The sequence below is a fragment of the Stenotrophomonas sp. YJH_SMC_29 genome (assembly GCF_059371235.1).
This window is the reverse complement of sequence record NZ_JCAFUK010000014.1, coordinates 1-113,452: the sequence shown is the minus strand read 5'-3', so window position 1 is coordinate 113,452 and position 113,452 is coordinate 1. Positions and strand designations below refer to the sequence as shown.

The window sequence follows — 113,452 nt, the reverse complement described above, 5'->3', positions numbered from 1 at the left end:
CATCGGCGGCGGTCAGCGGCAGGTCCAGGCCGCGTTGCAGCTGCGTGCCATCGACCTGCTGCCAGTAGCTGCGGCTGACCGAGGCGTATGGCGTGGCTGCCTGCAGCGGCTGCGCCGGGTCCAGCGCCCAGGCGAACGCCAGCGGCGCGTGTTCGCTGTCATCGGTGGGCAGCGGCGCGGCTACCAGGGCGGCAGACACCTGATCGCCCGCGCGGGCCGCCTGCAGCGGCTGCGCGGCCTGCGCCGTGGAAAGGGACAGCACTGCCAGCACCGCACTGGCCAGCAGGGTGGAATGGATCGTCATGGTCATCTCCCTCACTGGGTCAGGTCGTTGCGCAGCAGGGTGCCGAGGCCGAAGCACTCGCGCCGGCTCTGGTTGTGGCTGAGCGGTTCTGCGCCCTGGGTGCGCGCCTTGTCAGTGAACCAGGTGGTGCCGGCAGCCTTCTGGCTGCTGCACTCCAGGAAGCCATCGGAGCAGGACGACAGCCAGTTCTGGGTGAACTCCAGGCCGACATTGGCGGCATAGCCACCGCAGTAGCTGTTGCTGTCCCATACCGCCGATTCCACGTCACTGCCGACCACCACACGGAACGGCTTGGGCAGCGCCGGGCGACCGGCCGTGCCATACAGGTTCTGCGCGTTGTAGGTGGCCATGCTCGCCACCTGCTGCTGGCGCACCGCGTCGTTCTTGTAGCCCAGCAGCCAGCCCAGCGAGGTTTCGAAGGTATTGCCGTTGAGCACCGCATCGGCCAATGGCGTGCCGGCCGAAGACGGCGCCAGCGCGGTGACCTTGCGCAGCGTACGGATGATCTTCGGATAGCGGCTGTCGTAGGTCGGGTTGGACAGGATCCAGCGCACCACGTTGCCGCCGTTGGAGTGGGTGATCACCACCAGCTGGGTGATGCCACGGCTGTCGATGAAGCCGGTCAGCTGGTTGGCCAGGCAACCGGCCGCTTCCGGTTTCCACATGTACTGGGTGAAGTCACAGTTGATGACGACGTAGTTGCTGCTGTTGGGCAGGCCCTGGCGCACGGTGTCGATGATCGCCGGCTGCCAGTAGTCCTGGGTGGCATTGGTCTGCGCGCCGGTGCCATGCACGAAGGCCACGCCGACCACGTCGGCGGCCTGCGCCGGGGCGCTGGCCAGCCCCACGAGCAGGGCCAGGACGGTACTTCCTGTTGCGGTGCTGCGCATCGCTTCTCTCCCTCTGTCAGCGGATCCCCCCGACCCGACTGGAACTGGACGGCATCTCGACCACCGTTGTGTCGATGCTCGCGGTGCAGGCGCGTGAAAGTCCGTGCGCTGCGCCCGGAATCGGGAGAATGACGCCGAACGATGACGGTTTTTATTCCATGGCAGTGACCATGCCGGGTCTGGCCGTATGACCGACGGTCACTGCGGTGTCGTGCGGGGGCTGCGATCATGGCGCGGTGTTTCCTGCCCAGAGCCTGTCCATGTCGCTGATTTCCCACCCTGCCCGCCCGCTGCTCGGCCTTGCCGTGGCTGCGGCCCTGGCCGGTTGTGCCGCCACCGCCACCAAGCCGACCGCCGTCGAAGCCAACATCACCACCAAGGCCGTCGGCTATCTGGACCAGAGCGCGGTTCCGGCCAGTCTCGACCTGGTGCCGGCACCGCCGGTCGCCGGTTCGGCCGCCCTCGCCCTGGACGAGCAGGTCAGCCGTGAAGCCCGCGCGCTGCGTGGCAGCCCGCGCTTCGCCCAGGCCGGCGTCGATGCGGAACTCGGTTTCCCCGAGGGCGCCAACCACTTCTCCTGCGCCGCCGACATCGACGTCGATGCGGTGAAGACCCCGGCGCTGTATCGCCTGCTGGAGCGCAGCCGGATCGACGCCAGTGCGGCGACCAAGGCGGCCAAGAACCACTACCAGCGCCCGCGCCCGTTCATGGTCAACGGTGAGCCGACCTGCTCGCCGAAGGACGAGGACGGCCTGCGCAAGAACGGTTCCTACCCCTCCGGCCACACCTCGATCGGCTGGGCCTGGGCCCTGATCCTGTCGGAGATCGCGCCGGACCGCGCCGACGCCATCCAGGCCCGTGGCCGCAACTACGGCGAGAGCCGCCTGGTCTGCAACGTGCACTGGCAGAGCGACATCCTCGAAGGCCGCTTCATGGGTGCCGCCGCCGTGGCCCGCCTGCATGACAACGCCGCGTTCAACAAGGACCTGCTGGCCGCACGCAGGGAGATCGAAGCGGCACGCAAGGCCGGCCTGCACTCCAGCCGCGACTGCACCACCGAGAACGCGGTGCTGAAGATCCGCCCGCAGAGCGCGCTGTAACGGTCGATGCCAGGGTCAGGGCTCTGCGGCGATCCCTGCGTCGGCGAACGCCTTCTGCAGGGCTGCTTTGTTGCCGCCGCGCGGCCAACCCACCACCCGCGCGGCGACCCTGCCGTCGCGCAGGATGTAAAAGGTGGGTGTTCCCCAGTAGCCGAAGTCTGCAAAGTCCGTCTGGCGGGCCACGACCTGGATCGGCAGATCGGGATGGCGTTCGGCCCAGTCGGTAAAGATGCGCAGATCAAGCGTCCCGTCCTGCGGGGACAGCCACAGCGCGCGGCTTCCTGAAAGTATCCGCAATACGTCGGGGTCGGCGCGCGCCGCTTCTGCCACCGCACGCGTGAAGCCGCAGGCTGGATGCGCGATGACAATGATCTTCAACGACGCCATGTCGGCGTGCGCCGCGCGAAAGCTCGCGCCATCCGCACTGGGCGTCCAGTACTCGAACGGCTTGGTGACGCGCGGCCACCGGGGCACGGGGCGGCCATTGAAAGCGGCCCGCCACGGCGATACCGGGGCCAACGCAGCGGCATCACGGCTCAGAACGGCAATGGTCGCTCCGGCGCGTGCGTCAGCAGGCTGCAGTTCACCACGCTTGCGGAGCTCGACCCCCACGCGCAGTGCAATGGCCGAGTAGTGCGGCTGCTTGGCTGCCACGGCGGCCGCGTGGGTCGCCCGCAACAGTACACGCAGTTCGGGTGTGCTCAGGCGGGACAGCGTAGCGGTATGAGGCAAAACACCCGTGTCAAACGCACGATCAACCTGGGCTCCGCGCTCACGCCAGTCATGGTCCGGCCCTGAGAGGCTTTCCCACGTTCCCTGCACGGTGGCATAGCCCTCCTCCAGAGATACCCCGGCGGCACAGGGAGAGGACAGGATCATCGCCAGCGTGGTGGCGACCGGGAGCAACCCACGCATCATGACCCGTGGGCGCCGCAGGGCCGCGATCAGCAGTTGGACGTGCATATGTGTGCCGTTGATTCCTCGCATGTCGCGTGCGAGATGCACTTGTAGCCAGGATAGTCTGCCTCGTTGCAATGTTCTCCCACGCTACAACGCAGGCTGCGCGCAGTGTTCTGTATCTGCAGAACCCGTTGGTCTTCTTCCGAATTGACCCTGACATCGGGAATGACCGCCACCAGGTGCTGGAACCCAAACGGTTTGAGTACGCGATGGAGATCGGCCGCTCCCAGTTCCCGTGCCAGATCGGAGTAATCGAAGGTGGTCAGTCCGAGCGCACTGAACCGTAGCGATGCGGTGAACCGCGCGCGCGCTGCAGGCGTCATTTTGTAAAGGGGAAACGTATCGGTATCCCCGAATGCCTTTGCATACGCGTCGAATGATCGCTGATCGGTGATCGACGCGGTCCGCTTCTCCAGGTGCAGGTGCTGGTCGTCCGGAAGCGTCGTTGTTGCTGCTTCAGCAGCGTTCACCCCCGCAGATGCCTGCATCGACAGCACGAGCATGGCCAAGCCTACGGTCATCCGCGACATTCTGTTCTTCATTGCAGTACCCCGGTTGCCCGGAAGATTCCGGTAGCTACGGTTGTACGCCTGTTCCATCCGAGCGCATCGACACGGGCTCGGGTTCACGGCAACTGAGACATATTCTTGCCGCCGCTCACACTTCTTGACCGCTGCCCGCAGCGCGGGCGTGTCCATTTGCGACATGGTCGCGCATCAAAAGGAAGGGCCGGCATTGCGCCGGCCCTTCTTCATTGCACTACCGCAGCCACCGCATCAGAACTTCGCGGTGAACTCCACGCCCCAGGTCCGCGGCTCGTTGAGGAAGCCGGTCAGGTTGTTGAAGTCGATCGCACCGACCACGCGGGTCTGGTTGGTCAGGTTGCGGCCGAACACGGCCACGTCGTACTGGCCGTAATCCCAGTTGTAACCGAGGCGCAGGCCGCCTTCCAGCGAACTGCGGCCGCGGAATTCCGGCGACTCGTAGATGAAGAAGTTGACCGCGCTGCGGTACGCCCAATCGGTGTAGGCGTACAGCTCACTGCCATCGCTGAGCGGGAAGCCCACGCGCAGGGTCGCGTTGTGGATCCACTTCGGCGCCTGCGGCAGTGGGTTGCCGTTGACCAGCGCGTAGGTCTGGCCGTTGATCACCGTGGTCGGGTCAGTGATGGTGCAGCCACCGCCACAGATCGCCACCGCCAGGTTCTTGTCCTTGATCTCGGTGTCGTTGTAGCTGCTGCCGAAGGTCAGCAGGACGTTGTCGGCCAGGTAGGCCTCCAGGTCCAGCTCGACGCCCTGGCCGACGGTCTTGTCGGCGTTGAGCAGGGTGGCGGTGTTGTTGGCGCCGCCCACCGCGATCAGCTGCTGGCCATCGACGTTGTAGCGGAACACGCTCAGGCCCAGGCGCGCGCGGCGCTCGAACAGGTCGGCCTTGATGCCGGCCTCGTACGAGATCACCTTCTCCGAATCGGCCTGCGACAGGCCCGGCGCGAAGGCCAGGCGGCCCTGGATCGACGGCGCGCGGAAGCCCTTGGCCACGCGGGCATAGGCGTTGATGTCGTCGGTCAGCTTGTAGACGCCACTGAAATCCCAGCTGACGTCGTTGACGTCGGTGTTGGCCAGGTACGGGCCACTGACCGGGGTGCCGAACGGAACGGCCTGCAGCACGCTGGCGCTGAAGTCCTTCTTGTCCTGGGTGTAGCGCACGCCGGCGCGCAGCTTGAAGCGGTCGGTGACATCGAAGTCACCCGAGGCGAACACCGCCCACGCCTTGTTGCGCTGGTTCTGCACCACGTGGCCGGTCTGCGGATTGCCCGGGGTCAGCGAGTCGTAGTTGAAGTTGTTGATGGTCACGTCTTCATCGAAGTAGAAGACGCCGGCCTGCCAGTCGAAGCGGCCCCACTCGTTGGACTCGACGCGGACTTCCTGCGTCCACTGCCGGTGGTGCGGCAGGCCGTCGGCCGACTCCGACGAGAACGGAATCAGGCCCGGGCCAGAGTTGCCGGCACCCAGGAAGGACGCGCCGTAGCCACCGTCGATGTCGCCACGGTTGAGCGATTCGGCGGTTTCATAGCCGGTGATCGAGTGCAGGGTTACCGAGCCGAGGTTCCACTGCAGGCGCGCGCTGCCGCCCCAGGTCTCCAGGTCGGAGAAGTTGACGCCGTCGTTGGCCACCTTGTCGCGGTCGAAGTTCTCGACCAGCGAGTTGCCACCCTTCTCGATGATGTTGGCGCGGAACAGGCGGGCGGTTCCATTGAGCTTGCGCTTGTGCAGGTTGAACAGCGCTTCGAAGTCATCGCCTTCGTACAGGAACTGCACGCGGCCGGCCGCTTCGTCATAGCCCTCGAAGCCGCTGTTGGGTGCACCGGCGCGGGTGTTGTCGACCCAGTCGTCGCGGCGCTGGTAGATGGCCGAGACGCGCGCCGACCAGCGGTCGGTCAGCGGGCCGCCGTAGGCGCCCTGCACGTTCCAGCTGTTGTAGCTGCCGTAGCCGACGCGGAGGTAACCATCGGCATCCTGCGACGGGCGCGCCGAGTCGAACTTGACCACACCGGCCGGGGTATTGCGGCCGAACAGCGTGCCCTGCGGGCCACGCAGCACTTCCACGTTGGCCAGGTCGAACAGCGGGAAGCCCTTCAGCAACGGGCTTTCCTGCACCACATCGTCATACACCAGCGACACCGGCTGCGAGGCATTGAGGTCGAAGTCGGTGTTGCCCAGGCCGCGGATGTAGAAGCGCGGGAAGGCCCGGCCGTAGGACGACTCGATGTTGAGGCTGGGCACGCGTGCGGCCAGGAAGCGGATGTCATCGCCGGCCGAGCCGAGCACGTCCAGCTTCTCGCCCTGGATCGCGCTCAGCGCGACCGGTACGTCCTTGGCGTTCTCGACGCGGCGCTGGGCGGTCACCTGCAGGGCGTCGAGGGCAACCGGATCCTTGGCAGCGGGGGTTTCCTGGGCGGCTGCTACCAGCGGCAGCAGGGCGGAAAGAGCGGCAACGAGGGGACGCGCGACCGGAAATCGGCCACGGGGAGTGCGGGTCGGGGACATGGCGGTAGGCTGTGTTTGGAGGGGTGGTAAAACGGCGCTACCAGATAATTGTTGCAATACAGCACCTGCCCCGCAAATGCCGGCCGTTCATGGCCCTGTCGCCCGGCCCCGGGCGCGCTCGCTAGACTCGGGGTTTTCCAGCGCCGCGGAGCCGCCGCAATGACCCAGTGGTACTTCCACGCCTCTGCCCAGGCCGAACGCATCGGCCCGCTTGATGACGAGGCCGCGCGCCGCTTTGCGCTGGCCAATCCGCGCGCGCTGGCCTGGTGCCAGGGCATGGGCGGGTGGACGTCGATTGCCGAGGTGCCCGAACTGCAGTCAACGGCCCCTGGCATGCCCAGCACCCCGCCGCCGGTTCCCGCCGACGCCAGCGGCCGCGCCGACGACATCGAATTCCGCATCGTCGGCCATGAGATGCAGTTCGTGGAAATCGAGCTTGACCCCGGCGAGAGCGCCATTGCCGAGGCCGGCGCCTTGATGTTCAAGGACGCGAGCGTGCAGATGGACACCGTGTTCGGCGCCGCCAGCGGGGGGCCGGGCGGTGGCTTCATGGGCAAGGTGATGGCCGCCGGCAAGCGCGTGCTGACCGGCGAGAGCCTGTTCGCCACCGTCTACACCCAGAGCGGCCACGGCAAGGGCAAGGTCGCCTTCGCCGCGCCCTACCCCGGCACCGTGCTGGCGATGAAACTGGACCAGCATGGCGGCCGCCTGATCTGCCAGAAGGACAGCTTCCTAGCCGGCGCGCGCGGTGTGCAGATCGGCGTGCAGTTCCAGCGCAGGATCATGACCGGCCTGTTCGGCGGTGAGGGCTTCATCATGCAGAAGCTGGAAGGCGACGGCTGGGTCTTCATCCACGCCGGCGGCTGCGTGATCGAGCGCGAGCTGGCCGCCGGCGAGCGCCTGGACGTGGATACCGGCTGCGTGGTGGCCTACCACCCGACCGTGGACATGGACGTGCGCCGGGTGACCGGCATCAAGAGCATGCTGTTCGGCGGCGAAGGCGTGTTTCTGGCCACGCTGACCGGCCCTGGCAAGGTCTGGCTGCAGTCGCTACCGTTCTCGCGGCTGGCCGGCCGCATGTGGATGGCCGCGCCGCAGGGCGGCGGCCAGAACCGTGGCGAAGGCTCGGTGCTGGGTGGCCTGGGCCGGATGCTGGATGGCGACAACCGGTTCTGAGCGGCTCCGGTCGTGCCGGCCGCCGGCCGGCAACCCCATGCACCTTGGCGCGCATCCCGGTAGTGCCGGCCGCTGGCCGGCAACCCCATGGACCGTTGCCAGTTTCCCTATGGTTGCCGGCCAGCGCCCGGCACTACCTTTATGAATGGGCGATATTTCCCACCCTGCCCGCCCTGCCACGGCTTCGGTATGCTGGCGCCCTTTCCTGAACCCGGCGCCGCGCGCGCACTGCCGATGAGCCTGTTCCGCCCCCGCATGCTGCTGTCCGTCGCCCTGATCGGCCTGCTGGCCGGCTGCGGTGGCGAGCCGGTCCGCCCCACCCCGCCGCCGGCACCGACCGTGGTCCCGCAGGCCAAGCCGGTGAAGATCGGCATCGCCCTCGGCGGCGGCGCGGCCAAGGGCTTCGCCCATATCGGCGTGATCAAGATGCTGGAGGCCAACGGCTTCGAGCCGGCCGTGGTCGCCGGCACCAGCGCCGGCAGCGTGGTCGGCGCCCTGTATGCCAGCGGCATGGACGCCTTCCAGATGCAGAGCAAGGCCGTGGCGCTGGATGAAGCCAGCATCCGCGACGTGCGCCTGTTCTCCGGTGGCCTGGTGCAGGGCCAGAAGCTGCAGGACTACGTCAACGAGCAGGTTGCCAACCGTCCCGCCGAGCGCCTGAAAAAGCCGTTCGCCGCCGTCGCCACCCAGCTGGAAACGGGCGAGCGCGCCATCTTCGTGCGCGGCAATGTCGGCCAGGCCGTGCGCGCATCGAGCAGCATCCCCGGCGTGTTCGAACCGGTGAAGATCGGCGGCCGCAACTACATCGACGGCGGCGTGGTCAGCCCGGTGCCGGTGGACGCCGCGCGCCAGCTCGGCGCCGACTTCGTGATCGCCGTGGATATTTCCAGCAAGGCCAGCGGCAAGGCGCCGACGGACATGCTGGGCATCGTCAACCAGTCCATCTCGATCATGGGCCAGCGCCTGGGCGAGCAGGAACTGGCGCGCGCCGACATCGTCATCCGCCCGAAGGTGCTGGACATCGGCGCGGCCGATTTCAGCCAGCGCGGCACCGCGATCCTGGAAGGCGAAAAGGCCGCGATGGCGGCCATGCCGCAGATCCGCGCGAAGATCCAGCAGCTGCAGCGCGCACGCGCCGCCGCAGCGGCACCGGCCCCGGTGGCTGCACCGAAGTGCGAGGAAGCCTCGCGCCTGGGCAGGCTGATGGGCCGCAAGGACAAGTGCTGATCTCTTGATGCCTGGCCACCGGGCATGCCCGGTGGCCGCTCAGGACTCCAGCTGCGACAACGGCAACGCCTGGAAGCCCTTCACCGTGCGCAGCACGAAGCTGGAATTGGCATCGGCCACGCCACCGGCGTTGAGCAGCCGGTCCAGCAGGAAGTGCGAGAAGTGCTCCAGGTCGCGCACATAGACGTGCAGCAGGTAGTCCATGTCGCCGGTCAACGCATGGCAGGCCACCACCTCATCCCAGCCCTGCACGCTGTCCACGAAGTGGCCGATGGCGGCCTGGTCGTGCTTTTCCAGCTGCACGCGCACGAAGGCCTGCAGGCCCAGGCGCAGTTGCCGTGGCTCCAGGCGCGCACCATAGCCGACGATCACGCCCTCGCTTTCGAGCCGCTGCAGGCGGCGCAGGCAGGCCGAGGGCGAGAGATTCACCCGCGCCGCCAGTTCGGCGTTGGTAGCGCGCCCGTCCCGCTGGATTTCAGCCAGCAGGCGTATATCCGTGCGATCGAACTGGACTTCTCCGGCCATTGTTGCCCCGCAACATGGTGAGTACGCAAGGATATTGCGCCAACAACGGCAATCAGCGCAACTTTTGCAACCCTGTTGCGCGCGCCCTGCCCTAGCATCGTGGGTATCCCTTCAAGGAGCGCCCCATGGACCTCGCCCAGCCCCGCCGCGTCGAACACCAGCAGACCGACAAGGGCTACGTGCCGGTGTACACCACCGCGCTCGTCGAGCAACCGTGGGACACCTACACTGCCGACGACCACGCCACCTGGAGCACGCTGTACCAGCGCCAGCGCGAGCTGCTGGTCGGCCGCGCCTGCCAGGAGTTCCTGGATGCGCAGGACGAGATGGGGATGAGTGCGCACATGATTCCGCGCTTCGACCAGCTCAACGAAGTGCTCGGCGCGGCGACCGGGTGGACGCTGGTCGGCGTCGAAGGCCTGCTGCCGGAACTGGATTTCTTCGACCACCTGGCCAACCGACGTTTCCCGGTGACCTGGTGGATCCGCCGCCCGGACCAGATCGACTACATCGCCGAACCGGACCTGTTCCACGACCTGTTCGGCCACGTGCCGCTGCTGATGAACCCGGTGTTTGCCGACTACATGGAGGCCTACGGCCGCGGTGGCGTCAAGGCCCACGTGATCGGGCCGGACGCGTTGCAGAATCTCACCCGCCTGTACTGGTACACGGTGGAATTCGGCCTGATCGATACGCCGGACGGCCTGCGCATCTACGGTGCGGGCATCGTGTCGTCGAAGGGAGAGTCGCTGTACTCGCTGGAATCGGACGCGCCCAATCGCATCGGCTTCGACCTGCAGCGGATCATGCGCACGAAGTACCGCATCGACACGTTCCAGAAGACCTACTTCGTCATCGACAGCTTTGAACAGCTGATGCAGGCGACCTCACCGGACTTCACTCCGATCTACGCGGCACTGGCCGACCAGGCACACCTGCCTGCCGGTGATGTGCAGGACGACGACCGCGTGTTCCAGAAGGGCACGGGTGAAGGCTGGGCCGACGGCGGCGACGTGTGAGGCGGGCCGGCGCGCGGGTATCCTGCGCGGCATGACCGATGTGTTTGCCGCCCTGCGCGTGACCAACGTCGCCTTCGACGACGACGTCATCCTGCTGACCCTGGCCGATGGCCGGCGCACCCGCCAGCCGCTGCGCTGGGTACCTGCGTTGTTCGAAGCCGATGCAGGGCAGCGCGCGCAGTGGGTCGCCACCGCCGATGGCCTGGGTGTGAACTGGCCGGCCCTGCTGCCGGCGCGCGAGGCGGGCGTGGTCGATATCCTCAACCAGGTCTGGGAAGACCGCTACGACGCGGCGATGGCACGGCTGAAGGACGCCGGATGGACGCTGGAGGCGCTGTCCGACGAGGACCAGCAACTGGTGGCGCTGTGGCGCATGGAAGCGGACATCAACAACGGCGGCTTCATGCAGTTCCTGTGCAACTGGGGCGACCCGACCTGCCAGCTGGCGCTGCGCGCGCTGCAGGCGATGGGCGCAGTGCAGACGCACGCGCTCCTGGCCGGCATGCGCGGGCTGCTGGATCGGCTGGAGCACGACCCGGCGATCAAGGAACTGACCGACCTGTACGACGCGATGAGCGAAGACGAACAGCAGGCGCTGGAAGCGTTCGAGGACGCCTATTTCGAGCGCCCGGAAGACCTTGCGCGGTTCGGGCTGAAGCACTTCGGCGCAGAGCGGCTGTAGCAGCCCGCGTGGAGCCGAGCCCATGCTCGGCTGCGATCAACCGGATGCAGGACAGCCGAGCATGGCCTCGGCTCTACAGGCTCAGCGCGGGTATGCCAGCAGCACCACCAGGTCCTCGTCACCCACCTGCTGCAGCGCATGGCGGCTGCCCTTGCGGGTCAGCAGCGCGTGCCCGGCGTGCACGTCGTACTGCCTGCCGTCCAGCACGTAGCTGCCCTGCCCACTGACGATGTAATAGATCTCATCCTTGTGCTGCGGATGCAGGCCGATACCCGCGCCCTTGTGCAGCACGCGCTTGCGCAGCACGAGCGGCAGGTCCGCCGCGCCGGCAAAGAACGGATACGCGGTGGTGGGCCCGCCGCCGCCGTGCGGGCCGGGCTGCATGCGCGCAATCGTGCCTTCGTGCACGACCTGCGAATCTCCCGTCGCACCGGCGCCCTGCCCTGCGTCCATCACGTCGCAGTCGATGTCCCGCACCAGCGCCGGCTGCAGCGCGGGCAGCAGCGGCACTGCTTCGCGCAGTACCAAGCAGGCCACCGCATGGGCGCCGGCCACGCTGAAATGGGTGCCGTCGGCCTTGTTCTGTTCGGGCACGAACAGGAAGTACGGTCGCGCGCCCTGCTCAACCAGCGCGCGGATCCAGCGCGTGCTGCGGTCGTTCAGATCAATCAGCGCAATCCGCTCGCGCGCGGCCAGGGCCTTCATCGACTGCGTGTAACGGCCATGCGTGTCGAGCAGTGAACCGAAGTCGTACAGCAGCCGCGCCACCGGCGTGACCAGTATCGGCGTCGCGCCTTTCCCGCGCGCCACCTGTACGTAGCGCATCAGCAGGCGGGGGTAGTCCCGGTCCGGATCGGTATAGCGCGTGGAATCCTCAAACTTCGCATCGTTGTGGCCGAACTGGATCAGCAGCACGTCGCCACCGCGCAGCTCGGCGGCGATGGCATCCAGGCGCCCTTCGTCGATGAAACTGCGCGTGCTGCGACCGCCCTTGGCATGGTTGTGCACCTCGAAGCGCGCCGGGTCGAGGTAACTCTGCAGTGCCTGGCCCCAGCCGGCCTGGGGCGCGCGCTCGGGGCCGTATTCGGCCGCAGTGGAGTCACCGGCGATGAATACCCGCACCGGCGCCGCCTGCGCGGTGGTGCAAGACAGCAGCAACAGCAGCAACAGCAGCAACAGCAGCAACAGGGTGCGCATGGCGGTTCTCCGGTAGTGCCGGCCGCTGGCCGGCACCCTCATGAACGGCGGAAGCCTCGCGAAGATGCCGGCCAGCGACCGGCACTGCCGTGGCTCACGCGTCAGCGCGCCAGCCAGCCACCGTCGACCGGCAGCACGGCGCCGTTGATGTAATCCGACGCCGACGACGCCAGGAACACCGCCGCACCGGCCAGGTCATCCGGCGTGCCCCAGCGACCGGCCGGGATGCGCTCCAGGATCGCCTTGTTGCGCGCTTCGTCGGCGCGCAGCTGGGCGGTGTTGTCCGTGGCCATGTAGCCCGGGGCGATGGCATTGATGTTGATGCCCTTGCCCGCCCACTCGTTGGCCAGCAGCCGGGTGATGCCGGCGATGCCGCTCTTGCTGGCGGTGTACGACGGCACGCGGATACCGCCCTGGAAGGACAGCATCGAAGCAATGTTGATGATCTTGCCGTGGCCCTGTTCGATGAAGTGGCGGCCGGCGGCCTGCGAGATGAAGAAGGCGGACTTGAGGTTGACGTTCATCACGTCGTCCCAGTCCTGCTCACTGAAGTCCACCGCATCGGCGCGGCGGATCAGGCCGGCATTGTTGACCAGGATATCCAGGCCACCCAAGCCATCAATGGTTTCGCGCACCACGCGCGCCACCGGTTCGATGCTGATCAGGTTGGCTTCGATGGCCAGGCAGCGGCGGCCCAGCGCAGTGATCTTTTCGATGGTGTCGGTAGGCGGGGCGATGCCGGCCACGGCCACGTCGGCGCCGGCGGCAGCCAGTGCCACGGCGATGCCCTGTCCCAGACCGGTATTGCCACCGGTTACCAGAGCGACCTTGCCTTCCAGGCTGAAGGGATTAGCCATTGCGTATGCGTTCCTTGATTGGGGCGAGCGGGGTCAGCGCGACGGCCGCCGGCACACGGTGCACGGCGGCCAGGTGGGGCCTACTTGAGCTGGCAGATGTCCAGCACGTGCATGTCGGTGTAATCCAGGTTCTCGCCCCCCATCGCCCAGATGAAGGCGTAGTTGCTGGTACCGGCGCCCATGTGGATCGACCACGGCGGCGACACCACGGCTTCGTTGTTCTGGATGACGATGTGGCGCTGCGCGGCCGGCTCGCCCATGAAGTGGTAGACGCGGTCGCTGTCGCCCAGGTCGAAGTAGAAGTACACCTCGCTGCGACGGTCGTGCAGGTGCGGCGGCATGGTGTTCCACACGCTGCCCGGCTTGAGCACGGTCAGCCCCAGCAGCAGCTGCGAGGACTGGCAGGTGGCCGGCACGATGTACTGGTAGATGGTGCGCTCGTTGCTGGTTTCCAGCGCGCCGCGATCCAGGGCGACGGCATCCTTGATGGACAGCTGCCGGGTCTCGAAGCGGGCATGGGCCGGGGTCGAGGCCAGGTAGAACTGGGCGGGATTGGCGGCGTCCTGCGAGGCGAACACGACGTCCTTGCTGCCCATGGCCACGTACAGGCCATCCTTCGGGCCCAGCGTGTAGACCGTGCCATCGACGGTGACGCTGCCGGTTCCGCTGCCGACGTTGATCACGCCCAGCTCTCGACGCTCCAGGAACGGATGGCCTGCGGCCGAAGCGGGTTCGGTCTGGGTCGGCAGGGCCAGCGGTGCGCCCACCGGGGCAGCGCCGCCGATCACGAAGCGCTCGTAGTGGGTGTACTTGAGGGTCACCGCACCGGCGTTGAACAGGCCATCGAGCAGGTACAGGTCACGCAGCTGGTCGTTGCTGGCACCGTGGATGGCATCGGGATGGGTGGCGTAATGGGTCTTGCTGTACATGGCGTCTCCAGAGCGGGGGGCGGGCCGACGGGTCGGCCCCGGCGCGGTTCACGGTCGATTCTAGCCAGACAGGAAACCGGTGTCATTTTGCGTCGCACGATGCCGGGATGGCCCGGGCGAGGCGCGGTGGATCGGGCGGATGGGGCAGAGGTCGTGACCTGCAGGAGTGATCCCCGGGGGAGATCAATCCTCCGGCGGCTGGCAGGAATCGCGGACGATCAGGTGCGGCCGCACGCTGGCGATGGGCAGCGCGGCCTGGCCTTCAGGCTGGATCAGCATCGCCGCGGCGGTGCGCCCGGTATCGCGGGTATGCCGGCGCACCGAGGTCAGCGAGGGCCACAGGCGCGAGGCTAGCGGGCTGTCGTCATAGCCGACGATGGACAGCTGGCGCGGAATGTTGATGCCCGCGCGCAGCGCGACCTTGTAGATGCCGGCGGCCATTTCGTCATTGCCGGTGAAGATGGCGGTCGGGCGGCGCTTGCCCAACAGCAGTTTCTCGGCAGCGGCCACGCCGGATTCGAAGGTGTAGCCAGCCTCGATGATGCGGTCCTTGGGCAGCTCGATGCCGCGCTGGGACAGTGCGTCGATGAAGCCGGCGGTACGTTCATGGGCCGAACGGTAGGCGCTGGGACCGGTCACCAAGGCAATGTCACGGTGGCCGAGCGAGAGCAGGTAGTCGGCGGCTTCGGCCGCACCGTCGCGGTCATGGGTGACCACCATCTGTGAGCTTTCGTCCAGCGGCAGCGCTGCCACGCGGGTGAACCGGCAGCCGATCTCATCAAGCATGTCCGCCAGCGCCTGGTCTTCCGAGGCACGCGGCACCAGGATCACCCCGTGCAGCTTCTGCTGCTGCACGAAGCGCCGCACGCCCTCGATGTAGCCGGGGCTGCGGCTGTCACACGGGTGCACCACCAGCTCGAAGCTGGAACCACGCAGTGCATCCAGCGCACCGTACTGCATGTCCACGATGTACTGCGCGGTGGGGTTGTCGTAGACCATGCCGATCAGGAAGGAGCGGCGGAACGCCAGTCCACGGGCCAGCGGATCGGGCGTGTAGCCCACCTCACGCATCAGCGCCTCCACCTTGTCGCGCGTGTCCTTGCGCACCAGCGGCGAGTTGTTGATGATTCTTGAAACCGTTTTCTTGGATACGCCCGACAGTCGCGCGATGTCGTTGATGGTGGCTGCCTTGCCCTTCGCCAATGCCGGCGTAGCGGCATCGTTCTTGTTGCGCACTGACATGTTTTGAACCCGGTAAGTCTGGGGATTCCGGCTCCGCGCTCAGTCCAGCGCGCGGTAGCGGAAGTTGCGGAAGGTTACCGCACCGTCGCCGGCCGCATACAGCGCCGGCTTCAGCGCCAGGAACCTGCCCGCTACATTGTGATGGTAACCGGACACTTCCATCTGAACCGGATACTTCTGCCAAGTGTGCCCGTCGGTGCTGGAGTGGAAGGTGACGATGTGGCGGTTGTTGGTCACCCGCAGCCACAGCCGGCCGCCGCGCCCCGGCGCCGGCCGGGCAGGGCGCTCCTCGCCGTAGCGATGCATGATGAACGACTCGCCATTGCTGCCCACGCCCACGTACAGGCGGTCGCTGTAGAACAGCAGCGCGCCGCCCACGGCACCGGGGGCGATCTCCATCTCCACCTCGAACTGGTAGGCCCGGTCGCCGGCGATGGTGGTCAGCGGTGACGCATCGCGCGGCGTGCTGCCCTTGCCCTTCAGGACCAGGCCGTTGCCGCTGAAACCCAGCCGCCGGTACTCGTCCTGCGCCGGATTGAAGAACGCCCACTGCGGGCCAAGCGTGCTGCCGCGGAAATCATCCGACAGCGCCATGCCATGCGGCGACAGTGCCTGTCCGGCCGGCTTGCGCAGTGGCTGGCCGAGGTCGCCCCCGGTCGCGCGGAACCAGCCGTCGGCGGTCCATTCGATCGGCTCCAGCAGGGCCTGGCGGCCCAGCGTCCAGAAGCCGTTCTCGTACCCGTGGTACATCATCCACCAGCGCCCATCGGTCCCTTCGATCACCGTCGCATGGCCACGCGACCACCAGGGCTCGGCTGCCGACTGCGTGCGCGTGATCGGGTTGTTGGGCGCGTTCTCCCACGGTCCGTGGATCGAACGCGAGCGCGCGGTGATCACCATGTGGCCGGTGGGCGGCCCGGCCGTGCCGCCCACCGCCGTGGTCATGTAGTACCAGCCGTTGCGGAGGTGGATCTTCGGGCCTTCCTGCGCATAGGCCTCGACGTCCCAGTCCTGCGGATAGCGCCAGCCGTCGTAGACGTGCGTCGGCGTGCCGGCCACGCTCAGCCCATCGTCGGCCAGTTGCACGTAATCACCACCGCTGAGGAACAGGTAGCGCTTGCCGTCTTCACCCACCGCATGGCCGGGATCGATGTAGCCGCCCAGGCCGATGTCGATCGGTGCGCTCCATGGGCCCTTGATGTCATCGGCCCAGACCACGAAGTTGCTGCGGCGCTCGCCGGTCCGCGCCGGGAAGTAGATGAAGTAGCGCCCCCGGTGCTTGACGATGTCCGGCGCCCAGATCGAGCCCACGTTGCGGGTGATCGCATGGCCCAGCGGCTGCCAGTTCACCAGGTCGCGCGAGTGCCAGATCGGCAGGCCGGGATAGGCGTCGAACGACGACAGCGTGAGGTAGTAATCGTCTCCGTCCTTGAGCACCGAGGGATCCGGATGGTCTCCGGCCAGCACCGGATTGAGGAACGTGCCATCGCCACGGTCCGCCTGGCGCTGGTGTTCCAGCCCCCGCGCCCACTGCGTCGGGGCGCGCGCGGTCTCCGCCGCGGGTGCAGGCCATGCCGGCAGCAACAGTGCGAGCAGGGTGGCGGCGGCGGCGATACGCAGTGCACGCATGGCAGTCTCCTTGCGGCTCAGCCGCGCAGCGCGGCCGGCAGCCACAGCGACAGGGCGGGGAAGAAGGTGACCACCAGCAGCACGCCCAGCGCGGCGAACCAGAACGGCCAGATGGTGCGCATGCTCTGGCCGACGCTGATCTTGCCGATGGAGGTGCCGATGAACAGCACCGAGCCGACCGGCGGGGTGACCAAGCCGAGGCCGCCGGTGAGCACCAGCACCAGGCCGAAGTGGATCGGATCGATGCCGTAGGCGCGCGCCACCGGCAGGAAGATCGGCGTGCAGATCAGGATCATCGGCGCCAGATCCATGAAGGTGCCCAGCAACAGCAGCATCACCACGATCATCAGCAGCACCATGAAGCGGCTGTGCGCGAACGACTGCAGGAACTCGACGGCGGCAGCCGGCACCTGCAGGTACGCCAGCAGCCAGCCGAACACCGCCGCGGTGGCGATCACGAACAGGATCACGCCGGTACTGCGCGCGGCATGGATGACGGTGTCGAAGAACTCGCGCCAGCGCAGCTGCCGGTACAGCACGGTGGTCACCAGCAGGGCGTAGACCACGGCGATCGCCGCGCTTTCCACGGCAGTGAAGATGCCGGCGCGGATACCGACGAATATCAGCGCGACCAGGCCCAGGCCGGGCAGGGCGGAGACGATGCGCAGGGCCACGGCACGCCAGCCGGGAAAGACCTCTACGCCATAGCCGCGGCGACGTGCGACCACATAGCCGGTGATCATCAGTGCCAGCGTCATCAGCAGCGCAGGGACAATGCCGGCGGCGAACAGGTCGGCGATGGACAGCCCCCCGCCGGCAGCAGCGGAGAACAGGATCAGGTTGTGCGACGGAGGCACCAGCAGGGCCACCAGCGCGGCGGTGATGCTGACGTTGACGGCGAAATCGCGGTCGTAGCCGCGCTTGACCATCTGCGGGATCATCGTGCCGCCGACCGCCGAGACATCGGCGATGGCCGAGCCGGACACGCCGCCGAAGAACAGCGAGGACAGGATCGACACCTGGCCCAGGCCACCGCGCAGGCGCCCGACCAGCGACGAGGCCAGTGCGATCAGGCGCTCGGAGATGCCGCCGCGCATCATGATCTCGCCGGCAAAGATGAACAGTGGAATGGCGATGAGCGAAGCGGAGCCGGTACCGGCCGAGATCTGCTGCACCAGCACGATGCTGGGGATATCCAGGTACAGCAGGGTGGCCAGCGCCGCGGCAGCCAGCGCGTAGGCGACCGGCACGCCGAGCAGCAGCAGCACGGCGAGTACGGAGAACAGGAGGGTGATGCCCATGGATCAACGATCTCCTTCAGCGTCTTCGGCGCCGGTGGCGCGGGCCTGCAGCGCGTTCCACGCGCGGTTCAGTGCAAACATCAGCATCAGCGCGCCCCCCACCGCCAGCGGCAGGTAGTTGATGCTCTGCGGCAGGTTGGCACCGGCGGTCTTGATGTCCAGTCCGTCGACCAGCAGGTCGGCCGACCAGAACGCAATGAAGCCGCCCAGCACCGCCACCACCAGCTGCACCAGCACGTCCACCGCGCGGCGCAGGCCGGCGCCCATGTAGGCATGCAGCAGGAAGAAGCCGAAGTGGCGGTTGGTGTGCACGCCGCAGGCCGCGCCCAGGCTCATCGCCGTGGCCAGCAGCAGCAGGGTGACCGGCTCGGTCCAGCTGGGCGAATCGTTGATCACGTAGCGCGCGAACACCTGCCAGCCCTGCACCACCACCAGCCCCAGCAGGGCGGCGACGGCGCCGTAGATGGCGATGTCGGCAATGCGGTCCAGCAGGCGCTGGCCGGGTCCGGTGGTGGACGTCGTCGTTTCGGTCATGGCGGTATCCTCAGGCGGCACGGATGCGGTCAACCAGCGCGGCGATGCCAGGCTGCTGCAGGTAGTGCTTCAGCAGCGGCTGGGCCGCATCGCGGAAGGCCGCCATGTCGACCTCGTTGGCTTTCACCCCGTAGGCCAGCACCGCCCGGCGCGCGGCATCCTCCGATGCGTCCCACTGCTCACGCATCACCGCCACCGATGCGCGGGCGGTGTGCAGCAGCAGCTGGCGGTCATCCGGGCTGAGGCGTTCAAAACGGGCGCGCGACATCAGCAGCACGTCCGGCGCATACGAATGGTCGCTCTGCGACCAGTAGTGCGCGGCTTCGAAATGGCGGCTGGAATGGAAGCTGCGCATGTTGTTCTCGGCGCCGTCGATCATGTGGGTCTCCATGCCGGAGAACGTGTCGCCCAGCGACATCGGCGTCGGGTTGGCGCCGAGCAGGCGCATCAGCTGGATGAAGATGTCCGACGAGGCCACCCGCAGTTTCAGGCCGTGCAGGTCGCTGGGCGAAACGATGGGGTGCTTGGTGTTGTAGAAGCAGCGTGCACCGGAGTCGTAGATCGCCAGGCCGACCAGATCGCGGCCTTCAAAGCCACGCAGCACCGCGTCGGCCACGCCGCCATCGAGTGCGGCGCGCTGCTGCGCGACCGACCTGAAGACGTACGGCAGGCACAGTGCCTGGGTCAGCGGAAATGCGTTGTTGAGTGCACCGGCATACACGCGGGTGATGTCGATGGCGCCAAAGCGCGCCATGTCGATCGCTTCCGACTCGCGGCCCAGCTGGCCCGAGTGGTACTGCCGCAGCCGCAGGCGGCCGTTGGTCTCACGCTGCAGGGTCTCGCCGATCCACTTCACCGCAGTGACGGTGGGGTAGTCGGCCACGTGCACGTCGGTCGCGGTCAGCAGGGTGCTGCCGTCCGCGTCGCCGGCGGCCCCACGCCCGCAGGCGGCGAGCATCGGCGTCGCCAGCGCAGCGGCGCCGCCGGCCAGGAAATTACGTCGTGTGATCATCTGCGCCCTCCCGCGCGTGTTCACCAGGGCTGGCCGGCGGTCATCCCGCCGGCACGGCCCGGCAGGCAATGTCACCGAAGCCGGCAAAGCGCACCAGCGCCGTTTGTCCTGCCTCGATATCGTGGATGCCGGTAGCGTTGCCGGTGGCGATCAGGTCGCCCTTGCGCAGCGGCCGGCCGCGCTGCGCCGAACGGGACAGCGCGAAGGCATAGGCCGCACGCAGGCCGCCGGGCAGGCGGGTGGCGCCACCGGTGCCGACCACCTCGCCGTCGATGACGGTCTCCGCACGCAGCGCAGTCTCGTCGCGGGCCGTCCAGCCGGTGATCTCCGGCCCCAGCACCAGGCCATTGTTGTTGCCGAAGTCGGACACCACCACGCGCGGACCCAGTTCGTTGATGGTGGCCAGCGGACTGCTGGCCACTTCCACGCCGATGTACAGGCGCGCGGGCAGGGCTTCGGCCTGTTCCGGGGACCAGTGCAACTGTCCGGCCGGGGCGTCCTCCAGCAGCTCCAGCACGTACTCTGCTTCGACTGCGCCAAAGCCCCCGACGAATACCGGAATGTCGGTTGTTCCACCGGTATCATTCCAGAGCTGACGTTTGAAGATCGGCCCCAGCAGGCGTTCGTCGCCGGAGCCGTCGCGGCGCTCGGCGGCGATGTACCCCACTTTCCAGCCGATCACCTGATCGTCCCAGGCCTCGATGGCGCGGTCCTGGACCCGGTAGGCGTGCACCAGATCAGCGGGAATGGTCCCGGGAAACCCTGTCAGGGCCTGGCCGGCGCGGCGGGCGTCGGTGAAGGCGCGGGCGATCGCGGCTGCATCGTCCGGCGTCGGCCTGTGCCCCTGTGTGCCGTGTTCGTTGCTCAAGAACGGTCTCCCTCTGCGTTGTTGCACTGCCCATCGACAGCGTCTGCAGGAGGTGTATATGGTAAACCGGTGTCATAACGCAAGCCGCAGCGCATCACGCCCGCTTCCGGGGCGCCTGCGGCACGCTGCCCCCCCTTTGCTGGAGCCCGGTCCGCCATGCGTCTGCCCACCCTTGTGCTGTGCCTGTCCGTTCTGCTGACGCTTGCACCGGCGCGCGCCACCGACGTCCCGCTGCGCGATGGCCAGCGGCCCGGGCACGAGGTGACCGGCGAACGCCTGCCGCTCTGGCCCGCCGGGCAGGTACCCGGCGAAAGCGCTGCGTCGCGACCGGCGCGCGTGGTTGAGCGCAGCCCCGACCCGGCCCATCCGGACCGGTTCGTGGACGGGATCGATGCGCCGTACATGATCGTGCACGCGCCGCCACGTCCGAACGGGCAGGCGGTGCTGGTCATTCCGGGCGGCGGCTACCAGCGCGTGGTGATCGACAAGGAAGGCAGCGCGCTGGTACCGGACTGGGTGCAGCGGGCAGGCTTCACCCTGTTCGTGCTTCGCTACCGCCTGCCGCAGCCGGGCAGGGACCGCCAGGCGGCGCTGGCCGATGCGCAGCGCGCGCTGCGGGTCGTACGCGACCAGGCCGCACGCCGCGGCCTGGAGGCCGGCAGCGTGGCGGTCATGGGTTTCTCCGCCGGCGGCCACGTGGCGGCGCGGCTGGCCACCGGCTTCGATGCTCCGGTCTATCCTGCACGCGATGCGATCGATCAGCTGAGCGCGCGCCCGGCACGGGCGGTGCTGGTCTACCCGGTCATCGACATGGGTGCGCATGCGCACAGCGGTTCGCGCGGGCGATTGCTGGGCGAACACCCTGACCCCGCATTGGCGGCCCGGTACTCGGTGCAGCAGCACGTGCGCGCGGACATGCCACCGACCATGCTGATCCATGCCGCTGACGATCGCGTGGTCAGCGTGCACAACAGCGAAGTGATGGCGCGGGCGCTGGCCGAAGCGGGCGTGGAGCACGAACTGCACGTGTTCGCCCACGGCGGCCACGGCTTCGGCATGCACCTGCAGGGTGGTTCGTCGCTGGCGCTGTGGCCGGCCTTGGCGCAGGCGTGGCTGACGGCAGGAAAGGGCGCGGAGGGCAGCCGATGACGGGAGCACCGGACGACCTGCAGCGCCGCCGCTTCCTGCGCGACAGCGCGCGCTGGGCGTTGGCCACGGCGACGCTGGCGACACTGCCGGCAGCGGCGATGCCCGGTGCACGCGACGACCGCCTGCCGATCGTCCGCGTGCGCGGGGGGCGCCTGCGCGGCCAGCATGAGCAAGGCGTGCTGGTGTTCCGCGGCGTGCGCTACGGTGCCGACACCGGCCCCCATCGCTTCCAACCGCCGCGCCGGGAAGCGGCATGGAACGGCATCGCCGATGCGCTGGACTACGGCGCCGCCGCGCCACAGGCGGGCGCAGAAGGCCCCGGCAGCGAGGACTGCCTGTTCCTCAACGTCTGGACGCCGGCGCTGGGGGATGGCGGCCGCCGCCCGGTGCTGGTCTATCTGCATGGCGGTGGCTTCAACAACGGTTCCGGCAGCGACCCGCTGTACGACGGCAGTGCGCTGTGCCGTCGCGGCGATGTGGTGGTGGTGACCCTCAACCATCGCCTGAATGCCTTCGGCTACCTGTACCTGGGTGCGCTGGGCGATGCACGCTATGCGGCGTCGGGCAACGTCGGCCAGCTCGATCTGGTGCAGGCGCTGCAGTGGGTGCGCGAGCATGCTGCAGCCTTCGGTGGCGATGCCGGCAACATCACCGTGTTCGGCCAGTCCGGGGGCGGCGCCAAGATCGCTACGCTGATGGCAATGCCGGCCGCACGCGGCCTGTTCCAGCGCGCCTGGACCATGAGCGGCCAGCAGGTCACCGCAGCCGGCCCGCGTGCCGCCGCGCAGCGCGCGGCGATCGCCATGCAGACCGTAGGCGCAGGGGACCTGGCGGCACTGCTGCGACTGCCCACCGCCGATCTGCTGGCGGCGACCCGCGCGCGCGATCCGTCGCGGGTGGAAAGCACGTCGCTGTACTTCGGGCCGGTGCTGGACGAGGTCACCCTGCCGGTGCATCCGTTCTGGCCGCAGGCTCCGCTGCAGTCGGCCGCCATTCCGATGGTGATCGGCAATACCCGCGACGAGACCCGCGCCTTCCTCGGCAATGACCCGGCCAACTTCGCGCTGACCTGGGAGACGCTGCCGGCGCAGCTGGAACGCCAGCAGTTCGTTGATCTGCTGCCGCAGACGGTGATCGCCGAGTACCGGCGCCTGTACCCGCACTACACGCCATCGGAGGTGTTCTTTGCCGCCACCACTGCCGGCCGTTCCTGGCGCGGCGCAGTGGAGGAACTGGAAGCGCGTGCGCGCCAGCCCAGCGGGGCCGCACCCACCTGGGCCTACCAGCTGGACTGGGGCTCTCCGGTGGAGGAGGGCCGGCTGCGCGCCTTCCATACCCTGGACATCCCGCTGGTGTTCGACAACGCCGGCCTGCCCGGTGCACGCACCGGCGGCGGTGCGGACGCGCAGGCGCTGGCGGCCACGATGAGCGACGCATTGATCGCCTTTGCCCGGACCGGCGACCCCAATCATCGCGGAATGTCGCAATGGGCCCCCTACCGTCTGCCGCAGCGCCAGACCATGCTGTTCGATCAGCACAGCCGCGCAGTGGATGATCCCCGTGCCGGCGAGCGTGCGCTGTACGCGAAAGTGCCGTTCGTGCAGCGCGGCACGCAGTGATGACACCGTGGTGCAAACATTCTGTTAACCCGTCTCGGCTAGAGTCGGGCCATGGGAGAGATGTCCTCGCCACTGCCGTTCACCGGCCGGGAGCGCCTGTTCGCTGCGATCGATGCCGCGGTGATGCTGGGCACGCCGGAGGCGATCACCGATGCGCTGCAGCAGGTGCTGCGTGAGGCCATCGTCGATCCGTCCATCCAGCTGCCGCCCTGCGTGCGGCGCCCGGTCGAAGGGCATTACGCGCGCCGCGAACTGCATCGCAGCCCGACCCTGGGTTACAGCGTGATCGCGATGTGCTGGGGCCCGGGCCAGGGCACGCCGCTGCACGACCACGATGCGATGTGGTGCGTGGAAGGGGTCTGGCAGGGCGAACTGGTCGTCACCCCGTACGCGCTGCTGGAGCAGGAGGGCGAACGCCATCGCTTCGCCGCCCAGCCGGCGCTGTACGGCCATCGCGGCAGTGCCGGCAGCCTGATTCCGCCGCACGAGTACCACACGCTGTGCAACGCCAGCGACGCGGATGTGGCGGTATCGCTGCACGTCTACGAGGGCGTGATGGAACGCAGCGCGGTGTTCGAACCGTTGGGCGAGGACTGGTACCAGCGGCGGGTGAAGCTGATGGAGACCGACGCAGCCTGACCGCGTTCGGCCGGGCATGGCCCGGCCCCTGCGCAGGCATCAGCGCGGCACGTCCACCCGGTTGTTGAGCTGCGTCACTTCCTCGCCGCCGTCGGCCAGTGCCACGCGCACGCGCAGGCCGCTGCGGTCACCGGCCGGCAACGGCAACGACACGGCCGCGGTCTTCGGCTGCAGGTCCGCCGGTGCGGCCATCGCCGGCACTTCGGTGCGGGCGATCTCGCGGCCACGCGCATCTTCCAGCACCGCCACGCCCACGCCGCTGCCGACATGGCCCAGGCTGTGCACGGTCACGTGCACCTGGCGGCCGTCCACCCGTACATCGCCACGGCCGATGCCCAGGTCCGGGCGGGTTTCCACCGGCGTGCCCGCGCTGATCCGCTCGAATTCGAATACCTCGGTCCGGCCGGGGCGGAACTGCATCGGCACCGATGTGCTGGTTTCCAGCTGCACGGTACGCGCGGCCACCGGGCCGTCGATGCGCCCGTCGCCATCGGCATCCACGCCGCTGCGAATGCGCCAGGTACCACTGGCCACGTTCCAGCCGGTCATGTCCGCACCGATGGTGCGCGTGCCCAGGTTGTAGCTGGTCACCGTGAAGCGCTCGCGCGACGGCGCGTGTACCAGCAGGGCGACCTGTTCGGCCGCGCCCTCGCGGTCGAAGCGCCAGCTGACGGTATGGCCGGGCCAGCTCTGGTTGCGCTTCAGCGCGATGCCGCCGAGGCGTGCGCGCTGCAGGAATTCGCTGGGTGCTTCCACGCGGTCAGACCACCAGTGGCCCTCGGTGTTCATGTACGCACGCTGCACTTTGGCCTGCAGGCCGTCGGCATGCATCGCGGCGATGTAGGCCCTGTCGCCGCTGGCCTGCCACGCCATCAGGCTGGCGAAGCCGGTCTTTCCCGCATCGGCTTCGGCGCTCAGCAGCGGATACCAGTCCTGTTGCCGCCCCAGGATGTCCACCACGTTCTCGCCCAGGTTGGCCAGCGCACCCGGGCCGCCACGGGCTACGCGATAGTCCAGTGCCTGCAGGTACTTCGCATCGCCGGTCCAGCGCCACGCGGCCCAGAAGGTATGCAGGGTGTCGCCGCCGCCGGAGCCATTGTTCAACTCGCCGCCCCGGGTGGCACCGCTGGCCCAGTTGATCTCGTTGGGCAGGGTGAAGCGCCCCTTGTCGTCCTTGCCTGCGTGGGCCAGGTAGCCATCGGCCAGGCCGATCACCAGCTTGCGACCGGTCGGATCGGCGTTGTACTGGCCCAGCAGGAACGCCGGGTGCAGCACCGGGAACGAATACGGCTTCTGCCACTGCCAGTTCGGTTCGCGGTACACCTTGTTGCCACCGAACCAGTTGCTGGAGAACAGCAGGTGGCCCTGCGGGTTGCGCAGGATGATGCGCTCGTCGAAGGCCTTCACTGTTTCCATCAGGCGTTCCAGCGTCAGCGGATCGCCCCAGTTGAGGTAGAGCATGGCGCTGTTGGTGTTGATGCCTTCCTCGTACGAGTGCAGTTCGTCGGTCTCGATGGTGCTCAGGCCATTGCTGAACATGCCATTGCGGTACACCGCGTCGGACAGCGCGGTCAGCGAGGCGTTCAATCGATCCGGCCGCACGCCCATCAGGGCCAGTCCCGGCCACTGCTGGGTCAGGTCGGAATCGTCGGAGATGCCGCCACCGAAGTCACCGTAGGCCACCTGCCGTTCGTCGATCCACCAGTCGACGAACTGCCGCACCTGCGCCAGGTCCTGCACCTGGTTGAATGCCCACGCCGGCACGCCCCTGGGCACGGCAGGCGCCGTGTAGGGCGGGCGGCCCTGGCTGTTGTAGCTGATGTAGTTCCAGTACAGGCGGCCGAGTTCATGGTCCGGATCCACCCGCAGCAGGTCGCTCAGGTCCGCGTACACGCGCGCGTACAGGCGCTGGCGCTTGGACGTGGTGTGCTCTTCCACCAGGAAGCCCCAGTTGTCGCGGACCTGGTTGAAGCGGTCGGCCACGTGCTCCTTCAGTGCCTCGGCGCGCGGCTTGAACACCAGCCGGACCTGCGCACCGTCCAAGGCGCCTGCATCGAAGCCCGGCGCGGCCGAGGCGATGCTCAGCCACAGGCTGTCCGGGGTGAGGATGCGATCGCGCAGGTCCAGCCACAGCGTGCGCGCCTGCCGTGGCGGCACCGACACCGATACATCGATCATGTCGCGCGCCGGCCAGATCGGATCCTTGATGCGGATGTTCAGCGGAATCAGCCCGTCATGGGTGGCCGGCAGGTCCAGCGCGGGGATATCGAGGGCCACGCCATCCAGGCCGTCGTGCATGTTTTCCCAGCTGTAGGCCCAGCTGCGGATCAGCGGCTGGTTGGCCGGCGCGTCACCCACGCCGGAAGGAATCAGCACGTGCACGATCGGCTGCGGATGTGCGGGCAGGGTGCCGGCATCCCGGCGGCGGGAACCGGCGCCCTTCGGCAGCGCCATCACCGTGCTGCGTTCGGCGGCCGGGAAACGTCCTTCAATGTAGCGGCGCAATGCGTCCAGGTTGGTGTAGTCGGGCAGCGCCTGGCTGTCGATGATGTAGGTCTGCTTCACCGTGCCTTCCGGCTCGGTGCCCTCGCTCACGTGGTAGGCCCAGATTTCCTGGATCGGTGTTTCCTGCTCGACGTTGCTGAAACGCAGCACGCCGCCGCGCTGCGCGGCAATGTCGTCGACGCTGCGCACCACGCCGCGGGGGCGCGTCGCCAGCACGTCAGTGGCATGTCCGGCGTCGGGCCCGTGGGCGAGGGTGCCGAAGGCCGCACCACGGATCTCCACGCGGTTCACCGTTTCAGTGGCCGGCAGGGCCAGGTCCAGGTGCTGGCCGCCTTCCACATAGGTGTTCCAGTCCGGAAGCTGGAAGTAGTCATTGCGGCCGGGCAGGCGCGAGCGGTTGTACACGCCCGGCCAGGTGGTTTCGGCGATGCCATCGGTGGCCTTCCACATCCACGCCTTCAGATCGCGGGTGTCGGCGAATTCGATCTTGCGGATGCGGGTGCCGCCGGCCGCCAACGCGGGGGGTGCAGCCCCTTCCCAGCCGAAGCGGTGGCGCCAGGCGCGCGTGCCATCGCCGACCGCCACGGCGCTGGCCGGCTCGCGCCCGCGCGCCAGCGTTGCCACCGCCGGCGCATCCAGCATGCGGTCGTAGACCCGGATGTGCTGGAAATCACTCCCACGCAGGAAGTTGTAGCGACTCTGCACCTGGTACGGTGCCATCACCCGCCCGGCAAGGCCGAGCTGGTCCAGCGCCGCATCGTAGTCGCCGGTGGTCTGCGCCCGCGCCACTTCGCGCCCGTCGACAAACAGGCGCACGCCCTGGTCTTCATCCCACGCGAAGGCCAGGTGCAGCCACTGCTCGGGGCGCGGTGGCGTGTCCATGCGGAACGACACGCGGGTGCGTGCGAGGTTGGCATCGGTGACGAAGGCATCGAAACCGTGCCCGTTCCAGTCGACGCGCAGCCAGGCCATGTCCCAGCTGCTGTGGTCGGCGTAGCCGACGCGGAAGATCACGAACGGGGCTTCGCCCACCGCATAGCGCGGACGCCAGTCGAAGGCGAGGGTGCCGCGCTGGGCCAGGATGTTGCCCGGTGCGTCCCAGGCCAGTACGCCGTCGTCTTCCCACTGGATGGCCTTGCCACCGGCACCATCGTCGACCACCGCCACCCTGTCGCGGAAGTTCGGTACGGCTTCACCCTGCGCGGTCACGGCCTGCAGGCCGTGGCGGGCATCGACGTGGAAGAGCAGGGCAGGGACATCGGCGGCGGCCGTCGCGGGGCCTGCGGCCAGCGCCGCTGCCAGCAGCAGGCAGCGGAACAAGGTCGTGCGGTGCGGCATGAAGACGTTTCCTTTCAACGGGCGACGGCCGGCGGTGGGCCGCCGGACCGTAGCAAGGCCATGCCACGACGGCACCTTGCGGCGCAGCAGCGGTCACGACATGCGGCGGCGCGCACCGGTGCGCGCCGCCGGCATTGCTCAGAACTTGTAGCGCACGCCCAGCAGGAACTGGCGGCCGGTTTCGGTGTACTGCAGCGGCAGGCGGCCGGTCGCGGGCGAGTACACCCACTCGTCGGAGGCTTCGTTGGTCAGGTTGATGCCTTCCAGGCTCAGTTCCAGCTGGTCGCTGATCCTGTAGCGGAGCGACGCATCAATGACCGTGGTGCCGGTCATGCCGTGGTAGCCGTCCAGGTTGAAGCCGGTTTCCTGGCCCGGAACCTGGGTGAGGTAGTCATCGCGGTTGGTGGCCGAGACGCGGGCGGAGAAGGTCTCGCCTTCATAGAACAGGGTTGCGTTCCAGGACGACTTGGACAGGCCCAGCAGATCGTTCTTCATCACCGGCTGGCCGGACGCGTTGATGTACTGGATCTTCGATTCCACCCAGGTGTAGTTCAACTGCACGCCCAGGTTCGACCACTTGCCCGGCAGGAAGCTGAAGGGCTGCGTGTAGTTCGCTTCGGCGCCGTACAGTTCGCCACCGGGGGTGTTGACCGGGCGGGTGAAGGTGAAGTCGTCGGTGGGCGAGGCGCCGGTACCGATCAGCAGTTCGGCGGGCAGGCCGCTGTCGGTGTACGGGCGGTTCTCGCGCAGGGTCTGCACCGAGGTCTCGATGTCCTTGTAGAACAGGCCCAGGCCCGCCATCGCGCCTTCGGCGAAGTACCACTCGAAGCCCAGGTCGACATTGGTGGCGCGTGTCGGGTCCAGGTTGGGGTTGCCGCTGGAGATGGTGCGGGCACCGCCGGCCACGGCCACGGTTGCGCCGGGCGTCAGGCTGCCCAGCCCCGGGCGCGTCATGACCTTGGCCGCCCCCAGGCGGATCAGGAAATCGGGCGTGACTTCGGCCACCAGGTTGAACGAGGGCAGGGTGTCGTCGTAGGTACGCGTGGCCGTGGTCGAGGTGGTGCCGCTGGCCAGCGTAGACAGGCCCGTGGACGACTGCCGGGTACGCACGTAGCGCACGCCGAAGTTGCCCGACAGCGGCAGCGCGCCGATCTCGGTGCTGAACTCGCCCATCAGGTAGGCGCCGCGATCCTTCTCTTCCACGCTGCGCACGTTGTTGGCGCGGGGGGCGACGGCGTAGATGCCGCTGTTGCTGTAGATGTCGAACTGGTCGGCGATCGCATTCAGGTCCGGCACCACCCAGTTGGACGGATTGCCGTCGATGCCCTTCAGGCCCGCCTGGCTGACCATGTCCACCGGCACGATCCTGCTGCCGTTGGCGAAGGTGGGCACGGCCAGTTCACTGGCGCGGCGCAGTTCGGTGGTCTTGAACGTATAGTCCTTGGCCAGCACGCCACCCTTCAGGCGGAAGCCGGGGCTGATGTTCCAGTTGAAATCGATCTGCCCGGTATCGAAATCGTTGTCCACGTACTGCGGGCGCAGGCGGATTTCCGCCAGCTCCCAACCATTGGGGCTGGTCGGATCAATGCCGTAGTTGAGGATCGGGAAGCGGCTGTTGCCACGATAGTCGTAGCTGTAGCCCTTGACGTCGTACTTGTCCATGATGACGGTGGTCTGCACCGGGTTCTCGTGCCTGGAGCGCGAGATGCCGAGCTTGCCGTACACGGTGAAGTCGTCGCCGAAGCGGTGCTGGCCGTTCAGGCTGATCTGCTTGAACTCGGTGCTCCACTCGTCGTGCCGGTTCTCCGAGCGGATGTCGACGTTGTCGAATTCACCGTACAGCAGCGCGCCGTTGCGGATCTCGCCGTTCCTGACGATGGTCGAGGGCTTGCCCACCAGGCGCGGCGTGCTGCTGCTGCCGCGGCTGAAGGAGATCGCTTCGATGTAGTGCTCGTCGCGGGTGGCATCGATCTTCGAATACAACACGTCCAGCGAGACGTCGGTGGCGTCGCTGGGCTTCCACTGCAGCGAGCCGGTCACGCCCAGGCGCTTCTGCTCGTGTTCCATCTGCACGTAGCGCGGGAAGCGCGGATGGAAGACATCCGCGGCGCGTGCTGCGGCAAACGGCGATGACGCAGCGAAGTTGCCGTTGCTGGGGCCGTTGGCCCAGCGGCCGGTGTTGGAGCCTTCCTCCAGTGCCTGGCGCTCGGAGTAGGCCACCGACAGCAGGGCACCGAAGGTGCCATCGGCGAAGGTGTTGGAGATCAGCGCGGCCACCCGCGGATCGGCTTTTTCAGCCATCTGGTTGTAGCCGGCCTGACCGCTGGCGGCGAAGGTGAAGCCGTCATAATCGAACGGGCGCGCGGTGCGCAGGTCGACCGTGGCACCCAGCGATCCCTCTTCCACGTCGGCCGAGGCGGTCTTGCGCACCAGCAGCTGCGAGAACAGGTCCGAGGCGAAGACGTTGAAGTCGAAACCACGGCCACGGTTGGTGCCGCCACTCTGGTCTCCGGCGCCAACGGTGGTCAGCGCTTCCATGCCGTTGATGCGCACGCGGGTGAAGTCCGGGCCGAGGCCGCGCACCGAGATGTTGCGCCCCTCGCCGGCCTCGCGGGTGATCACCACGCCGGGGATGCGCTGCAGCGATTCGGCCAGGTTGAGGTCGGGGAACTTGCCGATGTCCTCGGCGACGATGGCATCGACCACGCCGGCCTCGCCGCGCTTGATGTCCAGCGCCTTCTCGACACTGGCGCGATAGCCGGTGACGGTCACCGTGTCCAGGTCGGTTGCGGTCTGCTGCTGGGCGGTCGCGTTTGCCGACAGGGCAAGTGCCACGCCCATTGCCAGCAAGGTAACCGGTGTCTTTTTTCCATGGATCCGAGATTGCATGCCTTTCCCTCTCCCAAAGGTCTGGTATCGCGGCTGTGTAGCGGAATGACACCGCTGGTCAAAGCCGACGTTAGCAGCACCACCGGGATCGGGCATCTTGCACCGCAACAGATCTGTAATGTCTCCAAGACGCTTGCAGGACAATGGTTTCGTCATGTTGATCGAGCACCTGCAAGGCGACTTCGGTCTAGAATGACACCGATGGTCAATGCCACGCCCCCTGCGTGGTCCACTTACATGCCATGCAGTGTCCCATGCCGGCGGCACGCGTGAAGGAGCTGAGATGGGTCGTATCGTGTGTTTCGGAGAGCTGTTGCTGCGCCTGGGCGCCCCCGGCCACGAACTGCTGCTGCAGTCGCCGCAGCTGCAGGTCCATGTGGGCGGCGCCGAGGCCAACGTCGGTGTCTCGCTGTCCCGGCTGGGACATCAGGTGAGGATGGTCGGCGCGGTGGCGGGCAACCCGCTGGGTGCGCACGCGCTGGGCGAACTGCGGCGGCACGGGGTCGATACCCGGCATGTGCGCGAAGTGCCGGATGCCCGCATGGGGCTGTATTTCCTCACCACCGGCGCGGTGCAGCGCGCCAGTGAAGTGGTCTATGACCGCGCGGATTCGGCGTTCGCACGCAGCACGGCGGCCGACTATGACTGGCCTGCGCTGCTGCAGGACGCACAGTGGCTGCATCTGTCCGGTGTCAGCCCGGCGCTGGGCCCTGACGTGGCTGCCGCCACGCTGGCGGCGGCGCGCGCGGCACGCCAGGCCGGTGTCCGCGTCTCCTTCGACGGCAATTTCCGGCCCCGCCTCTGGCAGCGCTGGGGCGGCGATGCCCAGGCGGTGCTGCGCGCGCTGTTCGCGCAGGCCGACATTGTGTTCGCCGACTACCGCGACATGGAGGTCGTGCTGGGTACGCGCTTCACGCAGCCGGACCCGGTGGAGCGGGTCGACGCAGCGGCGGCGGCCGCGTTCAGCGCCTTTCCGCAGCTGCAGTGGATGGCATGCACGCAGCGGCAGGTGCTGAGCGTGGACCATCATGCGATGGGCGCGCTGTTGCTGGGCCGCGGAGGGGCACGCGCGCAGGCCCCGGTGCGTCACCTGCAGGGCATCGTCGACCGCATTGGCGGCGGCGATGCCTTCGCGGCCGGCATCCTGCATGGCATCCTGTCCGGCCTTGATGCCGACGCCACTGTGCGTTTCGGCCTGGCCGCCGGGGCGCTGAAGCACTCCATTCCCGGCGATTTCAATCCTGTCAGCGAAGCTGACGTGCTGGCCCTGATGGGCGAGGAGCAACTCGATGTCCGCCGCTGATCCGCGCGTACGCGCGGTCCTGAAACTGGCACCGGTGATCCCGGTGTACACCCCCGACGATGTGGATGAAGCGGTCAACGTGGCCCAGGCATTGTTCCGCGGCGGCCTGCCGGTGATCGAGGTGACGCTGCGCACGCCGCGGGCGCTGGACGCGATCAGGGCCATGGTCGAAGCCGTACCGGACGCGGTGATCGGTGCCGGCACCGTGCTCACCTCCGCGCAGATGCAGGCGGCGAAGCAGGCCGGTGCGCGTTTCGCGGTGTCCCCCGGCGCCACGCCGGCCCTGTACGCGGCTGCGCGCGATGCCGACCTGCCGTACCTGCCCGGTGCGGCCACGGCCTCGGACCTGATCCTGGGCCTGGAACACGGCCATGACACGTTCAAGTTCTTCCCGGCCGTGCAGGCCGGCGGTGCCGCGCTGCTGGCGGCCTGGCACGGCCCGTTCTCCGAGGTGCGGTTCTGCCCGACCGGCGGCATCAGCGCGCAGACTGCGCCGCAGTTCCTGCACCTGCCCAACGTACTGTGCGTGGGCGGCTCGTGGCTGACCACCCCGGCGCTGCTGCAGACCCGCGACTGGGACGCCATCGAGCGCCTGGCCCGCGAAGCGTCGGTCCTGGCCAGCTGAACCCGGCGCTCGGATCTTCAAAGGTTTGATCGTGATCAAAGCGCCGGCCTCGCGCCGGCGTCATTCTGTGGGCAAGCGCACTACGGAGATCCGAACATGAATTCGACCATGAAGGCCGCTGTCGTGCGTGAGTTCGGCAAGCCACTGGTGATCGAGGAAGTCCTGGTACCGCGCCCGGGGGCGGGCGAGGTGCTGGTCAGGATCGAGGCCTGTGGCGTCTGCCACACCGACCTGCACGCCGCCGAGGGCGACTGGCCGGTGAAACCGAACCCGCCGTTCATCCCCGGTCACGAGGGCGTGGGGCACGTCGTGGCCGTGGGTGGCGGGGTCGGGCACGTCAAGGAAGGCGACAGGGTCGGCATCCCCTGGTTGTACTCGGCGTGTGGCCATTGCGAACACTGCCTGGGTGGCTGGGAAACGCTGTGCGAGACGCAGCGCAACACCGGCTACTCGGTCAACGGCGGCTTCGCCGAGTACGCACTGGCCGATGCCAACTATGTCGGCCTGCTTCCGAAGGAAGTGGGCTTTGTCGAGATCGCGCCGGTGCTGTGCGCCGGCGTGACCGTCTACAAGGGCCTGAAGGTCACCGACACCAAGCCCGGTGACTGGGTGGCGATCTCCGGCATCGGCGGCCTGGGCCACATGGCGGTACAGTACGCCCGCGCGATGGGCCTGAACGTCGCCGCCGTGGACGTGGACGACAGCAAGCTGGCGCTGGCGCGGCAGCTGGGCGCGCAGGTCACCGTCAACGCGCGCAGCACCGATCCGGCTGCGTTCCTGAAGAAGGAGATCGGCGGTGCACATGGCGCCCTGGTCACGGCGGTATCGCCCAAGGCGTTCGAGCAGGCGCTGGGCATGGTCCGCCGTGGCGGCACCGTGTCGCTCAATGGCCTGCCCCCCGGCAACTTCCCGCTGGACATCTTCGGCATGGTGCTCAATGGCATCACCGTGCGCGGCTCGATCGTCGGCACCCGCCTGGACCTGCAGGAATCGCTGCAGTTCGCCGCCGAAGGCAAGGTCGCGGCCACGGTCAGCACCGACCGCCTGGAGAACATCAACGACGTGTTCGCACGCATGCATGCCGGCACCATCGAAGGCCGCGTCGTACTGGACTTCGCTGCCTGACCCTCCGTGCATGGCCGCCGTCGCTCCGTCCCCCTCTCCCACGGACGCGGCGGCCATGCCGATTCATCGGTAGTGCCGGCCGCTGGCCGGCAAACCCATGGCGGTTCTAGTGCTGGCCGCTGGCCCGCAAACCCAGGCGGTTCGGTAGTGCCGGCCGCTGGCCGGCAACGCGGGCACTCTGTGGCAGCCGTACAATGCGCGCATGCCCGCCATGCTCAAGATCCTGTTCCTGTCCATCGTTGCCCTGATCGGTGGCGTGCTGTCGCTTGCACTGGTCAGCAGCGTCGCCGGCTGGCTGCCGCCACTGCTGGGCATGGCGCCTGGCGACAACAGCGTGCAGCTGGGCTGGGATCTCGCCTTCAGCGTGCTCGGCGGCATCGCGGGTATCGCCTTTGCCACCTACTACGCGCCCTGCTGGCCGCGTTCGCACGGATTCTCGATCTGGTCGCTGATCGCGCTGGGCTGCGGCTACGCGATGTGGACCACGGGCGCGGATTTCCCGTTCTGGTTCGTCATTGCGCTGCTGGCATCGCTGCCGTTGCAGCTGCTGGTTGGCTGGTGGTTCGGCCGCCGCCCCTCGCGCGACCCGCGCTGAGCGCCTGCAGGGAGTGCCGGCCGCTGGCCGGCAACCTCCCATCCTGCAGCGGCCGGCACTACCGTTTCAGCGACGGTAGCGTCTGCTTCACCTGCGCGATGCCCTGCCATGGGTCACTGTCCAGCCGTTTGGCGCGGGCCAGCGCCTTTTCCATCGGGAACGCGTCGGCCGCTCTGACCCGGGCCAGCTCTTCCCAGCGCAGCGGCACCGCTACGCCGGCACTGTCGCGCGCACGCAGCGACCAGGAGCACACGCTGGTGGCGCCGCGCGTGTTGCGCAGCCAGTCGATGAAGATGACGCCACCACGCTTTGCCTTGCTCATGGTCGCCACGTAACGGTCCGGCGCCCGCTCCGCCATCGCCCGCGCAAACGCCTCGCAGAACGCCTTGGCCTGTTCCCAGTCGCCCTTGGGCTGCAGCGGCACCACCACATGCACGCCCTTGCCACCGGACAGGCGCACGAAACTCTCCAGGCCGACCTCCTGCAGGTGGTCACGGACATCGCGCGCGGCCGCTTTCACCTGTGCCCAGCTCATCCCTTCGCCGGGATCGAGGTCGAACACCAGGCGATCGGGATGCTCGGGATCGGCCACGGTCGCGCCCCACGGATGCAGCTCCAGGGTATTCATCTGCACCAGTTGCAGCAGGCCCCGCGCATCGTCGACGTAGACATAGTCCTCGCGGCCGCTTTTCTGCTGCAGGGGCACCGCATGCACGGCGTCGCCCAGCCCGGGGCCATGGTGTTTCTGGAAGAAGCAGGCCTTGCCGACGCCATCCGGGCAGCGCAGCAGTGACAGCGGCCGGCCGGCGATTTCAGGAAGGATCCAGCGTGCCATGCGCCGGTAGTAGTCGGCCACGTCACCCTTGCGCAGCTTCTGCCTGGGATACACGACCCGCTCGGGATGCGTGATCTGGACCCCGGACCCGGCGTCGGCCTCTGCTGCGTCCACGCCCAGGTCCTCCTTCTGCTTGTCGCTGCGCAGCCGCTTGAAGCTGGCCTGGCGCAGCAGGCCTTCCTTGCCCCAGCCACGGAAGGCGACCTCGGCCACCGCCACCGGTTTGACCCAGCGCACGCTCGCCGCGCGGAACGGGACGTGTGCCGGCAGCTGCAGTACCGGCGCCGTCACTGCCAATGGCTGCAAGGCCTGGGCCAGCGCGCGAAGGCTGTCATCGTCGAAACCGGTGCCGACCCGTCCCACGTAACGCAGCCCTCCCTTGTCCGGCGCCGCCAGCAGAAGCGAGCCAAATCCCACCCGTGAACCCTTGGGTGCAGTGTGGCCGACAATCACGAACTCCTCGGTGTCCTCGTGCTTCACCTTCACCCAGCTGCGTGCACGGGTGTTCACGTACGGGGCATCCACCTGTTTGCTGACGATGCCTTCGAAACCGGCCTTGCCGCTGGCGTCGAACACCTGCGGTCCATGGTCGATCACGTGTTCGCTGAACGCCAGGATGCCCGGCGCGGGCCCGATGAGATCCTTCAGCAGCGCCTTGCGTTCCAGCAACGGTGCACGACTGATGTCCGTGCCGGCCACGCCGGGCAGGTCGAACACGATATAGCGCAGTGGCTGCTTCGAACTGCCGTCGATCACCCGCTGCAGCGCGGCGAAGTCGCTGCGCCCCTGCTTGTCCAGCACCACCAGCTCGCCGTCCAGGCGCGCATCATCCACCGGCAGAGCCTGCACCGCCTGCGCCACTTCGGGGAAGTCGGCCGTCCAGTCCAGGCCGTTGCGCGAACGGAGCTTCACCTGTCCTTCGTGCAGGTCGGCCAGCAGCCGATAACCATCCCACTTGATCTCATGCAGCCAGCGTTCGCCGTCCGGGGCACTGTCGCGGTGATCGGTCAGCTGTGGCTTGAAGTCGCGGGGATAGGCCGTGTCGCGCGCGCCTTCCAGCCCCAGCGCGCGGGTACGCCAGCGCGCTGAGGCCCTGCGGCTGCGGGCGCGCGCGGCCGGAGCAGCGCGAACCGCTTTCGTCGCAGCACGCTTCTTCGACGGTCGGGCTTTCGACGCGGGCACCTCCAGCAGGTCGTCCGCCTCCGCATCGCGTGCTGCATCGTCATCGCGCTTGATCAGCAGCCATTGCACCTGGCGCCCCTTCATCGCCGTGCGCACCAGCTTCCAGGCGCCTGCCAGGCGCTGGCCATGCAGCACGAAGTCGATCTTCCCTGCGGCGAGTGCCTCAAGCGGATCCCCTTCGCAGGCCCAGGTGCCCTGATCGAATACGTCGACATGGCCCGCGCCGTAGTGGCCTTCGGGGATATCGCCCTCGAACGTGGCGTAGGACAGCGGATGGTCTTCCACTTGCACCGCCAGCCGCTTCTCGCCGGCCCGAAGTGAGGGGCCCTTCGGTATCGCCCAGCTCTTCAGCACGCCCTCCATTTCCAGGCGGAAGTCGTAGTGGCGCGAACTGGCGTGATGCAGCTGGATGACAAAGGTCGGCCGGCGCTTCGGATCGCCGTGCGCGGGGATGTCGTCAGGCTCCGGCGTCTGCCCGGCGCCACCGCCGAGCCGGCGCTTGCGCCGGTACTGGTGCAGCGACATGGCTCAGCCTGCCTTGCGCCGGGGTGCGGACTTCTTTGCAGCTTTCTTCGTTGTCTTCTTTGCGGCCTTCTTTGCCGTCGGCTTTGCGGCTGCCTTGCGCGCCGCGGCCTTCTTTGCCGGCGTCCGCTTGTTCGCATCCAGGCTCTTCTGCAGCAGTGCCATGAAATCGACCACGTTGGTGCTGGCGTCCTCACGCGGTGCAGGTTCATCCTCCACCCGCGTGGTGCCGCCCTTGGACTTGATGCGCTTGTTCAGCACCTGCTGCAGGCGTTCGCGGAACTCGTCGTGGTACTGCGACGGGTCCCAATCACCGGACATCGACTCGATCAACTGCTCGGCCATCGCCGTTTCCTTGCTGCTGATGCGGTAGTCGGCGAGCTTTCCGGTGGGCAGCTTGTAATCCTCGGGATCCACCAGTTCCTGCGGATAGCGCAGGATCATCAGCACCAGCGCGTCGGCATGCGGCATCACCGCGCACAGGTATTCGCGGGTACGCACCACCACCCGGGCAATGCCCACCTTGCCGGTGCTGCGCAGTGTTTCGCGCAGCAGCACGTAGCCCTTCTCGGCCTTCTTGCCGGGAACCAGCAGATAGGGCTTCTCGTAGTAGCGCGGGTCGATCTGCGCCGCGTCCACGAACGATTCCACTTCGACCGCCTCATGGCTCTCCGGTGCCGCCGAGCGGATGTCGCCTTCCTCCAGCACGACATAGCTGCCCTTGTCGTACTCGTAGGCTTTGACGATGTCCTTCCAGGGCACTTCCTCGCCGGTGTCGGCGTTGACGCGCTCGAAGCGGATCGGTTTGCGGTCGCGTGAGTCCAGCATGCGGAACTGCAGATCGACCCGGCGTTCGCCGGACATCAGCGACACGGGCACGTTGAGCAGGCCAAACGACAGCGTACCGGTCCAGATCGGGCGGGCCATGGACGCACCTTTGCTAGGGCAGGGTGCCCAGCGTGGCCCGACGGGCGTAAACCACCCGTGTCCGTGCCGTGCACGTGGGTTCTACGCACATGCGGTAGTGCCGATTGCTGGCCGGCAGAGCTCGCGGCCTGAAGTTTCCTGGGGTTGCCGGCCAGCGGCCGGCACTACTGCAGCAACGGCCTCACCGCCGCAGCGGGGATGTGGTCGAGCGCGCGCCAGGCATCCTCCACCACCGGACGCGCCTGCGACCAGCCCAGCCGCGACTGGCCGCGCATCTGTTCCCAGTGCTCGGCCAGTTCCTCGCAGGTATCGGCGGCATCACCGCGCGGCCAGTCGGCCGCATGGGTGGTCAGCGCGAACGCATAGACCGGGCACAGGTCACGCCAGTTGCGATGGCCCTGCCCGCGGCGCTCCTCGTAATCGCTGAGCATGTACTGCAGGTAGTCCTGCGCCACCGCCTGCGGGTCTTCATGCCGGCGCGTGCGGCGTTGCGCGGTGCGCTGGCCGAGCGGATCGAGCAGGGCGTTGAACACGGACGGCGCGGGTCGTTCAAGACGGGGCATGGCCGGCTCCTGCAACGTGGGCGGGTGGGCAGGAATACGCGCGGTACCGTTACCGGGGGGTGAGCGAGATGTTCATGACGCCAGGTTCGCAGCCGCTTTACCTGCGGCGCGGTGTAGTGGAGGCCCCAGCGCAGGTAGCCAGACCATGAGCCGAGAGACCTCCCGAGACCCGTTGCGGGAAAATCACCCGCCCATTCCCGGCGAGCAGCGCGGCAAGCGCGACGCCGACAACGCGGACTACCGTGGCACCGGCGCACCGTTCTTCGATGCCGAGCACGGGAACGACCATCTGCCGGTGAAGCACGAGGCTGAACAGGCGGCCCAGGACCGCAAGGATGGCGGCGACCGCCATCGTGGCGGCCAGGAAAGCCCGCTCAAGCGCCGCGAACGCAAGCAGCGCGCGAGTGACAACCAGGACGAAGCGCTGGAGGAGACCTTCCCGGCCAGCGACCCGACATCGCCGTTCGTGCCAGCCAAGGCACCGGACTGACCGGCAACCGCCAGGCGTCCCGCGCAGCGCGCTGCCGTCCAAAGCCCCCAGATTTGCGAGGTAGTGCCGGCCGCTGACCGGCAACCCCAGACGCCCTGCGCAGCGCGCTGCCGTCCAAGTCCCCCCGGAATTGGGTAGTGCCGGCCGCTGGCCGGCAACCCCAGACGCCCTGCGCAGCGCGCTGCCGTCCAGGTCCCCCGGAATTTGCGGGTAGTGCCGGCCGCTGGCCGGCAACCTCCGACGCCCTGCGCAGCGCGCTGCCGTCCAAAGCCCCTTCAGCGCCACGACCATTGCAGGCCGACGTTGGCGCGCCGTCCCGGGCCGGGTTCGTAGAAGCGCCCGTTGCCGTCGTTGACGATCACCGAGCCGATGTAGGCCTGGTCCAGCACGTTCTCCAGCCGGGCGAAGGCACGCAGCTCGCCGCCCGGCAGGCGCCAGCGGTGGCCGGCTTCCAGATTCAGCAGTGCGTAACCCGGTGCACGTTCGGTGGCCACGTCGTTGACCACGGTGTCGCTGCTGGCCGACGCCTCCAGCGCCCATTGCCATGGACCGGGGCTCCATTGCAGCCGCGCGGAGCCCTGTTGGCGCGGAACGCCAGGCAGGCGGCTGCCGGCGGCGACCACGCTGTTGGAGGTCAGATACGGCGATCGCACCTGGGCCTGCAGCCAGGTCCAGGCCAGCTGCAGTTCCAGCTGCTCGCCCAACGGCTGGCGATACTGCAGCTCCGCGCCTTGGCGGCGGGTGCGGCCGATGTTCCGATACGTGCTACGCCCTGCGCTACTGCTCGCAACTGCCAGCTCGTTGTCGGTATCTGCGCGGAACACGCTGATATCGAGCTGGGTGCCCTGCTGGGTACGCCACTTGCTGCCGACCTCAACGTTGCGGCTGCGCGCTGCTGCCAGATCCAGTGCCAGCCCCGCCTGGCCATCTGCGCGATAGCCCAGCTCATTGAAGGTGGGGGTCTCGAAGCCACGGCCGGTGGCCACGTGCAGCCGCCATTGCGGGCTGGCCTCGAAGCTGACGCCGGCGACCGGCGTGGTGGCCGGGTAGCGACGGTGGCCGCTGTCGTCCGGGTTGCGATCGGTGATGTAGCGATCGTCCGATTCGAAGCGCACGCTGCTGTGGCGTACGCCCGCCAGCAGCGACCAGCGTGGGCTCCATTGCCACCATGCCTGGGCGAACTGGTCCACGTTCTGCACGGTATCGATCTGGTCACGGCGCAGGCGCCCGCGCACCCCCAGGACGCTGCCCACGAAGTTCTCGTAGCCGGTGCGGTGCTGGCGCTGGCGGTCGGCGCTGAACCCGGCCACCAGGTCCAGCGGCCGGCCGGCAAGATCACCGTGCCAGCCCCAGCGCGCGTCCAGCCCGCCATAACCGCCCTGCAGGTCGATCACCCCGCCGGCATGCAACGGGTTGGCCTGTGCGGTGGGCGGAATCGGCAGGTACTGGGTCACCGCGCGCTGCCCGGCATAGCCCATGACCTGCCAGCGCTGCGCCCCGGTTTCGCGGCTCCAGCGCAGGCCAGCCTGCTGCTGGCGCACTGATTTGCGCGTGTTGTACTGGTGTGCCACGGCGGTGGCCTGGCGCGGATCCGCCGCGACCTGGGCACGACTCAGCCCCAGCGGGTCCTGCGCGTCCGGGGCATCCAGTGCATTGAGCAGCAGCTCCAGCCGGCCTCCGCCCAGCTCCCCGCCGATGCGCGCATTGAGCGATTCACGGCGCGCACGGCTGTGGTCGCGCCAGCCATCGGTACGGAAGTGGTTGGCGGCAATGTTGTAGTCCAGCGCACGGCCTGCGCCCTTCAGTTGCGCGCCGATGCTGAGCGTATTGTCGGCACCGGCGTTGAGCCGCAGCCGCCACGGGTCCCCGGCCTGGCCCTGTGCACTCCAGACCTGCAGCACGCCCCCGGAGGAATTGCCGTACAGCGCCGAGAACGGTCCGCGCAGCACCTCGATGCGCTCGGCACCCAGCAGGCTGGCGTGCGACAGCTGGCCCTGGCCGTCCGGCATGGTCGCCGGCACGCCGTCGATCAGTACCCGCACCCCGCGCACCCCGAACGTCGAGCGCGCGCCAAAGCCACGGATCGACAGCTGGGTGTCCTGGGCGAAGTTCTGACGGTCGCGCGCGACCAGCCCCGGCACGCCGGCCAGCGCCTCGGACAGCTGCACGCCGGTGCCGGCACGGCTGGCGTCGATCCATACCGTGTCCTGGCTGGCTGGCAGCGCGAACGGGTCGATGCCCGGCACCCTCGCAGCCTGCACCTGCACGCTGGGCAGGGTGGTCGGCGCGGGCGCGGCCACCACCGCCCAGGGCGGCAGCAGCAGGACGGACAACGGCAGGCAACGGCGGCGTGCGGCAGCATTCATGATTCAGGTTGGTGGATCCGGTGGCAACGCACGCCATGGTACGGGGCCGTGGATGACGATGGCGGCGGCCAGCCCCGGCAGGCTTTGTTACGATGGGCTGTTTCCGGCCGAACGGCCGCAAGCCGCGTAGCGCACTTCCTCCCCCTTTCCGTCTACCGAACGAGTACCGCCGTGTCCTTCTTTGCAAACGTGGAACTGGTCCCAGGCGACCCGATCCTGGGCCTGACCGAGGCGTACAACGCCGACAGCCGCCCGACCAAGGTCAACCTGGGTGTGGGCATCTACTACGACGAGAGCGGCCGCATTCCGCTGCTGCGCGCCGTCAAGCAGATCGAGCAGCAGCTTGCCGCCGAAGCCAAACCGCGCGGCTACCTGCCGATCGATGGCCTGCCGGCCTATACGCAGGCCACGCGTGAGCTGGTGTTCGGCAAGGACTCGCCGCTGCTGGCCGCCGGCCGCGTCACCACCGCGCAGACCGTCGGTGGCAGCGGTGCGCTGCGCGTCGGCGCCGACGTGCTGAAGAAGCTGCTGCCGCACGCCACCGTTGCACTGAGCAACCCGAGCTGGGAAAACCACCGCGCCGTGTTCAGCGCCGCCGGTTTCGAGGTGCTGGATTACACCTATTTCGACCCGACCACCCACGGGGTTGATTTCGACGGCATGCTGGCCGACCTCGGCAAGCTGGAAGCCGGTACCGTGGTGCTGCTGCACGCCTGCTGCCACAACCCCACCGGGGCCGACCTCACGGTCACCCAGTGGACGCAGGTCGCCCAGCTGCTGAAGGACAAGCAGCTGTTCCCCTTCATCGACATGGCCTACCAGGGCTTCGACAAGGGCATCGAGCAGGACGGCGCAGCCGTGCGCATCATCGCCGAAGCCGGCATCGACAGCTTCATCGTCGCCAACTCGTACTCCAAGTCGTTCTCGCTGTATGGCGAGCGCGTGGGTGCGCTGTCGATGGTGGCGCCGACCGCCGCTGACGCCAAGGCGGTGCAGTCGCAGGTCAAGCGCGTGATCCGCACCATCTACTCCAGCCCGTCCACCCACGGTGCTGCGCTGGTGGCCGGCGTGCTGACCCACCCGGAACTGCGCGCGATGTGGGAGCAGGAACTGACCGAGATGCGCGAGCGCATCCACGCACTGCGCCAGGGCCTGGTCGATAAGCTGGCCGCCGCCGGCGCGCCGCAGTTCGGTTTCATCAACGAGCAGGCCGGCATGTTCTCCTACTCCGGCCTGAGCCGCGAGCAGGTCGAGCGCCTGCGCGACGAGTTCGGCATCTACGCCGTCGGCACCGGCCGCATCTGCGTGGCCGCGCTGAACCAGAACAACCTGGAATACGTCGCCAAGGCCGTGGCCACCGTCGCCAAGGGCTGAAACAACGCTCCAGTGGTTTGAAGACAAAGGCGCCGAAAGGCGCCTTTGTTTTTTGGGCCCTGGTCTCTGTAGAGCCGAGCCTACGCTCGGCTTGTGCGGCATGAAGGACGAAGCGCAGCCGAGCGCGGGCTCGGCTCTACAGAAGCAGGGCGCTCCGCTTCTGCGGCGCAACGCATCTGGAAACGATTACGCCTTCCCGCGCTCACGCACGCCTCCGCCAGACGGGCGACAATAGGCGTTTTCCCGCTGCCGAGACCTGCCCGCCCATGTCCCGTACTTCGTTGACCCGCTTCCTGATCCAGGAACAGCACGCCGGCCGCATCAATGCCGACCTGCGCCAGCTGATCGCCGTGGTCGCCCGCGCCTGCACCAGCATCTCCATCGCCGTCAGCAAGGGCGCCCTCGGTGGCGTGCTCGGCGACGCCGGCACCGGCAACGTGCAGGGCGAAGCGCAGAAGAAGCTGGACGTCATCAGCAACGAGATCCTGCTGGAGGCCAACGCATGGGGTGGCCATCTCGCCGCGTGTGCCTCGGAGGAAATGGACCACAGCCAGCCGGTGCCGGACATCTACCCGCGCGGCGATTTCCTGCTGCTGTTCGATCCCCTCGACGGCAGCTCCAACATCGACGTCAATGTCTCCGTCGGCACCATCTTCTCCGTGCTGCGTTGCCCGACCAACGTCGAACTGCCGGGCGATGACGCGTTCCTGCAGCCGGGCAGCAAGCAGATCGCCGCCGGCTACTGCATCTACGGGCCCAGCACCCAGCTGGTGCTGACCGTCGGCCACGGCACCCATGCCTTCACCCTGGACCGCGAGAAGGGCGAGTTCGTGCTGACCACCGAGAACATGCAGATTCCGGCGGCCAGCCAGGAGTTCGCCATCAACATGTCCAACCAGCGTCACTGGGAAGCGCCGATGCAGGCCTACGTCAGCGACCTGCTGGCAGGCAAGGAAGGCGCGCGCGGCAAGAACTTCAACATGCGCTGGATCGCCAGCATGGTGGCCGACGTACACCGCATCCTGACCCGCGGCGGCATCTTCATCTACCCGTGGGACAAGAAGGATCCGTCCAAGGCCGGCAAGCTGCGCCTGATGTACGAAGCCAACCCGATGGGCCTGCTGGTCGAACAGGCCGGCGGCGCCGCCTCGACGGGCCGTGAGCGCATCCTCGACATCCAGCCTGATCAGCTGCACCAGCGCGTGCCGGTGTTCCTCGGTTCGCGCGACGAAGTGGCCGAAGCAGTGCGTTACCACCACGCGCACGACGAAGCGAGGGCTGACGGCTCGACGCCTGACGGCGGTCATGGCAGTTCGATGACATGACCGCAGGGTGACACCGCGGGCGGCAAACGGCACCATCAAGCCGTTGCCGCCGAAGGAATGCACGCATGCACGAGCAGGGCCCGGTCGATTTCATCGAAGTCATCCACAACGCCGTCCCCAGTGAGGTCTGCGCGGCCATCGTCGAGCGCATGCGTGCCACGCGTGGCCTGCTGCCCGGTGCGGTGGGCAGTGGCGTGTTCCCCGAACTCAAGCACAGCAAGGATCTGCGCATCAGTGGCCTGGACGGCTGGCAGGACGTCGACCAGCAGCTGCAGATCGCCGTGTTCAACGGCCTGCTGACTTATCTACGCCGTTATCCACAGGCCTTGATCGCGCCGCTGATGTTGCAGATCCAGGACAGCAACGGCCAACCGCGACGCCTGTCTGCCGAGGACTTTCCCGACATGCCGCCGCAGCAGCTGGCCGACCTGGCCCGCACCTGCCTGCGCCCGGGCGCGATCAACCTGCAGTGGTATGCGGCAGGCGAGGGCGGCTACCCGTACTGGCACTGCGAGCTGTACCCGAAGGATGCGCAGGCCGAGACCCTGCACCGGCACGTGCTGTGGACGCTCTACCTCAACGACGACTTCGACGAAGGCGAAACCGAGTTCCTGTTCCAGGGCCGCAAGATCGCGCCACGCACCGGCAGCCTGCTGATCGCGCCGACGGCGTTCACCCACACGCATCGCGGGAATCGGCCACAGGGTGGTGACAAGTTCATTGCGACGAGCTGGATCCTGTTCCAGAGTGCGCAGAGGTTGTTTGGAGGAGGGTGAAGCAAATTGGTCACTCGAAGTTCTCAGCATCTTGTCCGGATCATGAAGCAGGCCCCGAGATCCTGTGCTGTGGTGCGAGCGGTTAGTGTTATCTCCTAAGGCAGACCGCCATCGGGGCTGCCCTCGCTGATAAGAGAATCTCCGGGGGCTGGCACGCCTTCCCATGCGCCCAGCTGACCCAGCGGCCTGCGGATGGCATTCAGTTCATAGCTGAGCTCGCGCACCTTGCAGTGGTCCTTCCAGCCCGCGGGGCTATCGAGATCAAAACGCGCGTTGATGCGAAGCTGCATCAGATCATTGGATTTTCTGAGGATCTCCACGCTACCTGAAACTGCCTTTCCGTAGCATCCAGTGCTGCCAGGTTTCAGGCTGAGGCCAGTGCTGTAGAACGCCCTGGTATCACCCTCCGTCAAACTGAAGACATCTCCCTCCGCCAGATTCGGGGGAAGGATCAATGTCAGCTTCCTGTATCTTTCATTATCAATCTTGGTCGCTGTGTACTCGCGCAATGCCACTACAACATTGTCGCCATCAAAAATCCGATGGCACGCAAGTGAAATTTCCCTGTGGTCAGACCTTTCGCAGCCGGTCACATCCGAGTCGGCGTTAGACACGTAGAAGGCGCTGATCTTATGGCCACCAGGAAGCAGCGACGCGCACGCGCTGCAGCTCAAGCCTAGAACAAGCGCAATCAACTACCTCATTCGCACAGTCGCGCTCCCCAGAAGAATCTACTCGTACGGTGCGAGTGTTTATATCGCTCGCGTCGTAACCACGGCGGTGGACACCGACCAGCTCGCCCCGGAACCACCGGCTCAGAATCAGGGTCTCGGCTTCTTACCTGGCCTGATCAAGGTCTTGTACATGACCCAGGCGATCCAGCCGCAGACCAATCCGATCCCCGCGACAATGATTTCCTCGTCCTCGAAGGCAGTTCCATTTAGCCCTTGATAGGCGACGAACGCGATTGCTCTCAATGACAGCAAAGCAAATACAACAACAGGTACCCAAAGTAGAATCTTCATCACTCTCCAAATCGCGATCGCATAAAGCAGTGCTGGACGACTGGCAATCCTGGATCTCTTTTCCTGCTTTTTCGCGGTGCCATAAGTTCCTCGCACAGTCGCCTTACCTCGGATGATGTACCCAGTGCCTTGAATCCGCCGCGAGCGGTCGTCCAGTCAGAAATGATTCTGACTGCCTTAGCTCTGTGATGCCCCAGGAGAGCTCCGCCACTCTTCAAGGCTGCCATGCCAGGACCTCCAGTCAATGCTTTCTCAGCACTGGACCTGGACCATGGTCGAACGAACTCACGTCTACCGAGGGCGGCGGCGATAGAGAATCCCTCCCGCCATCAGACCAAAGAGGGCGACGCCGAAGCCCACGATTTCTTCGTTCCCAAGCGCGTTTCCTGACATCAACTTGGCAGTCGTCAGCAGAAGAAAGTTCAATGGAAGCATCCAAAGGAACGCGATGCCGAGCCAGTGGATGATCTTCATTTCAGTTATCGCATTGTTCCAGATACATCGAATTAAGCCAGTAGTGGGTAAAGGTTGATCCGCTCGATTATCTGGCAGGACCAAAGGATCCCAAGAGGTTGCCGTTGCCGCCTTGCCAGGCACTGAGCTTCTCGACAGGGATCTCCTCGAGTTGACAGGTGATCTGGAGATAGAAGGAACGGTCCTCCTTTCGATAGCTGTTCCACCCAACAGCCGTCACTTTGACTTCGATCCGACTGTCGCCCTTGTGCGGCCGATGTAGTTCGATATCCGCTGAATCGGACAACCAGTAGTCTCCCTTGTGCGCGAAGCCCGCACTGCCACTGCTCAGGCGTGCGCCGAGCACGGCCGGAATCCCTTCAGAGGACGGAGTGTATCCAGACAGGGTGCCGGTGACCTTGGTGAACTCTTGGGAATCCATCACGCCCGGTGATTCCGAGAACAGGCGAAGCAGAAGAAGGGTGTCAGTGCCCTTGCTCACCACCTGGCCTGCATTTGCTGTCCACAAACGTTGTTCGAACTCGTCCAGGCCAGCCGGCATGTCAGTGACGACCGCGGCCTGCGGAACAACGATGCACTCGTGCAGGGCGCGGGCCTGGACTTGCAGGGTCGCAAGGCAGAGAAGAAGACCACTGGCACGGAAGCAGTGACTGCATTTCATCGTGTACAACACCAGGCGATGCGGCAAGGTGTGGATTGTTGCCGGTGGATCGCGCTGCGGTCCAGAGCCCTAGAATAGACTGCCCTGCGGCGACTCCTTCTTCGGCGGCAGCGGCTTCTGGAACCGGCTGCAATCCAGCTTCGGCCAATGGCTGTTCTGCGCATTGAACCCAAGGCGCTTGCGCGCCAGCTTGAAGCGGTTGCTCAACAGATCGGCATACACGCCCTGGCCCCGCATGCGCGTGCCGAACTGGCTGTCGTAGTCCTTGCCGCCGCGTAGCTGCTGGATGGTGCTCATCACATGCGCAGCGCGATCAGGATGGTGCGTATCGAGCCAGTCGCGGAACAGCGGTGCCACTTCCAGCGGCAGGCGCAGCAGCACGTAGCCGGCGGTGCTCGCACCTGCGTCGTGTGCGGCCTCCAGCACGGCTTCCAGTTCGCTGTCGTTGATCCAGGGAATCACCGGCGCCACCATCACGCCGACCGGAATGCCGGCGTCATGCAGCCGCTTCATCGCACGCAGCCGTGCGTGCGGTGCCGATGCGCGCGGTTCCAGCTTCGCGGAGAGATGCGGGTCCAGCGAGGTCACCGAGAAGTGCACGCTGACCAGGTTTTCCGCCGCCAGCGGCGCAAGCAGATCGATATCGCGCTCGACCAGTGCGTTCTTGGTGATCAGCGAGAACGGATGCCTGGTCTCCAGCATCACTTCAATCAGCTGGCGGGTCAGCTTGAACTTGCGTTCGATCGGCTGGTACGCATCGGTGTTGATGCCCAGTGCGATCGGTTGCGGCACGTAACCGGGTTTCGACAGCTCCTTGCGCAGCAGCTGCGGCGCATTGGTCTTGGCGAACAGCTTGGTCTCGAAATCCAGGCCCGGCGACAGGTTCAGATACGCGTGCGAGGGACGCGCGAAACAGTAGGAACAGCCATGCTCGCAACCGCGATACGGATTCACCGACTGGCTGAAGCCGACGTCCGGCGAAGTGTTGCGGGTGATGATGCTGCGCGCGGTCTCGGCGCGTACTTCGGTGCGCAGGCGCGGGGCGAGGAACTCTTCGCTTTCGTCGACCGCCCAGCCGTCGTCCACCGCCTCGCTGACGGTGCTTTCGAAGCGCCCGGCAAGGTGGGACGTGGAACCTCGGCCCTTGATCGCAATACCCATTGCGGCAGGGTACGTCGTGGCCGTCTCAATGGCTGCGACGGCCGCCTGAAGGGTTCAGGGCTCGGCCCTACAAGGCAACCCGTGTCCCTTGCATCCGTCGGTCACAGCAGGGCCAGATAGCCCCGCACCGTGGCATCCAGCCCGTCATACAGCGCCTCGCCGATCAGCGCATGACCGATCGATACCTCCAGCACGTCCGGCACATGGGCCAGGAAGTCACGCAGGTTGTCCTGCGACAGGTCGTGCCCGGCGTTGACGCCCAGGCCCACCGCCTGCGCCCGCCGCGCCGCAGTGGCGAACAGTTCCAGCATCGCCGCAGCGTCGCCCGCCGCGTGCGCCTCCGCGTAGGGGCCGGTATACAGCTCGATGCGGTCGGCACCGACCTCGGCCGCCTGCTCCAGCAGCGGGTTGCCCGCGTCGACAAACAGGCTGACCCGGCAGCCCATCGCTTTCAGCGCCGCCACCAGCGGACGCAGGCGCCCGGCGTCCCGCTCGAAATCGAAACCGTGGTCGGAGGTGATCTGGCCGTCGCCGTCGGGCACCAGGGTGGCCTGCGCGGGCCGGGTCTGTTCGCACAGCGCCAGCAGCCCCGGGTAGCCCTCGCGCGGCGGCGCGAACGGATTGCCTTCGATGTTGAACTCGCCCCCACGCGCACGGGTCAGCGTGGACAGGGCCAGCACGTCCTCGGCGGTGATGTGCCGGCGGTCCGGCCGCGGATGCACGGTGATGCCATGCGCGCCGGCATCCAGGCAGGCCTGGGCGGCGCGCACCACGTCCGGTTCGGCGCCGCCGCGCGAATTGCGCAGGACGGCGATCTTGTTGACGTTGACGCTGAGCTGGGTCATGGAACGGAACTACTTGGAAAGAGGGGACGGGTCGTGGTCGTTGTGGTCGTCAGTGCGGCGGGCCTGGGCCTGTTCGCGCAGGCGGCGCAGTTCCTCGGCATCGATCAGCGTGGCCGGGTCGCGCTGCAGGTCGCCGAAGCGGGCCACATAGCGGCCGCGCACCCAGGCCAGCAGGAAACCGAGCGCCGCCAGCAGGCACAGGGTCATCAACCCCGCGCTCGGGGTCTTCAGCGCGAAGGCAAAGCAGCCCAGCGCCAGCAGCAGGTACAACCAATACATAGTCAGGCTCCCCGGATGATCGCCGCAGTGTAGCGCTGCGTCACAGCAGCGGCGAGGCCAGCCGGGCGAAGGCCTCGGGCAGGCGGTGCAGCCACAGCGAGCGACCGGCCTGGTCATGCACCCGGGTGGCGCGGTCGAACTCGCCCTGCAGCAGCTCAGCCAAAGCGGCAACGCGGCCGCGGTCGCTGATCATCATCGACAGCTCGAAATTCAGCCGGAAGCTGCGGTGGTCGAAGTTGGCGCTGCCGACGATGCAGACATCGTCATCGGCAATGAAGGCCTTGGTGTGCAGCATGCGCGGCCCGTACTCATAGATCTTCACGCCGGCGTGCAACAGCTCATCGAAGTAGGAGCGTGCGGCCTGGGTCACGAACCAGGAATCGCTCATCTTCGGTACCAGCAGGCGCACGTCCAGGCCGCCCAGCGCGGCCGAGGTCAGCGCCATCCGCGCCGCTTCACCCGGCACGAAGTAGGGCGTCACCAGCCACACCCGCTCGTTCGCTTCCTGGATCGCCGCCACATGCAGGCGGTGGATGGTCTCCCAGCCCGAGTCGGGCCCGGAGACCAGCACCTGCGCGTTGATCGGTCCATCCGCGCGCATCGGCACATCGGCCGGCCACAACCGGGCGATGTCGAATCGGGAGTGGTCCTGGCCGCTGGCGTACAGCCAGTCCTCGGCGAACACCAGCTGCAGGCTGCGCACCACATGGCCGCGGATACGCATGTGCAGGTCGCGGTAGGCGTCGGGCCTGCGGCGCTCGTCCTCTTCGTCGGTGATGTTGATGCCACCGGTGAAGGCCACGCGGCCATCGACAATCACCAGCTTGCGGTGCGTGCGCAGGTTCAGCCACGGACGCTTGAACGGCTTCAGCAGTTGCCGCGGATGGAACCAGATCGCCTCGCCGCCGGCGTCCAGCAGCGGTTGCAGGAAGCGGCGGGGCAGGGCGGACGAGCCGACCGCATCCAGCAGCAGGCGCACCTGCACGCCGGCGCCGGCGCGTTCGACCAGCGCGTCGCGCACCGCGGTGCCGGCGTGGTCAGGGTTGAAGATGTAGTACTCCAGGTGCACATGGTCGCGGGCCTGCGCGATGGCGTCGAGCAGCGCGTCATAGGTCGCGGCGCCGTCCACCAGCCAGGTCACTTCGGTGGCGCTGCTCGGTGCCAGCCCGGTGGTGGCCTGGGCGACCTTGGCCAGCTCGGTGCAGTCCGCATCGGGCGGGCAGACATCGCTGTAGTGCTCCATGCCCGAGCGCGCGCGGCCGCGACGCAGGCGCTGCCGCTTCACCTTCTGCGGGCCCAGCAGGTAATAGATGAAGAGCCCCAGGTAGGGCAGCAGTGCCAATGACAGGATCCAGCTCAGCGTGGCCACCGGCTCACGCTTCTGCAGCATGATCCAGCCCGCCAGCGCGAACAGGTACAGCAGGTAGGCCACCGCCAGGATCGAGCCAAGGTGGGCGATGCCGTCAAGCCAGTGGCGCAGGGAGTCGAAGAGGGCGAGCATCCGCCGATCATAGCGGCGCGTGCTGCCGGATGGGGTCAGATCCCTTTTTGCTCAGGAAAAGGGATCTGACCCCAAGCCGTGCGCCACGACGAGAACACAAAAAAACGCCCCTGTCTCCAGGGGCGTCTGCAGTCGCGTCATGACTGTTGTGTTGCGGTGTAGCGATTACTGCTGCACAAAACCGATCTTCTTCATCTGAGCGTTCTTCGCGGCGGCCAGAACCTTGGCCATCACGTCGTACTCGGAATCCGGGCTGGCGTCGATGCGCAGTTCCGGCTGGTTGGTCGGGTCACGCTGGACCTCCTGCTCCATCCGCTGCTGCAGCTCGCTGGTATTGATCGGGCTGTTGTTCCACGAGACCTGGTTGCTGGCGTCGATCTTCAGCTCGATCGGCGGCGGCGGTTCGACCAGCTGCGGCGGTGGGTTGAGCACGCGCTGCGGCAGGTCCACGGCGATCGGATACGTCATGATCGGCGCGGTCACGATGAAGATGATCAGCAGAACCAGCATCACGTCCACCAGGGGCGTGACGTTGATGTCTGCCATGGGGCCCTTGCCACCACCACTACTGAATGCCATGGCTTATTGCCCCTTTTCTTTGGTTGCAACGAAGCCGACGTCCAGCATGCCCTGTTCCTGTGCGACCTTGGTCAGGTCGTTGATGACGCGCATCTTGGTGGTGCGGTCACCACGCAGGTTCAGCGGCGGCTGCGGGGTCTGCTGTGCGGCGGTCGCCAAGCGGGACTCGAGAGTCTGCTTGTTGATTTCTTCGTCGTTCCAGTAGATCGAGCCGTCTTCCTTGACTGCCAGCGTGATCGGGTTCGGACGCTTTTCAGCATCTTCCGGCTTCTGGATCAGGTTGGCTTCCGGCAGATCCACCTTGACCTTGTGGGACATCAGGGGCGCCGTGATGATGAAGATGATCAGCAGCACCAGCATCACGTCCACGAGGGGCGTAACGTTGATGTCGGCCATGGGGCCGCCGCTGTTACCACTACTGAAAGCCATAACGGGCTCCGTCTAGATCTTGGTGACTACTTACTTCGTCGCTGGGTGACGCGCGCCGCAATTAGCGGACGCGCGAACCGGTGGCGAAGAAGTCGTGCAGGTCGTGCGCGAAGGTATCGAACTTGCTGATGGTCGCGCTGTTGATCTTGCTGAAGAAGTTGAAGGCGAACACGGCCGGGATTGCGACGAACAGACCGATCGCGGTCATGATCAGCGCTTCACCCACCGGGCCGGCAACGGCGTCGATCGAAGCGGAGCCGGTGGCACCGATCTTGATCAGCGCGCCGTAGATGCCCCACACGGTACCCAGCAGACCGACGAACGGAGCGGTTGCACCGACGGTGGCCAGCAGGGTCATGCCCGACTGCAGCTTGTTGCTTTCGCGGGTCACGGCCTGGCGCAGGGCGCGGTCGACGAACTCCGAACGGCTCAGGTTCTCACCGACGCCGCCGGTAGCACCGCCTTCAGCGCGCTGGTGGTGGGCAGCGGCCTGGGCAGCGTCCAGGGCGATCTTCGAGAACGGCTCCGAAGCCGGCTGCTCTTCCATCGCACGGATGGCGTCCTGCGCGTTCGGGGTGTCCCAGAACAGGCTGACGACGCGGTCAGCGGCGCTCTTCAGGCGGGTAGCACGGAAGATGTTGATGACGGTCCAGTACCAGGACATGGCCGACATGGCGATCAGGGTCAGCAGCACGACCCAGGAAACCGCGAAATCACCCGGCTTGGTGGTCATTTCGTGGATCAGGTGCTCGAAGCCCATCTGCGACAGGGCGTTGGACGGATTGCCCCCGGCAGCAGCGGCGATGAAAATTTCCTGCAGCATGACGCTTACCTTTGTTGTGTGTGGTGATAAAGGGTGTAGCTAAGCTAAACAATCGAACCGGGAGCGGGGGTGGCCGGAGGGCCACCCGGACGCATCAGTTCAGCGCAAAGTTGACCGGGACGCGAACGCGACCTGCCGCCTTCTTACCGCCAGATTCAGCGGCGTTGAAGCGCCACTTGCGAGCTGCTTCCATCGCAGCACGGTCCAGGTCGCGGTTACGGCTGGACTTTTCCACCGTGACATTGGTGACGTTGCCGTTGGCATCGACATCAATGATCAGGATCACTTCGCCCTGGATACCCGCGCGGAAGGCGGCCGGCGGGTAGCGCGGCGGATTCATGGCCTTCGACGAGATGTCCACGCTGGCCTCGATCGAGGTCGGCGGAGCCGGCGGCGACGGGGGCGACGGCGGGGTGACGATATCGTTCGGGCGCGGCTCCGGCACGTCCACGACCGGCGCCTGCGGCGGCGGCGGTACGGGCGACGGCTTCGGCGGCGACAGATTCTTCACCGGCGGTGGCGGAGTATCCTGCGGCGGCGGCGGCGGCGGCGGAGGCGGCGGTGGGGGCGGCGGCGGCGCGTCGACGATGGTCACCATGACGTTGCGCTCCTTCTCCGCGACGGCCTTGGGAGCCACGGCGGGAATGAGGAGCATCATGAAGGCGGCCAGATGCAGGGCAATTACAAACGCGATGCCGACGATGCGAGGCCAGCTCAGCCCCTTGTCATCGGGTTGTTCGTACCGGTGAACGACTAGTTGTTCCGTCATGCGCCAAGAGCTCAATAGTGGGGCCGGGATGCCGGGGGCGGAATCCCTGATCAGCGGTGCATGACACCGCAGGAACCTCCAAGCTTATACCAATCCTGAGCGCCTGCGCATCAACTGAGCAGGCGTTCAGGCGTTATTCCTACTTACTTCAGGTTGATGATTTTCTTGGCATCAGCCTGGTTCTTCACACCCTTCGCCAGCGCCTGCTGGGCGGCCTGCTTGGCCTCCGGGATGCGACCTTCGGCATGCAGGACGCGTGCCAGGTTCAGGTAGGTCTCACCGTCCTTGGAGAGCGGGGCGGCCTTCTGCCACGCGTCGATCGCCTGCGGCACCTGGTCGGAGTAGTAGTAGGACTGGGCCAGCGCCAGGTAGACCTGGTAGTCCGGCTTCAGGATGCCCTTCTGCAACCCCTCGTTGATGACCGCGATGACGTCCTTTTCCTTGTTCTCGGTGTTGGCATAGATCGAGTACAGCTGCTTGTACTCGCGCTCGTCGGTGAGCTGGCCGCTGCTGCGCAGCTTGTCCATCACCGCGGCGGCCTTCGGCATCTGGTCAGCCTGCATGTACATGTTGGCCAGGTTCAGCTGGGCCTTCTTGTCATTCGGGTTCTTGGCCGCCAGCGCTTCTGCGGCCTGCACCGCCTCACCGGTCTGGCCGGCTTCGGACAGGGCAGCCATCAGCAGCTGGTTCCAGTTGTCCTTCGGCTCGGTGGCACCGGCAATGGCCTGCTTCAGCACCGGGATCGCTTCCTGGTAGCGCTCCAGCTGGTACAGCGCCTGGCCCTTGGCAATCAGCTCTTCCGGCTTGGTCGACTTGCTCTCGGCGAAGTACTTGTCCAGGGTGGCCAGGCCTTCAGCGGTCTGGTCTTCCTGCAGCTGCAGCTGGCCGAGCATCAGCATCGACTGGAAGTGACCGTTGTTGTCCAGGCCGTTGAACTGGATCGCCTGCTTCAGGTACGCGATCGCGCCCGGCACGTCGTCGGTCTGGTAGGCCGCCTGCGAGGCCAGCTGCGCGGCCAGCGACTTGTCGTACTCGTTGGACGCGCTGTCTGCCAGGATCGCGTCGGCCTGCTCACGCGTTTCCGGGAACTTTTCCTTGTTGTAGCTGTCAATCATTTTCTGCAGCTTGCTGCCCATCTTGGCCGAGGCCTTGGCGGTCGGCTCCTGGCGGGTCGCATTCGGGTACAGCGGTTCGGCCTTGGCCTGCTTGCTGCCGCCGCCGCGGCTGCCACGGTCGGAGGAACGCGAGGACTGCGCAAAGGCATCGGTGACCACGGCGCCGGTCAGGGCGGTCGCGACGAGGACGGAAAGCACAGCTTTGTGGTTACGGAAAATCATCGTTCACCTCGATCGAACCGCCGGATAGCGGCAAAGTCGGACTGTCAGAAAAATCTGAGCCGCCAAACGTATCAGAAACAGATGGCGTGAGAAATCGTTTTATGTGCTGCAATACAGCATAGAACTGCGCACTCATCCGCACTTTGGCCGCAGCCCGGCCGCCTGCGCCTGCTGGTACACCGGCGTCAGGCCCGGTGCATCACGGCGCAGTTCCTGGATCCGGTTGGCCGGATCGGGGTGGGTGGACAGCCACTGCGGGCTGCGACCACCGCTGGCCGCCATCATGTTCTGCCACAGATCGACCGCCTGCGCCGGGTTGAAGCCGGCCTGGGCCATCAGCCGTTGGCCGATGACATCGGCCTCGCTTTCCTGGGTCCGCGAGCCTGGCAGCAGAAAAGCCGCCTGCGCACCCATGCCACCCAACTGGTTGACCGTGCTGGCGGCACCATCGCCATAGGCAGCACCGGCCAGTGCCCCCAGGACGGCGAGGCCCGTCTGCGCGCCCATCTGGCGCGTAATGCGCTCTTCGTGGTGGCGGGCGATCACATGGCCGATTTCGTGGCCGATCACGGCAGCCAGCTGATCCTGGTTCTTGGCGACGGTGAAGATGCCGGTATTGACGCCCACCTTGCCGCCGGGAAGGGCGAACGCGTTGGGTTCCTTGTCGACAAAGACCGCCGTCTCCCACCGTACGCCACGGTACTGGGGCGGCAACTGCGCCACCAGCGCGTTGACCACGCACTGCACGTAGCCGTTCTGGCGGCCATCGGTGCTGATCTTCTCTTTCTGCTTGGTCTCGGCAAACGCCTGCGCGCCGAGCTGGTCCAGCTGTGCCTGCGACACGCCGCCCACCATCTGCCGTCGTCCGGTAGGCGAGGTCGTGGTCGCGCAGGCACTGACGACGGTGGTGATGACTAGAGCCAGCAGCAGTTGTTTCATGGGTCCGCCCCCGTGTTCATGTGCGCAGTGTGTAGCGTACCTGCTTAATCTTTCGTCAAGCGGGCACAGCGTTACGTTGACCCCAGGAACACCATTGCGGCCAGCGCCACCGCGTTGTTCAGCGCATGCGCGGCGATGGCGGCCCACAGGGTGCCGGTACGTCGGTACAGCCAGCAGAAGGCGGCGCCCATGCCGCCGTACACCAGCCACAGCTGCGCCATGCCCAGCAGCGAGTTCTTGCTGACACCGGGCACTTCATGGACCAGCGCGAAGGCCAGGCTGCTGAGGACCAGGCCCAGCCAGGGGCGGCCGGCCTGCCACAGGCGCCCGAACAGGACGCGGCGGAACAGCAGTTCTTCGTACGCCGGCGCAAGGATCACCGCAAACAGCACCAGGAACAGCGGGAAGCGCGCGATCGCGCTCTGCATCAGTTCCACGTTGGTCGGCACCGGCTCGATCCCGAACTGCCTGGAAAGGAAGGCGATGCCGTTGCTGCCGAGCACGATCAGGGTCGCCACCAGCAGGGTCCACCCCCACGTGGACGGTTTCAGCAGCGCCTGCCGTGAGGCCTGGCGTTCAGTGACGCTCGCCGGACGCCGCCAGAAGTACAGCAGCAGTGCCGCGCCGCCGGTAGCGATCAACGCCATCAGGATCTGCGCCAGGGCGCCGGGCTGGCCGACCACTGCGCCGACGGCATCCGGCGACAGCGCGCCGCCGTTGGCATCCGCATTGGCACGGCTGACCATGATCGCGCGGTAGAAGCCCCAGAACAGGCCACTGACCATGCTCAGGCCGATCAGGGTGATCGCGGCAATACCCAGGTCGATGAAGAAACCTGCCAGCGGGGCCACGGCACGCGGCGGGACAGACGCGGGCGGAACCGGAGGCGGAGCGGAAGCCGGGGCGGAAACGGACATCAGATACCTGCGTTCAAGGGACAGAGACCGGTGCGCCTCCCCGCGCACCGGCCGGCTGCCGATTGTGTCAGATATCCAGGTTGGCGACCTTCAGCGCATTGTCTTCGATGAAATCGCGACGCGGCTCGACGACATCGCCCATCAGGGTGCTGAAGATCTGGTCAGCTGCGACGGCGTCTTCGATGCGCACCTGCAACAGTCGACGGGTTTCCGGATTCACGGTGGTGTCCCACAGCTGCTCCGGATTCATTTCACCCAGACCCTTGAATCGCTGGATCTGGCGACCGCGCTTGGCTTCCTCGAGCAGCCAGCTCTGCGCCTTGGCGAAGCTGTCGACTTCGATCGACTTGGCGCCGCGGGAAATCGTCGCGCCCTCGCGGACCAGGCCGTGCAGCAGCTTCGACGCCTGGTGGATGGCGCGCAGTTCACCGCTCTCGAACGCCGACATCGGCAGCACCTGGATGTGCTGCTCGCCCATGTGGCGACGGGTCACCAGCACGGCGGCCGGACGCTCATCGTTGGCTTCCTGCAGCTCCAGGCTGAAGCGCGGGCTGCCCAGGCTGCCCTGGTTGAGGCGCTTGGCCAGTGCATCCAGGCCTTCGCCGTCGCCGGCACTGCGCAGGCTCTCCATGTCCATCGGCACGAAATCAACCAGCGCCTCGAGCAGGTTGCGGTCGTAACGGTGGGCGTTGCGCTCGATCGAATCCTGCGCGGCGGCGTAGGCCAGCAGCAGTTTTTCCAGCGCCAGGCCTTCGATGCCTGGTTCGCCGGTGGCCGGCACCAGCGTGGCGTTTTCCACCGCACTGCTGGCCAGGTAGCTGTCCAGCGCGGGGTCGTCCTTCAGGTACAGCTCCTGCTTGCCCTGCTTGATCTTGTACAGCGGCGGCAGGCCGATGTAGACGTAACCGCGCTCGATCAGCTCCGGCATCTGACGGTAGAAGAACGTCAGCAGCAGGGTGCGGATGTGGGCGCCGTCGACGTCGGCGTCGGTCATGATGATGATCTTGTGGTAGCGCAGCTTGTCCGGGTTGTACTCGTCACGGCCGATGCCGGTGCCCAGCGCCGTGATCAGCGTACCGACCTGGTCGGAGGACAGCATGCGGTCGAAGCGGGCACGTTCCACGTTGAGGATCTTGCCGCGCAGCGGCAGCACGGCCTGGTTCTTTCGGTTGCGGCCCTGCTTGGCCGAGCCACCTGCCGAGTCACCCTCGACGATGAACAGTTCGGACAGCGCCGGATCCTTTTCCTGGCAGTCGGCCAGCTTGCCCGGCAGGCCGGCGATGTCCAGTGCGCCCTTGCGGCGGGTCAGGTCGCGGGCCTTGCGCGCGGCTTCACGTGCACGCGCGGCGTCAACGATCTTGCCGGCGATCGCCTTGGCTTCGTTGGGGTTTTCCTGCAGGAACTCTTCCAGGCGTGCACCGAAGGCGTTTTCCACTGCCGGGCGCACGTCGGAGCTGACCAGCTTTTCCTTGGTCTGGCTGGAGAAGCTCGGGTCCGGCACTTTCACCGACAGCACCGCGATCATGCCTTCGCGCATGTCGTCGCCGGTCAGGTTGATCTTGGCCTGCTTGGCGATGCCGTTCTGCTCGATGTAGTTGTTGAGCACGCGGGTCAGCGCACCGCGGAAACCGGCGAGGTGGGTGCCGCCGTCCTTCTGCGGAATGTTGTTGGTGAAGCAGTACATCGTCTCCTGGTAGGAGTCGGTCCACTGCAGCGCCACATCCACGACGATGCCGTTGTGCTCGCCGGTGACCGAGATGACGTTCGGATGCAGCGGGGTCTTCAGCTGGGCCAGGTGCTCCACGAAGCTGCGGATGCCGCCTTCGTAGTGGAAGTCGTCGCGACGGCCATCACCGCGCTCGTCGGCGAGGACGATCTTGACGCCGGAGTTCAGGAACGACAGCTCGCGCAGGCGACGGGCCAGGATGTCGTAGTGGAATTCCACGTTGTCGTGGAACGCAACGGTCGACGGCCAGAAGCGCACGGTGGTGCCGCGCTTGGTGGTGGTTTCCAGCTTGGCCAGTGCAGTCACGGCGGCGCCGTTGCTGAATTCCTGCTGGTAGTGGAAGCCGTTCTGGAACACATCCACCAGCAGCTTCTGCGACAGCGCGTTGACCACGCTGACGCCGACGCCGTGCAGGCCGCCGGACACCTTGTAGCTGTTGTCGTCGAACTTGCCACCTGCGTGCAGGACGGTCATCACCACTTCGGCGGCGGACACCTCGCGACCCAGCTTGGCACTCATCTGCTCGTGCTTGCCGGTGGGGATACCGCGACCGTTGTCGGATACCGAAACCGAGCCGTCGGCGTGGATGGTCACTGCTACGTGGTCGGCGTGGCCGGCCAGCGCTTCGTCGATCGAGTTGTCGACGACCTCGAACACCATATGGTGCAGACCGGTGCCGTCATGCACGTCACCGATGTACATGCCGGGACGCTTGCGGACAGCCTCCAGGCCTTCCAGGGCGGTAATGCTGTTGGCGTCGTAATTGCCGTTGTTTGCCGGGGTGTTCTGTTCGTCGCTCATTGCGCTTGCCGTAGGCTCCGCAGGTCGGCCACCGCCGGGAGCGATGTGCCGAGAATGAAAGGATTCCAACCCGAATTATACCAGCCGGGGTCGAGCGGCCCTGGTGTGCCCACTATGGCACAGCCACGATCTGTGCATGTTCCACGTGGAACCGGGCAATATGGGTCAGCTCCTGCAGCGCTGCCGGGGTTTCGGTGGCAGTGACAAAGATCTGTGCCGGGCCGCTGAGCAGGCGCTCCAGTACCCGCGCCTGGTGGGTCCGGTCCAGCTCCGAAGCCAGATCGTCGAGGGCAATCACCGGCCACTCGCCGCGCTGCTCCGCGTAGTCCTCGGCCTGTGCCAGCAGGCACGCCAATGCCGTCAGCTTGGCCTGGCCGCGAGAGAGCGCGTCACGACCGGGAATGCTGTGGAAATCCACGCTCCAATCGGCCCGGTGCGGCCCGACCGAGGTGTAACCGGCCTGGCGGTCACGTTCCCGTGCCAGAAGCAGGGCATCGGCCAGAGGAAGCTCATGCCGACGCCACCCCGCACTGAGTTCCAGGCCCTGGATGCCGAGCTGCGGCGCCAGGCTGGCAGCCAGCGCCACGGTGCGCTGCTGCAAGCGCTCCAGGTAGTGCTGGCGACGACTGGTCAGAGGTTCTCCGGCCTCGGCGAGCTCATGATCCCAGGTATCGAGCATCCGTGGCGGCCCCCCTTGCTTGAGCAGGGCGTTCCGCTGCTTCAGCGCACGCGAATAGCGGCGCCACAGGGACAGGAAATCAGGTTCCACGTGGAACAAGCCCCAATCGAGGAAACGGCGACGGGGTTCACCGCCTCCACTGACCAGCGCGTGGCTGCCGGGCTCGAACGTCACGACGGCCAGCGCTGCGCATAGATTGCCCAGCTGGGCCACGTCCTCACCGTCCAATCGTCCCTTCCAGTCCTGGCCACTGTGGCGCAGGCCGGCCTTCCGGCGGTGCGGCGGATGGTCCGCGCGTTGTTCGTCCCATTCGACGAAGATTTCCAGGGCTTCCTGGCCCTGGCGCACCAGACCATCGCGTACCCGGCCTCGGAAGCTCCGCCCGTACGCCATCAGATGCAGGGCCTCCAGCACGCTGGTCTTGCCGGCACCGTTGTCGCCAGTCAGCAGGTTCAGTCCCGGCTGGGGCGAAAGGTCCACCGCACTGAAGCGACGCAGTTGGTGCAAGGCGAGGCGGCGGATAAGCATGGGGCGCGAAAGACCATCCGCACGGGGCGGTAGAGGGGGCGGGGAATCCATCAGCTTACTGCATCGGTCAAGCCGGGGCCGACGGCACCACGTACCGCGTGGAGCGGGGTAGTCCAGAACGATGCCCTGTTCCACGTGGCGGCAATGGCGTCGCGGGTTACCTCGAAATCCTTCGATTCTGCACCGCGATGGCGGGAGCAGCCGCCCAGATTTCAGCGAAATCAGCGCGTCTACGGAGAGCGGTTCGTGATAACGGACGGAGAGCCCGCGACCGTTCCTGCAGATTGCTTCAAATCTGAGACCCAAGGTCCTGGAGGGTTCCACAGATTTCAAGAAATTCGCGCCGATCGTTTCACGCTGTCCACAGCGGCACTGTATGACTTATACACAAGGTATGGGCAATCTGTGGATAAAAAAGCGGCTTTGCACCGGCCTCGAAACTATCCACAGGTTCCCCCCCAGGCTGTGGGGCCTGTATACAGGGGGTTTCAGCCCTAAAAAGATCTTTTAAATCATAAACATAGCCTGTTTTTCCACCAGATCTGGAGCTACCATCACCACCATGCTTTAGATTTATACCCAGATTTAGAAGCTAGGCGAGCCCCGATCTGCCGGAAATGCAGCCTGTGGACAGGGTCGTTTCGCAGAGGCGCGAGCACCGCGATGTCGGCTGCCTTCACCTGCGTCAGCGCCTTCCGCTGGGAAACCTGGACCGGCTGAGGAAAGAGCGCTGAGTTCCTGATCGGGCGGCCGTCCGACGAACGGTTGTCCTGGCCAGGGGCAAGTGATTGCCTGGGGAACCGACCGCCTGTTTCACTCCGATCTGAAGCTCGATAAACCGTCCGCCCAGACCAGCGCGGCGGAAGCACGTTTCGATGCTCCACGTGGAACCTAAAAAAAACGCCCGGGAAAATCCCGGGCGTCGTCTGGTTCCACGTGGAACAGGACCGCTGTCAGAGCCGCAGCGGCATCACCACATGGCGCGATTTCTCGCTGCTGGATTCACGTACCAGAGCCGAAGAGTTGGAATCGCGCAGCTGGATGATGACTTCCTCATCGCGCAGGGCCGAAAGGGCATCCAGCAGGTAGTTCACGTTGAAGCCAATCGCCAGGTCGCTGACGGTGGTGTCGGCTTCGATCTCTTCCTGCGCCTCTTCCTGTTCCGGGTTGTGCGCACTGATCTTCAGGTTGCCCGGCGAGACTTCCACGCGGATGCCGCGGTACTTCTCGTTGGAGAGGATCGCCGCACGCTGCAGCGACGCGCGCAGCGCCTCGCGATCCACCTTCACTTCGCGGTCGGCACCGATCGGGATCACCGCTTCGTAATCCGGGAAGCGACCGTCGATCAGCTTGGAGGTAAAGGTGACATCGTCGCGCTTGACGCGGACGTGGCTGCGGCCGACTTCCAGCTCGATCTCGCGATCGCCGCTTTCCAGCAGGCGCTGCAGTTCGGTCACGCCCTTGCGCGGCACGATGATCTGGCGCTTGGAACCGCTCGGCTTGGCCAGATCGGTTTCACACAGTGCCAGGCGATGGCCATCGGTCGCCACGGTGCGCAGCGCATCCCCGCGCAGGTCGAACAGCAGGCCGTTGAGGTAATAGCGCACGTCCTGCTGCGCCATCGCGAACGCGGTGCGCTCGATCAGCTCCTTCAGGGTCGCTTCGCCGATGGCGACACGCTCGGTGGCTTCCACTTCATCCACCGACGGGAAGTCGTTCGAAGGCAGCGTGGCCAGGGTGAAACGGCTGCGACCGGCCTGCACGGTGATCTTGTCACCGGTCTGCGAGACGGTGATCCGGCTGCCGTCGGGCAGGGCGCGGATGATCTCGAACAGCTTGCGGGCGGGAATGGTGGTTTCGCCGTCCTGGGCATCTTCAACCGCGATCCGCGACACCATCTCCACTTCCAGGTCGGTACCGGTCAGCGACAGCTGGCCGTTCTGCACCTGGACCAGGAAATTGGCCAGAACCGGAAGGGTCTGGCGGCGTTCGACCACGTTGACGACCTGTGCCAACGGCTTGAGAAAGGCTTCGCGCTGCAGTGTGAAACGCATGTGGTTCCGTGCCCCTATGCTTTAAAAAATGTGGAATAAATCAAAAGCTTGGTGGTGCTGGTAGAGACAGAATCGCTGGAAAACAATGCTAAGTCTTTGTAATTAAAGGTATTTCAGACCTCGAAACCCTCTGCATTACCGACCCCCAAGGGGTGGGGAAAGCTGTGGATAAATCTGCTGCGATTTCAAACGGCATTTTTATCCACAACGTGTCCCGCGCTTGCTACCGGATTCTGCACCGTTTTGTGCGATGACGCCTCATCGGCATCCGTGCATCATTCGCTCAGCTTCCGGATCAGCTTGTCCCAGTCCTCACGGAGCTTGCCGTCGGTTTCCATCAGGGTCCGGATCTGGCGGCAGGCATGCAGCACCGTGGTGTGATCGCGACCGGCAAAGGCGTCGCCGATCTCGGGCAGGCTGTGCTCGGTCAGTTCCTTGGTCAGCGCCATGGCGACCTGACGGGGGCGGGCCAGCGAGCGGGTCCGACGCTTCGACAGCAGATCCTTGATCTGCAGGCCGTAGTAGTCGGCAACGGTTTTCTGGATGTTGGGAATGCTGATCGCCTGCTGCTGGGCGCGCAGCAGGTCGCGCAGGGTTTCCTGGGCGAACTCGGTGGTGATCGCGCGGCCGGTGAAGTTGGCGCGGGCGGTCAGGGTATTCAGCGCGCCTTCGAGGTCGCGCACGTTGGAGCGCATCTTCTTGGCGATCAGGAACGCAACATCATCGGGAATCTCTGCACCACGTTCGCGTGCCTTGGCCAGCACGATCGCGGCGCGTGTCTCGAAGTCCGGCGGTTCGATCGCGACCGACAGGCCCCAGGCAAGACGCGACTTCAGGCGCGCTTCCAGGCCCTCGACTTCGCGTGGATAGCGATCGCAGGTCAGGATGATCTGCTGCTTGCCATCGAACAACGCGTTGAAGGTGTGGAAGAACTCTTCCTGCGTGCGGTCCTTGCCGGCGAAGAACTGGATGTCATCGATCAGCAGCGCGTCGACCTGCTGGAACTGGCGCTTGAACTGATCCATGGTCTTTTCCTGCAGGGCCCGGATCATCGCGCTGAAGAACTGTTCCGAACGCAGGTACAGCACCTTCGCACCTGGATTGGCCTGGCGCATGGCGTTGCCGGCGGCGAACATCAGGTGGGTCTTGCCCAGGCCGGTGCCTCCGTACAGCAGCAGCGGGTTGTGCGCGCGATCGCCCGGTTTCTGCGCTGCCTGGAAGGCGGCGGCCAGACCCAGCTGGTTGCTGCGGCCTTCAACGAAGTTGGCGAACGTGTAGTGGCTGTCCAGATTGCCGGCGAACGGCACCTGCGGCTCACTGGCGATGTGCGCCGACGGCGCGGAAACGGCCGCGTTCTGCGCTTCCACCGGCCGTGGGCGCGAGCCGATTTCAAGAAAAACGTCGCTGAAGCCGGCGAAATGGGCCAGCAGCTCGCGGATACGGGCCAGGTACAGCTCGCGTACCTGATCGACGATGAAGGCATTCGGTGCATACAGCACCAGGCTGTCCGCGCGCAGATCGGCCTGCAGCGGCTTCAACCAGGTGTGAACGTCTTCCGGCGGGAACTCCGCTTCAAGGCGCTCGAGACTACGGGACCAGGCATCCATCAGCAATAATCGTCCGGTGGCCGGGGCATGGACGCGACAAGGCGCCCAGACACAGGCCGGAAAGGGGGGAAATGGATGGCTCAGACTACCACCGAGCGCCCGCCTTCGGAATGCTTGTCCCCTACTTATTCACAAAAACATCCACAGCTATTGCACAGCCCGGTGAATTCGCGTAGCTGTCAGGGCTTGACGCGGGGCAGGGTACCTCTCTAGAATTTCCGGTTCTTTCCGTCCCATTCATACGAGAGGCCCCCAATGGCCACGAAGCGCACCTACCAGCCCAGCAACCTCAAGCGTAAGCGCGACCACGGCTTCCGTGCCCGTATGAAGACCGCTGACGGCCGCAAGATCCTGTCGCGTCGCCGCGCCAAGGGCCGCAAAGTCCTGAGCGCCTGATTGCCATGCCGCACCTCGCGGCAGACGCAATCCCTTCGACAGTGAATACTGCAGACCCGCGCAAGCGATTCCCTCGCTCTGCGCGGGTTCGCACGCGTGCCGAATATTCAACGGTCTTCAACGGCGCCCGCCGTGTGTCCGATCCGCTGATGACCCTGCACTGGCTGCCGGCTGACCGGCCGGCCAGGCTGGGTCTGGCGGTTTCCCGCAAGGTCGATCCGAACGCCGTGGGGCGTAACCGGATCAAGCGCGTCCTGCGCGACATCCTGCGTCAGACACGTACCGAAATCCAGCCAGGCGACTTCGTCGTCGTGGCCCGTAGTGCTGCGCGTTCCGCCAGCAACGACGAGATCCGCCAGGCCTTCCTGCGCCTGCTGCGTCGCCTGCGTGCATTGCCCGCGCCGGGCGTGGACGGCACAATGCCGCCGCCTGATGGCATCGCAACTCCTTCTTTGACCGAGCCGGCATCGCGTCCCGGCCCCGCCGAGCCTGTCCGCTGATGAACCAGACCCGCGTATTCCTCATTTTTGCCTGGCTGATGGTAGCCGTGCTGCTGTGGATGGAGTGGAGCCGTGAAAAGGCTGCCCCCACCCCGGCACCGACGACCACGTCGGCCCCGGCCGCCGCACAGAGCGTTCCGGGCGCGACCCCGGGCAGCATTCCCAGTGCCCAGGTCCCGGGTGCCCCCGGCCAGGCGGCGGTGCAGGCGCAGGCCAGCGCGACCCCGGCCAGCCAGCGCGTGACCGTCACCACTGACGTGCTGCGCCTGGTGCTCGATGGCGGCCGCGTGCTCGACGCCGAGCTGCTGCAGTTCCCGCAGACCAAGGACGAAGGCAGCCCGCCGGTACGCCTGCTGACCGAGGACCCCGCGCATCCGTACAGCGCGATCAGTGGTTGGGCCAGCGAGGACAAGAACACCCCGGTTCCCGGCGCTGACGGCTTCAAGCTGGTGGGCGACACCAAGGACTTCGTGCTGGCCAAGGGCCAGAACGAGCTGCAGATCCCGTTCGTGTGGACCGCTGACAACGGCGTGACCATCAAGCGCACCCTGACCGTCTCGCGCAACGAGTACGCCGTGCGCTTCAAGGATGAAGTCAGCAACGCCGGCACCGCACCGTGGAACGGTTACGTCTACCGCACCCTGGACCGTACCCCGACCATCCTGTCGCGGAGCATGACCAACCCGGATTCCTTCAGCTTCAACGGCGCCACCTGGTACGACAACGACAAGAAGTACCAGCGTCGTGCGTTCAAGGACTACCTGGAAGACGGCACGCTGAACCAGAACATCACCGGCGGCTGGCTGGCGATGCTGCAGCACCACTTCTTCACCGCCTGGATTCCGCAGAAGGACCAGACCGCGCACTACGTGCTGTCGCAGGTGGCCGGTCGTGACCTGATCGAAGCGCGTGGCCCGGCCTTCACCCTGGCCCCGGGCCAGTCCACCAGCACCGAGGCCCGCCTGTGGGTCGGCCCGAAGCTGGTCAACCTGATCGCCAAGGAAGACGTGCCGGGCCTGGACCGCGTGGTCGACTACAGCCGCTTCTCGATGATGGCGGTGATCGGCCAGGGCCTGTTCTGGGTGCTGAACCAGGTGCACAAGCTGGTCGGCAACTGGGGCTGGGCGATTGTCGGCCTGGTGGTGCTGCTGAAGCTGGTGCTGTACCCGCTGTCGGCGACCCAGTACAAGAGCGGCGCGAAGATGCGTCGTTTCCAGCCGCGCATCGCGCAGTTGAAGGAACGCTATGGCGATGACCGCCAGAAGTTCCAGACCGCGATGATGGAGCTGTACAAGAAGGAAAAGATCAATCCGATGGGCGGCTGCCTGCCGATCCTCATCCAGATGCCGATCTTCTTCGCCCTGTACTGGGTGCTGGTGGAATCGGTCGAACTGCGCCAGGCGCCCTGGTTCGGCTGGATCCAGGACCTGACCGCACGCGACCCGTACTTCATCCTGCCGGTGATCAACGTGGCGGTGATGTGGTTCACCCAGAAGCTGACCCCGGCGCCGGGCATGGACCCGATGCAGCAGAAGATGATGCAGTTCATGCCGCTGGTGTTCGGCGTCATGATGGCCTTCATGCCGTCCGGCCTGGTCCTGTACTGGGTGGTCAACGGCGGCCTGGGCCTGCTGCAGCAGTGGTGGATGACCAAGCGCCATGGCGGCGAGCCGGTGGCGGCCACGACCGCGCCGGCCCCGGTCAAGAAGAAGTAATCCCGACCGCAGGTCACCTGCTTTGTAGAGTCGACTGTTAGTCGACTGGCGGACGAGCAGTCGACTAACAGTCGACTCTACCGCCCCAATCGACGCGAAAAGCCCGCCGCAAGGCGGGCTTTTCGCATGCGGCGTTAGAATCGCCTGCACACCGTTCCTCCCACCTTCGAGTCCGCCATGCCGCGTGCGTCGTCGTTCCGCCCGTTCCTGCCCTCGCTGTTGTTGACCCTGGTCGTTGCCGGCTGTGGCGACCAGGACGCGAAGGCGCCGGCGACCACCGTCACCCAGGCGAGCGCGCAGGCCGCGGCCGCCGCCGATCCCGCGGCCGCACCGTTGCTGGCGGCTCTGCAGAAACAGCTCGACGGCTACCGCCGGATCATCGTGCTGCTGGCCGACGAGGCGCAGCAGTCGGCCGCCGACCGCGGCACTTCCACGCGCGTGGGCCAGCAGCTGTTCCACGATGGCCTGGAACAGCGCACGGCCATCGCCGCGCAGTTCGACACGCTGCTGCGCGGCGGCAGCCCGCAACGCTTCGCCACGCTCGGCACGGTGCTGGACTACATCGAGTCCGCGCCGGAGCTGTTCGACGCCGACCGCCTGGCCTTCCGCGAAGTGCTGCGTGATCTGCATGAGCGTGTCGGTACCGATTCCTCGCTGCCGGCGGTGAAGCTGCACCAGCGCATCGGCGAGGACCTGGAAGCGCTCGATGAGATCGAGCGCAACTACAACCAGGAACTGACCCGCATCTTCAGCCGCTTCGAGCGCACCCGCGCCATCGAGCTCAAGCGCGAGAAGTGGGACGATTACATCGCCCACCTGCACAGGGACTACAGCCGCGAAGCGATCCTGCGCGACTACGGGGTGATCGAGCCCTACCCGATGTCGATGAAGGACAGCGACCGTGAGATCTTCGGCCGCGACCTGCCGGCCAAGACGGTGGTGCTGACCTTCGACGATGGCCCGCACAAGGCCTACACCGACGAAGTAGTGGCCATCCTCAAGCGCTACGACGTGCCGGGCGTGTTCTTCGAGGTGGGCCGCAACCTGGGCAAGGTCGAGGCCGATGGCAAGGTCAGCCTCGGGCCGATGGCGAAGATCAGCCGCAACCTGATGGAAGAAGGCTATGCGGTGGGCAACCACAGCCTGACCCACGCCCAGCTGTCGCGCACCACCGGCGACGCGCTGCGCCAGCAGGTGCTCGACACCGACACGCTGCTGAAGGACGTCGACAGCAAGCGCGCGCCGCTGTTCCGCTTCCCGTATGGCGCGCGCAATGCCGAAGGCCTGCAGCTGCTCAACGAAGCCGGGCTGAAGTCGATCATGTGGAACATCGACTCGATGGACTGGGCCGACCCGGTGCCGGAGTCGATCGTGCAGCGCGTGCTGGACCAGGTGAACAAGGAACAGCGCGGCATCATCCTGTTCCACGACATCCACGATCGTGCAGTGAAGGCACTGCCGCAGATCCTCGACCGGCTGATCGCCGATGGCTACCAGTTCGCCGGCTGGAACGGCCGCGACTTCACTGTCGCCCGTGCGCGCAAGGGCGATACCGGTGCCGCCACCGTCACCACCGGCTACGAGAAGTCGTGGGCGATCGTGGTCGGCATCGACAACTACGCCAAATGGCCGAAGCTGGAATACGCCAGCCACGATGCGCAGGCGGTGGCCGATACCCTCACCGGGCAGTTCGGCTTCCCGTCCTCGCAGGTGATCGTGCTGAAGAACGAGCAGGCCACCCGCAACAACATCCTGGCCGCGTTCCACGACCGCCTGGCCGATGACCGCACCGGCAGGAACGACCGCGTGTTCGTGTTCTTCGCCGGCCATGGCGCGACCCGCCAGCTGGCCTCCGGGCGCGATCTCGGCTACATCATCCCGGTCGATTCGGATCCGAAGGAATTCGCCACCGACGCCATCGCGATGACCGACATCCAGAACATCGCCGAGAGCATGCAGGCCAAGCACGTGATGTTCGTGATGGACGCCTGCTACAGCGGCCTGGGCCTGACCCGCGGTGGCCCCTCGTCCTCATCGTTCCTGCGCGAGAACGCGCGTCGCAGCGCGCGGCAGATGCTGACCGCCGGTGGTGCCGACCAGCAGGTGGCCGACGCCGGCCCGAACGGCCACTCGGTGTTCACCTGGGTGCTGCTGCAGGCACTGGCCGGCAAGGGGGACCTCAACGGCGACGGCCTGATCACCGGTACCGAGCTGGCCGCCTATGTGGCGCCGGCCGTGTCGGCGGTCTCGCACCAGACCCCGGCCTTCGGCAGCCTGCCCGGTTCGCAGGGCGGCGAGTTCGTGTTCCAGGTGCCGGACAGCCAGGAATTCCTCAACGCCGGCACACGCCAGCTGACTGCCGATGCGATCGCGTTGAACAACAAGGTGGATGCTGCCAGCGAGGCCAAGGACAGCCAGGCACCGGTGACCGTGGCTGACCTGCAGGGCGGCAAGGCCAAGCTGGTGGTGCCCACCGCCGGTCCGGCCTCCGACCGCCAGCGCGCGCAGCAGGCCAACGACCGTGGCCTGCAGCTGTATCGCGAGAAGCAGTACGACGAGGCGGCCGCGCAGTTCACCGAAGCGCTGAAGCTGCGTCCTGATTTTGCCCAGGCGGCCAACAACCTCGGCTTCGTCTACTACCGCCAGCAGCGCTATGCAGAAGCTGCGCGCTGGCTGGAGAACACGCTGAAGATCGACCCGTCGCGCGCCGTGGCCCACCTGAACCTGGGCGATGCCTACTTCAACGCCGGCGACAAGGCCAAGGCCAGGCAGGCCTACACCACCTACCTGGCACTGCAGCCGCAGGGCAGCGGTGCGGCCCAGGCGCGCGCGCAGCTGGAGAAACTCTGAGCGATGAACGAGGCGATCCACACCGACACCATCGTCGCCATTGCCAGCGCGCCCGGCGCTGGCGGCGTCGGCCTGCTGCGCCTGTCCGGTCCGCGTGCCGCGGCCATCGCCCACGCGCTGGGTGCACCTGCGCTGCGCCCGCGCCACGCGCACTACGCGCGCCTGCGCGATGCCGAGGGCGAAGTCATCGATGACGGCATCGTGCTGTGGTTCCCCGCACCGAACAGTTTCACCGGCGAAGAGGTGGTGGAACTGCAGGGCCATGGCAGCCCGGTGCTGCTGCAGCAGCTGGTCGCGCGCTGCATCGCGCTCGGCGCGCGCCAGGCGCGGCCGGGAGAGTTCAGTGAACGGGCGTTCCTCAACGGCAAGCTGGACCTGGCCCAGGCCGAGGCCATCGCCGACCTGATCGCCGCCGGCGACAACCGTGCCGCGCGCGCTGCACGACGCTCGCTGGACGGCGTGTTCTCGCGCCGCATCGAGGCCGTGGTCGAGCAGCTGGTGCTGCTGCGCATCCACGTGGAAGCGGCCATCGACTTTGCCGACGAACCGCTGGATACGCTCGGTGGCGCACAGGTGCGGCGTGGGCTGGAACAGGCGCGCAGTGATCTGGCCCTGCTGCGCCGCGATGCCGAACGCGGTCGTCGCCTGCGCGATGGCCTGCATGCGGTGCTGGTCGGTCCGCCCAATGCCGGAAAGAGTTCATTGCTCAATGCGCTGGCCGGCAGCGAGCGTGCCATCGTCACCGACATCGCCGGCACCACCCGCGACACCCTGCGCGAAACCATCCGCCTGGATGGCCTGGAGCTGACCCTGGTCGACACCGCTGGCCTGCGCGACGGCGGCGATGCCATCGAACGCGAAGGCATGCGCCGCGCGCATGTGGAAATCGAGCGCACCGACCTGGCGCTGATCGTGCTGGATGCGCGCGATCCGGCGGCCGGCGAAGCCGCGCTGGGCGAGGCCGTAGCGTCGGTGCCGCACAAGGTCTACATCCACAACAAGTCGGACCTGCTGGCGGCGTTGCCGTCGCTGGACGATCCGGACCGCGTGTTCGTCTCGGCCGCCACCGGTGCCGGGCTCGAGGATCTGCACGCGCGCCTGCGTTCGATTGCTTCGGCCGGTGCAGGGGAGCAGGTGGACGGCGAGTTCTCGGCGCGCACGCGGCACGTGGATGCAATCGAGCGCGCGCAGGACCACGCGCAACGCGCCGATGGCGAGCTGGCGCACGAGCACCTGGAACTGGCCGCCGAGGAACTGCGGCTGGCGCATGATGCGCTGGGTGAGATCACCGGGCAGATGAGTGCCGATGATCTGCTGGGAAGGATCTTCTCGAGTTTCTGCATCGGCAAGTAGGCCTTGGTAGTGCCGGCCGCTGGCCGGCAACCCAGCCGAACGAGCTCCTCGGGATCGCTACGGGGTCGGAGCCCCTGCGGCGATCCGACCCCGGTTCCCCCACCTGTCACATTGCCGCCGCATACTGACGGCCATCACATACCGCTTGGGGAAGTCGCAGTGAAGTCGTGGGGTTGTGCATTGCTGTTGTCGCTGGCCATGGCACCATCGGTGGCCATGAGTACTGAATCCTCCACCCCGGCTGCACCCAAGGTGTCGGTCTACGGCCATCGCGGGGCAAGCGCGCTGCTGCCCGAGCACACCCTGGCGTCGTACGCGCAGGCCATCGCCGATGGCGCCGACTACATCGAGCCGGACCTGGTGATGACCAAGGACGGCGTGATGGTGGCCCGGCACGAGAACGAGATCGGTGGCACCACCGACGTCGCCTCGCATCCGGAGTTCGCCAGCCGCCGCACCCGCAAGGTGATCGATGGGCAGCAGGTCGAGGGCTGGTTCACCGAAGACTTCACCCTGGCCGAGCTGAAGACCCTGTACGCCCGTGAGCGCCTGCCGGAACTGCGCAGCACCGCCTACGACGGCCAGTTCCGCATCGCCAGCCTGGACGAGATCCTGGCCTTCCTGGTGCAGCAGGCCGGGCGTGCCAACCGCGGCATCGGCCTGGTCCCGGAGATCAAGCACCCGACTTACTTCCAGTCCATCGGCCTGCCGATGGAAGACAAACTGCTGGCTGCGCTGCGCGGCAATGCGTACACCAACGTCGGCCCGGTCACGATCCAGTCGTTCGAGACCGCCAACCTGCGCTACCTGCATGGCAAGATCGGCCGCGGCAGCAACATCCGCCTGCTGCAGCTGCTGTGGAAGGGCGATACCCAGCCGGCCGACATCGCCAAGGCCGGTGGCACGCTGACCTACGCGCAGATGATGACCCCGGCCGGACTGAAGGACATTGCCGGCTACGCCGATGGCATCGGACCCGAGCTGCGTTCGATCATTCCGCTGGATGGCAAGGGCGCGCTGGGCACGCCGACCTCGCTGGTACGTGATGCGCATGCCGCCGGGTTGATGGTGATTCCGTACACCTTCCGCCCGGAAAACCACTTCCAGCCCAGCAACCTGCGCAAGGGCGCCGACAGCGCGCGCAATGCCGAGGGATCGATCGCCGAGATGCGCGCTTACCTGGCGACGGGCATCGATGCGTTCTTCACCGATGACCCGGCGCTCGGCCGGCAGGCGGTGGATGGAATGGGCGCAGCGGGGAACTGACCGTCCCGGTAGTGCCAGCCGCTGGCCGGCAACGCGAGGATTGCCAACGAAGGTTCATGAGGTTGCCGGCCAGCGGCCGGCACTACCGCCGCTTCAACCGCGCGGCTCATCCGGGCGGCGGAATGGAATCACCACGTGGTCCTGGCCCTCGCGCGGCGTCGTCGGCCAGCGGCTCTGCCTCGTCATGGGATGGGCGCAGCGGGGAACTGAATTTCCCGGTAGTACCGGCCGCTGGCCGGCAACGCGCGCACTGCCAACGAAGGTTCATGAGGTTGCCGGCCAGCGGCCGGCACTACCGCCGCTTCAACCGCGCGGTTCGTCCGGGCGGCGGAACGGGATCACCACGTAGTCCTGGCCCTCGCGCGGCTGCCACAACACCGGCACGCGCTGCGGCGACGGTGGCTCCAGCTCGTCGTCGGGCAAAGGCTCGACGTCTTCTTCTTCGTCTTCCCAGCTGTAACGCTGGCGCGGCGGCAACGGGTCGGCGTTGCGGAACAGCAGCGCGGCGATGATGCCGGCGAAGGCGCCGCCCATGTGCGACTGCCAGGACACGCCATCGGCATGCGGCAGGATGGTCATCAGCATGCCGCCATAGAACAGCATGCCGATCAGGCCGGTGGCGATCGCCGCGCGGTCGCGGCGCAGCAGGCCGAGGCTGGCCAGCAGGAACATCAGGCCATGGGTGACGCCACTGGCGCCCAGGTGCACGCTGCCCGGATTGCCCAGCATCCACGCGCCGAGGCCCGAACCCAGCCACAGCAGGGGCAGGGCACGCACGGTGGCTTTCGGATACACGCTGCCGGCGAGGGTGCCGAGGATCAGGATCGCGATGCTGTTGGCGGCGATATGCTCGACCGAGGCATGCAGCATCGGGCCGCCGATCAGGCCGAGCAGGCCCTTGGCTTCCAGCGGCGCGACCGCCCACGGTCGCCAGTCGAACGTGCCCTGCAGGGCGAACACGGCCACCAGCACCAGCACGGCCGCCAGGCTGACATTGAACGCCCGCAGGATGCGCGAGCGGTCATTGCGGGGGGCCGGCACGTCGCCGGCGGGCAGGGGCGTGTTGTTGTCCATACCTCAGCAATGGCGGTGGCTGGCGCGAAACCAAGGCCACCGCAACGGGAGAGTGGAGGCGGCCGGCGGGACAATCCCACCGGCCGCGCTGTTCAGCCGGTCAGGCTCAGGCCTGGCCTTCGCCTTCCTTCGGCGGGTACTTCAGGCTGAGCACCACGGTGGCGGCGATGATCACCGCGACCACGCCCAGCGACACCGGCGTCGGGATCTTGAACAGGTCGATGATCATCATCTTGATGCCGATGAAGCCCAGCACCAGTGCCAGGCCATACGGCAGCAGGTGGAAGCGGTCGGCCATGCCGGCCAGCAGGAAGAACATCGCGCGCAGGCCCAGCACCGCGAACACGTTGGAGGTGAGCACGATGAACGGGTCGGTGGTGATCGCGAAGATCGCCGGGATGCTGTCCACGGCGAAGATCACGTCGGTGACCGCGATCAGGATCAGCACCGCGAACAGCGGGGTGAACCAGCGCACGCCATCGCGCTTCACGCTCAGCGCGTTGCCGGCGTAGTCCGGCAGCAGGCGCAGGTGCTTGCGCATCCAGCGCAGGGCGGGATTGGTCTCCAGGTCCGGCTCCTGGCCGGCGGCGAACCACATCTTCCAGCCGGTGAACAGCAGGAAGGCACCGAACACGTAGAGCAGCCAATGGAACTGGCTGATCAGCACGCTGCCGGCGAAGATCATGATCGTACGAAGCACGATCGCGCCCAGGATGCCGATGATCAGCACCTTCTGGCGCTGCTCCTCCGGCACCGCGAAGTAGCTCATGATCATCAGGAAGACAAAGATGTTGTCGACCGCCAGCGCCTTCTCGACCAGGTAGCCGGTCAGGAATTCGAGCCCGACCTTGTTGGCCACCACCTGGCCGGCAGTCTCATTCAGGTAGTACCAGAGGCCCGCATTGAACAGCAGGGCCAGCGCGACCCAGCCGATGGACCACCACAGGGCCTCCTTGAAGGTGACCTTGTGCGGTCCACCATGGCGCATCAACACGAGGTCGACCAGCAGGGCGATGACCACCACCGCTGCGAAGCCGCCCCACAACCACACGTTACCGATCGTCTGCATTGGGAATGTCCGTTGGAAAGATGAATGCCAGGCCGGACGGCGAGGATCTGCAACGGAGGATCGGGAGGGGATCCAGGGACAGAGCTTCGCCAGTACGGCGAAGGTCTCGCTCGCAGTTCCAGTCGGCTGGAACTGCCGTTGCACCGGAGCCTGCAGGCTCGAAATGACGGCGACAACGTCTGGGAGCTACTCCCCTTCTGGCGCCGATTCTGCCGTCTGGCTGGGCCGCCGTCAAATGCCGGTCCGCCGGGGTCGGATCCCCCACGGGGCTCCGACCCCTCGTCGTCGCCACACTGGGGTCAGAGCCCCTGCGGGGATCTGACCCCGGCGCCCGGTTTACAATGGGTGGATGAATACCCCCCTTCCCGTTGTCCGCCTCAAGAATGCGTGGCGCTCCAGCCACCCGTGGATCTTCCAGAAACTGGTCGAGAAGCCGACCGTCCGGCCCAAGCCCGGTTCCATCGTCGACGTGGTCGGCATTGATGGCGAATTCATCGGCCGCGGGTTCTACAACGGGCACTCGCGCATTGCCGTGCGCATCCTTGAAACCGACCAGAACGTGCCGGTGGATGCCGGCTGGTTCTCGCGCAAGATCGCCCAGGCGGTGTCGCTGCGCCGTGAGGTGCTGAAGCTCGATGCGGTCTCCGATGCCTGGCGCGTGGTGCACAGCGAAGGCGACGGCCTGTCCGGCCTGGTGGTGGATCGCTACGGCGACCTGGTGGTGGTCGAGTTCTTCGCCGCCGGCATGTTCCGCCACCGCGAATGGATCTACGACGCCCTGCGCGAGCAGTTCCCCGGCTGCCGCTTCCACAGCTTCGCCGACGAGCACGTGCAGAAGCAGGAGAGCTTCGACTTCCACGGCAACACCACCACTGAAGCGGCGGTGATCACCGAGTACGGCATCAAGTTCCGCGCCGATCCGGCCGGTGCACACAAGACCGGCTTCTTCGCCGACCAGCGCGAGAACCGCGAATGGCTGAGCCAGCAGGTCGAAGGCAAGAGCGTGCTGGACCTGTGCTGCAACACCGGCGGTTTCGCGGTGTACGCAGCAGCACGTGGCGCTTCGGAAGTGGTCGGCATCGACATCGATGAGGACGTCATCCAGATCGCCAAGGGCAATTCGCGCCTGAACAACGTGCGCCCGAAGTTCATCCAGTCCGACATCTTCCCGTGGCTGCGCGACGCCGCCAACCGCGGTGAGCAGTACGACGTGGTGATCCTGGACCCGGCGAAGATGACCCGCGACCGCGACCAGGTCATCACTGCGCTGAAGAAGTACCTGGACATGAACAAGCTGGCGCTGGGCGTGGTCAAGCCGGGCGGCCTGTTCGCCACGTTCTCCTGCACCGGCCTGGTGGCCGAGGACCAGTTCCTCGACATGCTGCGCCGCGCGGCGTATTTCTCCGGCCGCACGATCCAGATCCTGAAGGTCGCCGGCGCCGGTCCGGACCACCCGTTCATGGCCCACGTGCAGGAATCGCGTTACCTGAAGGCCGTGTTCTGCCGCGTGGTGGACTGACCGCGTGACGCTGTAGAGCCGAGCCGCGCCACCTGATCATGGGGGCGCCATTGTTTCGAACGCATCGCAATGCGCGGGACGCTGGCCGCTGGGCCGTGAATACGATTCATGCTCGACTCGCGGTGCCTGGCAACCGAGCGTGAGCTCGGCTCTACAAATCAGCAGGCCGCAGCGCTATGGTCGGGCTCTTCCCAATGCCGGTGAGAGCCCATGCCTTCGTTGCGCCCCCTGTCCGTCGTGCTCGCCCTGGCGCTGTGCGCGCCGCTGTCGGCCCACGCCATCGAGTTCAGCGCCGAGGAACTGGCCCGTGCCAAGGCGCTGCAGCAGCGCCTGGTCACGCTCGACAGCCATCTGGATACACCGGCCAAATTCGGCCGAACCGGTTTTGACATCGAGCAGCGCCACGACCGCAACGCCCTTTCGCAGGTGGATTACCCGCGCATGGTCGAAGGCGCGCTGGATGGCGGCTTCTGGGCGATCTACACCGACCAGGGCGACCGCAGCGCCGCCGCGCACCTGGCCGAGCGTGACCATGGCCTGCAGCGGTTGATGCAGATCCGCGAAATGCTGGCGGCCAATCCCGAGCGCTTCGCGCTGGCACTGACCGCCGATGATGCCGCGCGGATCAAGGCCGCCGGCAAGCGCGTGGTGTACATCAGCATGGAAAACGCCAGCCCGCTGGTGGACGACCCCAGCCTGCTCTCGTTCTACCACCGTGCCGGGCTGCGCCTGCTCAGCACCGTGCACTTCGCCAACAACGAGTTCGCCGATTCGGCCACCGACCCCAAGGGCGCGGAATGGAAGGGCCTGAGCCCGGCCGGCAAAGAACTGGTGCGACAGGCAGTGAAGCTGGGCATCGTGATCGATCAGTCGCATGCCTCGGACGCGGTGTTCGACGATCTGCTGGCGATGATGCCGGTGCCGTTCGTGCTGTCGCACAGCTCGGCCAAGGCGGTCTACGACCACCCGCGCAATCTCGACGACGCGCGCCTGCGCAAGCTGGCCAGGGCCGGCGGCGTGATCCAGGTGAACGCCTATGGCGGCTACCTGATCGACACGGCGAAGACACCCGAGCGCAAGCAGGCCGAAGAAGCGCTGAGCAAGCAGCTGGGCGGCTGGGAAGGCATGGGCATCGAGCAGGGTGTTGCCCTGCTGAAGGCCGAGCAGGCACTGGACCACGAGCACCCGGTGCGCCACGCCAGCCTGGATGATTTCTTCGCCCACTTCGAGCACATCCTCAAGGTGGTCGGCCCCGAGCACGTGGGCATCGGCCTGGACTGGGATGGCGGCGGTGGCCTGAGCGACCTGCCCGATGTCAGCCAGCTGCCGAAGATCACCGCCTGGCTGCTGCGCAAGGGCTATACCGAGCAGCAGATTGCCGGCATCTGGGGCGGCAACCTGCTGCGGGTGATGCGCCAGGCGCAGGATTACGCGGCAAAACAGGGCGGTTGACCGCCCTTCGGTCGTGCCGGCCGCTGGCCGGCATTGCCCGTACCAACAGGATGCGAGGTGCCGGCCAGCGGCCGGCACGACCGGCGAGCCGGTTACTTCGCGATCAGTGCGTGGCGGCGGCTGTACAGGAAGTACAGCACCAGGCCGGCCACGTTCCACAGCAGGAAGTACAACTGCGTGGTGTGCGGCAGGCTGATGAACAGGTAGATGCAGCCCAGCGCGGCCAGCGGCCCGACCACGAAGGCCAGCGGTGTGCGGAAGGTTCGCTCGCGGTTCGGCTCGCGCAGGCGCAGCACCACCAGGCAGATACCCACCGCAGTGAACGCGGCCAGGGTACCGGCATTGGCCAGCGCGGCGATCTCGTCCAGGCGGGCCACGCCGGCCAGCGCCGACACCACCACGGCGGTGAACAGCGTGGTCGCCACCGGCGTGCCGGTGCGCGCATTGACCTTGGACAGGCCACGCGGCAGCAGGCCGTCGCGGCTCATCACGAAGAAGATGCGGCTCTGGCCGTACAGGAAGGCCAGCAGCACGGTCGGCAGCGCGATGATCGCGATCACGCCAATCACCATTGCGGCAGTCGGATGGCCGAGCTGGCGCATGATCAGCGCCAGCGGTTCGGCGCTGTGGCCGAACACCGCGTAGCTCATCGCACCCACTGCCGCCAGCGCCACCAGCACGTAGACGATGGTGCAGCCGATCATCGACCCGATGATGCCGATCGACAGGTCGCGGCCGGGGTTCTTGGTTTCCTCGGCGGCGGTGGAGATCGCATCGAAGCCGTAGAAGGCGAAGAAGATGATCGCCGCTGCCGCCATCACGCCGTGCTCGACCCCGTCAGGGCCCATCGACTTGGCAAAGCCATACGGCATGAACGGCTGCAGGTTGGCGCTGTCGAACGCAGGCAGGGCCACGGCCACGAAGATCGCCAGCGCGATCAGCTTGAACACCACCAGGATCGCATTGAGCGTGGCGCTCTCCTTGGTGCCGGCCATCAACATGCCGGCTACCAGCCAGGTGATGATGATCGCCGGCAGATTGATCATGCCGCCTTCCACGTGCGGGCCGGCCGCCAGCCAGGCTGGCAGGTGCACGTTCCAGCCGAACTGGGTGTGCACCCATTCGAGGAAGCCGACGAAGTAGCCGGACCAGCCCACCGCCACCGTACTCACCACCAGCGAGTACTCCAGGATCAGGCTCCAGCCCACCACCCAGGCGAACACCTCGCCGAGCGCACTGTAGCTGTAGGTGTAGGCGCTGCCGGCGGCCGGCATCATCGTCGACAGCTCGGCATAGGACAGCGCCGCACAGGCGCAGACCGCACCGGCGATGGCGAAGGAAATCAGCACGGCCGGGCCGGCCAGGTTGGCACCGACGCCAATCAGCGTGTAGATGCCGGTACCGACGATGGCACCGATGCCCAGCGCGATCAGGTGCGGCCAGCTGAGCGTCGGGATCAGGCGCCTGCCGGCTTCGTGGACGGTGACGGAATCTAGGGACTTGCGCCGGAACAGGGACATGCAGGCCTCGGAAGGGGTGACTGAGAACGACAAGTTCCCGAGTGTGACCGAACGCAGCGCAGCATTGCCACTGACGGGGGTCATACCCGACGCGCCGCGCGCTGCACCGCGATCAGGCTGCCGGAATCGGCATAAAGCAGGCCGGACCCCCGCGCCGGGCGACGTCAGGGCAGGGCGGGCCAGTGGCAGCCGTCTTCCTGCCAGGCCTCGACGTCATCGTGGAAAGAGGTCCTGCGCCCGTCACGGGCACGCTCATAGCTCAGGTCCAGCACCAGCGCGCCCTGGGTACTCAGCAGGTAACGGCCGTTGAGGCGGCCGTCGATGCGCTCTTCCCACACGCTGTCGAACTGGTAGGGACGATCCTCTGCCAGCACCGTGGTCTCCATCGAGACCCGGCGCAGGGGCAGGCGCCCGCGCTGGCCGGCGTAGCGCACGTCGGCCGCGCCGTCGTCCAGCCAGCGCCATTCCAGATGGATGCTGTCGTTGCGGCCGCCCGTCAGGCAGCGATGGTCCTGCACGGTGGCGCCAGAGGCGGTGCCGGCGAACAGCAGGGTCAGGGCGAAGTCGGTCAGGCGGACCATCCACGCGCATCCATTGCAGAAGGGGGGCCAGCATAGCCCGCCCTGCCTGCCATGCCCTCAGCGCCCGCGCGGCCGCAGCTGGGTGCCGCCGCTCATCAGCATCCGCGGCAACGGCATCCGCAGGAAATCGTGCGGGAACGACGGTGCCACTGCACTGATCGCATCGAGGTGGGCCAGGGCCTCGGCCGGCAGCACCAGCTGCAGCGCGTCCAGGTTGTGCTCGAACTGCGCCAGGGTGCGGGCGCCGATGATCGGCAGCGCGCCGGCGCCGGGGCGCTGCAGCAACCAGGCGAGTGCAACCTGCGCAGGCGAATGCGAAAGATCGGCAGCGATGGTTGCGACGTCCCCGGCAATCTGCAGCGAACGCGGCGTCAACGCACCATTGATCAGGGCCACGCTGCGGCGCGACCCGCCGGGTGTGGCTGGCAACGCCTCGGCGCTGGCGAGATCGGCCGTGCTGTACTTGCCGGTCAGCACGCCGCTGCCCAATGGCGACCACGCCACCACGCCCATCCCCAGCGCATCGGCCATCGGCAGCAGTTCATGCTCGACGCTGCGCTGGATCAGGCTGTACTCGATCTGCAGCGCCACCAGCGGCGACCAGCCACGCAGGTCGGCCAGGGTCTGCATGCGCGCGATCTGCCAGGCCGGCGTGTCCGAGATGCCGGCGTAAAGCACTTTGCCGCTGCGGACCAGGTCGTCGAAGCCCCGCATGACTTCGTCAACGCCGGTGGTGTCGTCCCAGGCGTGCAGGTACAGCAGGTCGAGGTAGTCGGTCCCCAACCGCCGCAGACTGTCCTCCACCGAGCGCAGCATGCTCTTGCGGTGGTTGCCGGCGTTGTTGGGGTCACCGGGGACGGTGGCGAGGGTGTACTTGCTGGCGATCACCAGCCGGTCGCGCTGGCCCTGGGCGAACCGGCCAAGCAGGGTTTCCGCACTGCCATTGGTGTAGTTGTTGGCGGTATCGATGAAATTGCCGCCACGTTCGACGTAGGTGTCGAAGATGCGGCGAGCCTCGGTTTCGTCCGCGCCCCAGCCCCAGTCGGCGCCGAAGGTCATCGTGCCCAGTGCCATCGGGCTGATGCGAAGGCCGGAGCGGCCGAGCAGGCGGTAGTGGTCCAGCGACATGGGGGGTCTCACAGGGAGGCGGCGGTACCGCCGGGAGGCACAGCATCGGCCGACCGTTCCTGTGGATAAACTGGATGGCACCGGACTCACCATGAAGAGTGGCTTCACAATGGATCCCTCCGCACCGTTGTCGGCGGTGGTCGCCTTCGTTCACGTCGCCGACCATGCCAGCTTCACCCGCGCCGCAGATGCGCTGGGCATCTCCACCTCGGCACTGTCGCAGAGCGTGCGCGCGCTGGAGGCGCGGATGGGCGTGCGCCTGCTGCAACGGACCACGCGCCGGGTCGGCCTGACCGAACACGGTGCGCGCTTCCTTGAACGTGTACGCGGCGGACTGGAGCAGATCGATTCGGCGTTTGCCGACCTCGACAGCGCGCGTGCGGTTCCGGCCGGGAAGCTGCGCATCACCCTTCCACGCATCGTGGCCGAGCGCCGGGTGCTGCCGGCACTGCCTTCGTTCCTGGCGCGCTATCCGCAGGTGGACGTGGAGCTGTGCGTGGAGCCGGCGTTGACCGATCTGGTGGCCGAAGGCTTCGACGCGGGTATCCGGCTCGGCGAGTCACTGGCGCGCGGCATGATCGCAGTGCCGATCGGACCGCCGGAGCGGCAGGTGGTGGTGGCCACGCCCGGCTACTTCGCGCAGTACGGCATTCCGGCCAGCCCGCACGAACTGCAGGGCCATGCATGCATCGTCCACCGCCGCGCCAACGGCCGGCTGATGCCCTGGGAGTTCAGCCGCGATGACCATGACCTGGAGGTCGAGGTCAACGGCCGGCTGGTGTTCAACGATGCCGAGCTGGCCCACGGCGCCGTGCTGGCCGGGCTCGGCATGGCGCAGGGGTTCGCGTCACTGGTGGCCGATGACCTGGCATCCGGGCGCCTGCAGGCGGTGCTGCAGGACTGGCAACCGCCGTTCCCCGGCTTCCACCTGTATTACCCCGCGCGCGAGCACATGGCACCCAAGCTGCGGGTGTTCATCGACCATCTGCGCGCAGGACCGCACGGCGGGACGGGGCCCACCTAGGCCGGCAGGCGTAGCGTCGAGCCTGCGCTGTCAGCCGTTCAGCCCCAGACGGATGCCGAACCCGACCAGGAACAGGCCGGCCACGCGGCGCAGCGCATCGCTGATCCGCGGGTGCTGGATCAGCCGGCGACGGGCCAGGTTGCCCACGCCGATCAGCATCGAGCAGTAGGCGATGCTGACCACCAGGATGATGCCGGCCAGCGCGGCGAAGGTGGCGATGCCCTGGTGCGCCTTCGGATCGATGAACAACGGCAGGAACGCCATGTAGAACAGGATTGCCTTCGGGTTGAGCAGGCTGACCAGGATCGCCTGCTGGAAGTAGCGGCCCGGCTGCATGCGGATCGGGCCGGCATCACTGCCCTCGTGCTTCGGCGTGCGCAGCAGGCCGATGCCGACCCACACCAGGTAGGCCGCACCCAGGTACTGCACGGCGTGGAACACCAGCGGGTTGGCCTTGAGCAGCGCGGCCACGCCGGCCAGCGCCAGCCACATCAGGATCTGGTCACCGACCAGCAGGCCGGCCAGTGCGGTGTAGCCGCCGCGCACGCCGCCACGGCCGGTGGCGGTCAACAGGGTGAAGGTACCGGGACCGGGCAGGGCGAGAAACACCAGCACGGCGACCAGAAACGTCCACAGGTCCTGGATGCCCATCCACGGCATGGCGGTGCGCTCTTGTTACGGGGGGCCGCCATTGTCGGCCAGCGCCCCGGCAGGCGACAGGGGGCCGGTGGGGCCAACCGGCATCCCAGACAGCAACGGTTGCAGGTGCTGGCGCAGCTGCGCATGCAGCTGCCTTACCGCGGGCGAGAACTGCTTGCGGTGCGGGCACACCAGCTGCAATGGGATGCTGCTGCCAACGCCGTCCAGCAGCACCTGCAGGCGCCCGGCCAGCACGTCCTCGCGCAGGTCCAGCCAGGACTTGTAGGTGATGCCTTCACCGGCCACGGCCCAGCGCCGCACCACGTCGGCGTCGTCGCAGACCAGCGGGCCGCGCACGGGGATCACGGCGCGGCGTCCGTCCACCTCGAACGACCAGCGATCGTAGGCGCGGCCACTGAGCTGGTAGACCAGGCAGTCGTGCTCGCGCAGCTCATCCAGCCGCGTGGGCATGCCGCGCCGCTGCAGGTAGCCGGGCGAGGCGGCCAGCACGCGCCGGTTGCCTTCCAGCAGGGGCAGGGCCACGTAGTTGGCATCGTCGAAGTGGCCGATGCGGATGGCCACGTCGACCGGGTCGCGGAACACATCGGCCACTTCGTCGGACAGGCGCAGATGCAGGCGCAGCCGCGGGTGGGCCGCGCGGAACGCGCTCAGCCAGGGCAGCAGCAGGTTGCGGCCGAAGTCCGACGGCGCCGACAGTTGCAGGGTGCCATGCAGCTCGGTGTCCTCGCCCTGTACGCGGGCCTGGCCCTCGCGCAGGGTGGCCAGCACCTCCTGCGCATACGGCAGGTACAGCGCGCCCTCGCCGGTCAGGCGCAGGCTGCGGGTGGTGCGCACGAACAGGCGCAGGTCCAGCTCACGTTCCAGCCGCGCCACCGCCGCGGCAACCTGGCCGGGCAGCAGGTCGGCCTCGCGGGCGGCCTGCGAGAAGCTGCCCAGCGCGGCGGTACGAACGAACAGCTGCAGGTCGTCGAAGCGGATCATTTTCATTGCTGGAGAGAAAGTCCTGCCCGATTCTGCGCCTTTCTGCCGGCGCGCGCGCGGCGCAACCTGTCGCCTCCTTCCCCACTGGACCGCTGCCATGCGCGCCATTGCCTACACCCACGCCGGCCTGCCGATCGATGATCCGCAGGCCCTGATCGATATTGAACTGGACCTGCCGCAGCCCGGCCCGCGCGACCTGCGGGTGGCGGTGCGCGCGGTGGCGGTGAACCCGGTCGACACCAAGGTCCGCCGCGGCGTGGCCACCGACGGCCCGCGCGTGCTGGGCTGGGATGCGGTCGGCATCGTCGACGCGGTGGGCAGCGAGGTGACCCTGTTCCAGCCCGGTGACGCGGTCTACTACGCCGGCGTCATCGATCGCCCGGGCAGCAATGCCGAGTACCAGCTGGTGGATGAGCGCAGCGTCGGCCGCAAGCCGGCCAGCCTCGACGATGCCGCCGCCGCCGCGCTGCCACTGACTGCGATCACCGCCTGGGAGCTGCTGTTCGACCGCCTGCGCATCCCCGAGGGCGGTGGCGAAGGCCAAGCCCTGCTGGTGATCGGTGCTGCCGGCGGTGTCGGCTCGATCCTGGTGCAGCTGGCGCGGAAGCTGACCCGGCTGACCGTGATCGGCACCGCCTCGCGCCCGGAGACCCAGGACTGGGTGTATGCGATGGGCGCGCACCATGTGATCGACCACCGCCTGCCGCTGGCCGAGGGCCTGGCGCGGCTGGGCATCAGCGAGGTGCAGCACGTGGCCAGCCTGACCCATTCCGACCAGCACTACGCGCAGATCGTGGAACTGCTGGCGCCGCAGGGACAGTTCGGCCTGATCGATGACCCGGGCCAGGTGGACGTGATGGCGCTCAAGCGCAAGGCACTGTCGCTGCACTGGGAGTCGATGTTCACCCGGCCGCTGTACCGCACCGCCGACATGCAGCGCCAGCACGACCTGTTGAACCGGGTGGCCGAGCTGGTCGATACCGGCGTGCTGCAGACCACGCTGGGCGAACATTTCGGGCGCATCGACGCGGCCAACCTGCGGCGCGCCCACGCGCTGCTGGAAAGCCACCGCGCCAAGGGCAAGATCGTGCTGGAAGGCTGGTAAGGCCGGGTCGTTCCCGCGCCCCTGGGGTCAGATCTCTTTCCCGGGAGAGGATCTGACCCCTGCCTCAGGCCACGCCGTTGTCGACGTGTTCGGCGAAACCGGGCTGCTGGCGCAGGCGCTCGAACCAGGCGCCCACGTGTGCCAGCGCCGGCGTGTGGCCCGGTGTGCTGCGCCAGCGCTGGGTCGACAGCCCGAGCACGATGTCGGCGAGGGTGAAGGTGCTGCCAGCGGCGTAGCCGCCAGCGGCCAGCTGGGCATCAAGCACGCCCATCAAGCGGTTCCACTGGGCCAGGCTGGCCTCGGCGCGGGCATCGTCCGGGTAGTCCGGATGCTGGCGCACGCGTGCCATGAACACGTGCCGCCAGGCACTGTTGAGGTCGCTGGCCTGCCAGTCCATCCACTGCTCGACCCGCGCACGATCCTGTGCCGCGCGGGGCAGCAGGTCGTCACGGCCCGCGCGGGACGCCAGGTAGCGGCAGATGCTGTTGGACTCCCACAGCACGAACTCGCCATCACGCAGGACCGGCACCTGCCGGTTCGGGTTCAGGGTGGCCAGCAGGTCCGCGGGTGGCGCAGGCTCGTGGTGCAGGGGCAGGTCGAGGCCGGCGCACAGCCAGAGCACCTTGCGCACGTTGATGGAGGTGGGCTTTCCGTACAGGGCAAGCATGGTCCTGGCGCAGCAGTTGAGACTGGGCCAGCCTACACTTGCCGCATGCAAACCGAATCCCTGCTCATTGCCGGCCTGCTGTTGGCCGTGCTCATCCTGCAACTGGTCGCCCTGCTGCGCCGCCCCCCGCATGACCGCCTGGAACAGGCGGTGCGCGAGGAGGCACGGTCCGGGCGCAGCGAGCTGCGCGAACAGCTCGATGGCTTCGCCCGCGCGCTGACCGATCTGTCCACCCGTACCGACCAGCGCCTGGACCTGCTGCGCGAAGCGCTGGGCGAAGATGCGCGCAAGGCGCGTGCCGAGGCTGCCGACAGCCAGCAGCGCGGCGCCGCGCTGACGGGACAGCGCCTGCAGGAGCTGCGGGGCCAGCTGGAGGCCTTCGGCCAGCAGCAGGAGGCGCGCATCCATGCGTTTGGCCAGCAGCTGCAGGAACTCACCGGACGTACCGATACCCAGCTGGGTGCGTTGCGCCAGACCCTGGTCGATGACGCGCGCAAGGGCCGCGAGGAAGGCGCGCAGTCGCAGCAGCGCCTGACCGAAAGCCTCGGCCTGCGCCTGCAGGAGCTGACCCAGCGCAACGAACAGCGCATCGCCGAGATGCGCGCCACGCTGGAAGAGCAGCTGCGCGCGCTGCAGAACGACAACGCGCAGAAGCTGGAGCAGATGCGCCATACCGTGGACGAGAAGCTGCAGTCCACGCTGGAGACGCGCCTGGGCAATTCCTTCAAGCTTGTCTCCGAGCGCCTGGAACAGGTGCAGCGTGGCCTTGGCGAGATGCAGCAGCTGGCCACCGGCGTCGGCGACCTCAAGCGCGTGCTGACCAACGTCAAGAACCGCGGCAGCTGGGGCGAAGTGCAGCTGGAGAACATCCTTGAGCAGACACTCACCCAGGAGCAGTACGCACGTGCGGTGAAGGTGCGGCCGGACAGCGGCGAGATGGTCGACATCGCGGTACGCCTGCCGGGACGCAGCAGCGGCGATACCCCGGTGTGGCTGCCGATCGACTCCAAGTTCCCGCGCGAGGACTACGAGCGCCTGCTGGACGCGCAGGAGCACGGCGACGCCGAGGGCGTGCGCCTGCAGGGCATCCAGCTCGAGCGCGCGGTGCGCGTGCAGGCCAAGTCGATCTGCGACAAGTACATCGCACCCCCGCATACCACTGATTTCGCAGTGATGTTCCTGCCTACCGAAGGGCTGTACGCCGAAGTGATCCGGCGCCCGGGACTGGTCGATCTGCTGCAGCGCGAGCACCGCGTGGTCGTGGCCGGGCCGACCACGGTCACCGCGCTGCTCAACAGCCTGCAGATGGGGTTCCGCACGCTGGCCATCGAGCAGCGCTCCAGCGAGGTCTGGAGCCTGCTGGGCGCAGTGAAGAGCGAGTTCGGCAAGTTCGCCGGCATCCTGGAGAAGGCCGAGAAGCAGATCACCACCGTCGGGCGCAGCATCGGCGAGGCCAGCCGCAAGACGCGCACCATCGAACGGCGCCTGCGGGGTGTCGAGTCGCTGGCCGCCGAGCAGGCACAGTCGTTGCTGGGCGACCTGGCCGAGGGAGATGCCACGGCCGAGGAAGAGGCGAGCGACGGCGAGGAGGCCTGACCGGCGCCGACACGCCGCATGCATCGCCGGTGCGTATGCTGGCGGCCTGCCCGCCCGATCCGGTACCACGATGCGCCTGCCCCTTTGCACCAGCCTTGTCCTGACCGCACTGCTTGCTGCCTGCAGCAGCGCGCCACCGAGCGTGGACACGACCGCGCAGGCCACGGCCACCAGCCCTGAAGCTGCCGAGGCCTATCGCGAAGCGCGCGACGTCGACTGCCAGGCTGCCGGTGGCAGCCTGCAGCGGCTCGGCCGGTTGCAGCGCGAGCAGTGCGTGATTCCCTATGCCGATGCCGGCAAGGCCTGCAGCCGCAAGAGCGACTGCACCGGCCAGTGCCTGGCGACGGGCGAGGGGGTGGCCGGCGTCGTGGCGACAGGCACCTGCCAGCGTGATGCCAGCCAGAACTTCGGTTGCCGCCAGCGCATCGACGACGGCAAGGCGCAGGGCACGCTCTGCGTGGACTGATCCTCGCGCCGGCCGCTGGCCGGCAGCCTCATGAACCCATGCGAACGGTCGCACGATTCCCGGCCAGCAGCCGGCACGACCGGCATCGCGCGGCGCTATGCTGGTCGGCCATTTCCCGACGTAGCCGGAGCCCCCGCGTGAGTACCCCGATCCAGGACATTCCCCTCACCACCATCGACGGCCAGCCGTCCTCGCTTGCCGACTACCAGGGCAAGGTGCTGCTGCTGGTCAACGTCGCCTCCAAGTGCGGCCTGACCCCGCAGTACGAAGGCCTGCAGGCGCTGTATTCGGAAAAGCACGCCCAGGGCCTGGAAGTGCTGGGCTTCCCCGCCAACAACTTCCTCGGCCAGGAGCCGGGCAGCGAGGCCGAGATCCAGCAGTTCTGCCAGCTCACCTATGACGTCAGCTTCCCGATGTTCTCCAAGATCAGCGTGGCCGGCGAGGATACCCACCCGCTGTACCAGCAGCTGACCGCCGCGCAGCCGCAGTCGATCGGCGAAGGCCCGCTGCGTGAGCGCCTGGCCAGCAAGGAGATCCCGATCCATCCGGCACCGGCGGTGCTGTGGAACTTCGAGAAGTTCCTGGTCGGCCGTGATGGCAAGGTCGTCGCACGCTTTGCCCCGGACGTGGCCGCCGACGATGCACGCCTGCGCGAGGCCATCGAGGCCGCGCTGGCGGCCTGAGCAAGGCGTGCCAGCCACGGTTGGCACCCAGCGGAAAAGAAAAACCCCGCCGAGGCGGGGTTTTTCATGCACCGATGCAGGGCTTCAGTGGGTCCACTGCGGCATCGGCATCGCATCGACCGGGATCGGCGAATTGGCATCGTCATGGCCGCGGTCGCGCTTGCTGCGCAGGTCGTTCTCGATCTGGTAGTTGCGGCGCTGCATCCACGCATCGCGGACCAGGGCGTATTCGTCCACTGCGGTGTCGCGCAGATCGTCGATCGCCAGCAGCTGTGCGCGGGTGTCGACCAGCTGCAGGCCCTGCAGGCCGATGCGGATCTTGTCTTCCTCGACGCGCCGGATCGGCGACAACGGGATGTCACCGGCCAGGCCGAACACGTCGCGCACGGTACGCGGGCCGAAGAACGGCAGCTCCACGTAGCGCGAACGACGCCAGCCCCAGGCACCCAGGGTCTGGCCGAAGTCTTCATTGCGACGCGGCACCATCGCCTTGCTGGCCGGATCGAACAGGCCACCGATGCCCAGCGTGCTGTTCATCAGGAAGCGGCCGAGGCTGTCCCACGCGTCGGCACCACGGCCCTGCAGCAGCTGGTTGGTGATGGTCACCGGCGCACGCAGGTTGCTGAAGAAGTTGCTGATGCCGGTACGCGCGAAGCGCGGCACCACATGGGTATAGGCGGTGGCCAGCGGACGGGCCACACCGCGGTCGACCGCATTGTTGAACGTGTGGACCTTGCGGTTGAACGGTTCCCACGGATCGTAGGCCGCAGCGCTGCTGGTGGTGCCGGTGCCGCCATACAGGGCGTCGAAATCATCCTCGCCCCCGGCGGCGGTGGCCGTTGCGGTCTTCGCCGCGCTGGTCTCTGCGCCGTGTGCCGACGCAGCCGGCGACGGTGCGGAAGGCGCCGGTGGAGTGGCCGCGGCTGCAGCCGGCGTCGCGTCGGCGCCGCCGGTATCGGCGGTTGCCGCCGGTGCCTCGGCCACCGTGCTGGCCGCGACCACGGTGCTGGCGACCGGTGCATCGCTGCGCGCGGGCTTGCCGGCACAGGCGGTCAGGGCGGTGGCCAGGAGGATCAGGGGGAAAGTGCGTACGACGTTCATGTCAGCTCGCAGCAGAAGTAGCGTTGAAATCCAGGTCGGGCGACAGCCGGTAGGCTGCGCTCAGCTCGTTGTAGCCGGCCGGCGCGCCGGCAATTGCCAGCAGGTGGCCCGCCTTGCGCGCACGGGCCGCCAGTTCGGCCAGCAGGGCCAGGCCGGCGCTGTCCACGCGCTCCACCTCACCCAGCTCCAGCCGTGCCAGCTTGGCCGGCAGGGCCTGCAGCTGCGGCCACAGCGCGATCACCGCGGCACGGTCGAGCACCCCGCGCAGGCGCAGGGTGTCGCCTTCCAGCAGCGCCAGTGCGTTACTTGCCATTGCCCGCGGGCCCGGCCTGCATGCTGCCGCTGTGCAGTTCGCTGGCCACCTGCTTGATGCCCTTCTGGCGCAGCGGAGTATCGAACTGGTTGCGGAAGGTCTGCACGTAGGAGATGCCTTCGATGTTGACGTCGAAGATCTTCCACTGGCCGTTGACGTTGCGCATCCAGTACTCGACCGGGGTCGGTTCGCTGCCGGCGCGCACCAGTTCGGTGCTCACGCGCACGCCGCGGTTGCCCGGCAGCGGGCTCTCACCCTTCAGGCGGAAGCTCGGCTTGCCCTGGATGTTGAGCAGGGTCGAGCCGTAGCGCTGCATCAGGCTGTCGGCCATGGCATCGGCAAACAGCTTGATGTCCGCGTCAGAAGCACCGCGGGCGTGCGGGCCCAGCACCAGGCGCGCGGCATAGTCGCGGTCGAAGGTGCGGTTCAGCTCGCTGTCGATGTAGCTGCGCAGGCTGGCCGGGTTGCTGCCGAACTCGCTCCGGCGCTGCTGCAGGGTGTTGAGGATGCGCGTGCTGGCATCGATCACCACCTTGCCGGCCTGGCCCTGCGTCGCAGCGGCAGCGGGGGCGGCGGCCTGGGCCTGGGCGAAGAACGGCGTGGCCAGCAGCAGCGCCGAGGCGAGCAGGGCCGGGATCAGTTTCGTTTTCATGGTTGCGGTTCCGTTGCAGGCGCCTGCGCGCCATCGTTGGGCTTCTGAGCAGCGCCGCCACCGGCGCCGCCACTGAACATGTACTTGCCAACCAGCTGGATCAGGTCCACCGCCGGCTGGGTGAAGACGATCTCGTCGCCAGCCTTCAGCACGTCCGGGTCACCGCCCGGCTGAAGACCGATATAGCTCTCGCCAAGCAAACCACTGGTGAAGATGCCGGCCGAGGTATCTGCCGGCAGGTCCTTGACCTTGCTGTCCATGCGCAGGGTCACGATGGATTCGAACTTCACCGGATCCAGGTCGATCGCGGCGACCTGGCCCACGGTGACACCGCCGATCTTCACCGGCGCCTGCTTGCGCAGCTGCCCGACCTGGGAGAAGCGCGCCTTCAGCTCGTAGCCCTGGCTGCCCCAGCTCCAGCGCTGGTTGGTCGAGGCCACGGCCAGCACCAGCAGCGAGGCCAGGGCCAGCAGCAGGAAGGCGCCGACGGAAAATTCGAGTCTGGGACCGCGGATGGCCATGTGGAATACCTGATCGAGTCGTGGTGGCCGCGCGCGCCTGCGCACCGCCGGTGGAGGGGTTAGGTGAACAACATTGCCGACAGCACGAAGTTGAACATCAGTACCAGCAGCGAGGCGTTGACCACCGCACGGGTGGTGGCCACCGAGGTGCCCTCGATGGTCGGCTCGGCATGGAAACCGACGTAGGCGGCCACCAGCGCGGCGGTGCCGCCGAAGATCGCCGACTTCAGCATCGCCACGCCGAAGTCGTCCCAGAAATCGACGCTGTTGCGCAGCGCCGACCAGAACACGCCATTGTCCAGGCCCAGCACGTGCACGGCCTCGAAGTAGCTGGCACTGATCGCCAGCGAGCAGAAGATGCCGGTCAGCAGCGGCACGGTCAGCACCGCCGCCCAGAAGCGCGGTGCCACGGCCTTGGCCACCGGGTCGATGGCCATCAGCTCCAGCGCCTTGATCTGGTCGGTGGCGCGCATCAGGCCCAGTTCGGCGGCGATCGAGCTGCCGGCGCGGCCGATGAACAGCAGCGCGGTCAGCACCGGTGCCAGTTCGCGGTACAGCGACAGGCCGAGCAGGGTCGACAGCGCGTCGGCCGCACCGAAGGTGGTCAGCGTGCGGTAGCCCTGCAGGGTCAGCACCAGGCCGACGAAGGCGCCACCGACGGCGATGATCGGCAGCGAGCGCGCGCCGATCTTGTAGATCTCGCGGGTCAGTTCGGCCAGGAAATCACGGGTCGGCAACGAACCGCGCAGCACGGTCAGCGAGAACAGGCCGGCGCGGCCCAGCGAGCGGGTGGCTTGGACGAACGGCATCAGGCGACCCTCGCGCGCGGCGCGGCATCGAACGGGATGGGGCCATCGGGCTGGCCGTGCAGGAACTGCCGCAGCAGCGGGTCCTGGCTGGACTGCAGCGCCTCGGGCGTGCCCTGGAACACGATGCCGCCGTTGGCGATCGCGATCACTTGGTCGCAGATCGGCAGGGTCTCGTGCACGTGGTGGCTGACGATGATGCTGGTCAGGCCCAGGCTGTGGTTGAGGCGCTGGATCAGGCTCATGATCACGCCGGAGGCGATCGGGTCCAGCCCGGTCAGCGGCTCGTCGTAGATCATCAGCGGCGGGTCCAGCGCCAGCGCGCGGGCCAGCGCCACGCGGCGTGCCATGCCACCGGACAGCTCGCGCGGCCAGGCATCGGCAGCGGCCAGCAGGCCCACCGCATGCAGCTTCATTTCCACCAGCCGGCGCAGCACAGCGGCCGGCAGGCGGGTATGGGTACGCAGCGGCAGCGCGACGTTCTCGGCGACGGTCAGGTCGGTCAGCAGGCCATTGCCCTGCAGCAGCACCCCCACGCTCTTGCGCATTTCCAGCAGTGCGCCGCTGTCCTGCGGGATCGGCTTGCCGAACAGGGTGACCTCGCCGGCGACCGGGCGCAGTTCACCGGTCAGTGCCGCCAGCAGGGTCGACTTGCCGCTGCCCGATGGGCCCAGCACCGCAGTGATGCTGCCCTTGGGCACCTGCAGCGACACGTCACGCAGGATCGTGCGCCCGCTCCGGTCGATGCGGACGTTGGATAACTGCACCAGACTGGACGTGGAAGCCGACATGGGCACCATTAACGTTTTTTAGACATCGAAGGATCGGGCCCGTCGGCTGAACATAAGCAGACTGGACGGTCCAGTATTGTGGCACGGCAAGGCCCCTGCCAGGCTGGGACAATCGGCCGGCAGCGCGGAACAATCCGTACCGGCGATGAGCCAGCCATTGAATACGGCCTGCTCTGCTGCACACTGTGCACGATGAGTGACCCGGGCAGCGATTTCCGCCTCTACCATTCCAATTCCCTGGACGTGCTGGCTGCGCTGCTGGCGCGCAACGTGCGTACGCCGGTTCCGGGCCAGCCGTTGCTGACGCCGGACGTGGTGCTGATCCCACAGGTGGCGATGCGGCGTTGGCTGCAGGCGACACTTGCTGCCGAATATGGCGTTGCCGCCAACCTTGAGTTCCTGACCCCGGGCGAGTTCGTGGCCCGTGCACTGAACGCCAATGTGCCGGGGGAACGCGACGACCTCGACGCGGCCGGCCTGCACTGGAAGCTGTACCAGGCACTGCGCGACCCGGCGTTGCTGGCGCGGCCAGCACTGCGCGCGCTGCAGTCCTATCTTGCCGGTGGCGACGCGCTGAAGCCCTGGGCACTGGCCGGCGAACTGGCCTCGGTGTTCGAGAAGTACCAGGCCTGGCGGCGTGACTGGCTGCTGCGCTGGGAGGCCGGCGCCGACCCGGCCGATCCGCAGGCCATCCTCTGGCGCACCATTGCCGGTGGCCACGACTATCGTGCGCGGCGCATCCAGGCCTATCTCGATCGTTTCGAGGGCGCTGGCCAGCCGCTGCCGGAAGGCCTGCCGCGGCGCATGTCGGCGTTCGCGACGCTCAACATTTCGCCCGACGTGCTGCGGGTGATGGCCACCCAGGCGCGGGTGGGCGAACTGCATTTCTACATGCCCACGCCCGTGCAGTCGTACTGGGGCGACCTGCAGACCCTGGCCGAGCGCCTGCGCAGTGGCGCGCCGGATCCCTTCGGCGAAGCTGCGGGCGAGAACCGGCTGCTGGAAGCCTGGGGAGCGGCCGGGCGCGATTTCATGGCGGTGCTGGGCAGCTACGAGGTGGTGCACCCGGCCGGCGAGATTGCCGCGTATTCGGATCCGGAGGACGACACCCGGCCGACGCAGGACGAAGGCGGCCTGTCCGACAGCCTGCTGCATCGCCTGCAGCGCGATCTGTTCCACCGCCGTGCGCTGCCCTCGGGCGAGCTGCGCGACGGGCTGCGCAGCGACGATCCCAGCCTGCAGGTGCATGCCTGCCATACCCGCCTGCGCGAACTGCAGGTGCTGCACGACCAGCTGCGCAGCCTGCTGCAGGACCCGCGCTTCGACCCGCCGCTGCAGGCGCGGGAGATCGCCGTGCTTGCACCGGACATCGACCCCTATGTGCCGTATCTGGAAGCGGTGTTCGGCGGCCGTGGGGGCGAGGACGAGCACATTCCCTATGCACTGGCCGACAGCAGCCCGCTCGCCGGCGAGCCGCTGGCCGACGTGTTCGTGCACCTGCTGGGCCTGCCGGTCTCGCGCTTCGGCCTGAACGAAGTGCTGGACCTGCTGGCCAGCGCCCCGTTGGCCGAGGCGGCGGGCCTGGAAGCGGTGGACTTCGACCGCCTGCATGGCTGGCTGCAGCAGGCCGGCGCACGCTGGGGCCTGGATGCGAAGCACCGCAACCAGCACCAGGCGCCGGCCGACGATGCCTACACCTGGCAGTTCGCGCTGGACCGGCTGGTGCTGGGCCATGCCACCGGCAGCGAGGCCGATGTGGCCGGCGTGGCGCCGTGGACCGAACTGGAAGGCGGTGCGCTGGAAGCGCTTGACCGGCTGCTGCGCCTGTTGCGCGTGCTGGCGATCTATCAGCGCCGCCTGGGTGAGCTGCTGACGCCGGCGCAATGGCGGCAACGGCTGCTGTCGTTGCTGGATGCGCTGCTGCCGACTGCGCCCAGCTCGCCCAACAGCCAGCGCGCCCTGGAACGCCTGCGCAAGCTGCTGAACCAGTTCGCCGACGATGCGGCCAAGGCCGGCTTCGACGAAGGCGTGCCGCCGGAGGTGGTGCGCGCGCACTTCGCCGCCGTGCTGGGCGAGGCCGATACGCGCGCGCCGTTGTTGACCGGTGGCATCAGCTTCGGCCGCATGGTGCCGATGCGGCTGCTGCCGTTCCGGGTGATCTGCGTGCTGGGCCTCAATGACGGTGACTTCCCCCGGCGTGACCCCGCCGCCGGTCTCAACCAGCTCACCGCCGAGCTGGACACGCCGCGCCGCCGACCGGGCGACCGCTCCACCCGCGAAGACGACCGCTTCCTGTTCCTGCAGCTGTTCGCGGCCGCGCAGGAGGTGTTCTACCTCAGCTACCTGGGCGCCGATCCGCGCGATGGCAGCGTGCGTGAGCCGTCGGTGCTGGTCAGTGAACTGATCGATGCCGCCGCGGCGTATCACCTCGACCCGCCTGCGGCCGCCCGCGACTTCACCGTGCGCCATGCCCTGCAGCCGTTCTCACCGGCCGCTTTCGGCGATGGCGATCCGCGTCGCTTCAGCTATCGGCGGCAGTGGCACCCGGCGGCCGGGCGCCTCAGCGGCCAGCGGGGCGACCTGCAGCCGTGGTTCGATGCACCGTTGCCGCCGCCGCTCGACGATGCGGTGGAAGATGACGTCGCGCTGGATACCCTGCGTCGTTTCCTGTGCGATCCCGCCGGGCAGTTCCTCGCACAGTCGCTGGGCCTGCGCCTGGCCGACGACGTCGAGGAAGTCGATGACCTGGAACCGCTGGTGCTGTCTTCGCGCGGCCCGGAGAAGCGCAGCGTGCAGGCAGCGGTGGTGCGTGCCACGCTCAGCGGCGATACCGAGCCGTTGTACCCGCGGCTGCGCGCGCGTGGCCTGTTGCCGTCGGGTCCATTGGGCGAGCGCCAGTTCGACGCCGAACAGCTGAAGACCCGCCCGTATGCCAGCGCGCTGCTGGGCTGGATGCAGGGCGAACCGCTGGAAAGCCGCCGCTACGAGGTAGAGATCGACGGCGTGCGCCTGCATGGCCGCGTGGCTGATCGGCATCCCGCAGGGCTGGTGCGCCTGCGCGCCGGCCCGCTCAATGGCAATGCCGTGATCCGCCAGGGCCTGGACTGGCTGCTGGCCAACGCGGCTGGCGACGCCCTGCCGCTGGTGCAGTTCTACGATGGCGGCGACAACGGCCCGGGCCCGCACGTGCTGCCGGCACTGAATGTTCCCGCAGCACGTGCGGCCTTGCGCGCGCTGCTGCAGCTGCGCCGGCGCGGCCTGCGCGAACCGCTGCGCTTTGCCCCGTATACCGGCTGGGTGCTGTACACCACGGCAGGTGAGAAGCAGCGCAGCGAAGGCTGGAAGCAGTGGCACGGCAGTGACCGCACGTGGGGCGAATCGCGCAGCGACGCCTGGCAGCTGCTGCTGCGCGGTGCCGACCCCTTCGCCACCGACGCGGGCTACGCCGACCTGCTGCGCAACAGCCAGGTGGTCTTCAGCGCCGTGCGCGAAGGCCGCGCGCTTGCCGCCGCCAGCCAGGAGGGCAGCGGATGAATACCTCCATGGCAGACGAAGGACTTCAGCGCATGGCTGGCGATCCCTACCTGGCCCTGCCGCTGGACGGCATCCGCCTGATCGAAGCCAGCGCCGGCACCGGCAAGACCTTCACCCTGGCGACGTTGTTCACCCGCCTCGTGGTGGAGCAGGGTCTGCGCATCGGCCAGATCCTGGCGGTCACCTTCACCGATGCCGCCACCCAGGAGCTGCGCAAGCGCATCCGCGAGCGCCTGGCGCTGGCTGCGCGCCTGGTCGATCTGGAACCGGCCGAGGGCGAAGCGCCGGACGTGCGGCTGACCCGCGAGGTGCTGCAGCGCCACCTGCGGAGTGGCAGCGAGAGCCCGGCCGCGCTGAAGCGCCGGCTGCAGGTGGCGGCCGACGAGATCGATCTGGCCGCGATCTTCACCATCCACGGTTTCTGCACCCGCGTGCTGCGTGAGCACGCGCTGGAAAGCGGTCACACGTTCGATCCACCGGAGCTGCTGGCCAGCGACCGCGAGCTGCTGGAAGAGCTTGCGGCCGACCTGTGGCGCGCGCATGCCAACGATCCGGCCACGCTGGAGCCGCTGACCTGGCTCTGGCCCAACCCGGACGCGCTGGCGGCCGACCTGCGCGCGCTGCTGGGCGCGCCGCCGCTGCACCCGTTGCCACAGGCAGTGACGCTGGCCGACCCGCAGGCCGCCCTGCAGCACGCGGCGGCAGTGCTGTCCGCAAGCGTGCGCGAGCACGGCGAGCAGTTCTTCATCGACCTCTGCGATGCGGTCGACAACAAGTGGATCAACGGCGTGTCCTACAAGCTGGGCTGGTTGCACCCGCTGGGCCGGCAGCTGCTGGCCTGGGCCGAGCGCGACGATCCCCGCGAACTGCTGGCCAGCGATCGCCTGCCGGCACTGCTGCCGGACGTGCTGGCCGACAAGACCAACAAGAAGTTCGCCGATCGGACACCGTCGTCGCCCTTGCAGGCGCCGTTGGCGCGTTATGTCGCGCTGCTGGCCGAACGCGATGCCTGGCTGCGGGACAGCGCGCTGGCCTTCCTGCACCGCTTGCGCGAAGAAGCCACGCAGCGCCTGCAGGCGCTGAAGCGAACGCGCCGGGTTCAGACCTACGACGACCTGATCGATGGCGTGGCCGCAGCCCTGGAAGGCCCGCAGCGGCTGGCGCTGGTCAGGCAGCTGCGCGCGCAGTACCGCATCGCGCTGGTCGACGAGTTCCAGGATACCGACGATCGCCAGTGGGGCATCTTCCACAGCGTGTTCGGCGATTCGCCGGAGGTGCACGAACTCGGCCTGGCGCCGGCGCTGTTCCTGATCGGCGACCCGAAGCAGGCGATCTACGGCTTCCGCGGCGGTGATGTCCACACTTACCTGAAGGCCAAGCAGGTCGCGCAGCAGGCGCCGGTGCTGGACCAGAACTTCCGCTCGCGACCGGCCGTGCTGCGTGCGCTGCAGGCGCTGTACGACAACGGTGGCGACGACGCCTTCCTCGAACCCGACATCCAGTTCGAGCCGGTGCGTCCCGGCGGCGTGCGCACCGATTCGGACTACCTGCGCCACGGCGATGCTGCGGTGGCGCTGACCCTGCGCGTGCTGCGCAGCGGGTCCGACAAGGCGATGAGTGCCGACGCCTCGCGCGATGCAGCGACGCGGGCGTGCGTGGCCGCGATCCACCAGACCCTGGTCGATGCGCGGGCTGGCAAGGCGCTGCTGCGCGGGCGGCCGGTACAGCCGGGCGACATGGCCGTGCTGGTGCGTTCGCACCGTGAGGCCACCCTGGTGCAGCGCGCGCTGGCGGCGGTCGGCATTCCTGCGGTGGCGGCCGGCAAGCAGAGCCTGTTCGCCACCAGCGAAGCGCGCGATCTGCGTGCGTTGCTGCTGGCACTGCTGCAACCGGCCGACGAGGGCCGCCTACGCGCGGCGTTGGCCACCGTGCTGCTCGGCCAGCGGGCCAGCGCGATCGCGGCGATGGAGCGCGAGGGCGACCTGCAACGCGGGTTCCAGGCGCAGCTGCTGCACTGGCGTGAGCGCTGGCAGCGCGGCGGCCCCTTCGCGGTGATTGCCGATGTCTGTGCCGCACAGGGCGAACGCCTGCTGGCGCTGATTGACGGTGAGCGCCGCCTGACCAACTACCTGCAGTTGGGCGAACTGTTACAGGAGGCCTCGGCGCAGGCGTTGGGCATGCATGGCCTGCTGGACTGGCTGCAGGGCCAGATGGCCAGCGCCGACCAGGATGACGAGCAGCAGCTGCTGCGCCTGGAATCGGATGCACGCCGCGTACAGATCATCACCCTGCACAAGAGCAAGGGCCTGGAGTATCCGCTGGTGTACCTGCCCTTCGTCGGCATCGACGGCGGTGCACCGAACACCGCGTCGCACTGCACCGTGCACGTCGATGGCCAGCGCCAGCTGCACTGGAAGCTGGGCAAGGACGACGCCTGGGAAGCAGCCAGCAGCCAGCGCGAGCGCGAGCAGCGCGCCGAGGATGCGCGCCTGCTGTACGTCGGCCTGACCCGCGCCGAGCACGCGCTGTGGATCGCCGTGGGCGATCTGGCCGGGCTGCGAAAGACCCGGCTGGCACCGCTGCTGGGCGACCTGCAGGTGCTGCGCTCGCATCCCGACGTGCACATCGACGACAGCGAGGTCCCGGCCACGCTGCCGCAGCTGGCGGCTGAAGTGGAAGGCGACCTTCCGGCAGTACGGGCACTGACCCGGCGCGTGCCGCACGACTGGTGGGTATACAGCTTCACCCAGCTGGCGCATGCCGATGCCGGCGCTGGCGGTGATATCGAAGCGGCGGCCACCGAGCTGCCGGCGCCCGCCGCCGACGAACCCGCGGGCGCGGAACTGCCGCTGGAACCGGCACTGCCGGAGCCGGCCGTCGCTGCCGAGGACAGCACGCCTGTGGACCCGCGCTTCATGGGCAGCCGCTTCGGCAACGTGCTGCATGAGGCAATGGAGAACGTTGACTTCGCCGCATGGGCCGGCTGGCAACCCGGCCTGCCGGCGCCGGAAGGCCAGGCCGAGGTGCTGCGCAAGGCGCTGCACGACGAGGGCTACGCCGATGCCGATCTTGAGGAGGGCGTGGCCGTGCTGGTGCCCCTGGTCGGCCACACGCTCACCGTGCCGCTGCCCGAAGGCGGAGCCCTGCATAGCCTTGGCGACGGCGAGCGCCGTGCGGAGATCGACTTCCATTTCGCCATCGAACCCACCACGGTGCCGGCGCTGCTGCAGGTGCTGCATGCACACGGCGTTTCCAGTGGCCGGCGCGGCTTCGGCCAACGCCGCCGCCTGGAAGGGCTGATGACCGGCATGATCGACCTGACCTACGTGCGCGATGGTCGCTGGTATGTGCTCGACTACAAGTCCAATCGCCTGCCCGGCTACAGTCCGGACCTGCTGGCCATCGCCATGCGCCACAGCGAGTACGACCTGCAGGCGCTGATCTATACCGTGGCGCTGCACCGCTGGCTGCGCTTCCGGCTGGGCGCGGCCTACGACTACGAGCGCGACATGGGCGGCATCCGTTACCTGTTCTGCCGTGGCCTGGACGGCACCGGCAACGGCGTGCACGTGGATCGCTTCCCGTTCGCGCTGGTGGATGCGCTGGATGCGCTGTTCGCCGGTGGCGGGCAGGCCCAGGCCGAACTGGCCGCACGTGCGCGGGGGGGCAGCGCATGAGCCTGCTGCACGAGCTGTATCGCAACGGCCAGCTGCGCACGCTCGATCACGCACTGGCGACCAGCCTGCAACGCTTGCGGGCGGATACCCCTGACAGCGTGGCAGTGGCGGCCGCGCTGGCCTCGCTGGCGGTGTCGCAGGGCCATGCCGGGTTTGATCCGGCACAACCGCAGCGGTTGCTGGACGGCGTGCCCGAATGGCCTGCCGCGCAGGACTGGCTGGCACAGTTGCGAGCATCACCGTGGGTAGCGACGCCGCAGCAGGCCGATGCCATCGCCGAGGACGCGCCGCTGGTGCTGGAGAACGGCCTGCTCTACCTGCGCCGCTACCGCGAGTACGAGCGGCAGCTGGCGGCCGGGCTGCAGCGCATCGGCCGGCATCCGCTGCCGCCGCCGGACATGGCCGCGCTGGCACCGCTGTTCGCGCAGCTGTTCCCGCAGGCATTGGGCGGCGAGGACCACCAGGCACGCGCAGCCGGCGTGACCCTGCGCCATCCGCTGGCGCTGGTCACCGGCGGCCCCGGCACCGGCAAGACCACCACCATCGCACGCCTGTTGCTGCTGCTGGCGGCGCAGGCCCGGCATGCCGGCCAACCGCTGCCCGAGGTGGCGTTGGCCGCGCCGACCGGGCGCGCCGCCGAACGCATGGCCGAGAGCCTGCGGCTGGCCGTGCAGCGCCTGCAGGAGCACGGCGTGGACCCGGCGCTGTGCGCGGCACTGCCCAGTACCGGCACCACCCTGCATCGCCTGCTTGGCGTGATCCCGGATTCGCCGCGCTTCCGCCACCACGCCGACAATCCGCTGCCGGTGGACGTGGTGGTGGTCGACGAAGCGTCGATGATCGATCTGCCGATGATGGCCAAGCTGGTTGACGCGGTCGCCAGCGGCACGCGGCTGATCCTGCTCGGCGATCCCGACCAGCTGCCGTCGGTGGAAGCCGGCGACGTGCTCAGTGCGATCCTGCGTGCCAGCGGTGATGGCATCGGCACCCGCGCCGACGACGCGCAGGCGCTGCGTGGATTGCTGGCGCCGTCCACGCTGCAGCCCCAGGCCGAACCGCGCGCCTTCGCCGGCCGCCGCGTGCAGCTGCAACGTGGGTACCGGCAGAGCGATGCACTGGTGCTGGCCCCGTTGGCAGATGCCGTGCGCGAGGGTGAGGCCGGCGCCGCCTTGCAGCTGCTGCGCGGCGGTGAACTGGCCGGCGTGCATTTCCACGAAGGAGAGGCGGACCCGCTGCGCGGCCAGCGCGAGCACCTGCTGGGCCATTGGCGTGCGTTGGCCGACGCCGCCGATCCGGTACTTGCCCTGCAGCAGGCCGGGCGACTGCGCGTGCTGACCGCGCTGCGCGAAGGCCCGCAGGGCGCGCGTGGCCTCAACAGCCGTATCGAGCAGCTGCTGGCGGGCAACACCCCGGGCTACTTCCAGGGCCGCCTGCTGCTGGTGACCGAGAACAGCTACCGGCACCGCCTGTTCAACGGCGATATCGGCATCTGCCTGCGCGACAGCAGCGGCGCGATGGTCGCCTGGTTCCCCGGCGACACCGTCGAGCAGCCGCGCGCCTTCCACCCCGCAGCACTGCCCGCGCACGAAAGCGCCTTTGCGATGACCGTGCACAAGGCACAGGGCTCGGAGTTCGATGAAGTGTGGTTGCAGCTGCCACGCCAGGACAGCCGCGTGCTGTCGCGCGAACTGGTCTACACCGGCCTGACCCGTGCTCGCCAGGAGCTGCATGTGGCGGGCAGCGCAGAGGTGCTGCAGGCCGCATTGAAACGCCACGCCAGCCGGTTGGGTGGCCTGGCCTGGCGGCTGGGTGCGGAAGCGGTGGCCGAACAACCCGCGCGCATCGAACAGCCCACAGTACAGGGCACCTTGTTCTGAATCGGGGTCGGATCCCGTTTCCACCGGGAACGGGCCCTGACCCCATCCCCGAGGCACGCATGCTCCGGGTCGGAGCCCTCCCTTCAGGAGGGATCCGACCCGGCGTCATTCAGCGATCAACACCAACCCATCCGGGAACACGATCGCCGCTTCATCCGCATTCACGTCGAAGAAGCCCACGCCGTGCTTCTCGGCCAGGTCCTGCACGCGGCCGTGCGCGCGCTCAGCCACCGAGTAGGCGAACGCGCCGTAGATCACCTGGCGGCCGATGCTGTACTCGGTCACTTCGTCACGATCGTCATCGTCGTTGCTGAGTGGTCCGCCCAGCGGCGGGAAGTCCTGCGCCATCTCCGCGAACCACGCCTGCAGCGCCGGGCTGCTGACCGCCGGGTCGTCATACTCGTGGCGCTCGTTCCACTGCGTCTGCTTCTCGAACCAGGCGATGAAAGCCGCCGCCTCGCGTGGCGCGGCGCTGGCCTCGAACACCATCATGTCGTAACTCATTGGAGCTTCCTGTGCAGAGCAGGGGGCAGCGCCTTCGCCTGCGGCGAAGGATCCGACCCCGGCAACGGGGGCTGTGGACGCACAGGGTATCGCGCTAGGGCTGTTCGGCCGCACTCATGGCCAAGCCCGGCGCCAACGCCTTCGCCTCCGGGAACAGCGCGAAGCGCAGGCCGATCAGGCCCATCAGCGCCTCGTCGCGCGCCTTGCAGGCGGCCACGCTGCCGACCCGTGCCAGCGAGGTATCCAGCCGCTCGCGCAATGCGTCGGCTGCCACCATCGGCCTGCGCGCGGCGATCTGCCGGCGGTAGTGCACGGCCACCTCTTCCAGAATGTGCTCGACCGCCTCACGGCTGCGCTCGGGCAGTTCCAGCCGGGCGCGGCGCAGCTGCAGGATGTTCAGGCCGATGCGTGCTTCGTTGAGCATGTCCACCGAGGCGATGTCGCTGCCCTCCGGCGTCGCCGCCAGGCGCGGCGCGAGCAGGCCCAGCAGGTCGAGCATGCGCGCGGCGAAGCGCTGCCGGTCCTGCTGGCCACGTCCTTCGGCGGCCTCGGCCAGCGTGGTCCAGCCCTGCCGCACCAGGCGGCGCGCGGTCCACTCGGCACCCACCGAGCGGAACAGGCGGGTCATCACCACCGCAAAGCCGATGCCGATGAACATCGCGATCGACGAATTGAGGAAGGTCTGGATGTTGGCGCTGTAGGTGTTCTGCAGGCTCAGCAGTGCGGCCAGGTTGACCGTCAGCGGCAGCGCGAACAGCGCGCTTTTGGGGTGATGCAACAGCAGCCCCAACGGCAGGAACGCCACCGCCAGCACCAGCGCCAGCAGGCCGAAGTCGTGCACGGCCGGGAACACGCCGAACAGGTACACGCCGGCCACCACCGAGGCGACCATCGCCCACACCAGGAACTGCACCATGCTGGGGGCCGGATCGTCCTGTGCGGCGAAGAATGCGGCGGTCACCGCCGCCATCATCGCGCCGTTGCCACCGCCCTCCCAACCGAGCGCGATCCACAGCACGCAGTAGCTCATCAGCGCCACGCCGGCACTGAGCGCGGAGAACAGCGCCATGCCGTAGTCGACGTGCCTGTCGGCGGCCACCCGTTCGGTGCGGATGCGGTAGTGCGCGCGGTCCAGCGGCGCCGTGCCCTGATCGATCGCGTGCTGCAGGGTGCGGCAGTCCTGCCACAGGTCCACCAGCTCCTCCAGGCGCAGCAGCAGGCTGGCCAGCTGCAGGTGCTGCAGGTCGCGGTCCACCTGCGGCTTCAGCGCGCTGATGCGCGCGCGCAGCCGCGCGTACTCACTGGCGTTGGTCGGCCCATCCAGCCAATCGCGGATGTCGTCGACCAGCGCCGGCAGCCCATCCGGCAGGGCCTGGCCATCGCTGCGCAGCGCGCTCAGGCGATCGGCAATCGAGGACAGCACCGGCAACAGCAGCAGCATGCGCTCGCGCAGGCGCTCCATCGACACTGCCGAACCGGCATGGCGTGGATCATCGCGGCGCAGGAATTCGATCAGCGCCTCGAACTGCACCAGGTCCGCGGCCAGCCGGTTGCGCGGCGCGTGCGCGCGGCCGCGTTCGAGGATCTGCCGGCACCACTGCGCGGCGTCCTCCATCCAGTTGCCGATGCGGGCGCGCAGCATCGGGCGTACCGAGGCCGGGAACAGCAGCGAAGCAAACAGCACCGCCACCACGGTACCGAGGATGATCTCCTCGCTGCGCGCCACCACGGTGTCGAAGATGGTCTCCGGCGAGGTCACTGCCGGGAAGCCGATGAAGGCGGTGGTGTAGCCGGCCAGCAGGAACGCGTAACCGCGCGGGCCGCGGTTGAGCAGGGCCATGAACAGGCACCCGGCCAGCCAGATCGACATCGCCGCGCTCAGTACCAGCGGCGTTTCCACCAGCGCCGGCAGCACCAGCAGCGTGGCCAGGCCGGCCACCAGCGTGCCGACGATGCGGTACACGCCCTTGGCGCGGGTCGGCCCCAGCAGCGGCTGGCTGACGATGTACACGGTGCCCATCGCCCAGTACGGGCGCGACAGGTTGCCGGCCATGGCGATGTACAGCGCGGCCACCGCGGCCAGGTAGGTCTTGATCGAGAACAGCCACGCCTGGCGGTCGGTCAGCGCGTTCATGGCCTACTTCGCTGCGGTTGCGGCATCGGGCGCGGCGGCGCTGGCCTGCCAGCCACCGCCCAGCACCAGGAACAGGTGGATCTGGTCGCGCGAGACCTGTGCTTCGGCAGCGGCCAGGGTGGCATCGCTGCTGGCCAGGCTGCGGTCGGCATCCAGGCTGGACAGGTACGGCGTGCGGCCACCCTGGTACAGCCGGCGGTTCTGCTCGGCGGCCAAGGCGGCCTGTTCCTGCGCGGTGCGCAGCGACTGCAGCCGGCGCAGGTCCTGGGCGTAGCGGTCCAGCGCGGTCTGGGTCTCGCGCAGCGCCTGCAGCACGGTGTGGTCGAACTCGGCCAGTGCCGCGTCGGCACCGGCTTCGGCGGCGTGGATGCGCGCGTGGGTACCGGACGACGGCAACGTCCACGAGATCAGTGGGCCGATCGACCACTGCTGGGTCATCGGCGTGCCGAAGTCTTCCAGCAGGCCGGCGGCACCGAGCGAGGCGCCCAGGCGGATGTCCGGATACAGCTCAGCGGTGGCGACGCCGATCCGCGCGGTGGCCGAGGCCAGCTTGCGCTCGGCCTGGCGCACGTCCGGGCGGCGTTGCAGCAGTGCCCGGCCGTCACCGACCGGCAGCGGCTGCGCCAGGCCGGGTGCGTGCGCACAGTCGATCACGCCTGCTGGCAGCTGGTCCGGGGTTTTCCCAAGCAGCGCGGCCAGCGAATAGGCGGCCGCCGAACGTTGCGCGCGCAGCGGCGGCAGCGCGGCTTCCAGCAGTGCCACCTGCGCATTGGCGCGGGCCAGCTCCGGCGGCGTGCCGCGGCCGGCCGCGATCAGGCGCTCGGTGACGCTGCGGCTGCGCTGCTGCAGCTGCAGCGAATGCTCGGCCACGTGCAGTTCGTGGTTGGCGTGGCAGATTTCCAGGTAGCTGTCGGCGACCTGCGCGACCACGCTGACCTGGGCCAGGTCGCGCGCCGCAGCAACGGACTGCTCGTCGGCACGCGCCGCCTCGGCGCCGCGCTTGAGCTTGCCGAACAGGTCGAACTGGTAGCTGACCGCGAACTTGCCATCGGCCAGGTTGATCACCGGCAGTTCGTGCTCCTGCAGGAACGATTCGGCCGACAGCTGCGCGCGGCTGACCCCGGCCTCGGCTTCGTACTCGAAGCCACCGGCGTCCAGCGCCTGTTCGTATACCGCCGCCGCACGGCGCAGGTGCGCATCGGCGGCCTTCAGTTCGACGTTGTCTCGCAGCGCCTGGGTGATCAGGCCATCCAGCACCGGGTCGTTGTACAGCGACCACCAGCGGTCGGGCAGCGCCTGGTTGGCGGCAATCTGCGGGTTCTGCGTATCGATGAACGCCGCATTGGCCTCCGGGCGCTTGAAGGCCGAGCCTTCCGGCAGTGCATAGTCGGGGCCAACGGTCCTGCACGCGGCCAGGCTGGCCAGCGCGACGATCAGGCCGAGACGGGGCAGGGCGGCGTTCACAGGCCCGCCTGTGTCGGCGCGGTGCCGGCCTTGTCGTTGTGCGGGTGACGGCCGGTGTCCACGGTCACCGTCGCGGTGCGGCCGGCAATCAGTTCCACGCCCTTGGGCACCTCGTCGATGGCGATGCGCACCGGAATGCGCTGGGCCAGGCGCACCCAGTCGAAGGCCGGGGTCACGTTCGGCAGCAGGGAGCTGCCATTGCTGCGGTAGCGATCCTCGATGCCGGCAGCGATGCTCTCCACATGGCCACGCAGCGGTGTCGACTCGCCCATCAGGCGGATGTCCACGCGCTGCCCCGGCGCCACGCCGCGCAGCCGGGTTTCCTCGAAGTAGCCATCGATGCGGAACGAACCGGTGTCCAGCAGCGCCAGCACCGGCTTGCCGGCCACCACGTAGTCGCCCACGCGCATCGTGCGGTCGTTGACCCGGCCGTCGGCCGGCGCGCGCACCTCGGTGCGGCCCAGGTTGAGCTCGGCCAGGTCCACGGCGGCCTGTGCCGTGGCCAGCGCGGCCTGTGCGGCCTGCAGCTTGGCGCGGCGCACTTCGGCGTCCTCGGCGGCAACCAGGTCCTGCAGGCTGCGGTCGCGGCCGATCTCGCGGCGCAGCTGGGCCACCGAGGCCTGGCGCTCGGCCAGGCTGGCCTTGGCCTGTTCCAGCGCGATGCGATAGCGCGCGCGGTCGACCACGAACAGCAGGTCGCCCTTGCTCACCGCCTGGTTGTCGGCCACCTGCACCGTTTCAACCAGCCCGGAGACATCCGGCGCCACCTGCACCACGTCGGCGCCGACATGGGCGTCGCGGGTCCACGGCTCATCCATGTAATAGACCCACAGCTGGCGCAGCACCAGCAGGGCGACGATCACGGCTGCGCTGGTGAGCAGCACCGGCAGGGTCTTCTTCACGATCTTGTTCACGATTGCATCCAACGCAGGAGGTGGAACAGCAGGCCAAGCACGATCCCGTACAGCGCCAGGTTGAACAGCGCCGGGTGCCAGACATGGCGGTAGGCGCCGGCACGCTGCAGCAGCGCGTGCAGGCCGCTGTTGACCAGATAGGCCAACAGCATCAACCCGAGCAGGGTCGGGACGAACACTCCGTGGAGACTGAATTCACCGGGCATCGGTAGGGGCGGGGGCGAGGAGGGAGGGGGAGGGACAACAGAACAACGACAACGGGCAAACGCCGCTGGCGTGTGCACGGCAGCGGCAGCGTCCGGCAGCAGCGGTCTTACGTGATGCGGTCGGCGGCCTCGGCCAGCAGGCGCCATGCCTTCAGCACGGCGTGCAGTTCATCCATGGAAAGTTCGCCGAACACGTCCTGGCGCAGGCCGATCAACTGGTCTTCCAATTCGCTGACCAGCGCATGGCCCTCGTCGGTCAGCCACAACAGGTTCGCGCGGCGGTCGCTGGCGTCGCTCTCGCGACGGACCAGGCCGCTGGCGCACAGCTTGTCCAGCAGGCGTACCAGCGAAGGCCCTTCCATGCCCAGCTGCTGGGCCAGCGCCACCTGGCGGATGCCACCGCCGGAGCGGCCGATCATCAGCAGGGGCATGGTGCAGGCGGTGGAGATGCCGTAGCTGCCGAGCCGGCTGTCGGCCAGGCGCTGCCACTGCCGCCCTGCATAAAGCAGGCCGGAGCTGAGCTGCATCTGCAGCACGGTGCGCTCGTCGAGGGGTCGGTCCATAAGAGATAGATAGGATACTACTAATTTCATTCCTATCAATAGGTTTTTCTGAATGGGTGGGGTGTAGTGAGGAAAGCGTTGCGCCCGCCTGGTGTCGGTGGGGCAGCGGGCGCCGGAGGGTGCAGGACACGCCGTGACCCCCCCCTCCGGGGTCCTGCCCCGCCCGGCCCCCGCTGCCTTCCCCATCCCCCGCGAGCGCAGTGGGTTGGCTCTTAGAAGCAAGAGCAGAAGCAGTGCGGACCAACGGTCCGCACCCACCAGGGGAGTGGCCAAAGCAGCGGCGCGCCGCTTCCGAAGCCATGAACCCCGCTTTTGACCCCGCTTTCGGGGGGCAGGCCGCGCCCGCGGGACACCGCCAGGGAGTGGGAGAGGGGGCTGCGCAGGACCGTTGGCGCCATGGATGGCGCCATCGAGCCCCCATGGACGGGTTTACGGCGTGTCCTGCGCAGCCCCCTCTCCCACTCCAAACCGATAGCAACGACGCGCCAACAACGCCCCCCGATGAACCGTCCCCACAGGACGACCCACCCCCCGGTCGGGTACGATGCTCGCCCCCCGTTCGGGACGCTGTACGCAATGAGCAAGAACAACGAAAAGGCCGCCCCGCAGGGCGACGTGACCCAGGACCAGGCCGAGGATGCCGTGCGCACCCTGCTGCGCTGGGCCGGTGAGGACCCGTCCCGCGAAGGCCTGCTGGATACCCCCCGCCGTGTCGCCGAGGCCTATGGCGACTGGTTCAGTGGTTACCGCGATGACCCGCGCGCCTACATGGAGCGGACCTTCGAGGAAGTGGCTGGCTATGACGAACTGATCGTCCTGCGCGACATCGAGTACGAAAGCCACTGCGAACACCACATGGCGCCGATCATCGGCCGCGTGCACGTCGGCTACCTGCCGGCCGGCAAGGTGGTGGGCATCAGCAAGCTGGCCCGCGTCGTCGAAGCCTACGCCCGCCGTTTCCAGGTGCAGGAGAAGATGACCGCGCAGATCGCCCAGTGCATCCAGGATGTGCTGCAGCCGATCGGTGTCGGCGTGGTCGTCGAAGGCGCCCACGAATGCATGACCACCCGCGGCATCCACAAGCGTGGCGTCAGCATGGTCACCTCCAAGATGCTGGGCAGCTTCCGCGACGACGCGCGTACCCGCGCCGAGTTCCTGCGTTTCATCGAAGTGGGCGGCAAGCGCTGAGCCGCTTGCCTGCACCCCGCCGGCCCCGTGCGGCCGGCATGCCCACGGCTGTCCGCGCGGCCGCCGCGGGTGGCTGTTCGTCCCCGCCAGCCCTCATGACTCTTTTCGCTGCATGAAGCATCGCGAACGCATCTCCCGTTACCGCCATCTGCGCGAACAGCCCCAGTGGAAGCTGCTTGCCGCCGACCACGCTCCGGAAATCATCGGCCTGCTGCAGGGCCTGTTGATGGATGGCGAGCGCACGCTGCCCTCCTCGGTGCTCAACGAGCGCCTGCAACGGGCGCTGGACCAGCTCAATGGCGATGAACTGTCGCGCGAGCTGCCACGTACCGCGCAGGCCTACATCGCGCACTGGCTGGCGCAGGGCTGGCTGGAGCGCCGCCTGCCCGAAGGCGCCGACCAGGAACAGTACGAGCTGTCGACCGCAGCGCTGCAGGCGATCCGCTTCGCCGACGGCCTCGAGCAGGCCCGCGTGGCCGCCACCGAGAGCCGCCTGGCACTGGTCATCGAGCAGCTCTCGCAGCTGGCCGCGCAGACCGAGTCCGACCCCGACGCCCGCCTGTCGGCGCTGCGCGACGAGCGCGACCGCATCGATGCCGAGATCGCCCGCGTCGGCGCCGGCCGCGTCACCGCGCTGGACGGCAAGCGCGCGCTGGAACGTGCGCGCCAGATCATCGGCCTGGCCGACGAGCTGACCGAGGATTTCCGTCGCGTGCGCGACGACTTCGAGCAGCTCAACCGCGAGTTCCGCGAACGCATCATCGACGACGAAGGCGAGCGCGGCGACGTGCTGTCACAGCTGTTCGAAGGCGTGGATGTGATCGGCGAAAGCGATGCCGGGCGCAGTTTCCAGGCCTTCTGGCGCCTGCTCAACGATGCCGAGCAGAGCGCCCAGCTCGATGCCGCCCTGGAAGCAGTGCTGGCGCGTGGCTTCGCCCGCCGCCTGGACCGCAACGAACGCAACTTCCTGCGCGGCTTCACCAGCACCATGCTTGAGCGTGGCGGCCAGGTACACGATGTGCTGCAGAACTTCGCGCGCAGCCTGCGCGGTTTCGTGCAGAGCCGTGGCTATCTGGAACAGCGCCGCCTCAACCAGCTGCTGAAGCAGGCGCAGTCCGAGGCGCTGGCACTGCGTGACGAGTTCCCCGCACAACGCGGCATCGGCCGTGACCTGCAGCTGACCACCAGCCGCCTGCGCTCGTGGTCGCAATGGAAGCTGCACGATCCGCGCAGCGCCCAGGTCGATGGCAACGTCGAGTACAACGATGCCGCTGCGATCAGCCTGGAAAGCGTCGGCGATCTGGTCGCTTCGTCCGAAATCGACTTCCGTACCCTGCGCCGCGACCTGCACGACCTGCTCGACGCACAGCCGCGGCTCAGCATCGCCCAGGCCCTGTCGCAGCGCGAAGCGCCGCAGGGCCTCGGCAGCGTCATCGGCTACCTGTCGCTGGGCACGCGCTTTGGCAACGTGGTTGCCGGCGAGCAGGAGCTTGCGCAATGGCGAGGCGGCGACGGCCAGATCCGTCGCGCCCGCATCCCGCTGGTTTGGTTCACCCAGGAGAGACGCCATGAGCTGGCATGAAGATCCCATCGAAGCACCGCAGGCCGAGGGGGCGGAAGACGCCTACGACGCCGAACCGGTGGCGACCGTGGCGCAGCCCCGCCGTGGCAACGACGTGTATTACCTGGGCGACACCGGGCGCCTGCCGCTGGATGCGCGCCGCGCGCTGTGCCAGCTGCTGATCGGCCCCAGCATCGACCAGCTGCGCCACGCCAAGCTGTGGCCCGCGCTGATCCGCAGCGAGGCGGCCATCCGCTCGTCGCTGGCGGACCTGTTCCTGGAACTGGTGCTCGACCGCGACAGCGGCGTGGCGTTCACCCGCCAGGCCGACACCGAAGACGTGGATGCGCCGGTGCTGCTGCGCACCTCGCCGCTGACCTTCATCGACTCGGTGCTGCTGCTGTACCTGCGCCAGCAGCTGGCCGAGGCCGATGCGCGCGGCAACCGCGCGGTGGTGGCCGACGCCGAGATGGCCGAAGCGCTGGCCATCTACGAAAAGAACCTGTCCACCGACCGCGCCGGTTTCAACCGCCGCGTTGCATCGGCGGTGCAGAAGATGAAGGACAACCACATCCTGACCCGCCTCAGCGGCCAGGACGACCGCCACGAAGTCTCGCCGGCGCTGAAGCTGCTGTTCTCCGCCGAAGACGTGTCCCAGCTTTCGGCGGTCTACCGCCAGCTGCGCGAAACCCCGGCCGCCGAGGCCTGAGAGACCCGACCATCGCATGGCTATCTCCAAGCACACTCCCGCCCTGTTCAACGAAGGCCTGCTGGACCCGCGCCTGCAGCAGTTCCGCATGCGCCGCCTGCAGGTGCACAACTGGGGCACCTTCAACGGCCTGACCGAAGTGCCGATCGCCGAGCGCGGCTTCCTGTTCGTCGGCCGCTCCGGCTCGGGCAAGTCGACCCTGCTCGATGCCATGTCCGCGCTGCTGACGCCGCCGGCCATCGTCGACTTCAACGCCGCTGCGCGTGAAGCCGAGCGCAGTGGCCGCGACCGCAACCTGGTGTCCTACGTGCGTGGCGCTTGGGCCGACCAGCAGGACAGCGGCACCGGCGAGATCGCCACCCAGTACCTGCGCAAGGGTGCCACCTGGACCGCACTGGTGCTGGAATACCGCGCCGGCGATGGCCGCGTGGTCAGCCTGGTGCGCCTGCTGTGGATCTCCGGCAACGGCACCTCGGCCGGCGATGTGCGCAAGCACTACATGATCGCCGAACGTCCGTTCGACATCGCCAAGGATCTCGGCGGCTTCGACCTGGACCTGCGCAAACTCAAGCAGAAGCTGCCCGACCTGCACCATTTCGACACCTTCTCCGGTTACGCCGAGCGCTTCCGCGACCTGCTCGGCATCGACAACGAGATGGCGCTGCGCCTGCTGCACAAGACGCAGTCGGCGAAGAACCTGGGCGACCTGAACGTCTTCCTGCGCGACTTCATGCTCGACACGCCGAAGACCTTCGACGCCGCCGAGCGCCTGGTCAGCGACTTCGCCGAGCTCGATGGCGCGCACCAGGCGGTGGTCACCGCCCGCCGCCAGGTGGAAACCCTGCTGCCGGCACGTGCCTACTACAACGACCTGAAGGAAATGCACCGCCGTCGCGGCGACGACGAAGCGCTGAAGCTGGGTGTCGACAGCTTCCGCGAAAGCCGCCGCCAGGCGCTGATCGAAGCGCGCCTGCGCGAGATGGATGTACGTGATCGCGGCCTGCTTGGCGAAGAAGCCCAGCGCCGCGCGGCGCTCGACAACCACACCGAACGGCTGGCCGAACTGGAACTGCAGCGCCGCCAGCAGGGCGGCGAACGCATCGAGGAACTGGAACGCGAGCAGGGCCGTGCGGAAGCGGAGCGCGATCGCCGCCAGGCCAAGCGCGAACAGGCCCGCCAGGCCGCCCAGCAGCTGCAGGCGGAACTGCCCGACGACGCCCATGGATTTGCCGAACTGGTCGAGCGCGCGCAGAACGAACTGCAGGATCGCCAGCGTGCCTCCTCGGCACTGGACGATGCGATCAGCGAGCGCCTCGGCGGCAAGCGCGATGACGAGCGCCGCTTCGGCGAAGTCCGTGCCGAACTCGAAGCGATGCAGCGCACGCCCTCCAACATCCCGGCACCGATGCAGAAGCTGCGCGCGCGCCTGGCCGAGGAAACCGGCATTGCCGAGGCGGCGCTGCCGTTCGTCGGCGAGCTGATCCAGGTCCGCTCGGAAGAGCAGGGCTGGCAGGGTGCCATCGAGCGCGTGCTGGGCGGCTTCGCGCTGTCGCTGCTGGTCGATGACAAGCACTACAACGAGGTTGCCGAGTGGGTGAATCGCACTCACCTTGGCATGCGCTTCACGTACTACCGTGTCCGCCGCAACGATGAAGCGTTCGCGCGCGAGCCGTCGGCGAAGTCGCTGCTGCACAAGCTGGAGCTGCGCGAGCACGTGTTCGAAAGCTGGCTGCGCCGCGAGCTGGGGAAGCGGTTTGACTACGAGTGCGTGGATGCCAAGCAGCTGCGCAACGTCGACCGCGGCATTACCCGCGAAGGCCAGGTCAAGCATCCGGGTGACCGCTTCGAAAAGGACGACCGTAGCGCGGTGGGCGACCGCCGGCGCTGGATCCTCGGCTTCAACAACCACGACAAGGTCGGCGCCTTCGAGCGCGAAGCCCAGGAACTGGCCAAGCGTATCGCCAGCTGCGAGACCGATATCGCGCGCCTGCGCGGCCAGCGTGACCGCGACAACGAACGCCGCCTGGCCTGCCACGAGCTGGTCAGCATCAGCTGGAACGAGATCGATGTCGCCGCGCCGCAGCAGCGCCTGACCGATATCGAGGCCACCCTGCGCGACCTGCGCGAAGGCAACGCCGATCTTGCCAGGCTGGCCAAGCAGATCGACGCCGTGCGCGCCGACATCGAGCAGGCCCGCCGCACGTACGAAGACGTCCGCGTCGAGCGTGGCCAGCTGGTCAGGGAACGCGATCGCCTCGACCGCGCACGCCAGCAGAGCCGTGCGCTGGTGCTGCCGACCCTGGCCCAGGAGCAGGAGGCCGGCCTCGCCGAGCGCCTGCAGGAGCAGGGCCCGCTCAGCTTGGAAACGCTCGAAGCGCACATGCGCCAGGTCAGCAACGCGCTGAACGAGCAGCTGTCGTCCTCGCAGCAGGACCTCAACCGCATCGAGAACCAGCTGATCGGCTGCTTCCGCCGCTTCATCCAGCAGTGGCCGGAGGAATCGGGCGACTTCACCGCATCGGTGGCCTCGGCCGAGGACTTCCTCGCCCGCCTCGAGCGGCTGGAGCGCGATGGCCTGCCGCAGCACGAGGAGCGCTTCTTCGATCTGCTGCAGAACCAGAGCAAGAACAACCTGCTGGCCCTGCAGCGCCACAGCGCAGAGGCACGCAAGTCGATCGGCCAGCGCCTGGATGAAGTGAACGCCAGCCTGGAACAGGTACCGTTCAACCGCGGCACGCTGCTGACCATCGAACTGAGCGACCGCCGCCTGCCGGAAGTGGCCGAGTTCCATCAGCAGCTACGCGAAGTGCTGTCGCAGCAGCAGACCGAGCAGCGCGAGTTGGCCGAATCGCAGTTCACCGTGCTGCGCCAGCTGGTCAACCGCCTGGGCTCGCAGGAAGGCGAGGACAAGCGCTGGCGCGAACTGGTGCTGGACGTGCGCATGCACGTGGAATTCATTGGCGTCGAGCTGGATGCGGAAACGCGCCAGCAGGTCGAGATCTACCGCAGCGGCGCGGGCAAGTCCGGTGGCCAGCGCCAGAAGCTGGCCACCACCTGCCTGGCCGCGGCGCTGCGCTACCAGCTCGGCGGTGCCGACAGCCAGCTGCCCAGCTATGCCGCCGTGGTGCTCGACGAAGCCTTCGACAAGGCCGACAACGAGTTCACCGCACTGGCGATGAACATCTTCGACAACTTCGGCTTCCAGATGGTGGTCGCGACCCCGCTGAAGTCGGTGATGACGCTGGAACCGTTCATCGGCGGCGCCTGCTTTGTCGAGATCAGCGGCCGCCACGACTCCGGCGTGCTGTTGATCGAGTACGACGAAGAAGGTAAGCGCCTGAAGCTGCCCGAGCGCAGCCGCCAGCAGGCCAACGAACCGGAAGAAGCCGAGGCCTGACCCGGCCGATCGAATGGGAATGCCGGCCAGCGGCCGGCACTACCCACGGGCGGGGTTCATGACCCGATCGAATGGGGAATGCCGGCCAGCGGCCGGCACTACCGATGGGCGGGGCTCATGACCCGATCAAATGGGGAATGCCGGCCAGCGGCCGG

Annotated in this window: 96 protein-coding genes (1 of these 96 cut by a window edge); 36 read left to right on the top strand and 60 right to left on the bottom strand. The window is 67.5% G+C overall.

Annotated features, from left to right (window positions below; translation table 11 throughout):
* Positions 1-304 carry the start of a DUF4785 domain-containing protein gene (locus tag AC5P9I_RS15570; RefSeq protein ID WP_187756890.1) on the bottom strand. It extends 899 nt beyond the left edge of the window, so the window shows 304 of its 1,203 coding nt (coding positions 1-304); the start codon lies at positions 302-304; its stop codon lies beyond the left edge, outside the window.
* 11 nt (positions 305-315) lie between these two features.
* Positions 316-1,194, bottom strand: a complete 879-nt coding sequence (locus AC5P9I_RS15565) for a lipase family protein (RefSeq protein ID WP_130768338.1) — start codon at positions 1,192-1,194, stop codon at positions 316-318.
* 260 nt (positions 1,195-1,454) lie between these two features.
* On the opposite strand from AC5P9I_RS15565, the gene AC5P9I_RS15560 reads away from it, so the two are divergent.
* A complete protein-coding gene (locus AC5P9I_RS15560) occupies positions 1,455-2,294 on the top strand; it encodes an acid phosphatase (protein WP_130768337.1) in 840 nt (279 codons plus the stop codon).
* 15 nt (positions 2,295-2,309) lie between these two features.
* Here AC5P9I_RS15560 and AC5P9I_RS15555 read toward each other — a convergent pair whose 3' ends face one another.
* The 3 genes from AC5P9I_RS15555 to AC5P9I_RS15545 all read right to left on the bottom strand — a co-directional run bounded on the left by AC5P9I_RS15555 (position 2,310) and on the right by AC5P9I_RS15545 (position 6,301).
* Positions 2,310-3,257, bottom strand: a complete 948-nt coding sequence (locus AC5P9I_RS15555) for a hypothetical protein (protein ID WP_049468478.1) — start codon at positions 3,255-3,257, stop codon at positions 2,310-2,312.
* On the bottom strand, positions 3,239-3,784 hold the full coding sequence (locus tag AC5P9I_RS15550; RefSeq protein ID WP_057495307.1) for a hypothetical protein: 546 nt from the start codon (positions 3,782-3,784) through the stop codon (positions 3,239-3,241). Before AC5P9I_RS15550 ends, AC5P9I_RS15555 begins: the two co-directional genes overlap by 19 nt.
* 246 nt (positions 3,785-4,030) lie before the next feature.
* A complete protein-coding gene (locus AC5P9I_RS15545) occupies positions 4,031-6,301 on the bottom strand; it encodes a TonB-dependent receptor (RefSeq protein WP_049468475.1) in 2,271 nt (756 codons plus the stop codon).
* 159 nt (positions 6,302-6,460) lie between these two features.
* Here AC5P9I_RS15545 and AC5P9I_RS15540 point away from each other — a divergent pair, with 159 nt between their 5' ends.
* Positions 6,461-7,477, top strand: coding sequence for a TIGR00266 family protein (locus AC5P9I_RS15540; protein WP_049468473.1), 1,017 nt, complete (start codon positions 6,461-6,463; stop codon positions 7,475-7,477).
* Positions 7,478-7,711: 234 nt separating this feature from the next.
* On the top strand, positions 7,712-8,704 hold the full coding sequence (locus AC5P9I_RS15535; RefSeq protein WP_049468508.1) for a patatin-like phospholipase family protein: 993 nt from the start codon (positions 7,712-7,714) through the stop codon (positions 8,702-8,704).
* Between the two features lie 39 nt (positions 8,705-8,743).
* On the opposite strand, the gene AC5P9I_RS15530 is transcribed toward AC5P9I_RS15535, so the two are convergent.
* A complete protein-coding gene (locus AC5P9I_RS15530) occupies positions 8,744-9,229 on the bottom strand; it encodes an Lrp/AsnC family transcriptional regulator (protein WP_049468471.1) in 486 nt (161 codons plus the stop codon).
* A 125-nt stretch (positions 9,230-9,354) separates the two neighbouring features.
* On the opposite strand from AC5P9I_RS15530, the gene phhA reads away from it, so the two are divergent.
* Complete coding sequence (phhA, locus tag AC5P9I_RS15525; protein WP_049468470.1) at positions 9,355-10,248, top strand: phenylalanine 4-monooxygenase; 894 nt, start codon at positions 9,355-9,357, stop codon at positions 10,246-10,248.
* Between the two features lie 31 nt (positions 10,249-10,279).
* Positions 10,280-10,930: a DMP19 family protein gene (locus tag AC5P9I_RS15520; RefSeq protein ID WP_080355560.1), complete on the top strand. Its 651-nt coding sequence runs from the start codon at positions 10,280-10,282 to the stop codon at positions 10,928-10,930.
* Positions 10,931-11,011: 81 nt separating this feature from the next.
* On the opposite strand, the gene AC5P9I_RS15515 is transcribed toward AC5P9I_RS15520, so the two are convergent.
* The 9 genes from AC5P9I_RS15515 to AC5P9I_RS15475 all read right to left on the bottom strand — a co-directional run bounded on the left by AC5P9I_RS15515 (position 11,012) and on the right by AC5P9I_RS15475 (position 20,499).
* Positions 11,012-12,112, bottom strand: a complete 1,101-nt coding sequence (locus AC5P9I_RS15515; protein ID WP_414608564.1) for a GDSL-type esterase/lipase family protein — start codon at positions 12,110-12,112, stop codon at positions 11,012-11,014.
* Between the two features lie 116 nt (positions 12,113-12,228).
* Positions 12,229-12,984, bottom strand: coding sequence for a 2-dehydro-3-deoxy-D-gluconate 5-dehydrogenase KduD (gene kduD, locus AC5P9I_RS15510; RefSeq protein WP_049468467.1), 756 nt, complete (start codon positions 12,982-12,984; stop codon positions 12,229-12,231).
* 80 nt (positions 12,985-13,064) lie between these two features.
* Positions 13,065-13,913, bottom strand: coding sequence for a 5-dehydro-4-deoxy-D-glucuronate isomerase (gene kduI, locus AC5P9I_RS15505; RefSeq protein WP_049468466.1), 849 nt, complete (start codon positions 13,911-13,913; stop codon positions 13,065-13,067).
* Between the two features lie 183 nt (positions 13,914-14,096).
* On the bottom strand, positions 14,097-15,155 hold the full coding sequence (locus AC5P9I_RS15500) for a LacI family DNA-binding transcriptional regulator (protein ID WP_019337388.1): 1,059 nt from the start codon (positions 15,153-15,155) through the stop codon (positions 14,097-14,099).
* A gap of 39 nt (positions 15,156-15,194) precedes the next feature.
* Complete coding sequence (locus AC5P9I_RS15495) at positions 15,195-16,784, bottom strand: family 43 glycosylhydrolase (protein ID WP_049468505.1); 1,590 nt, start codon at positions 16,782-16,784, stop codon at positions 15,195-15,197.
* A 17-nt stretch (positions 16,785-16,801) separates the two neighbouring features.
* The gene (locus AC5P9I_RS15490; protein ID WP_235645251.1) at positions 16,802-18,085 is read right to left on the bottom strand and encodes a TRAP transporter large permease; all 1,284 of its coding nucleotides are present in this window, start codon (positions 18,083-18,085) and stop codon (positions 16,802-16,804) included.
* Positions 18,086-18,088: 3 nt separating this feature from the next.
* Positions 18,089-18,619: a TRAP transporter small permease gene (locus AC5P9I_RS15485; protein ID WP_049468464.1), complete on the bottom strand. Its 531-nt coding sequence runs from the start codon at positions 18,617-18,619 to the stop codon at positions 18,089-18,091.
* A 10-nt stretch (positions 18,620-18,629) separates the two neighbouring features.
* Complete coding sequence (locus AC5P9I_RS15480) at positions 18,630-19,631, bottom strand: TRAP transporter substrate-binding protein (RefSeq protein ID WP_049468463.1); 1,002 nt, start codon at positions 19,629-19,631, stop codon at positions 18,630-18,632.
* A 40-nt stretch (positions 19,632-19,671) separates the two neighbouring features.
* The gene (locus AC5P9I_RS15475) at positions 19,672-20,499 is read right to left on the bottom strand and encodes a 2-keto-4-pentenoate hydratase (protein WP_049468460.1); all 828 of its coding nucleotides are present in this window, start codon (positions 20,497-20,499) and stop codon (positions 19,672-19,674) included.
* A 174-nt stretch (positions 20,500-20,673) separates the two neighbouring features.
* Between AC5P9I_RS15475 and AC5P9I_RS15470 the strand changes: the two genes are divergently transcribed.
* The 3 genes from AC5P9I_RS15470 to AC5P9I_RS15460 are packed head-to-tail and all read left to right on the top strand — an operon-like array spanning position 20,674 to position 23,906.
* The gene (locus AC5P9I_RS15470) at positions 20,674-21,648 is read left to right on the top strand and encodes an alpha/beta hydrolase (protein WP_049468503.1); all 975 of its coding nucleotides are present in this window, start codon (positions 20,674-20,676) and stop codon (positions 21,646-21,648) included.
* On the top strand, positions 21,645-23,267 hold the full coding sequence (locus tag AC5P9I_RS15465; protein ID WP_057494431.1) for a carboxylesterase/lipase family protein: 1,623 nt from the start codon (positions 21,645-21,647) through the stop codon (positions 23,265-23,267). The genes AC5P9I_RS15470 and AC5P9I_RS15465 overlap by 4 nt, the downstream gene beginning before the upstream one ends.
* A gap of 51 nt (positions 23,268-23,318) precedes the next feature.
* On the top strand, positions 23,319-23,906 hold the full coding sequence (locus AC5P9I_RS15460; protein WP_049468456.1) for a cysteine dioxygenase family protein: 588 nt from the start codon (positions 23,319-23,321) through the stop codon (positions 23,904-23,906).
* A 39-nt stretch (positions 23,907-23,945) separates the two neighbouring features.
* Here AC5P9I_RS15460 and AC5P9I_RS15455 read toward each other — a convergent pair whose 3' ends face one another.
* Entirely contained in the window at positions 23,946-27,749 is a 3,804-nt protein-coding gene (locus tag AC5P9I_RS15455) for a LamG-like jellyroll fold domain-containing protein (protein WP_049468454.1), read from the bottom strand.
* A gap of 138 nt (positions 27,750-27,887) precedes the next feature.
* Positions 27,888-30,638: a TonB-dependent receptor gene (locus AC5P9I_RS15450; RefSeq protein WP_049468452.1), complete on the bottom strand. Its 2,751-nt coding sequence runs from the start codon at positions 30,636-30,638 to the stop codon at positions 27,888-27,890.
* Between the two features lie 283 nt (positions 30,639-30,921).
* Here AC5P9I_RS15450 and AC5P9I_RS15445 point away from each other — a divergent pair, with 283 nt between their 5' ends.
* The 4 genes from AC5P9I_RS15445 (at position 30,922) to AC5P9I_RS15430 (ending at position 34,286) form a co-directional block, all read left to right on the top strand.
* Positions 30,922-31,941 carry a sugar kinase gene (locus tag AC5P9I_RS15445; RefSeq protein ID WP_049468450.1) on the top strand — a complete coding sequence of 340 codons (1,020 nt, stop codon included), beginning with the start codon at positions 30,922-30,924 and terminating at the stop codon, positions 31,939-31,941.
* The gene (eda, locus tag AC5P9I_RS15440) at positions 31,928-32,566 is read left to right on the top strand and encodes a bifunctional 4-hydroxy-2-oxoglutarate aldolase/2-dehydro-3-deoxy-phosphogluconate aldolase (RefSeq protein WP_049468449.1); all 639 of its coding nucleotides are present in this window, start codon (positions 31,928-31,930) and stop codon (positions 32,564-32,566) included. The genes AC5P9I_RS15445 and eda overlap by 14 nt, the downstream gene beginning before the upstream one ends.
* Before the next feature lie 96 nt (positions 32,567-32,662).
* On the top strand, positions 32,663-33,691 hold the full coding sequence (gene adhP, locus AC5P9I_RS15435; RefSeq protein WP_049468447.1) for an alcohol dehydrogenase AdhP: 1,029 nt from the start codon (positions 32,663-32,665) through the stop codon (positions 33,689-33,691).
* Between the two features lie 202 nt (positions 33,692-33,893).
* On the top strand, positions 33,894-34,286 hold the full coding sequence (locus tag AC5P9I_RS15430) for a hypothetical protein (protein ID WP_049468446.1): 393 nt from the start codon (positions 33,894-33,896) through the stop codon (positions 34,284-34,286).
* A 58-nt stretch (positions 34,287-34,344) separates the two neighbouring features.
* Here the strand turns inward: AC5P9I_RS15430 and ligD are convergent, their stop codons facing one another.
* The 3 genes from ligD to AC5P9I_RS15415 all read right to left on the bottom strand — a co-directional run bounded on the left by ligD (position 34,345) and on the right by AC5P9I_RS15415 (position 38,315).
* Entirely contained in the window at positions 34,345-36,828 is a 2,484-nt protein-coding gene (gene ligD / locus AC5P9I_RS15425) for a DNA ligase D (protein ID WP_235645248.1), read from the bottom strand.
* Positions 36,829-36,831: 3 nt separating this feature from the next.
* Positions 36,832-37,752 carry a non-homologous end joining protein Ku gene (ku, locus tag AC5P9I_RS15420; RefSeq protein WP_049468443.1) on the bottom strand — a complete coding sequence of 307 codons (921 nt, stop codon included), beginning with the start codon at positions 37,750-37,752 and terminating at the stop codon, positions 36,832-36,834.
* Between the two features lie 164 nt (positions 37,753-37,916).
* Complete coding sequence (locus AC5P9I_RS15415) at positions 37,917-38,315, bottom strand: hypothetical protein (protein ID WP_049468440.1); 399 nt, start codon at positions 38,313-38,315, stop codon at positions 37,917-37,919.
* A 145-nt stretch (positions 38,316-38,460) separates the two neighbouring features.
* Between AC5P9I_RS15415 and AC5P9I_RS15410 the strand changes: the two genes are divergently transcribed.
* A complete protein-coding gene (locus tag AC5P9I_RS15410) occupies positions 38,461-38,805 on the top strand; it encodes a hypothetical protein (protein ID WP_049468438.1) in 345 nt (114 codons plus the stop codon).
* Positions 38,806-39,080: 275 nt separating this feature from the next.
* On the opposite strand, the gene AC5P9I_RS15405 is transcribed toward AC5P9I_RS15410, so the two are convergent.
* Positions 39,081-41,171, bottom strand: a complete 2,091-nt coding sequence (locus tag AC5P9I_RS15405; protein ID WP_049468437.1) for a TonB-dependent receptor family protein — start codon at positions 41,169-41,171, stop codon at positions 39,081-39,083.
* A gap of 171 nt (positions 41,172-41,342) precedes the next feature.
* Between AC5P9I_RS15405 and AC5P9I_RS15400 the strand changes: the two genes are divergently transcribed.
* The 3 genes from AC5P9I_RS15400 (at position 41,343) to AC5P9I_RS15390 (ending at position 44,646) form a co-directional block, all read left to right on the top strand.
* Complete coding sequence (locus AC5P9I_RS15400) at positions 41,343-42,545, top strand: amino acid aminotransferase (RefSeq protein WP_049468434.1); 1,203 nt, start codon at positions 41,343-41,345, stop codon at positions 42,543-42,545.
* Between the two features lie 266 nt (positions 42,546-42,811).
* Positions 42,812-43,870 carry a class 1 fructose-bisphosphatase gene (locus tag AC5P9I_RS15395; RefSeq protein WP_049468432.1) on the top strand — a complete coding sequence of 353 codons (1,059 nt, stop codon included), beginning with the start codon at positions 42,812-42,814 and terminating at the stop codon, positions 43,868-43,870.
* 65 nt (positions 43,871-43,935) lie between these two features.
* Positions 43,936-44,646 carry a 2OG-Fe(II) oxygenase gene (locus AC5P9I_RS15390; protein WP_049468431.1) on the top strand — a complete coding sequence of 237 codons (711 nt, stop codon included), beginning with the start codon at positions 43,936-43,938 and terminating at the stop codon, positions 44,644-44,646.
* A 95-nt stretch (positions 44,647-44,741) separates the two neighbouring features.
* Here the strand turns inward: AC5P9I_RS15390 and AC5P9I_RS15385 are convergent, their stop codons facing one another.
* The 19 genes from AC5P9I_RS15385 to dnaA form a co-directional block, all read right to left on the bottom strand.
* Complete coding sequence (locus AC5P9I_RS15385) at positions 44,742-45,341, bottom strand: hypothetical protein (protein ID WP_235645233.1); 600 nt, start codon at positions 45,339-45,341, stop codon at positions 44,742-44,744.
* A 126-nt stretch (positions 45,342-45,467) separates the two neighbouring features.
* Complete coding sequence (locus AC5P9I_RS15380) at positions 45,468-45,671, bottom strand: hypothetical protein (protein WP_049468427.1); 204 nt, start codon at positions 45,669-45,671, stop codon at positions 45,468-45,470.
* A gap of 291 nt (positions 45,672-45,962) precedes the next feature.
* Complete coding sequence (locus tag AC5P9I_RS15375) at positions 45,963-46,145, bottom strand: hypothetical protein (RefSeq protein ID WP_049468500.1); 183 nt, start codon at positions 46,143-46,145, stop codon at positions 45,963-45,965.
* A 67-nt stretch (positions 46,146-46,212) separates the two neighbouring features.
* Positions 46,213-46,833, bottom strand: a complete 621-nt coding sequence (locus tag AC5P9I_RS15370; RefSeq protein ID WP_231353146.1) for a hypothetical protein — start codon at positions 46,831-46,833, stop codon at positions 46,213-46,215.
* Positions 46,834-46,875: 42 nt separating this feature from the next.
* Positions 46,876-47,967 carry a PA0069 family radical SAM protein gene (locus AC5P9I_RS15365; RefSeq protein ID WP_088476213.1) on the bottom strand — a complete coding sequence of 364 codons (1,092 nt, stop codon included), beginning with the start codon at positions 47,965-47,967 and terminating at the stop codon, positions 46,876-46,878.
* A 101-nt stretch (positions 47,968-48,068) separates the two neighbouring features.
* On the bottom strand, positions 48,069-48,812 hold the full coding sequence (locus tag AC5P9I_RS15360; protein ID WP_049468415.1) for a pyridoxine 5'-phosphate synthase: 744 nt from the start codon (positions 48,810-48,812) through the stop codon (positions 48,069-48,071).
* A 9-nt stretch (positions 48,813-48,821) separates the two neighbouring features.
* On the bottom strand, positions 48,822-49,091 hold the full coding sequence (locus AC5P9I_RS15355) for a hypothetical protein (RefSeq protein ID WP_014645412.1): 270 nt from the start codon (positions 49,089-49,091) through the stop codon (positions 48,822-48,824).
* Between the two features lie 40 nt (positions 49,092-49,131).
* Complete coding sequence (gene cls, locus AC5P9I_RS15350; RefSeq protein ID WP_049468413.1) at positions 49,132-50,592, bottom strand: cardiolipin synthase; 1,461 nt, start codon at positions 50,590-50,592, stop codon at positions 49,132-49,134.
* Between the two features lie 165 nt (positions 50,593-50,757).
* Positions 50,758-51,171 carry an ExbD/TolR family protein gene (locus AC5P9I_RS15345; RefSeq protein WP_005411740.1) on the bottom strand — a complete coding sequence of 138 codons (414 nt, stop codon included), beginning with the start codon at positions 51,169-51,171 and terminating at the stop codon, positions 50,758-50,760.
* Between the two features lie 3 nt (positions 51,172-51,174).
* Positions 51,175-51,600: an ExbD/TolR family protein gene (locus AC5P9I_RS15340; RefSeq protein WP_005421196.1), complete on the bottom strand. Its 426-nt coding sequence runs from the start codon at positions 51,598-51,600 to the stop codon at positions 51,175-51,177.
* A 61-nt stretch (positions 51,601-51,661) separates the two neighbouring features.
* Positions 51,662-52,423 (bottom strand): TonB-system energizer ExbB, encoded by a 762-nt coding sequence (gene exbB, locus AC5P9I_RS15335; protein ID WP_005411738.1) that lies wholly within the window; start codon positions 52,421-52,423, stop codon positions 51,662-51,664.
* 94 nt (positions 52,424-52,517) lie between these two features.
* Positions 52,518-53,192, bottom strand: coding sequence for an energy transducer TonB (locus tag AC5P9I_RS15330; protein ID WP_197605463.1), 675 nt, complete (start codon positions 53,190-53,192; stop codon positions 52,518-52,520).
* A gap of 143 nt (positions 53,193-53,335) precedes the next feature.
* Positions 53,336-54,529, bottom strand: coding sequence for a tetratricopeptide repeat protein (locus AC5P9I_RS15325; RefSeq protein WP_049468409.1), 1,194 nt, complete (start codon positions 54,527-54,529; stop codon positions 53,336-53,338).
* Positions 54,530-54,661: 132 nt separating this feature from the next.
* Positions 54,662-55,468, bottom strand: coding sequence for a M48 family metallopeptidase (locus AC5P9I_RS15320; RefSeq protein WP_014645409.1), 807 nt, complete (start codon positions 55,466-55,468; stop codon positions 54,662-54,664).
* Positions 55,469-55,539: 71 nt separating this feature from the next.
* Positions 55,540-56,385: a CPBP family intramembrane glutamic endopeptidase gene (locus AC5P9I_RS15315; RefSeq protein WP_049468407.1), complete on the bottom strand. Its 846-nt coding sequence runs from the start codon at positions 56,383-56,385 to the stop codon at positions 55,540-55,542.
* Between the two features lie 67 nt (positions 56,386-56,452).
* Entirely contained in the window at positions 56,453-58,912 is a 2,460-nt protein-coding gene (gyrB, locus tag AC5P9I_RS15310; RefSeq protein WP_049468406.1) for a DNA topoisomerase (ATP-hydrolyzing) subunit B, read from the bottom strand.
* Positions 58,913-59,024: 112 nt separating this feature from the next.
* Positions 59,025-60,119 carry a DNA replication/repair protein RecF gene (gene recF, locus AC5P9I_RS15305; protein WP_049468404.1) on the bottom strand — a complete coding sequence of 365 codons (1,095 nt, stop codon included), beginning with the start codon at positions 60,117-60,119 and terminating at the stop codon, positions 59,025-59,027.
* Positions 60,120-61,072: 953 nt separating this feature from the next.
* Positions 61,073-62,173 carry a DNA polymerase III subunit beta gene (gene dnaN / locus AC5P9I_RS15300; protein ID WP_005411731.1) on the bottom strand — a complete coding sequence of 367 codons (1,101 nt, stop codon included), beginning with the start codon at positions 62,171-62,173 and terminating at the stop codon, positions 61,073-61,075.
* A gap of 275 nt (positions 62,174-62,448) precedes the next feature.
* Complete coding sequence (dnaA, locus tag AC5P9I_RS15295; protein ID WP_049468402.1) at positions 62,449-63,780, bottom strand: chromosomal replication initiator protein DnaA; 1,332 nt, start codon at positions 63,778-63,780, stop codon at positions 62,449-62,451.
* A gap of 255 nt (positions 63,781-64,035) precedes the next feature.
* Between dnaA and rpmH the strand changes: the two genes are divergently transcribed.
* The 6 genes from rpmH (at position 64,036) to AC5P9I_RS15265 (ending at position 71,860) form a co-directional block, all read left to right on the top strand.
* The gene (gene rpmH, locus AC5P9I_RS15290) at positions 64,036-64,176 is read left to right on the top strand and encodes a 50S ribosomal protein L34 (protein WP_005411729.1); all 141 of its coding nucleotides are present in this window, start codon (positions 64,036-64,038) and stop codon (positions 64,174-64,176) included.
* 5 nt (positions 64,177-64,181) lie between these two features.
* Positions 64,182-64,676: a ribonuclease P protein component gene (gene rnpA / locus AC5P9I_RS15285; protein ID WP_074725861.1), complete on the top strand. Its 495-nt coding sequence runs from the start codon at positions 64,182-64,184 to the stop codon at positions 64,674-64,676.
* Entirely contained in the window at positions 64,676-66,391 is a 1,716-nt protein-coding gene (yidC, locus tag AC5P9I_RS15280) for a membrane protein insertase YidC (RefSeq protein ID WP_049468400.1), read from the top strand. Before rnpA ends, yidC begins: the two co-directional genes overlap by 1 nt.
* Positions 66,392-66,568: 177 nt before the next feature.
* Positions 66,569-69,241 (top strand): polysaccharide deacetylase family protein, encoded by a 2,673-nt coding sequence (locus AC5P9I_RS15275; RefSeq protein WP_049468398.1) that lies wholly within the window; start codon positions 66,569-66,571, stop codon positions 69,239-69,241.
* Positions 69,242-69,244: 3 nt separating this feature from the next.
* A complete protein-coding gene (gene mnmE / locus AC5P9I_RS15270) occupies positions 69,245-70,594 on the top strand; it encodes a tRNA uridine-5-carboxymethylaminomethyl(34) synthesis GTPase MnmE (RefSeq protein ID WP_064239575.1) in 1,350 nt (449 codons plus the stop codon).
* A 159-nt stretch (positions 70,595-70,753) separates the two neighbouring features.
* Positions 70,754-71,860, top strand: coding sequence for a glycerophosphodiester phosphodiesterase (locus AC5P9I_RS15265; RefSeq protein ID WP_130768331.1), 1,107 nt, complete (start codon positions 70,754-70,756; stop codon positions 71,858-71,860).
* Positions 71,861-72,163: 303 nt separating this feature from the next.
* Here the strand turns inward: AC5P9I_RS15265 and AC5P9I_RS15260 are convergent, their stop codons facing one another.
* Together AC5P9I_RS15260 and AC5P9I_RS15255 are read right to left on the bottom strand one after the other, a co-directional pair.
* Positions 72,164-72,934 (bottom strand): rhomboid family intramembrane serine protease, encoded by a 771-nt coding sequence (locus AC5P9I_RS15260; RefSeq protein ID WP_049468391.1) that lies wholly within the window; start codon positions 72,932-72,934, stop codon positions 72,164-72,166.
* 106 nt (positions 72,935-73,040) lie between these two features.
* Positions 73,041-74,003, bottom strand: a complete 963-nt coding sequence (locus AC5P9I_RS15255; RefSeq protein WP_010487446.1) for a TerC family protein — start codon at positions 74,001-74,003, stop codon at positions 73,041-73,043.
* A 349-nt stretch (positions 74,004-74,352) separates the two neighbouring features.
* Between AC5P9I_RS15255 and AC5P9I_RS15250 the strand changes: the two genes are divergently transcribed.
* The gene (locus AC5P9I_RS15250; RefSeq protein WP_049468387.1) at positions 74,353-75,522 is read left to right on the top strand and encodes a class I SAM-dependent rRNA methyltransferase; all 1,170 of its coding nucleotides are present in this window, start codon (positions 74,353-74,355) and stop codon (positions 75,520-75,522) included.
* 210 nt (positions 75,523-75,732) lie between these two features.
* On the top strand, positions 75,733-76,974 hold the full coding sequence (locus AC5P9I_RS15245) for a dipeptidase (RefSeq protein WP_130768330.1): 1,242 nt from the start codon (positions 75,733-75,735) through the stop codon (positions 76,972-76,974).
* Positions 76,975-77,066: 92 nt separating this feature from the next.
* On the opposite strand, the gene AC5P9I_RS15240 is transcribed toward AC5P9I_RS15245, so the two are convergent.
* From AC5P9I_RS15240 to AC5P9I_RS15230, 3 genes are all read right to left on the bottom strand, one after another.
* Positions 77,067-78,494, bottom strand: coding sequence for an amino acid permease (locus tag AC5P9I_RS15240; protein ID WP_049417155.1), 1,428 nt, complete (start codon positions 78,492-78,494; stop codon positions 77,067-77,069).
* A gap of 164 nt (positions 78,495-78,658) precedes the next feature.
* Entirely contained in the window at positions 78,659-79,075 is a 417-nt protein-coding gene (locus tag AC5P9I_RS15235; RefSeq protein WP_130768329.1) for a hypothetical protein, read from the bottom strand.
* A gap of 57 nt (positions 79,076-79,132) precedes the next feature.
* The gene (locus tag AC5P9I_RS15230; protein WP_197585667.1) at positions 79,133-80,215 is read right to left on the bottom strand and encodes an aldo/keto reductase; all 1,083 of its coding nucleotides are present in this window, start codon (positions 80,213-80,215) and stop codon (positions 79,133-79,135) included.
* A 97-nt stretch (positions 80,216-80,312) separates the two neighbouring features.
* Between AC5P9I_RS15230 and AC5P9I_RS15225 the strand changes: the two genes are divergently transcribed.
* On the top strand, positions 80,313-81,227 hold the full coding sequence (locus AC5P9I_RS15225) for a LysR family transcriptional regulator (RefSeq protein ID WP_130768327.1): 915 nt from the start codon (positions 80,313-80,315) through the stop codon (positions 81,225-81,227).
* A gap of 30 nt (positions 81,228-81,257) precedes the next feature.
* Here AC5P9I_RS15225 and leuE read toward each other — a convergent pair whose 3' ends face one another.
* Both leuE and AC5P9I_RS15215 read right to left on the bottom strand, forming a co-directional pair.
* Positions 81,258-81,887: a leucine efflux protein LeuE gene (gene leuE, locus AC5P9I_RS15220; protein WP_049468378.1), complete on the bottom strand. Its 630-nt coding sequence runs from the start codon at positions 81,885-81,887 to the stop codon at positions 81,258-81,260.
* A gap of 15 nt (positions 81,888-81,902) precedes the next feature.
* A complete protein-coding gene (locus AC5P9I_RS15215) occupies positions 81,903-82,874 on the bottom strand; it encodes a LysR family transcriptional regulator (RefSeq protein WP_130768326.1) in 972 nt (323 codons plus the stop codon).
* 91 nt (positions 82,875-82,965) lie between these two features.
* Here AC5P9I_RS15215 and AC5P9I_RS15210 point away from each other — a divergent pair, with 91 nt between their 5' ends.
* Complete coding sequence (locus AC5P9I_RS15210) at positions 82,966-83,973, top strand: zinc-binding alcohol dehydrogenase family protein (protein ID WP_064239569.1); 1,008 nt, start codon at positions 82,966-82,968, stop codon at positions 83,971-83,973.
* Positions 83,974-84,037: 64 nt separating this feature from the next.
* On the opposite strand, the gene AC5P9I_RS15205 is transcribed toward AC5P9I_RS15210, so the two are convergent.
* On the bottom strand, positions 84,038-84,640 hold the full coding sequence (locus tag AC5P9I_RS15205; protein ID WP_088476165.1) for a glutathione S-transferase family protein: 603 nt from the start codon (positions 84,638-84,640) through the stop codon (positions 84,038-84,040).
* 45 nt (positions 84,641-84,685) lie between these two features.
* On the opposite strand from AC5P9I_RS15205, the gene AC5P9I_RS15200 reads away from it, so the two are divergent.
* The 3 genes from AC5P9I_RS15200 (at position 84,686) to AC5P9I_RS15190 (ending at position 87,385) form a co-directional block, all read left to right on the top strand.
* On the top strand, positions 84,686-86,236 hold the full coding sequence (locus tag AC5P9I_RS15200; protein ID WP_130768325.1) for a DNA recombination protein RmuC: 1,551 nt from the start codon (positions 84,686-84,688) through the stop codon (positions 86,234-86,236).
* A 70-nt stretch (positions 86,237-86,306) separates the two neighbouring features.
* A complete protein-coding gene (locus AC5P9I_RS15195) occupies positions 86,307-86,702 on the top strand; it encodes a hypothetical protein (protein WP_130768324.1) in 396 nt (131 codons plus the stop codon).
* A gap of 137 nt (positions 86,703-86,839) precedes the next feature.
* On the top strand, positions 86,840-87,385 hold the full coding sequence (locus AC5P9I_RS15190; RefSeq protein ID WP_053461715.1) for a glutathione peroxidase: 546 nt from the start codon (positions 86,840-86,842) through the stop codon (positions 87,383-87,385).
* An 84-nt stretch (positions 87,386-87,469) separates the two neighbouring features.
* Here AC5P9I_RS15190 and AC5P9I_RS15185 read toward each other — a convergent pair whose 3' ends face one another.
* The 6 genes from AC5P9I_RS15185 to AC5P9I_RS15160 are packed head-to-tail and all read right to left on the bottom strand — an operon-like array spanning position 87,470 to position 91,569.
* Complete coding sequence (locus tag AC5P9I_RS15185; protein ID WP_130768323.1) at positions 87,470-88,486, bottom strand: MlaA family lipoprotein; 1,017 nt, start codon at positions 88,484-88,486, stop codon at positions 87,470-87,472.
* Position 88,487: 1 nt separating this feature from the next.
* Entirely contained in the window at positions 88,488-88,799 is a 312-nt protein-coding gene (locus AC5P9I_RS15180; protein WP_049468361.1) for an STAS domain-containing protein, read from the bottom strand.
* A complete protein-coding gene (locus AC5P9I_RS15175) occupies positions 88,789-89,451 on the bottom strand; it encodes an MlaC/ttg2D family ABC transporter substrate-binding protein (protein ID WP_049468359.1) in 663 nt (220 codons plus the stop codon). The genes AC5P9I_RS15180 and AC5P9I_RS15175 overlap by 11 nt, the downstream gene beginning before the upstream one ends.
* Positions 89,448-89,972 carry an outer membrane lipid asymmetry maintenance protein MlaD gene (gene mlaD, locus AC5P9I_RS15170; protein WP_049468358.1) on the bottom strand — a complete coding sequence of 175 codons (525 nt, stop codon included), beginning with the start codon at positions 89,970-89,972 and terminating at the stop codon, positions 89,448-89,450. The genes AC5P9I_RS15175 and mlaD overlap by 4 nt, the downstream gene beginning before the upstream one ends.
* Positions 89,973-90,031: 59 nt before the next feature.
* On the bottom strand, positions 90,032-90,781 hold the full coding sequence (locus tag AC5P9I_RS15165; protein WP_005414955.1) for an MlaE family lipid ABC transporter permease subunit: 750 nt from the start codon (positions 90,779-90,781) through the stop codon (positions 90,032-90,034).
* Entirely contained in the window at positions 90,781-91,569 is a 789-nt protein-coding gene (locus tag AC5P9I_RS15160) for an ABC transporter ATP-binding protein (protein ID WP_049468356.1), read from the bottom strand. Before AC5P9I_RS15160 ends, AC5P9I_RS15165 begins: the two co-directional genes overlap by 1 nt.
* Before the next feature lie 192 nt (positions 91,570-91,761).
* Between AC5P9I_RS15160 and recC the strand changes: the two genes are divergently transcribed.
* From recC to recD, 3 genes are read left to right on the top strand one after another with little or no spacing between them, the layout of a single operon-like run.
* Positions 91,762-95,103: an exodeoxyribonuclease V subunit gamma gene (gene recC, locus AC5P9I_RS15155; RefSeq protein WP_130768322.1), complete on the top strand. Its 3,342-nt coding sequence runs from the start codon at positions 91,762-91,764 to the stop codon at positions 95,101-95,103.
* Positions 95,100-98,780: an exodeoxyribonuclease V subunit beta gene (gene recB / locus AC5P9I_RS15150; RefSeq protein ID WP_130768321.1), complete on the top strand. Its 3,681-nt coding sequence runs from the start codon at positions 95,100-95,102 to the stop codon at positions 98,778-98,780. Before recC ends, recB begins: the two co-directional genes overlap by 4 nt.
* Positions 98,777-100,657: an exodeoxyribonuclease V subunit alpha gene (gene recD, locus AC5P9I_RS15145; protein ID WP_049468351.1), complete on the top strand. Its 1,881-nt coding sequence runs from the start codon at positions 98,777-98,779 to the stop codon at positions 100,655-100,657. The genes recB and recD overlap by 4 nt, the downstream gene beginning before the upstream one ends.
* Before the next feature lie 105 nt (positions 100,658-100,762).
* On the opposite strand, the gene AC5P9I_RS15140 is transcribed toward recD, so the two are convergent.
* The 6 genes from AC5P9I_RS15140 to AC5P9I_RS15115 all read right to left on the bottom strand — a co-directional run bounded on the left by AC5P9I_RS15140 (position 100,763) and on the right by AC5P9I_RS15115 (position 106,442).
* A complete protein-coding gene (locus AC5P9I_RS15140; protein ID WP_049468349.1) occupies positions 100,763-101,161 on the bottom strand; it encodes a hypothetical protein in 399 nt (132 codons plus the stop codon).
* A 94-nt stretch (positions 101,162-101,255) separates the two neighbouring features.
* Positions 101,256-103,295 (bottom strand): FUSC family protein, encoded by a 2,040-nt coding sequence (locus tag AC5P9I_RS15135; RefSeq protein ID WP_049468347.1) that lies wholly within the window; start codon positions 103,293-103,295, stop codon positions 101,256-101,258.
* A gap of 3 nt (positions 103,296-103,298) precedes the next feature.
* Entirely contained in the window at positions 103,299-104,759 is a 1,461-nt protein-coding gene (locus AC5P9I_RS15130; protein ID WP_187756883.1) for an efflux transporter outer membrane subunit, read from the bottom strand.
* Positions 104,756-105,673, bottom strand: a complete 918-nt coding sequence (locus tag AC5P9I_RS15125) for an efflux RND transporter periplasmic adaptor subunit (protein WP_049468342.1) — start codon at positions 105,671-105,673, stop codon at positions 104,756-104,758. The genes AC5P9I_RS15130 and AC5P9I_RS15125 overlap by 4 nt, the downstream gene beginning before the upstream one ends.
* The gene (locus tag AC5P9I_RS15120) at positions 105,670-105,879 is read right to left on the bottom strand and encodes a DUF1656 domain-containing protein (protein WP_010487502.1); all 210 of its coding nucleotides are present in this window, start codon (positions 105,877-105,879) and stop codon (positions 105,670-105,672) included. Before AC5P9I_RS15120 ends, AC5P9I_RS15125 begins: the two co-directional genes overlap by 4 nt.
* Before the next feature lie 107 nt (positions 105,880-105,986).
* Positions 105,987-106,442: a MarR family winged helix-turn-helix transcriptional regulator gene (locus AC5P9I_RS15115; protein WP_005421298.1), complete on the bottom strand. Its 456-nt coding sequence runs from the start codon at positions 106,440-106,442 to the stop codon at positions 105,987-105,989.
* A 576-nt stretch (positions 106,443-107,018) separates the two neighbouring features.
* Here AC5P9I_RS15115 and folE point away from each other — a divergent pair.
* The 4 genes from folE (at position 107,019) to AC5P9I_RS15095 (ending at position 113,297) form a co-directional block, all read left to right on the top strand.
* Positions 107,019-107,630, top strand: coding sequence for a GTP cyclohydrolase I FolE (gene folE, locus AC5P9I_RS15110; RefSeq protein ID WP_004141296.1), 612 nt, complete (start codon positions 107,019-107,021; stop codon positions 107,628-107,630).
* A gap of 112 nt (positions 107,631-107,742) precedes the next feature.
* A complete protein-coding gene (locus AC5P9I_RS15105) occupies positions 107,743-109,212 on the top strand; it encodes a DUF3375 domain-containing protein (RefSeq protein WP_049466319.1) in 1,470 nt (489 codons plus the stop codon).
* On the top strand, positions 109,199-109,900 hold the full coding sequence (locus AC5P9I_RS15100) for a DUF4194 domain-containing protein (RefSeq protein WP_049466320.1): 702 nt from the start codon (positions 109,199-109,201) through the stop codon (positions 109,898-109,900). The genes AC5P9I_RS15105 and AC5P9I_RS15100 overlap by 14 nt, the downstream gene beginning before the upstream one ends.
* Before the next feature lie 16 nt (positions 109,901-109,916).
* Positions 109,917-113,297: an ATP-binding protein gene (locus AC5P9I_RS15095; protein WP_130768320.1), complete on the top strand. Its 3,381-nt coding sequence runs from the start codon at positions 109,917-109,919 to the stop codon at positions 113,295-113,297.
* The last annotated feature ends 155 nt before the right edge of the window (positions 113,298-113,452 follow it).

Excerpts from the sequence above, each read along its gene's own strand:
- AC5P9I_RS15210 (WP_064239569.1), top strand. The coding sequence starts at position 82,966 with ATGCGCGCCATTGCCTACACCCACGCCGGCCTGCCGATCGATGATCCG.
- recF (WP_049468404.1), bottom strand. The coding sequence starts at position 60,119 with ATGCTTATCCGCCGCCTCGCCTTGCACCAACTGCGTCGCTTCAGTGCG.
- AC5P9I_RS15320 (WP_014645409.1), bottom strand. The coding sequence starts at position 55,468 with ATGAAACAACTGCTGCTGGCTCTAGTCATCACCACCGTCGTCAGTGCC.
- AC5P9I_RS15260 (WP_049468391.1), bottom strand. The coding sequence starts at position 72,934 with ATGGACAACAACACGCCCCTGCCCGCCGGCGACGTGCCGGCCCCCCGC.
- AC5P9I_RS15450 (WP_049468452.1), bottom strand. The coding sequence starts at position 30,638 with ATGCAATCTCGGATCCATGGAAAAAAGACACCGGTTACCTTGCTGGCA.
- AC5P9I_RS15485 (WP_049468464.1), bottom strand. The coding sequence starts at position 18,619 with ATGACCGAAACGACGACGTCCACCACCGGACCCGGCCAGCGCCTGCTG.
- exbB (WP_005411738.1), bottom strand. The coding sequence starts at position 52,423 with ATGCTGCAGGAAATTTTCATCGCCGCTGCTGCCGGGGGCAATCCGTCC.
- dnaA (WP_049468402.1), bottom strand. The coding sequence starts at position 63,780 with ATGGATGCCTGGTCCCGTAGTCTCGAGCGCCTTGAAGCGGAGTTCCCG.
- AC5P9I_RS15480 (WP_049468463.1), bottom strand. The coding sequence starts at position 19,631 with ATGATCACACGACGTAATTTCCTGGCCGGCGGCGCCGCTGCGCTGGCG.
- AC5P9I_RS15410 (WP_049468438.1), top strand. The coding sequence starts at position 38,461 with ATGAGCCGAGAGACCTCCCGAGACCCGTTGCGGGAAAATCACCCGCCC.
- AC5P9I_RS15535 (WP_049468508.1), top strand. The coding sequence starts at position 7,712 with ATGAGCCTGTTCCGCCCCCGCATGCTGCTGTCCGTCGCCCTGATCGGC.
- cls (WP_049468413.1), bottom strand. The coding sequence starts at position 50,592 with ATGCTCGCCCTCTTCGACTCCCTGCGCCACTGGCTTGACGGCATCGCC.
- AC5P9I_RS15555 (WP_049468478.1), bottom strand. The coding sequence starts at position 3,257 with ATGCACGTCCAACTGCTGATCGCGGCCCTGCGGCGCCCACGGGTCATG.
- mnmE (WP_064239575.1), top strand. The coding sequence starts at position 69,245 with ATGAACGAGGCGATCCACACCGACACCATCGTCGCCATTGCCAGCGCG.
- AC5P9I_RS15245 (WP_130768330.1), top strand. The coding sequence starts at position 75,733 with ATGCCTTCGTTGCGCCCCCTGTCCGTCGTGCTCGCCCTGGCGCTGTGC.
- recD (WP_049468351.1), top strand. The coding sequence starts at position 98,777 with ATGAGCCTGCTGCACGAGCTGTATCGCAACGGCCAGCTGCGCACGCTC.
- AC5P9I_RS15315 (WP_049468407.1), bottom strand. The coding sequence starts at position 56,385 with ATGTCCGTTTCCGCCCCGGCTTCCGCTCCGCCTCCGGTTCCGCCCGCG.
- AC5P9I_RS15460 (WP_049468456.1), top strand. The coding sequence starts at position 23,319 with ATGGGAGAGATGTCCTCGCCACTGCCGTTCACCGGCCGGGAGCGCCTG.
- AC5P9I_RS15180 (WP_049468361.1), bottom strand. The coding sequence starts at position 88,799 with ATGGCAAGTAACGCACTGGCGCTGCTGGAAGGCGACACCCTGCGCCTG.
- AC5P9I_RS15205 (WP_088476165.1), bottom strand. The coding sequence starts at position 84,640 with ATGCTTGCCCTGTACGGAAAGCCCACCTCCATCAACGTGCGCAAGGTG.
- AC5P9I_RS15105 (WP_049466319.1), top strand. The coding sequence starts at position 107,743 with ATGAAGCATCGCGAACGCATCTCCCGTTACCGCCATCTGCGCGAACAG.
- AC5P9I_RS15560 (WP_130768337.1), top strand. The coding sequence starts at position 1,455 with ATGTCGCTGATTTCCCACCCTGCCCGCCCGCTGCTCGGCCTTGCCGTG.
- AC5P9I_RS15540 (WP_049468473.1), top strand. The coding sequence starts at position 6,461 with ATGACCCAGTGGTACTTCCACGCCTCTGCCCAGGCCGAACGCATCGGC.
- AC5P9I_RS15495 (WP_049468505.1), bottom strand. The coding sequence starts at position 16,784 with ATGCGTGCACTGCGTATCGCCGCCGCCGCCACCCTGCTCGCACTGTTG.
- AC5P9I_RS15250 (WP_049468387.1), top strand. The coding sequence starts at position 74,353 with ATGAATACCCCCCTTCCCGTTGTCCGCCTCAAGAATGCGTGGCGCTCC.
- AC5P9I_RS15455 (WP_049468454.1), bottom strand. The coding sequence starts at position 27,749 with ATGCCGCACCGCACGACCTTGTTCCGCTGCCTGCTGCTGGCAGCGGCG.
- AC5P9I_RS15550 (WP_057495307.1), bottom strand. The coding sequence starts at position 3,784 with ATGTCGCGGATGACCGTAGGCTTGGCCATGCTCGTGCTGTCGATGCAG.
- ligD (WP_235645248.1), bottom strand. The coding sequence starts at position 36,828 with ATGTCGCTGCACCAGTACCGGCGCAAGCGCCGGCTCGGCGGTGGCGCC.
- eda (WP_049468449.1), top strand. The coding sequence starts at position 31,928 with ATGTCCGCCGCTGATCCGCGCGTACGCGCGGTCCTGAAACTGGCACCG.
- yidC (WP_049468400.1), top strand. The coding sequence starts at position 64,676 with ATGAACCAGACCCGCGTATTCCTCATTTTTGCCTGGCTGATGGTAGCC.
- AC5P9I_RS15160 (WP_049468356.1), bottom strand. The coding sequence starts at position 91,569 with ATGTCGGCTTCCACGTCCAGTCTGGTGCAGTTATCCAACGTCCGCATC.
- AC5P9I_RS15100 (WP_049466320.1), top strand. The coding sequence starts at position 109,199 with ATGAGCTGGCATGAAGATCCCATCGAAGCACCGCAGGCCGAGGGGGCG.
- AC5P9I_RS15490 (WP_235645251.1), bottom strand. The coding sequence starts at position 18,085 with ATGGGCATCACCCTCCTGTTCTCCGTACTCGCCGTGCTGCTGCTGCTC.
- AC5P9I_RS15235 (WP_130768329.1), bottom strand. The coding sequence starts at position 79,075 with ATGGTCCGCCTGACCGACTTCGCCCTGACCCTGCTGTTCGCCGGCACC.
- AC5P9I_RS15275 (WP_049468398.1), top strand. The coding sequence starts at position 66,569 with ATGCCGCGTGCGTCGTCGTTCCGCCCGTTCCTGCCCTCGCTGTTGTTG.
- AC5P9I_RS15165 (WP_005414955.1), bottom strand. The coding sequence starts at position 90,781 with ATGCCGTTCGTCCAAGCCACCCGCTCGCTGGGCCGCGCCGGCCTGTTC.
- AC5P9I_RS15195 (WP_130768324.1), top strand. The coding sequence starts at position 86,307 with ATGCGCCTGCCCCTTTGCACCAGCCTTGTCCTGACCGCACTGCTTGCT.
- AC5P9I_RS15465 (WP_057494431.1), top strand. The coding sequence starts at position 21,645 with ATGACGGGAGCACCGGACGACCTGCAGCGCCGCCGCTTCCTGCGCGAC.
- AC5P9I_RS15365 (WP_088476213.1), bottom strand. The coding sequence starts at position 47,967 with ATGGGTATTGCGATCAAGGGCCGAGGTTCCACGTCCCACCTTGCCGGG.
- AC5P9I_RS15445 (WP_049468450.1), top strand. The coding sequence starts at position 30,922 with ATGGGTCGTATCGTGTGTTTCGGAGAGCTGTTGCTGCGCCTGGGCGCC.
- mlaD (WP_049468358.1), bottom strand. The coding sequence starts at position 89,972 with ATGGCCATCCGCGGTCCCAGACTCGAATTTTCCGTCGGCGCCTTCCTG.
- AC5P9I_RS15115 (WP_005421298.1), bottom strand. The coding sequence starts at position 106,442 with ATGGACCGACCCCTCGACGAGCGCACCGTGCTGCAGATGCAGCTCAGC.
- AC5P9I_RS15255 (WP_010487446.1), bottom strand. The coding sequence starts at position 74,003 with ATGCAGACGATCGGTAACGTGTGGTTGTGGGGCGGCTTCGCAGCGGTG.
- AC5P9I_RS15355 (WP_014645412.1), bottom strand. The coding sequence starts at position 49,091 with ATGTATTGGTTGTACCTGCTGCTGGCGCTGGGCTGCTTTGCCTTCGCG.
- ku (WP_049468443.1), bottom strand. The coding sequence starts at position 37,752 with ATGGCCCGCCCGATCTGGACCGGTACGCTGTCGTTTGGCCTGCTCAAC.
- AC5P9I_RS15360 (WP_049468415.1), bottom strand. The coding sequence starts at position 48,812 with ATGACCCAGCTCAGCGTCAACGTCAACAAGATCGCCGTCCTGCGCAAT.
- recC (WP_130768322.1), top strand. The coding sequence starts at position 91,762 with ATGAGTGACCCGGGCAGCGATTTCCGCCTCTACCATTCCAATTCCCTG.
- AC5P9I_RS15120 (WP_010487502.1), bottom strand. The coding sequence starts at position 105,879 with ATGCCCGGTGAATTCAGTCTCCACGGAGTGTTCGTCCCGACCCTGCTC.
- AC5P9I_RS15240 (WP_049417155.1), bottom strand. The coding sequence starts at position 78,494 with ATGTCCCTGTTCCGGCGCAAGTCCCTAGATTCCGTCACCGTCCACGAA.
- AC5P9I_RS15390 (WP_049468431.1), top strand. The coding sequence starts at position 43,936 with ATGCACGAGCAGGGCCCGGTCGATTTCATCGAAGTCATCCACAACGCC.
- folE (WP_004141296.1), top strand. The coding sequence starts at position 107,019 with ATGAGCAAGAACAACGAAAAGGCCGCCCCGCAGGGCGACGTGACCCAG.
- recB (WP_130768321.1), top strand. The coding sequence starts at position 95,100 with ATGAATACCTCCATGGCAGACGAAGGACTTCAGCGCATGGCTGGCGAT.
- AC5P9I_RS15530 (WP_049468471.1), bottom strand. The coding sequence starts at position 9,229 with ATGGCCGGAGAAGTCCAGTTCGATCGCACGGATATACGCCTGCTGGCT.
- AC5P9I_RS15185 (WP_130768323.1), bottom strand. The coding sequence starts at position 88,486 with ATGAACGTCGTACGCACTTTCCCCCTGATCCTCCTGGCCACCGCCCTG.
- AC5P9I_RS15325 (WP_049468409.1), bottom strand. The coding sequence starts at position 54,529 with ATGATTTTCCGTAACCACAAAGCTGTGCTTTCCGTCCTCGTCGCGACC.
- kduD (WP_049468467.1), bottom strand. The coding sequence starts at position 12,984 with ATGGCTAATCCCTTCAGCCTGGAAGGCAAGGTCGCTCTGGTAACCGGT.
- dnaN (WP_005411731.1), bottom strand. The coding sequence starts at position 62,173 with ATGCGTTTCACACTGCAGCGCGAAGCCTTTCTCAAGCCGTTGGCACAG.
- AC5P9I_RS15095 (WP_130768320.1), top strand. The coding sequence starts at position 109,917 with ATGGCTATCTCCAAGCACACTCCCGCCCTGTTCAACGAAGGCCTGCTG.
- AC5P9I_RS15395 (WP_049468432.1), top strand. The coding sequence starts at position 42,812 with ATGTCCCGTACTTCGTTGACCCGCTTCCTGATCCAGGAACAGCACGCC.
- adhP (WP_049468447.1), top strand. The coding sequence starts at position 32,663 with ATGAATTCGACCATGAAGGCCGCTGTCGTGCGTGAGTTCGGCAAGCCA.
- rpmH (WP_005411729.1), top strand. The coding sequence starts at position 64,036 with ATGGCCACGAAGCGCACCTACCAGCCCAGCAACCTCAAGCGTAAGCGC.
- AC5P9I_RS15345 (WP_005411740.1), bottom strand. The coding sequence starts at position 51,171 with ATGGCATTCAGTAGTGGTGGTGGCAAGGGCCCCATGGCAGACATCAAC.
- AC5P9I_RS15225 (WP_130768327.1), top strand. The coding sequence starts at position 80,313 with ATGGATCCCTCCGCACCGTTGTCGGCGGTGGTCGCCTTCGTTCACGTC.
- gyrB (WP_049468406.1), bottom strand. The coding sequence starts at position 58,912 with ATGAGCGACGAACAGAACACCCCGGCAAACAACGGCAATTACGACGCC.
- AC5P9I_RS15200 (WP_130768325.1), top strand. The coding sequence starts at position 84,686 with ATGCAAACCGAATCCCTGCTCATTGCCGGCCTGCTGTTGGCCGTGCTC.
- AC5P9I_RS15405 (WP_049468437.1), bottom strand. The coding sequence starts at position 41,171 with ATGAATGCTGCCGCACGCCGCCGTTGCCTGCCGTTGTCCGTCCTGCTG.
- AC5P9I_RS15140 (WP_049468349.1), bottom strand. The coding sequence starts at position 101,161 with ATGAGTTACGACATGATGGTGTTCGAGGCCAGCGCCGCGCCACGCGAG.
- AC5P9I_RS15500 (WP_019337388.1), bottom strand. The coding sequence starts at position 15,155 with ATGTCAGTGCGCAACAAGAACGATGCCGCTACGCCGGCATTGGCGAAG.
- phhA (WP_049468470.1), top strand. The coding sequence starts at position 9,355 with ATGGACCTCGCCCAGCCCCGCCGCGTCGAACACCAGCAGACCGACAAG.
- AC5P9I_RS15375 (WP_049468500.1), bottom strand. The coding sequence starts at position 46,145 with ATGAAGATCATCCACTGGCTCGGCATCGCGTTCCTTTGGATGCTTCCA.
- kduI (WP_049468466.1), bottom strand. The coding sequence starts at position 13,913 with ATGTACAGCAAGACCCATTACGCCACCCATCCCGATGCCATCCACGGT.
- AC5P9I_RS15565 (WP_130768338.1), bottom strand. The coding sequence starts at position 1,194 with ATGCGCAGCACCGCAACAGGAAGTACCGTCCTGGCCCTGCTCGTGGGG.
- AC5P9I_RS15430 (WP_049468446.1), top strand. The coding sequence starts at position 33,894 with ATGCCCGCCATGCTCAAGATCCTGTTCCTGTCCATCGTTGCCCTGATC.
- AC5P9I_RS15415 (WP_049468440.1), bottom strand. The coding sequence starts at position 38,315 with ATGCCCCGTCTTGAACGACCCGCGCCGTCCGTGTTCAACGCCCTGCTC.
- AC5P9I_RS15135 (WP_049468347.1), bottom strand. The coding sequence starts at position 103,295 with ATGAACGCGCTGACCGACCGCCAGGCGTGGCTGTTCTCGATCAAGACC.
- AC5P9I_RS15340 (WP_005421196.1), bottom strand. The coding sequence starts at position 51,600 with ATGGCTTTCAGTAGTGGTAACAGCGGCGGCCCCATGGCCGACATCAAC.
- rnpA (WP_074725861.1), top strand. The coding sequence starts at position 64,182 with ATGCCGCACCTCGCGGCAGACGCAATCCCTTCGACAGTGAATACTGCA.
- AC5P9I_RS15545 (WP_049468475.1), bottom strand. The coding sequence starts at position 6,301 with ATGTCCCCGACCCGCACTCCCCGTGGCCGATTTCCGGTCGCGCGTCCC.
- AC5P9I_RS15215 (WP_130768326.1), bottom strand. The coding sequence starts at position 82,874 with ATGAAAATGATCCGCTTCGACGACCTGCAGCTGTTCGTTCGTACCGCC.
- leuE (WP_049468378.1), bottom strand. The coding sequence starts at position 81,887 with ATGCCGTGGATGGGCATCCAGGACCTGTGGACGTTTCTGGTCGCCGTG.
- AC5P9I_RS15380 (WP_049468427.1), bottom strand. The coding sequence starts at position 45,671 with ATGAAGATTCTACTTTGGGTACCTGTTGTTGTATTTGCTTTGCTGTCA.
- AC5P9I_RS15330 (WP_197605463.1), bottom strand. The coding sequence starts at position 53,192 with ATGACGGAACAACTAGTCGTTCACCGGTACGAACAACCCGATGACAAG.
- AC5P9I_RS15520 (WP_080355560.1), top strand. The coding sequence starts at position 10,280 with ATGACCGATGTGTTTGCCGCCCTGCGCGTGACCAACGTCGCCTTCGAC.
- AC5P9I_RS15175 (WP_049468359.1), bottom strand. The coding sequence starts at position 89,451 with ATGAAAACGAAACTGATCCCGGCCCTGCTCGCCTCGGCGCTGCTGCTG.